This is a genomic window from Nonomuraea sp. H19 (assembly GCF_052068215.1).
Classification (GTDB): Bacteria; Actinomycetota; Actinomycetes; order Streptosporangiales; family Streptosporangiaceae; genus Nonomuraea.
Genome location: NZ_JBQHCV010000007.1, coordinates 226,030 through 337,470, shown reverse-complemented (window position 1 = coordinate 337,470; position 111,441 = coordinate 226,030). Strand labels below are relative to the sequence as shown.

Annotated in this window: 104 protein-coding genes (1 of these 104 only partly in view); 52 read left to right on the top strand and 52 right to left on the bottom strand. The window is 71.0% G+C overall.

Annotation, left to right across the window (positions count from 1 at the left end; genetic code table 11):
* The first annotated feature begins 55 nt into the window (after positions 1-55).
* Positions 56-763: a DUF72 domain-containing protein gene (locus ACTMTI_RS17965; RefSeq protein WP_441121518.1), complete on the top strand. Its 708-nt coding sequence runs from the start codon at positions 56-58 to the stop codon at positions 761-763.
* 33 nt (positions 764-796) lie between these two features.
* Here ACTMTI_RS17965 and ACTMTI_RS17960 read toward each other — a convergent pair whose 3' ends face one another.
* The 4 genes from ACTMTI_RS17960 to thrS all read right to left on the bottom strand — a co-directional run bounded on the left by ACTMTI_RS17960 (position 797) and on the right by thrS (position 5,531).
* Positions 797-1,261, bottom strand: coding sequence for a hypothetical protein (locus tag ACTMTI_RS17960; protein ID WP_441121517.1), 465 nt, complete (start codon positions 1,259-1,261; stop codon positions 797-799).
* A 26-nt stretch (positions 1,262-1,287) separates the two neighbouring features.
* A complete protein-coding gene (locus tag ACTMTI_RS17955; RefSeq protein WP_441121516.1) occupies positions 1,288-2,238 on the bottom strand; it encodes a TAXI family TRAP transporter solute-binding subunit in 951 nt (316 codons plus the stop codon).
* Positions 2,235-4,268 carry a TRAP transporter permease gene (locus ACTMTI_RS17950; RefSeq protein WP_441121515.1) on the bottom strand — a complete coding sequence of 678 codons (2,034 nt, stop codon included), beginning with the start codon at positions 4,266-4,268 and terminating at the stop codon, positions 2,235-2,237. The genes ACTMTI_RS17955 and ACTMTI_RS17950 overlap by 4 nt, the downstream gene beginning before the upstream one ends.
* 87 nt (positions 4,269-4,355) lie before the next feature.
* A complete protein-coding gene (gene thrS, locus ACTMTI_RS17945; protein ID WP_441121514.1) occupies positions 4,356-5,531 on the bottom strand; it encodes a threonine--tRNA ligase in 1,176 nt (391 codons plus the stop codon).
* A gap of 195 nt (positions 5,532-5,726) precedes the next feature.
* On the opposite strand from thrS, the gene ACTMTI_RS17940 reads away from it, so the two are divergent.
* Positions 5,727-6,698, top strand: a complete 972-nt coding sequence (locus tag ACTMTI_RS17940; protein WP_441121513.1) for a response regulator transcription factor — start codon at positions 5,727-5,729, stop codon at positions 6,696-6,698.
* Here ACTMTI_RS17940 and ACTMTI_RS17935 read toward each other — a convergent pair.
* Positions 6,695-7,147, bottom strand: a complete 453-nt coding sequence (locus ACTMTI_RS17935) for an ATP-binding protein (protein WP_441121512.1) — start codon at positions 7,145-7,147, stop codon at positions 6,695-6,697. The two genes, ACTMTI_RS17940 and ACTMTI_RS17935, sit on opposite strands and share 4 nt — an antisense overlap.
* Positions 7,148-7,356: 209 nt before the next feature.
* Here ACTMTI_RS17935 and ACTMTI_RS17930 point away from each other — a divergent pair, with 209 nt between their 5' ends.
* Positions 7,357-7,824 carry an adenylyltransferase/cytidyltransferase family protein gene (locus ACTMTI_RS17930; protein WP_441121511.1) on the top strand — a complete coding sequence of 156 codons (468 nt, stop codon included), beginning with the start codon at positions 7,357-7,359 and terminating at the stop codon, positions 7,822-7,824.
* 817 nt (positions 7,825-8,641) lie between these two features.
* Here the strand turns inward: ACTMTI_RS17930 and ACTMTI_RS17925 are convergent.
* Complete coding sequence (locus tag ACTMTI_RS17925) at positions 8,642-9,568, bottom strand: LLM class flavin-dependent oxidoreductase (RefSeq protein WP_441121510.1); 927 nt, start codon at positions 9,566-9,568, stop codon at positions 8,642-8,644.
* A gap of 451 nt (positions 9,569-10,019) precedes the next feature.
* Here ACTMTI_RS17925 and ACTMTI_RS17920 point away from each other — a divergent pair, with 451 nt between their 5' ends.
* From ACTMTI_RS17920 to ACTMTI_RS17910, 3 genes are all read left to right on the top strand, one after another.
* On the top strand, positions 10,020-12,653 hold the full coding sequence (locus ACTMTI_RS17920; protein WP_441121509.1) for a DUF7825 domain-containing protein: 2,634 nt from the start codon (positions 10,020-10,022) through the stop codon (positions 12,651-12,653).
* 208 nt (positions 12,654-12,861) lie between these two features.
* Positions 12,862-13,449 carry a hypothetical protein gene (locus ACTMTI_RS17915; RefSeq protein WP_441121508.1) on the top strand — a complete coding sequence of 196 codons (588 nt, stop codon included), beginning with the start codon at positions 12,862-12,864 and terminating at the stop codon, positions 13,447-13,449.
* 42 nt (positions 13,450-13,491) lie between these two features.
* Complete coding sequence (locus ACTMTI_RS17910; protein ID WP_441121507.1) at positions 13,492-14,235, top strand: DUF427 domain-containing protein; 744 nt, start codon at positions 13,492-13,494, stop codon at positions 14,233-14,235.
* A gap of 349 nt (positions 14,236-14,584) precedes the next feature.
* On the opposite strand, the gene ACTMTI_RS17905 is transcribed toward ACTMTI_RS17910, so the two are convergent.
* The 6 genes from ACTMTI_RS17905 to ACTMTI_RS17880 form a co-directional block, all read right to left on the bottom strand.
* Positions 14,585-15,055, bottom strand: coding sequence for an SRPBCC family protein (locus ACTMTI_RS17905; RefSeq protein ID WP_441121506.1), 471 nt, complete (start codon positions 15,053-15,055; stop codon positions 14,585-14,587).
* Entirely contained in the window at positions 15,052-15,645 is a 594-nt protein-coding gene (locus ACTMTI_RS17900) for a TIGR03086 family metal-binding protein (protein WP_441121505.1), read from the bottom strand. Before ACTMTI_RS17900 ends, ACTMTI_RS17905 begins: the two co-directional genes overlap by 4 nt.
* Entirely contained in the window at positions 15,638-15,967 is a 330-nt protein-coding gene (locus tag ACTMTI_RS17895) for an ArsR/SmtB family transcription factor (protein ID WP_441121503.1), read from the bottom strand. Before ACTMTI_RS17895 ends, ACTMTI_RS17900 begins: the two co-directional genes overlap by 8 nt.
* Before the next feature lie 101 nt (positions 15,968-16,068).
* A complete protein-coding gene (locus ACTMTI_RS17890; protein ID WP_441121502.1) occupies positions 16,069-16,386 on the bottom strand; it encodes a hypothetical protein in 318 nt (105 codons plus the stop codon).
* 487 nt (positions 16,387-16,873) lie between these two features.
* The gene (locus tag ACTMTI_RS17885; protein WP_441121501.1) at positions 16,874-17,473 is read right to left on the bottom strand and encodes a TIGR03086 family metal-binding protein; all 600 of its coding nucleotides are present in this window, start codon (positions 17,471-17,473) and stop codon (positions 16,874-16,876) included.
* A gap of 73 nt (positions 17,474-17,546) precedes the next feature.
* The gene (locus tag ACTMTI_RS17880) at positions 17,547-18,212 is read right to left on the bottom strand and encodes a TetR family transcriptional regulator (protein WP_441121500.1); all 666 of its coding nucleotides are present in this window, start codon (positions 18,210-18,212) and stop codon (positions 17,547-17,549) included.
* Positions 18,213-18,307: 95 nt separating this feature from the next.
* Between ACTMTI_RS17880 and ACTMTI_RS17875 the strand changes: the two genes are divergently transcribed.
* Positions 18,308-19,891: an FAD-dependent monooxygenase gene (locus tag ACTMTI_RS17875; protein ID WP_441121499.1), complete on the top strand. Its 1,584-nt coding sequence runs from the start codon at positions 18,308-18,310 to the stop codon at positions 19,889-19,891.
* Between the two features lie 22 nt (positions 19,892-19,913).
* Here ACTMTI_RS17875 and ACTMTI_RS17870 read toward each other — a convergent pair whose 3' ends face one another.
* The 3 genes from ACTMTI_RS17870 to ACTMTI_RS17860 are packed head-to-tail and all read right to left on the bottom strand — an operon-like array spanning position 19,914 to position 24,092.
* The gene (locus ACTMTI_RS17870; RefSeq protein ID WP_441121498.1) at positions 19,914-21,176 is read right to left on the bottom strand and encodes a M20/M25/M40 family metallo-hydrolase; all 1,263 of its coding nucleotides are present in this window, start codon (positions 21,174-21,176) and stop codon (positions 19,914-19,916) included.
* Entirely contained in the window at positions 21,173-23,032 is a 1,860-nt protein-coding gene (locus tag ACTMTI_RS17865) for a prolyl oligopeptidase family serine peptidase (protein ID WP_441121497.1), read from the bottom strand. Before ACTMTI_RS17865 ends, ACTMTI_RS17870 begins: the two co-directional genes overlap by 4 nt.
* Positions 23,033-23,036: 4 nt before the next feature.
* Positions 23,037-24,092, bottom strand: a complete 1,056-nt coding sequence (locus tag ACTMTI_RS17860; protein ID WP_441121496.1) for a C39 family peptidase — start codon at positions 24,090-24,092, stop codon at positions 23,037-23,039.
* Positions 24,093-24,175: 83 nt separating this feature from the next.
* On the opposite strand from ACTMTI_RS17860, the gene ACTMTI_RS17855 reads away from it, so the two are divergent.
* A complete protein-coding gene (locus ACTMTI_RS17855) occupies positions 24,176-25,504 on the top strand; it encodes an SWIM zinc finger family protein (protein WP_441121494.1) in 1,329 nt (442 codons plus the stop codon).
* The gene (locus tag ACTMTI_RS17850) at positions 25,501-28,278 is read left to right on the top strand and encodes a hypothetical protein (protein WP_441121493.1); all 2,778 of its coding nucleotides are present in this window, start codon (positions 25,501-25,503) and stop codon (positions 28,276-28,278) included. The genes ACTMTI_RS17855 and ACTMTI_RS17850 overlap by 4 nt, the downstream gene beginning before the upstream one ends.
* A 9-nt stretch (positions 28,279-28,287) precedes the next feature.
* Here the strand turns inward: ACTMTI_RS17850 and ACTMTI_RS17845 are convergent, their stop codons facing one another.
* Together ACTMTI_RS17845 and ACTMTI_RS17840 are read right to left on the bottom strand one after the other, a co-directional pair.
* Positions 28,288-29,397 (bottom strand): DUF5925 domain-containing protein, encoded by a 1,110-nt coding sequence (locus ACTMTI_RS17845; RefSeq protein ID WP_441121492.1) that lies wholly within the window; start codon positions 29,395-29,397, stop codon positions 28,288-28,290.
* A 59-nt stretch (positions 29,398-29,456) separates the two neighbouring features.
* On the bottom strand, positions 29,457-30,914 hold the full coding sequence (locus ACTMTI_RS17840; RefSeq protein ID WP_441121491.1) for a serine/threonine protein kinase: 1,458 nt from the start codon (positions 30,912-30,914) through the stop codon (positions 29,457-29,459).
* A gap of 95 nt (positions 30,915-31,009) precedes the next feature.
* Here ACTMTI_RS17840 and ACTMTI_RS17835 point away from each other — a divergent pair, with 95 nt between their 5' ends.
* From ACTMTI_RS17835 to scpA, 5 genes are all read left to right on the top strand, one after another.
* A complete protein-coding gene (locus ACTMTI_RS17835; protein ID WP_441121490.1) occupies positions 31,010-32,875 on the top strand; it encodes a CASTOR/POLLUX-related putative ion channel in 1,866 nt (621 codons plus the stop codon).
* Between the two features lie 42 nt (positions 32,876-32,917).
* A complete protein-coding gene (mtnA, locus tag ACTMTI_RS17830) occupies positions 32,918-33,856 on the top strand; it encodes an S-methyl-5-thioribose-1-phosphate isomerase (RefSeq protein WP_441121489.1) in 939 nt (312 codons plus the stop codon).
* Between the two features lie 81 nt (positions 33,857-33,937).
* Entirely contained in the window at positions 33,938-34,705 is a 768-nt protein-coding gene (locus tag ACTMTI_RS17825) for a peptidoglycan recognition protein family protein (protein ID WP_441121488.1), read from the top strand.
* Between the two features lie 244 nt (positions 34,706-34,949).
* A complete protein-coding gene (locus ACTMTI_RS17820; protein WP_441121487.1) occupies positions 34,950-36,782 on the top strand; it encodes a methylmalonyl-CoA mutase subunit beta in 1,833 nt (610 codons plus the stop codon).
* Positions 36,779-38,932, top strand: a complete 2,154-nt coding sequence (gene scpA, locus ACTMTI_RS17815) for a methylmalonyl-CoA mutase (RefSeq protein ID WP_441121486.1) — start codon at positions 36,779-36,781, stop codon at positions 38,930-38,932. The genes ACTMTI_RS17820 and scpA overlap by 4 nt, the downstream gene beginning before the upstream one ends.
* On the opposite strand, the gene ACTMTI_RS17810 is transcribed toward scpA, so the two are convergent.
* Complete coding sequence (locus ACTMTI_RS17810) at positions 38,910-40,799, bottom strand: protein kinase domain-containing protein (RefSeq protein WP_441121485.1); 1,890 nt, start codon at positions 40,797-40,799, stop codon at positions 38,910-38,912. The genes scpA and ACTMTI_RS17810 overlap by 23 nt on opposite strands.
* A gap of 101 nt (positions 40,800-40,900) precedes the next feature.
* Here ACTMTI_RS17810 and meaB point away from each other — a divergent pair, with 101 nt between their 5' ends.
* Positions 40,901-41,869 carry a methylmalonyl Co-A mutase-associated GTPase MeaB gene (gene meaB / locus ACTMTI_RS17805; protein WP_441121647.1) on the top strand — a complete coding sequence of 323 codons (969 nt, stop codon included), beginning with the start codon at positions 40,901-40,903 and terminating at the stop codon, positions 41,867-41,869.
* A 126-nt stretch (positions 41,870-41,995) separates the two neighbouring features.
* On the opposite strand, the gene ACTMTI_RS17800 is transcribed toward meaB, so the two are convergent.
* Both ACTMTI_RS17800 and ACTMTI_RS17795 read right to left on the bottom strand, forming a co-directional pair.
* Complete coding sequence (locus ACTMTI_RS17800) at positions 41,996-43,753, bottom strand: AMP-dependent synthetase/ligase (protein ID WP_441121484.1); 1,758 nt, start codon at positions 43,751-43,753, stop codon at positions 41,996-41,998.
* A 50-nt stretch (positions 43,754-43,803) separates the two neighbouring features.
* Entirely contained in the window at positions 43,804-43,980 is a 177-nt protein-coding gene (locus ACTMTI_RS17795) for a hypothetical protein (RefSeq protein WP_441121483.1), read from the bottom strand.
* A gap of 25 nt (positions 43,981-44,005) precedes the next feature.
* Here ACTMTI_RS17795 and ACTMTI_RS17790 point away from each other — a divergent pair, with 25 nt between their 5' ends.
* The 3 genes from ACTMTI_RS17790 to ACTMTI_RS17780 all read left to right on the top strand — a co-directional run bounded on the left by ACTMTI_RS17790 (position 44,006) and on the right by ACTMTI_RS17780 (position 47,527).
* On the top strand, positions 44,006-44,527 hold the full coding sequence (locus ACTMTI_RS17790) for a CGNR zinc finger domain-containing protein (RefSeq protein ID WP_441121481.1): 522 nt from the start codon (positions 44,006-44,008) through the stop codon (positions 44,525-44,527).
* A 243-nt stretch (positions 44,528-44,770) separates the two neighbouring features.
* Complete coding sequence (locus ACTMTI_RS17785) at positions 44,771-46,489, top strand: ABC-F family ATP-binding cassette domain-containing protein (RefSeq protein WP_441121479.1); 1,719 nt, start codon at positions 44,771-44,773, stop codon at positions 46,487-46,489.
* A 93-nt stretch (positions 46,490-46,582) separates the two neighbouring features.
* Positions 46,583-47,527, top strand: coding sequence for a hypothetical protein (locus tag ACTMTI_RS17780; RefSeq protein ID WP_441121478.1), 945 nt, complete (start codon positions 46,583-46,585; stop codon positions 47,525-47,527).
* Positions 47,528-47,598: 71 nt separating this feature from the next.
* Here ACTMTI_RS17780 and ACTMTI_RS17775 read toward each other — a convergent pair whose 3' ends face one another.
* The gene (locus ACTMTI_RS17775) at positions 47,599-47,868 is read right to left on the bottom strand and encodes a zf-TFIIB domain-containing protein (protein ID WP_441121477.1); all 270 of its coding nucleotides are present in this window, start codon (positions 47,866-47,868) and stop codon (positions 47,599-47,601) included.
* 57 nt (positions 47,869-47,925) lie between these two features.
* Positions 47,926-48,780, bottom strand: coding sequence for a phosphotransferase family protein (locus tag ACTMTI_RS17770; protein WP_441121476.1), 855 nt, complete (start codon positions 48,778-48,780; stop codon positions 47,926-47,928).
* 18 nt (positions 48,781-48,798) lie between these two features.
* Between ACTMTI_RS17770 and ACTMTI_RS17765 the strand changes: the two genes are divergently transcribed.
* Positions 48,799-49,683: a TIGR03619 family F420-dependent LLM class oxidoreductase gene (locus ACTMTI_RS17765; RefSeq protein ID WP_441121475.1), complete on the top strand. Its 885-nt coding sequence runs from the start codon at positions 48,799-48,801 to the stop codon at positions 49,681-49,683.
* Here ACTMTI_RS17765 and ACTMTI_RS17760 read toward each other — a convergent pair.
* Together ACTMTI_RS17760 and murQ are read right to left on the bottom strand one after the other, a co-directional pair.
* Positions 49,680-50,750, bottom strand: coding sequence for a serine hydrolase domain-containing protein (locus tag ACTMTI_RS17760; RefSeq protein WP_441121474.1), 1,071 nt, complete (start codon positions 50,748-50,750; stop codon positions 49,680-49,682). The genes ACTMTI_RS17765 and ACTMTI_RS17760 overlap by 4 nt on opposite strands.
* A gap of 39 nt (positions 50,751-50,789) precedes the next feature.
* Positions 50,790-51,689: an N-acetylmuramic acid 6-phosphate etherase gene (murQ, locus tag ACTMTI_RS17755; protein WP_441121473.1), complete on the bottom strand. Its 900-nt coding sequence runs from the start codon at positions 51,687-51,689 to the stop codon at positions 50,790-50,792.
* A 58-nt stretch (positions 51,690-51,747) separates the two neighbouring features.
* Between murQ and ACTMTI_RS17750 the strand changes: the two genes are divergently transcribed.
* The gene (locus tag ACTMTI_RS17750) at positions 51,748-52,851 is read left to right on the top strand and encodes an exo-beta-N-acetylmuramidase NamZ family protein (protein WP_441121472.1); all 1,104 of its coding nucleotides are present in this window, start codon (positions 51,748-51,750) and stop codon (positions 52,849-52,851) included.
* Positions 52,852-52,853: 2 nt separating this feature from the next.
* Here the strand turns inward: ACTMTI_RS17750 and ACTMTI_RS17745 are convergent, their stop codons facing one another.
* From ACTMTI_RS17745 to ACTMTI_RS17710, 8 genes are all read right to left on the bottom strand, one after another.
* Positions 52,854-53,720, bottom strand: coding sequence for a GNAT family N-acetyltransferase (locus ACTMTI_RS17745; RefSeq protein WP_441121646.1), 867 nt, complete (start codon positions 53,718-53,720; stop codon positions 52,854-52,856).
* The gene (locus tag ACTMTI_RS17740) at positions 53,720-54,730 is read right to left on the bottom strand and encodes an ABC transporter ATP-binding protein (RefSeq protein ID WP_441121471.1); all 1,011 of its coding nucleotides are present in this window, start codon (positions 54,728-54,730) and stop codon (positions 53,720-53,722) included. The genes ACTMTI_RS17745 and ACTMTI_RS17740 overlap by 1 nt, the downstream gene beginning before the upstream one ends.
* A complete protein-coding gene (locus ACTMTI_RS17735; RefSeq protein WP_441121470.1) occupies positions 54,727-55,737 on the bottom strand; it encodes an ABC transporter ATP-binding protein in 1,011 nt (336 codons plus the stop codon). Before ACTMTI_RS17735 ends, ACTMTI_RS17740 begins: the two co-directional genes overlap by 4 nt.
* A gap of 2 nt (positions 55,738-55,739) precedes the next feature.
* Positions 55,740-56,639 (bottom strand): ABC transporter permease, encoded by a 900-nt coding sequence (locus tag ACTMTI_RS17730; RefSeq protein WP_441121469.1) that lies wholly within the window; start codon positions 56,637-56,639, stop codon positions 55,740-55,742.
* Positions 56,636-57,646: an ABC transporter permease gene (locus ACTMTI_RS17725; RefSeq protein WP_441121468.1), complete on the bottom strand. Its 1,011-nt coding sequence runs from the start codon at positions 57,644-57,646 to the stop codon at positions 56,636-56,638. Before ACTMTI_RS17725 ends, ACTMTI_RS17730 begins: the two co-directional genes overlap by 4 nt.
* Positions 57,647-57,649: 3 nt before the next feature.
* Complete coding sequence (locus ACTMTI_RS17720) at positions 57,650-59,470, bottom strand: ABC transporter substrate-binding protein (protein ID WP_441121466.1); 1,821 nt, start codon at positions 59,468-59,470, stop codon at positions 57,650-57,652.
* Positions 59,471-59,632: 162 nt separating this feature from the next.
* Positions 59,633-60,598 (bottom strand): zinc-dependent alcohol dehydrogenase family protein, encoded by a 966-nt coding sequence (locus tag ACTMTI_RS17715; RefSeq protein ID WP_441121464.1) that lies wholly within the window; start codon positions 60,596-60,598, stop codon positions 59,633-59,635.
* A 3-nt stretch (positions 60,599-60,601) separates the two neighbouring features.
* Positions 60,602-61,789: a M20 metallopeptidase family protein gene (locus ACTMTI_RS17710; protein ID WP_441121463.1), complete on the bottom strand. Its 1,188-nt coding sequence runs from the start codon at positions 61,787-61,789 to the stop codon at positions 60,602-60,604.
* Positions 61,790-61,890: 101 nt separating this feature from the next.
* On the opposite strand from ACTMTI_RS17710, the gene ACTMTI_RS17705 reads away from it, so the two are divergent.
* From ACTMTI_RS17705 to ACTMTI_RS17695, 3 genes are all read left to right on the top strand, one after another.
* A complete protein-coding gene (locus tag ACTMTI_RS17705) occupies positions 61,891-62,676 on the top strand; it encodes an HAD-IIA family hydrolase (protein ID WP_441121462.1) in 786 nt (261 codons plus the stop codon).
* Between the two features lie 37 nt (positions 62,677-62,713).
* The gene (locus tag ACTMTI_RS17700) at positions 62,714-63,337 is read left to right on the top strand and encodes a hypothetical protein (RefSeq protein WP_441121460.1); all 624 of its coding nucleotides are present in this window, start codon (positions 62,714-62,716) and stop codon (positions 63,335-63,337) included.
* A gap of 133 nt (positions 63,338-63,470) precedes the next feature.
* The gene (locus ACTMTI_RS17695; RefSeq protein ID WP_441121459.1) at positions 63,471-63,953 is read left to right on the top strand and encodes a hypothetical protein; all 483 of its coding nucleotides are present in this window, start codon (positions 63,471-63,473) and stop codon (positions 63,951-63,953) included.
* 269 nt (positions 63,954-64,222) lie between these two features.
* Here ACTMTI_RS17695 and ACTMTI_RS17690 read toward each other — a convergent pair whose 3' ends face one another.
* Positions 64,223-64,687, bottom strand: a complete 465-nt coding sequence (locus ACTMTI_RS17690) for an NUDIX domain-containing protein (protein ID WP_441121458.1) — start codon at positions 64,685-64,687, stop codon at positions 64,223-64,225.
* A 77-nt stretch (positions 64,688-64,764) separates the two neighbouring features.
* On the opposite strand from ACTMTI_RS17690, the gene ACTMTI_RS17685 reads away from it, so the two are divergent.
* The 3 genes from ACTMTI_RS17685 to ACTMTI_RS17675 all read left to right on the top strand — a co-directional run bounded on the left by ACTMTI_RS17685 (position 64,765) and on the right by ACTMTI_RS17675 (position 66,606).
* Complete coding sequence (locus tag ACTMTI_RS17685) at positions 64,765-65,694, top strand: acyl-ACP desaturase (RefSeq protein ID WP_441121457.1); 930 nt, start codon at positions 64,765-64,767, stop codon at positions 65,692-65,694.
* A gap of 32 nt (positions 65,695-65,726) precedes the next feature.
* Positions 65,727-65,948, top strand: a complete 222-nt coding sequence (locus tag ACTMTI_RS17680) for a hypothetical protein (RefSeq protein ID WP_441121455.1) — start codon at positions 65,727-65,729, stop codon at positions 65,946-65,948.
* Between the two features lie 124 nt (positions 65,949-66,072).
* Positions 66,073-66,606, top strand: a complete 534-nt coding sequence (locus ACTMTI_RS17675) for an NADPH-dependent FMN reductase (RefSeq protein ID WP_441121454.1) — start codon at positions 66,073-66,075, stop codon at positions 66,604-66,606.
* Between the two features lie 13 nt (positions 66,607-66,619).
* Here the strand turns inward: ACTMTI_RS17675 and arfB are convergent, their stop codons facing one another.
* The gene (gene arfB, locus ACTMTI_RS17670; RefSeq protein WP_441121453.1) at positions 66,620-67,027 is read right to left on the bottom strand and encodes an alternative ribosome rescue aminoacyl-tRNA hydrolase ArfB; all 408 of its coding nucleotides are present in this window, start codon (positions 67,025-67,027) and stop codon (positions 66,620-66,622) included.
* A 157-nt stretch (positions 67,028-67,184) separates the two neighbouring features.
* Between arfB and ACTMTI_RS17665 the strand changes: the two genes are divergently transcribed.
* The 3 genes from ACTMTI_RS17665 to ACTMTI_RS17655 all read left to right on the top strand — a co-directional run bounded on the left by ACTMTI_RS17665 (position 67,185) and on the right by ACTMTI_RS17655 (position 70,264).
* Entirely contained in the window at positions 67,185-68,009 is an 825-nt protein-coding gene (locus tag ACTMTI_RS17665; RefSeq protein ID WP_441121452.1) for a hypothetical protein, read from the top strand.
* Positions 68,006-68,614: an HAD family hydrolase gene (locus tag ACTMTI_RS17660; RefSeq protein WP_441121451.1), complete on the top strand. Its 609-nt coding sequence runs from the start codon at positions 68,006-68,008 to the stop codon at positions 68,612-68,614. The genes ACTMTI_RS17665 and ACTMTI_RS17660 overlap by 4 nt, the downstream gene beginning before the upstream one ends.
* A gap of 99 nt (positions 68,615-68,713) precedes the next feature.
* Entirely contained in the window at positions 68,714-70,264 is a 1,551-nt protein-coding gene (locus ACTMTI_RS17655; protein ID WP_441121450.1) for an alkaline phosphatase D family protein, read from the top strand.
* A gap of 200 nt (positions 70,265-70,464) precedes the next feature.
* On the opposite strand, the gene ACTMTI_RS17650 is transcribed toward ACTMTI_RS17655, so the two are convergent.
* A complete protein-coding gene (locus ACTMTI_RS17650) occupies positions 70,465-71,964 on the bottom strand; it encodes an efflux RND transporter periplasmic adaptor subunit (protein WP_441121449.1) in 1,500 nt (499 codons plus the stop codon).
* A 146-nt stretch (positions 71,965-72,110) separates the two neighbouring features.
* Here ACTMTI_RS17650 and ACTMTI_RS17645 point away from each other — a divergent pair, with 146 nt between their 5' ends.
* The 6 genes from ACTMTI_RS17645 to ACTMTI_RS17620 are packed head-to-tail and all read left to right on the top strand — an operon-like array spanning position 72,111 to position 78,047.
* On the top strand, positions 72,111-73,265 hold the full coding sequence (locus ACTMTI_RS17645) for an efflux RND transporter periplasmic adaptor subunit (RefSeq protein WP_441121448.1): 1,155 nt from the start codon (positions 72,111-72,113) through the stop codon (positions 73,263-73,265).
* Positions 73,262-73,999, top strand: coding sequence for an ABC transporter ATP-binding protein (locus tag ACTMTI_RS17640; RefSeq protein WP_441121447.1), 738 nt, complete (start codon positions 73,262-73,264; stop codon positions 73,997-73,999). The genes ACTMTI_RS17645 and ACTMTI_RS17640 overlap by 4 nt, the downstream gene beginning before the upstream one ends.
* A complete protein-coding gene (locus ACTMTI_RS17635; RefSeq protein ID WP_441121446.1) occupies positions 73,996-75,261 on the top strand; it encodes an ABC transporter permease in 1,266 nt (421 codons plus the stop codon). The genes ACTMTI_RS17640 and ACTMTI_RS17635 overlap by 4 nt, the downstream gene beginning before the upstream one ends.
* A 10-nt stretch (positions 75,262-75,271) precedes the next feature.
* Positions 75,272-75,772 (top strand): hypothetical protein, encoded by a 501-nt coding sequence (locus tag ACTMTI_RS17630; protein ID WP_441121445.1) that lies wholly within the window; start codon positions 75,272-75,274, stop codon positions 75,770-75,772.
* Positions 75,769-76,461 (top strand): response regulator transcription factor, encoded by a 693-nt coding sequence (locus tag ACTMTI_RS17625; protein WP_441121444.1) that lies wholly within the window; start codon positions 75,769-75,771, stop codon positions 76,459-76,461. The genes ACTMTI_RS17630 and ACTMTI_RS17625 overlap by 4 nt, the downstream gene beginning before the upstream one ends.
* Entirely contained in the window at positions 76,458-78,047 is a 1,590-nt protein-coding gene (locus ACTMTI_RS17620; protein ID WP_441121443.1) for an ATP-binding protein, read from the top strand. The genes ACTMTI_RS17625 and ACTMTI_RS17620 overlap by 4 nt, the downstream gene beginning before the upstream one ends.
* A gap of 90 nt (positions 78,048-78,137) precedes the next feature.
* Here ACTMTI_RS17620 and ACTMTI_RS17615 read toward each other — a convergent pair whose 3' ends face one another.
* Positions 78,138-79,514 carry an FG-GAP and VCBS repeat-containing protein gene (locus ACTMTI_RS17615; protein ID WP_441121442.1) on the bottom strand — a complete coding sequence of 459 codons (1,377 nt, stop codon included), beginning with the start codon at positions 79,512-79,514 and terminating at the stop codon, positions 78,138-78,140.
* A 67-nt stretch (positions 79,515-79,581) separates the two neighbouring features.
* Here ACTMTI_RS17615 and ACTMTI_RS17610 point away from each other — a divergent pair, with 67 nt between their 5' ends.
* Positions 79,582-80,811, top strand: coding sequence for a cytochrome P450 (locus ACTMTI_RS17610; protein ID WP_441121441.1), 1,230 nt, complete (start codon positions 79,582-79,584; stop codon positions 80,809-80,811).
* A gap of 34 nt (positions 80,812-80,845) precedes the next feature.
* On the opposite strand, the gene ACTMTI_RS17605 is transcribed toward ACTMTI_RS17610, so the two are convergent.
* Together ACTMTI_RS17605 and ACTMTI_RS17600 are read right to left on the bottom strand one after the other, a co-directional pair.
* Complete coding sequence (locus ACTMTI_RS17605) at positions 80,846-82,261, bottom strand: MFS transporter (RefSeq protein ID WP_441121440.1); 1,416 nt, start codon at positions 82,259-82,261, stop codon at positions 80,846-80,848.
* 138 nt (positions 82,262-82,399) lie between these two features.
* A complete protein-coding gene (locus ACTMTI_RS17600; RefSeq protein ID WP_441121438.1) occupies positions 82,400-83,005 on the bottom strand; it encodes a TetR/AcrR family transcriptional regulator in 606 nt (201 codons plus the stop codon).
* 547 nt (positions 83,006-83,552) lie between these two features.
* Here ACTMTI_RS17600 and ACTMTI_RS17595 point away from each other — a divergent pair.
* From ACTMTI_RS17595 to ACTMTI_RS17580, 4 genes are all read left to right on the top strand, one after another.
* The gene (locus ACTMTI_RS17595) at positions 83,553-83,873 is read left to right on the top strand and encodes a GYD domain-containing protein (protein ID WP_441121437.1); all 321 of its coding nucleotides are present in this window, start codon (positions 83,553-83,555) and stop codon (positions 83,871-83,873) included.
* 96 nt (positions 83,874-83,969) lie between these two features.
* Positions 83,970-84,212 carry a hypothetical protein gene (locus ACTMTI_RS17590; protein WP_441121435.1) on the top strand — a complete coding sequence of 81 codons (243 nt, stop codon included), beginning with the start codon at positions 83,970-83,972 and terminating at the stop codon, positions 84,210-84,212.
* Positions 84,205-84,369 carry a hypothetical protein gene (locus tag ACTMTI_RS17585; RefSeq protein WP_441121434.1) on the top strand — a complete coding sequence of 55 codons (165 nt, stop codon included), beginning with the start codon at positions 84,205-84,207 and terminating at the stop codon, positions 84,367-84,369. Before ACTMTI_RS17590 ends, ACTMTI_RS17585 begins: the two co-directional genes overlap by 8 nt.
* A gap of 144 nt (positions 84,370-84,513) precedes the next feature.
* Entirely contained in the window at positions 84,514-85,653 is a 1,140-nt protein-coding gene (locus ACTMTI_RS17580; protein ID WP_441121433.1) for a Fic family protein, read from the top strand.
* Here ACTMTI_RS17580 and ACTMTI_RS17575 read toward each other — a convergent pair.
* Entirely contained in the window at positions 85,650-86,324 is a 675-nt protein-coding gene (locus ACTMTI_RS17575) for a heme oxygenase (biliverdin-producing) (RefSeq protein WP_441121432.1), read from the bottom strand. The genes ACTMTI_RS17580 and ACTMTI_RS17575 overlap by 4 nt on opposite strands.
* Positions 86,325-86,454: 130 nt before the next feature.
* Positions 86,455-87,816, bottom strand: a complete 1,362-nt coding sequence (locus ACTMTI_RS17570) for a phenylacetate--CoA ligase family protein (protein WP_441121431.1) — start codon at positions 87,814-87,816, stop codon at positions 86,455-86,457.
* A gap of 229 nt (positions 87,817-88,045) precedes the next feature.
* Here ACTMTI_RS17570 and lon point away from each other — a divergent pair, with 229 nt between their 5' ends.
* Positions 88,046-90,403 carry an endopeptidase La gene (lon, locus tag ACTMTI_RS17565; RefSeq protein WP_441121430.1) on the top strand — a complete coding sequence of 786 codons (2,358 nt, stop codon included), beginning with the start codon at positions 88,046-88,048 and terminating at the stop codon, positions 90,401-90,403.
* Between the two features lie 73 nt (positions 90,404-90,476).
* On the opposite strand, the gene ACTMTI_RS17560 is transcribed toward lon, so the two are convergent.
* Complete coding sequence (locus tag ACTMTI_RS17560) at positions 90,477-90,908, bottom strand: MarR family winged helix-turn-helix transcriptional regulator (protein WP_441121429.1); 432 nt, start codon at positions 90,906-90,908, stop codon at positions 90,477-90,479.
* A 223-nt stretch (positions 90,909-91,131) separates the two neighbouring features.
* Here ACTMTI_RS17560 and ACTMTI_RS17555 point away from each other — a divergent pair, with 223 nt between their 5' ends.
* The 5 genes from ACTMTI_RS17555 to ACTMTI_RS17535 all read left to right on the top strand — a co-directional run bounded on the left by ACTMTI_RS17555 (position 91,132) and on the right by ACTMTI_RS17535 (position 96,599).
* On the top strand, positions 91,132-92,304 hold the full coding sequence (locus ACTMTI_RS17555; RefSeq protein WP_441121428.1) for an alpha-amylase family glycosyl hydrolase: 1,173 nt from the start codon (positions 91,132-91,134) through the stop codon (positions 92,302-92,304).
* A gap of 270 nt (positions 92,305-92,574) precedes the next feature.
* Positions 92,575-93,540: a methionine ABC transporter ATP-binding protein gene (locus ACTMTI_RS17550; protein WP_441121427.1), complete on the top strand. Its 966-nt coding sequence runs from the start codon at positions 92,575-92,577 to the stop codon at positions 93,538-93,540.
* The gene (locus ACTMTI_RS17545) at positions 93,537-94,193 is read left to right on the top strand and encodes a methionine ABC transporter permease (RefSeq protein ID WP_441121425.1); all 657 of its coding nucleotides are present in this window, start codon (positions 93,537-93,539) and stop codon (positions 94,191-94,193) included. Before ACTMTI_RS17550 ends, ACTMTI_RS17545 begins: the two co-directional genes overlap by 4 nt.
* 11 nt (positions 94,194-94,204) lie before the next feature.
* Complete coding sequence (locus ACTMTI_RS17540) at positions 94,205-95,026, top strand: MetQ/NlpA family ABC transporter substrate-binding protein (protein WP_441121424.1); 822 nt, start codon at positions 94,205-94,207, stop codon at positions 95,024-95,026.
* A gap of 37 nt (positions 95,027-95,063) precedes the next feature.
* Positions 95,064-96,599, top strand: a complete 1,536-nt coding sequence (locus ACTMTI_RS17535) for an AMP-binding protein (protein WP_441121423.1) — start codon at positions 95,064-95,066, stop codon at positions 96,597-96,599.
* Between the two features lie 153 nt (positions 96,600-96,752).
* Here the strand turns inward: ACTMTI_RS17535 and ACTMTI_RS17530 are convergent, their stop codons facing one another.
* A complete protein-coding gene (locus ACTMTI_RS17530; protein WP_441121422.1) occupies positions 96,753-97,013 on the bottom strand; it encodes a hypothetical protein in 261 nt (86 codons plus the stop codon).
* 757 nt (positions 97,014-97,770) lie between these two features.
* Between ACTMTI_RS17530 and ACTMTI_RS17525 the strand changes: the two genes are divergently transcribed.
* Positions 97,771-99,000 carry a S1C family serine protease gene (locus tag ACTMTI_RS17525; protein WP_441121421.1) on the top strand — a complete coding sequence of 410 codons (1,230 nt, stop codon included), beginning with the start codon at positions 97,771-97,773 and terminating at the stop codon, positions 98,998-99,000.
* Between the two features lie 68 nt (positions 99,001-99,068).
* Here the strand turns inward: ACTMTI_RS17525 and ACTMTI_RS17520 are convergent, their stop codons facing one another.
* The 8 genes from ACTMTI_RS17520 to ACTMTI_RS17485 form a co-directional block, all read right to left on the bottom strand.
* Positions 99,069-99,809 (bottom strand): ABC transporter permease, encoded by a 741-nt coding sequence (locus tag ACTMTI_RS17520; protein WP_441121420.1) that lies wholly within the window; start codon positions 99,807-99,809, stop codon positions 99,069-99,071.
* Positions 99,802-100,683, bottom strand: coding sequence for an ABC transporter ATP-binding protein (locus tag ACTMTI_RS17515; protein WP_441121419.1), 882 nt, complete (start codon positions 100,681-100,683; stop codon positions 99,802-99,804). Before ACTMTI_RS17515 ends, ACTMTI_RS17520 begins: the two co-directional genes overlap by 8 nt.
* The gene (locus ACTMTI_RS17510; RefSeq protein ID WP_441121417.1) at positions 100,680-101,003 is read right to left on the bottom strand and encodes a transcriptional regulator; all 324 of its coding nucleotides are present in this window, start codon (positions 101,001-101,003) and stop codon (positions 100,680-100,682) included. Before ACTMTI_RS17510 ends, ACTMTI_RS17515 begins: the two co-directional genes overlap by 4 nt.
* The gene (locus ACTMTI_RS17505; RefSeq protein WP_441121416.1) at positions 101,000-101,620 is read right to left on the bottom strand and encodes a hypothetical protein; all 621 of its coding nucleotides are present in this window, start codon (positions 101,618-101,620) and stop codon (positions 101,000-101,002) included. The genes ACTMTI_RS17510 and ACTMTI_RS17505 overlap by 4 nt, the downstream gene beginning before the upstream one ends.
* 82 nt (positions 101,621-101,702) lie before the next feature.
* Positions 101,703-103,529 (bottom strand): amino acid ABC transporter ATP-binding/permease protein, encoded by a 1,827-nt coding sequence (locus tag ACTMTI_RS17500; protein WP_441121415.1) that lies wholly within the window; start codon positions 103,527-103,529, stop codon positions 101,703-101,705.
* On the bottom strand, positions 103,526-105,484 hold the full coding sequence (gene cydD / locus ACTMTI_RS17495) for a thiol reductant ABC exporter subunit CydD (RefSeq protein ID WP_441121414.1): 1,959 nt from the start codon (positions 105,482-105,484) through the stop codon (positions 103,526-103,528). The genes ACTMTI_RS17500 and cydD overlap by 4 nt, the downstream gene beginning before the upstream one ends.
* A 6-nt stretch (positions 105,485-105,490) precedes the next feature.
* Positions 105,491-106,255: a cytochrome d ubiquinol oxidase subunit II gene (locus tag ACTMTI_RS17490; RefSeq protein ID WP_441121413.1), complete on the bottom strand. Its 765-nt coding sequence runs from the start codon at positions 106,253-106,255 to the stop codon at positions 105,491-105,493.
* A gap of 10 nt (positions 106,256-106,265) precedes the next feature.
* Positions 106,266-107,429 (bottom strand): cytochrome ubiquinol oxidase subunit I, encoded by a 1,164-nt coding sequence (locus ACTMTI_RS17485; RefSeq protein WP_441121645.1) that lies wholly within the window; start codon positions 107,427-107,429, stop codon positions 106,266-106,268.
* A gap of 86 nt (positions 107,430-107,515) precedes the next feature.
* On the opposite strand from ACTMTI_RS17485, the gene ACTMTI_RS17480 reads away from it, so the two are divergent.
* On the top strand, positions 107,516-107,851 hold the full coding sequence (locus ACTMTI_RS17480; protein WP_441121412.1) for a helix-turn-helix transcriptional regulator: 336 nt from the start codon (positions 107,516-107,518) through the stop codon (positions 107,849-107,851).
* On the opposite strand, the gene ACTMTI_RS17475 is transcribed toward ACTMTI_RS17480, so the two are convergent.
* Positions 107,843-108,535, bottom strand: coding sequence for a permease prefix domain 1-containing protein (locus ACTMTI_RS17475; protein ID WP_441121411.1), 693 nt, complete (start codon positions 108,533-108,535; stop codon positions 107,843-107,845). The two genes, ACTMTI_RS17480 and ACTMTI_RS17475, sit on opposite strands and share 9 nt — an antisense overlap.
* Positions 108,536-108,638: 103 nt before the next feature.
* Between ACTMTI_RS17475 and ACTMTI_RS17470 the strand changes: the two genes are divergently transcribed.
* From ACTMTI_RS17470 to ACTMTI_RS17460, 3 genes are read left to right on the top strand one after another with little or no spacing between them, the layout of a single operon-like run.
* On the top strand, positions 108,639-108,992 hold the full coding sequence (locus ACTMTI_RS17470; protein ID WP_441121410.1) for a VOC family protein: 354 nt from the start codon (positions 108,639-108,641) through the stop codon (positions 108,990-108,992).
* A complete protein-coding gene (locus ACTMTI_RS17465) occupies positions 108,989-109,324 on the top strand; it encodes an ArsR/SmtB family transcription factor (protein WP_441121409.1) in 336 nt (111 codons plus the stop codon). The genes ACTMTI_RS17470 and ACTMTI_RS17465 overlap by 4 nt, the downstream gene beginning before the upstream one ends.
* Positions 109,308-109,751: an SRPBCC family protein gene (locus ACTMTI_RS17460; RefSeq protein WP_441121408.1), complete on the top strand. Its 444-nt coding sequence runs from the start codon at positions 109,308-109,310 to the stop codon at positions 109,749-109,751. Before ACTMTI_RS17465 ends, ACTMTI_RS17460 begins: the two co-directional genes overlap by 17 nt.
* On the opposite strand, the gene ACTMTI_RS17455 is transcribed toward ACTMTI_RS17460, so the two are convergent.
* Positions 109,748-111,109, bottom strand: coding sequence for a pentapeptide repeat-containing protein (locus ACTMTI_RS17455; RefSeq protein ID WP_441121407.1), 1,362 nt, complete (start codon positions 111,107-111,109; stop codon positions 109,748-109,750). The two genes, ACTMTI_RS17460 and ACTMTI_RS17455, sit on opposite strands and share 4 nt — an antisense overlap.
* A gap of 105 nt (positions 111,110-111,214) precedes the next feature.
* Here ACTMTI_RS17455 and ACTMTI_RS17450 point away from each other — a divergent pair, with 105 nt between their 5' ends.
* Positions 111,215-111,441: the 5' end (the start) of an ExeM/NucH family extracellular endonuclease gene (locus ACTMTI_RS17450; protein WP_441121406.1), read on the top strand. Its footprint extends 1,456 nt past the window's final position; 227 of the gene's 1,683 nt are visible here — the first part of the coding sequence; its start codon is at positions 111,215-111,217; its stop codon lies off the right edge, out of view.

The following is a 111,441-nucleotide window of genomic DNA, read 5'->3' as shown; positions in this document are numbered from 1 at the left end:
TCAGCTGACGACTAGTGACAGTACTGCACGGCGAAGGGCCGGGTAGGCGTTAGGCATGGCGTGGTTGGTCGGCACCTCCGGGTGGCAGTACAAGGACTGGCGCGGGGTGCTCTATCCCGAAGGGGTCCCGCAGCGGCTCTGGCTGGAGGTGTACGCGCAGGCGTTCCCGACGGTCGAGAGCAACAACGCCTTCTACCGGCTGCCCAAGCCTGAGACGTTCGCCGGCTGGCGCGATCGCACGCCCGGCGGCTTCGTAATGGCCGTCAAGGCCAGCAGATTCCTCACCCACATCAAGCGGCTGGCCGATCCGGAAGAGCCGGTCCAGCGGCTCATGAGCGCGGTCGCGGAGCTGAAGGACAAGCTCGGGCCGATCCTGCTGCAGCTCCCGCCCACGCTCAAGGCCGACCCCGGCCGGCTCGACAGATGCCTGGCCTGCTTCCCGCCCGAGGCGCGGGTGGCCGTGGAGCCGCGGCACGACTCCTGGTGGACCGACGACGTACGCGAGATCATGCAGGCCTACGGAGCCGCCCTGTGCTGGGCGGACCGGCTGGGCCGGCCGCAGAACCCGCTCTGGCGTACCACCGACTGGGGTTACGTGCGGATGCACCAGGGCAGGTCCGGCGTCGAGTACGGCGACACCTCGCTGAAAACCTGGGCCGGGCGGGTGCGCGAGGCGGGCTGGCGGGACGCCTACGTCTACTTCAACAACGATCTGGGGGGAGCGGCGGTCCGTAACGCGAGACGGTTTGCCGGACTCGCCTAGTGCCCCACACCCGTCTTCACCGGAACCGAGCGGTCACGACCTGGATACTTGCGATGGACCGCCGAACGCGGCCCCATCATATGGCGCGCGGCACGGCTCGCTGCGGGCGGTCAGGGTGAGTTCCACCGTGAGGCGGACCTCGGCGGCGCCCGTGCCGGGATAGAGCGGCAGGCAGCGGCCGCCGGCCAGCAGCGTCCTGCGGCCGATCGAGGTGGTGAGCAGGGACAGCTCCTCGTACGTGGCGGGCGCGGCCAGGCGCAGCATCCAGGCGCCCGTCCGCGTCCGGCTGCGCGTGCCCGCCAAGGCGTAGTAGTCGAGCACGTTCTCGCTGACTGAGACGACCGCTCGCATGGTGAAACGACGTCCCTCGACCGTGAACACCTCCGCCGCCGGCGCCCGGTAGATCGAATGGATGTATCCGATCATGAAGGCGCCGGAGACGGGCAGGCCGTGCACGGTGAGGCGCCCGGCGCCGCCGCCGGCGCCGAGCGCCAGCACCGCCGCGAGCGCCAGGAGCAGCCTGGTCAGGCCTTTTCCTTGAAGTAGCGGGCGGCGCCCGGGTGCAGCTGGACCGGGGCCACCTGCTGGCCCAGCGTGAGGTCGAGCTTCTTGGCCTCCGGGTGCACGGCCGACAGCTCGGCCTTCTTCTCGAACAGGGTCTTGGTGATGTCGTAGGCGAGCTGCTCGCTCATCTTGTCCGGCACCAGGAGCACGTTGGCGATGCCGACGGTCTTGACCGTGCCGCTCAGCTTGTAGGTGGACAGGTCGACGTCGAGGCCCACGTACTGCTCGCCGTACGTGGTGCGCATCTTCTCCAGCACGTCGGAGGTGTCGAGCAGCTTCATGTCCGGCTTGCTCGTGGCCAGGTCGGTGATGCCCGCGGTGGGCAGCCCGCCGACCCAGAAGAACGCCTCGATCGTGCCGTCCTTGACGGCCTGCACCGACTCGTTGATCGACAGCTGCTGCTTGGTGATGTCGGTGTCGGGGTTCAGGCCCGCCGCCTCCAGCATGCGCCGCGCCACGACCTGGGTGCCGGAGTTGGCCGGGCCGAGCGAGACGCTCTTGCCCTTCAGGTCGGCCACCTTGGTCGCGGTGACGCCCGGTGCGACCACGACGTGCGTGTAGTTGTCGTAGATCCGGGCGATCGCCTTGATCGGCTGCGGGGCGGTGAAGGTGTCCTTGCCGTTGACCGCGTCGGCCGCGGTGTCGACCTGGGAGAAGCCGATGTCGGCCTTGCCGCTGGCCAGCAGCTTGATGTTCTCGACGGAGGCCGAGGTGACCGACGCGTTGGCCCGGGTGTTGGGGATGCTGGCCGACAGCTGCTTGGCCAAGCCGCCGCCGTACACGTAGTAGACGCCCGTCGTACCGCCCGTGGCGATCGACAGCCGGTTGCCCGAGCCGCCACCGCTCCCGCCACCGCCGCAGCCCGCCGCGGTCAGGACGGCTGCGGCGACTATCGCAAAGATCCGCTTCACGCTGGGTCCCTTCTCCTTCTTCTGACGAGATGCACGGCGGCGGCCACGGCCAGCACGGCCAGGCCGGCGACGATGGGTACGGGTTCGAGGAACAGCAGCAGCACCGCGGCCACCGCCGCCAGCACCCGCTCGGCCGGGCCGCTCAGCCCGCCCGTGGCCATGGCGAGGGCCGCCACGGCGACGGCCGAGACCGCGGTCATCAGCAGCACGGTGCCGATCGGCCCCTGCCCGAGCAGGGCCTGCCCGTTCGGGGTCAGCACGAAGGCGAACGGCACGAGGAACGCAGGCAGCGTGTAGCGCCAGGTCATCATCATCGTCTTGTACGTGTTGCCGCCGGTGATCGCCGCCGCCGCGACCGACGACAGCGCCGTGGGCGGGCTCACCTCCGACAGCACCGCGTAGTAGAAGATGAACATGTACGCCTCGGGCTTGGTGACGCCCAGCTTGAACATCGCCGGGCCGATGATCACCGCGGCGATGATGAAGCTCGCGGTCACCGGCACGGCCAGGCCCAGCACCATGACCGCGATGGCGGACAGGGCCGTCGTGAGGACGAGGCTGCCCGCGCCCATGTCCACGATGATGTCGGCCAGGCTCTGTCCGAGCCCGGTCAGCGTGATCGCACCCACGATGATGCCTGCCGCCGCGCACACCGCGGTCACCGGCAGCACCTCCAGCGTCCCCTTGGCCAGCGCCTGCCCGACGTGCTTCGGGGTCATCCGGTGCCGCGGGTCGAGGAACGACAGCGCGAACGCGACCGCCGTCGCGATCACCACGGCCTGGAACGCCGACCGGTCCAGCGCCATGAGCACGATGATGAGGATGAGCGAGCTGAAGTGGTAGCCGAAGCGCAGCAGCAGCCGACCGGCTTTGGGGGCGTCCACCGGCACGGCGTGGGTGCCGAAGCGGCGTGAGTCGATCTCGATGGCCAGGAAGATGCCCAGGTAGTACAGGAGCGTCGGGATCGTCGCGTACAGCAGCACTTCGAGGTAGCTGACCTGGATGTATTCGGCGATGATGAACGCCGCCGCGCCCAGCGTGGGCGGGGACAGGATCGCGCCGATGCCGCCGGCGGCCAGGATGCCGCCCGCGGGCTCTCTCGGGTAGCCGGCCCGCCGCAGCACCGGCCAGGCCACGCTGCCGAGGCTCACCGTGGTGGCCACGCCCGACCCGGACACGGTGCCGAGCAGGAATCCGGCCGTGGTGACGGTACGGCCGGGCGCGGCGCGGGACTTGCGGAAGGCGGCGAAGCTCAGGTCGATGAAGAACCGGCTGGCGCCCGAGTAGTCCAGCACGGCGCCGTAGATCGTGAACAGGATGATGTAGCTCGCGGCCACCTGCATCGGCACGCCGAAGAAGCCCTCGGTGCCGGTGTAGAGCTGCGACACGATCTGCCCGAGGTCGAACCCGCGATGCCCGATCGTCCAATCAATCGGCAGATATGCCCCGTAGTAGGCATAAATCAGGAACAGTATGCAAATGATGGTCAACGACCATCCGACGGTACGCCGTACCGCCTCCAGCAGCAGCACCGTCAGCACGAGCCCGGCCACGATGTCCAGGTCCGTCAGCGCGGAGCCCGAGCCGCGGACCCGGATCCCTTCCATGTCGAACAGCGGGTAGACCAGCACGGCCAGCGCGGCGGCGGCAAGCAGCCAGTCGGCGACGGTCGGCCGTTCGGCGCTGCGCGTCCCCTTCGGATGCGCCACCGCCCTGGACACCCCGGCCAGCGGGTCATCCTCTCCGCCGGCCTCCGGCGTGGGGGCGGGCTCGCGCCTGAGCCGCCGGCGCACCAGCGACGACATCCCTGAGCGGTAGCACAGGAAGACCAGCGGCAGCGCCACCGCCAGGAACGTCATCCGGTGCTGGAGAGCCTCGACCGGCCGGAACACCACCACCAGCGAATAGGCCGACAGCAGCCCGCCCACGATCCACACGCCCAGCCTGAGCGCCCCGCCGAGTTGCCGCGCCGGGCGTTCCTGCTCGTGGGCGGAGACCAGTTCGGCCTCACGATCACTCAGCTCGGTCAAGACATCCTCCCCGACACCGCGTTGCAGGGACTTTACGAGCCGGTTACCTGGTGTGGGAAGACTCTGTTATCTGATTGATCTCCTTACTCAGAACAAAGGCCGCGAATCCGCCGCCAGCCGGTCGATGGGCACCTCGCCCGCCTGGCTGCCGTCGCGCAGCCGTACCGCCGCCTGACCGCTCGCCACCTCGCGCGGCCCCACCACGAGTTGGTACGGCACCAGCCGATGCGCCCTGATCCTGGCGCCGAGGCTGCCCCGGCCGGCGGCCGCCAGCTCCGCCCGCAGCCCGGCGGCCAGGCAGCGGCGCAGCAGGTCCTCGGCGGCGGGCAGCTCGGCGTCCGACAGCGGCAGCACCACCGCCTGGACGGGCGCCAGCCACGCGGGGAACGCGCCGCCGTGCACCTCGATGAGGTGCGCGACCAGGCGTTCCATGCTGCCGACGACGCTGCGGTGCACCATGACGGGCCGGTGGCCGCCGACGTAGCTCAGGTCGAAGCGTTCGGGCTGGAAGTAGTCCACCTGGACAGTGCAGAGGGAGCTCTCGCGGCCGGCCGGGTCGGTGACCTGGACGTCGATCTTCGGCCCGTAGAAGGCGCCCTCGCCGCGCTCCTCGTCGTAGTCCTGGCCGCGCTCCTTCAGCGCCTCGCGCAGGACGGCCTCCGAGCGCGCCCACATGGCGGGGTCGTCGACGAACTTGTCGCCGTCGCCGCGCAGCGACAGGCGGTAGCGCGCGGCCCTGATGCCGAGCTGCGCGTGCGCGGCCTCGATCAGGTCGAGCGCGGCCGAGACCTCGGCGGCGGCCTGCTCGGGCGGGCAGAACACGTGGCCGTCGTTGAGCTGGATGGAGCGCACCCTGGTCAGGCCGCCCAGGACGCCGGACAGTTCGGCGCGGTACTGCCCCCCCAGCTCGGCCAGGCGCAGCGGCAGCTCGCGGTGGCTGCGCCGGCGGGAGCGGTAGATGAGCGCGTGGTGCGGGCACAGGCTGGGGCGCAGCACGAACTCCTCGCCGCCCACGTTCATGGGCGGGAACATGTCCTCCGCGTAGTGCGCCCAGTGTCCTGAGCGCTGGTAGAGCTCCCGTTTGCCCAGCACCGGCGAGTTGACGTGCTGGTAGCCGTTGCGGCGTTCGAGCTCGTGGACGTAGTCCTCGATGGCCTTGCGCAGGGCCGCGCCCGCGGGCAGCCAGTAGGGCAGGCCGGAGCCGATCATCGGGTCGGTGTCGAAGATGCCCAGCTCGCGGCCGAGCTTGCGGTGGTCGTTCATGATCATCCTTTGCGAGAAAGGGCGAACGACCAGCTCCCGGGCGTTCGCCCGGGAAGCATGGAGTCAGCGCGCCGGGACGAGGTCCGGCGTCGTCGTGACGAAAGCGCGCTGCATGCCATCGACCATAGCATTCGAGCGTCTGTGAAAAAAAGCTTCAAGAAGACCCCAAGGATTGGCAAATGATATAAAGGCTGCGTGGCCGAGATCACCCTGGACGTCTGCCAGCTGCAGGCGTTCGCCGAGGTCGGCTACCAGGTGGCGGGCGGCGGGGGCGCGCACGGGGCGATGACGGCGCTGCGCCGGGTGGTCCCGGTCGACGCGTACGAGTTCGTCGCGTTCGACCCCGCCACGGGGCGGCATCACAGCGTCATGTCCGACGGGCATCGGCGCATCGACGGCGACGCCGCCGAGGAATACGCCGGGCTGGACGCGTACCGCACGGCCCTGGCCACCAGGGCGCCGGTGAGCATGCCCCAGCCGGGCACCGAGCGCTACTTCCGCCGGCACCTGGCCCCCTACGGATGGCGGGCCGGGCTGACCGCGCCGCTGTTCCTGAATGAGGGCCGCTACACGGGGCTGCTGCACCTGGCGTCCAGAGAGGCGTTCCCGCGGCGCACCGGCGCGCTCGTGGCGGCGGTGAGCCCGATGCTGGCGCACGTCACCGACCTGACCAGGTGCGTGATCGACCCGGTGGGGCTGCCTGCCGGCTTCCGCGCGGTCGCCTTCGACCGGCTCGGCATCCGGCGCGAGGTTCCCGGCCGCGAGGTCTCGGCCGCGCTGTGGGACGATCCGGCGATGGCCGCGTTCGCCCGGGCGTTCATCGACTCGCGGGAGCTGAGCAGGCACGGCCTCTGGTTCGACGGCCGCGGGCGCTGGCACGAACTGCGGCTGCTGCGGGCGGGCGTCGGGTTCCAGGGCTCGCTGCAGGGCGCCATCGCCGCCGAGCGCCCGTGCTCGCTGCCGTACGACCTGACCGGCAGGGAAGTGGACGTGCTCACGCGGGTGGCGGCCGGCGACTCCAATCCGCAGATCGCCGCCGCGCTGGTGCTCAGCGTCCGCACGGTGACCACGCATCTGGAGCACATCTTCGCCAAGCTGGGCTGCGACAGCCGTACCCGCCTCACCACCAAGGCCCTCGCCGAGGGCCTGTGCCGGCTCGACGTCTAAACGGCCACCCCCGCCGGCACGCCCGCGTGCACCATCTCGAACCAGACCGTCGTCGAGCCGTCCTCGCGGGTGAAGCCCCAGCGGTGGCTGAGCGCCTCGATCAGCGGCAGGCCACGCCCACTGGTGGCCTGCACGCTCGTACGGCACACGCACGGCGGCTCGTCCGACCCGGCGTCCGCCACGTAGACCCGTACCGCCGAGTCGGAGCTCGTCACCGTCACCGTGAACGAGCCGCCCGCCCCTGACCGGGTGTGCAGGACGGCGTTCGTGGCCAGCTCGCTGGTGAGCAGGACCACGTCGTCGTACAGCGGGTGGTCGCGGCCGAGCGCGGCCGTCACGAGCGCCCTGGCCCTGGACACCTGCGAGGCGACCCCCGCCAGCCGGGCCCCCAAAGCGGTGGAACCGGGCGCATCATCCCCATTGACGCGGTCAAAGTCCGGCGGTGCCACGGCGACCTCCCCCATAGTCGGGCCCCATCCTCAGACTGCGTTATGAGACGCGCCGGACATGGTCGGGAGATTATCGCGAAAAGGTAGGAATGCCCTTTCCCAAGGTCGCCTGCGCGGTCGCGGACACCGACCGAGTACGCTGCGATCGGACGAGGCGTCTAGGCCCGTGGGGGAATCGTCGAGGCCCGTGGGGGAGCGGAGGAGGTCGCGTGAGCAGCCTGGAGGCCGTCTGGGTGCAGCCATACGATCGGCCGGGGGCGGCGGTCGTGACCGGAGTCTTCGACATCCTGCACGTGGGACACGTGCGCTATCTGGGCGCGGTGGCGGCCCGCGGGCTGCCGCTCGTCGTCGGGGTCGAGGACGATCCGCGGGTGCGGGCGTGGAAGGGGCCGACCCGGCCGTTCAACCCGGCGGCGGAGCGGGCAGAGGTGCTGGCCGCGCTCCGCTTCGTGGCCGGCGTGTTCATCGTGACGGGGCCGCCCGAGTCGCACGGGCCCGAGGACTACATCGACCTGCTGGTCCCGATGCGGCCGGGGGCGCTGGCGCACACGGCGGGCGATCCGCACGCGGGCGCCCGCGCGACGGCGGCCGCGATCCTCGGGGCCGATTGCTGGGAACTGGAGGCCATCCCGGACCGCTCCACGACCCGGATCGTGAACGCGGCCGGCAAGGGCTGACCCCGCGCCGTCCACCGCATCTCCGCCCCCACCACCCGTCTCGGCACCCGGCGCCGGCCACCACCACCACCACCGCACGCACGCAACCGTCACCGCGACCCGCACGGGGCAATGACCGCTACGGCGATGGCCGCCGCGACACACGCCGCGGCGAATCCGAACGATCCTGCTTCCGCCCAGGCCCGAGGTCGCCGGCGTATGCCACACATTGCAGGTGGGTTGCTCCGACCTCCTCGAGAGGAATCTCGGCTGCGCGAGCGAAGGGCTTTCTCCCGATGAGTGCGCGTTCGGGCTGAACATGAGAGTCAACTGCCTGCGAGACCTCAGAGAGGGCATCTTCCGGAACATCGCGACCTGTGACTCCGGCTGGACTCATTTCCTCAGAGACTGTGGCGGCCCCAAGGGGCTGAGCGCCGACAGCCCTACACCCTGCACGCACGCCGCAAACTGGAACGAGGCCAGCTATTCGATCTGCGAAAAGCAGAGCGACTCCACCGAAATGGTCGGAGTGGACTACGTGAACCCCTCGGACGGCAGCAATGACCCATTGCCGGTCTGCTGGGCGCCCAAGGAGAACAAGCACCCGATGGCCGAAGAAGCCGAACACGCCATCGGCGGAAGGAGCGTTCGCGTCATCCATCACCGCGGCGAAACCCGCTATGAGTCCATGAGATCCCACACCCAGGCCGTCGAGCAGCGCTGCGGGCCCCGGAGGACGGGCTGCCCGACGATGCCCTTCAGCGTCCTGCGACAGCGACGCTTGAGCGGATCAGGGTGCTGCTGCCTGGTCGGAGAGCCTAGTGCCGCGGTCATGACCTCAGGAAGGACGATGATCATGCGGGGATTGGGGCGCTGCCACCTTCTCGGGATGGCTCAGCTGTGCTCTGGCCTCGGCGAGAGCCTCCGCCTGCCGCATCCAGTCCCCGCCGTCAAGACCGAGCCCGACCATGTCGGCTCCGGCCTCGGAGTAGGCCTGGAGGCGTTCTGCCACCTGGGCCGTGCTGCCGGTGACTGGGACGTTGGCTGCTTTCTCCGGCGGCATGCGATGCACCTCCACGAGAATGCGGGTGATGGATTCGATGGCAGCCGGGTTGTCGACGAGGATCGCGTGGCCCCCTACGGAGATCGAAGGGACTGGGCGCTCGAGCTCGTCGGCGATCTCGCGCAGCCGTACCACCTTCTCGGCCAGAGTTGCAGGGCTGATCAGGGAGGGTGCCCAGCCGTCCCCGTAAAGGACGGCGCGGCGCATCGCCGCTTCGGAGTTCCCGCCGATCAGGATCGGCGGGACCGCAGCAGCGGGGCCAAGGGTGATTTCCTCGTCCCCCAGCTTGGTCGGCTCGCCACGGATGAGGCCCGGCAATGCTTGCAGCGCGACGTCGGTCAAGCGTCCCCGCCCGTGCAGCGGCCCTCCGACCGCACGCCAGAACGGCGAGCCCGGGAAACCACCGATCCCGACGCCGAGGACAACGCGGTTGCCCGACAGATGCTGAAGTGTCTGCATCTGCGTGGCGACCCATGCCGAGGGACGCAATGGAAGGCTGAGCACGCCGAACTCGATCCCGATCCTTTCGGTCACGGTTGCGGCCGCGGCCAGAACGAGCGTGGCGTCAAAGCTCGGCGTCCCATCGCCGACGATGAAATCGGCCATGCTCACCGCATCGTAGCCAAGATCCTCAAGGTGCCGCGCCATCGCAATGTCGGGAACGCCGGTCTGCGTCATGGGCAAGGTCGTGCTGATCCGCATCGTGATCCTCCATGAGCGTCTGAACGGGAATGCAGACCACGCTAGAAGCTCAAGCAGTGTTGAGGTCAACTGTCCCAGCTGACAGCCCGCGCTGAGCGAGATACCAGGCACGCCCACCCGTGACGCCGGCTCTATGGTCTTTGAAGGCGGGCTTGGAAGGGGATGAGCCAGCGCCCGCAACCTCCGTACCCGTCAACCGGGCTGCGGGCCTTCTTCTGGAGCTGCTTACGTGTGCCCTACCCGCTCGACATCGACAGCGGGCCCGCCACCGGACCTGCCACCCATCGCTGAGCGTTCCGGCGGGAACCGTCACACTGTCACGGCCTCCCGTTCGGGTGCGGGACGGATTGTCGGAGCCGGCGGTTAGGGTCCGGGCCATGATCGCTTGTTTATGGCGGGCCCGCCGCACCGCGGCGACGGGCCGGGGCGCCTGGTGGAACGAGGTGCCCGCATGAATCCCTGGCAGGAGGTCCTCGACCGCATCGAGGCGGGTGATGACGAGGACCTGGCGAAGTTCCTGGACGGGCTGAGCGACTTGGGCCGGCGGGCGGTCGCCATGCAGCTCCCGGGCCACCTGGCCGAGGAGCTGCGCGGCGGGTTCGAGGCCCGCTGGGAGATCGAGGGCCTGGCACCCGGATACCGGCTGGCGGGGGCGGCCTGCTTCACCGGGGTTCAGCAGGTGGCGGCCTGGTTGAACCGCAGGGAGCTGCGCCGGCTGCGCGACCCCGAGCAGGACGCCAACCGCATTGTGTCCCTGCTGCGGCGCCGCCCCGTGGAGTGGCGCCGTGACCTGGCCGTCCGATTGGTGGACCGGCTGAGGCCGCCGACCGGCAGGACGTGGCGGCGCATGGAGGGCATGCCCGGCTGGGACCTGGCCGCCGCGCTGGTGTCCGAGACGGGCATCGAGCCGCCGGACGGCGACGCCTTCGTCGTCGGGTGGGTCTGGCGACTGGTCCTGCGGCGGCGCAGGGGCGGCCGTGGCCTCGACGGCGATCCACTGCTCGGTCCCCTGCTGCCGCGCCTGTTCCAGGCGCAGGGCGTGGCCGACCCGCTCGCCCTGGACGAGCGCTGGAACACGGGCCTGAGCATTCTCGGCGAGCTGGCCGTGCTGGCCGATGAGGGCCGGGTGCCGCGCGGGACGCTGATCGACGGCTGCGCCGGCCGGTTTCTGACCGGCGGCCCGGCCGAGGAGATCGCCCCGTTCGTACGGTTCTGGCGGCTGCTGCGGCCGGAGCCGGAGGAGATCCCGGTCCTCGACTTCGTCCGCCTGCTGCCGTCAGCCGCGCCGCCGCTGGCGCAGCTCGCGCTGGAGGAGCTGCAGCGGGCCGAGGCCGCGGGGCTGCTGGACGACGAGCTGTTCGCCGAGGCCGTGGGGTCGCTGGCGTACCGGCCGGAGAGGAAGCTCCTCCAGTCCGCCGTGCAGTGGCTGGCGCGGACGCCCGCGCCGAGGAGCGGCGGCGCGGTGTCCGCGCTGGCCATCGTGTTCGACGTAGAGACCCCGGCCCTGCGGGAACGCGCGGTGCGGCTCGCGGTCAAGCTGGCCCCGCACGCGGACGACACCGGCCGGGAGGCGATCCGCGAGGCGGCGGCCCGGCTGCCCGCCGACCTGCGCGAGCGCGTGGCCGCCGCCTACGGCGCGATCGCCCGTGTGGAGCCGGAGCAACCGGTCGCCGCCGTCCTGCACGTGCCCGCGCTGCCCGCTCTCGCGCCGCCGTTCGCCTCGCCCGCCGAGCTGGTCGCTGAGCTGCGGGCGCTGGGCTGGTTCCCAGAGCCGCAGCGGTGCGAGCGCGTCCTGGCCGGGCTCGTCGAGCTGACCCATCGCGACCGCGACGGCATGGCGGCGGCGCTGCGGCCGTGGTGGGAGGAGAGCCGGTCGCAGCCGGGCGACCCCAACGTGTCCGTGTTCGACCGCAGCGGGCACGAACACGGCGTCCCCATTCTGCTGGCCCGCTGCGCGCTGGCGGTCGTGGCGCCCGAGCAGAGCCGGCAGGTGAGCACGTCGCTGGCCCAGACGAGCTTCTACCACGTCTCCAGCGAGTGGCCGCCCCAGCGCCTCGTCCGGCGCCGCCTGGAGGAGGTGATCGCGCTCTTCGAGCGCGGGCAGACGATTCCCGCGCTGCTCGCCACGCCGACCGCGCCCACCGGCCACGTCGACGCCGAGACCTTGGTAGGGCGGATGGAGCGGCTGGGGGAGAGCGAGCCGCTTCCAGCCGACTTCGAGCAGGCGCTGCTGCGGCTGCCCCGGCACATCGATCCCGAGCTGCTCGTACGGGCGGAGAAGCTGCCGTCACAGGCGGGCCGGGCGCTGGCCGCCTGGTTGCGCGACGGCGGGTGGCCCGACCCCGCAGTGGACTGGGAGCTGCACAAGGAGAGCTCGCCCTACGTCTCCCGCAGCTGGTCCCGCCAGCTGCGGCCCAAAGTCGTGCCAGCTGCGGGCCTGCCCGACTGGCTGGCGGAGCTGTGGGTGATCAACCCCCAGTACACCTATCTCTCCTACCCGCGCGACGCCTTGTGGTGGCCGATGATCATGCCCTCGCACCGCGAGATCGTGACCGCCTGGCTCGTGCGCTGCAGGCCCTGGGTGTCCAGCTCCAACGACTTCAGGATGGAGGCCCTGGCGACTCTGGCCCACGGCGAAGGCCCCGTGGGCGCCGCCACCGCGGTCGCGATCGCGGGCGGGCTGGGGCACCGGCGGGACGCGCAGCGGGCGGCGGCCGACGCGGCGCTCACACTGGCCGCACGCGGGCAGTTCCCGGCCGCCGACCTCGGGTGGGCCGTGGCGGAGCTGATCCGGCACGAGCTCGTCGTGCTCAAGAGGATCACTGCCGCGCTCGGCGACCTGACGGCGGCCGGCGCGCACGCCGAGGTGTGGCGGACGCTCGCCGTGGCCCTCCCGCTCCTGCTGCCCGGCCCCGGCGAACGGCCGCGCGCCGGGCTGGGCGAGCTGCTGGGGGTCACCGCGCGGGCGGCTGTGCTCGCGGGCGCGAAAGGCGAGATCTTCGGGCTGGCGGAGATGGCCGCGCGCAAGGGGTCGAGCCTCGTGCTGCACGAGGCGAGACGCCTGTACGAGGCCATCTCCCCGTGACGACATAGCTCATGCCTTCGAGCATGGCGCGGGCCGCCGCCGCGATGCCGCACTTGGCGTACGTCGTCACATACACCCCGGGCGAGCGCCCGCGCCACCGAACTACGGATCACCGGTGGCGGCGCCTACCGGGGGCGCATGGGCCTTCCGCGTGGCGAGGAGGGAGCCTGGGCGGAGAGGGCCGCATGATCGCGTAATCTTTCGTGGCATGACGGCCGACCTGGTGGCGAAACGGGTGACGAATCTGCTGGCACCGCAGGTGCTGGTGATCCTTATGCCGCCGGTGGTCGGCCTGCTCGCGCAAGGGTGGAGCGGGGCCGCCTGGGGCCTGGTGGCGTCGGCGTTCTGCGGCGGCGTGCCGGCCGCGGTGATCGCGGTGGGCGTGCGCTCGGGCCGCCTCGACTCGCACCACATCGTGGACCGCGCCCGCCGCACCCGCCCGCTGCTCGCCGCGGTGGCGGCCGTGCTGGTGGCGCTGGGGCTGCTGGTCGTGATGGGGGCGCCGACGCTGCTCGTGGCCACCGTGACCGCGATGCTGGCGGCGCTGGCCGTGACCGTGCCGATCACGTTGCGCTGGAAGATCTCCTTCCACGCAGCCGTGTCCGCGGGCACGGTCGTGGTGCTCGCCCACGTGCTGCCCGCCTGGCCCACCGCGTTCGCCGGGGCCGCCGTCGTGGCGCTGGTGTGCTGGGCCAGGGTACGCCTGGCGCACCACACCTGGGCCCAGGTGGTCGCCGGAGCGGCGGTCGGCACGCTGACGACGTGGGTCACGCTGGCGGCGTTCGGCCTGGGGTGAGGGCCGTGGAATAGCCGCGCGCCCGCCGGGGTTGCCGCGAACATGGAAGCTGCGAACCGCGGCCGCGTACGCGTCGAGCGCACGGCCAAGCGTGTGAGGACCTACCTCGGCAGCCGGGTGGTGGCCGACACCACCTCCGCCCTGCTGGTGTGGGAAGTCCCCTACTACCCCACCTACTACTTCCCGCTGGAGGACGTGGACGAGTCCGCGCTCAAGGCGACCGGGGCCACCAAGCACTCCCCGAGCAGGGGCGACGGCGTGGTCCACACGGTCACCTCCGGCACCGCGGAGGCCGCCGACGCGGCGCTGGCCTACCCGGACTCGCCGCTTGAGGAGATCCGCGGCCACGTCCGGTTCGAGTGGGACGCCATGGACGCCTGGTTCGAGGAGGACGAGCAGGTCTACTTCCATCCGCGCGACCCGTACACGCGGGTGGACATCCTGCCCAGTTCGCGGCGCGTGCGGGTCGAGGTGGACGGGGTCACCGTGGCCGACTCCCGCAGCGCGCGCATCCTCTTCGAGACGGGGCTGCCGGCCCGCTACTACCTGCCGAAGCCGGACGTACGGCTCGACCTGCTCGAACCCACCGACACCGTCACCCACTGCCCGTACAAGGGGACGGCGGAGTACTGGTCGGTCAACGGCAAGAAGGACCTGGCCTGGTCGTACCGGACGCCGCTGCCGGAGAGCGAGCGGGTCGCCGGGCTGATCGCGTTCTACAACGAGAAGCTCGACATCTACGTGGACGGGGAGCTGCAGGAGCGGCCGAAGTCGAAGTTCTCCTGACCAGCTGGGCTGCCACGTAAACGGCGATAGCATCGAACCGAGCGTGAGCAGGAGCGGGCCGAGGATGGGCTACGAGCCGATGACGCTTTCCGAGCTTGCCATGCGTCTGGTGGCGAGCACCGACGACAAGATCCAATGAAGCTCGTATGGGAGTTCCTGGAGGAGTATCGCTGGGAACCGCCGGACCATGAGTCGTCGTTGCTGCAAGCTGAGCCGCAGCCCGTGGGAGACGAGCGATGGGACGCGCTGCTGGCCGCGCTCGTCTGGGCGCCTGCCGCCTTCCGCAAGCACGGTGTTTACCTTGATGACCTGGTGGTGGACTGGTCGCTGACCTGCATCAGGATGTACGTCATTGGGATAGCACTGCATCTAGTCGGTCAAAGCCCTCGGCCACACCGCGGGCCATGGGGGAGGAGACAACGAGATCGCGGGTGTCCTGCGAATCGAACAGCATTGTGGTGGTCAGCGTCGTCCTGTCGTCCTGTTCGGTGAAGTCGTGGCTGACCAGCGACTCGCCCGGGTACCAATGGTCGTCGAAGGACTCCGTGTAAGCGAGGCGGGCGGGCGGATCGATCTCCCGGTAGACCCCACTGGAGGCCATCGAGGCGCCGTCTGGCCCATCCCAGACTAAGCGCCACGCGCCGCCGACACGGAGATCGACCTTGGCCACGACCGGGTTCCAGCCGTGCGCGCCGTACCACTTGACCAGCAGCGAGGGCTTGGTCCAGGCGTCGAAGACCAGATGGCGAGGGGCGCTGAAGACCCGCAGCATCACCACAGTCCGGTCGGACGGCGTCAGGACGGTGACCCCAGCCGTCATACGGACCACCGCGGATCGCGGCCGATGAAGCCGAGCAGCCGGTCCTGCGGCGGGGCGTCCTCCTCGATCCGCACCTCCGGGCCGAACACCTCCACGCCTGGACCGAACGCACCGGGCGTGCGGTACTTCTCCAGCAGGTCCACCGGCAGCGCGGTGATGGCCGACCAGTGGTATTCCACATCGGCGGGGTCCATCGTGTCGTCCTGGCCGGTGGCTCGGGCGAGGTCCCATCCGTGCAGCGGAAGATCGGCGCTTGGGACCTTGTCGATGTGCTCCTCGGCCGTCATTCTGCCGGTGGGCGTTTCACACTCAAGGCTCGCCAGCGAAGGGTCGTCCAGGATCGCCTCGACGTCGGCCCGCGCGGAACTGAACGCGGCGACCGGATCCTCGTCCACGGACGGCGCGGCGCTGAGCGTGCGGTCAAGCTGGCGCAGTATCACGCCGTGCATGTCGATGATGTGCTGCACCACATCCCGGGCAGTCCACTTCTCGCACGGGGATGGGTTGTTCCATTGATCGGGGCGTATGGCCGCGACCTTGCGATCAAAGGCGTCTGCGCGCCGCCGGTAGCGGTCGGCGATCTCACCCATCGTTGGCCTCTTCATCCTTGAGTTTGTCCAGTAGTTCGTCGAGATTCTGGTACCGGTCCTCCCAGAACCGGCTATAGCCCTCCAGCCAGTCGGTGGCGGCCTTGAGCGGACCCGCCTGGAGTCGGCAGGGTCGCCGTTGCGCATCCCGGCCCCGGGAGACGAGCCCGGCGCGTTCGAGCACCCTGAGGTGCTTGGAGATCGCCGGCTGGCTCATGTTGAACGGGCGGGCGAGCTCTGTCACGGTGGCCTCGCCAGACCTGAGCCGGGCGAGGATCGCCCGCCGCGTCGGATCGGCGAGGGCGGCGAAGGTGTCGTCGAGCATACTCATCCATAACCTTGAAGTTCAATAACCACCTGGTTTCATACTGCACTGGCGGGCTCGGCGTCAATCAGCACTCGTGCGGCGGCCGAAGGTTGTGACCTTTATGGTTCTGCCGTCGGCGTGCGTCGCTGGTCGTGACAGGTTCGGGCGCGGTGTTGGTGTTGTCGTCGCCAGGTTGACCAGCGGATTCGGTACCAGAGGTCGCGGACCGGCTGGGCGATGAGGTGGTTGAAGAGGTGGTGGATTTCGCTGCAGGTCAGCGCGATCAGCCCCGCGGGTGCTGGGTTGGCGGCGCGTTCAGTGACCAGCACCCGCTCTCGCAAGCGATCGCTGATCTTCTTTCGCTGATGCAGCGGAAGCGAGCACAGGATGAAGGAGCCTCGCGCGAAGCTGGGATGCCGGGTCAAGATCGTGGACATGCTGCACAGTCCCACCGGTACCCGGACCGTCGGAGAGTTGCTGATGGGGCAGCGCGGGACCGTGGTGGATGTCCTGCGTGGCGGCACCCTGGCACTGGTTCAACTGGATGCCGACTGGGCCGATCTGCCCGGGGGAGTACGGCGCTGGCCGGTCCAGTGGGACAACCTGCTCATCTACTCGGTAGAGAGCGGAACGGACGCCCCGGCCGATGATTACCGCCTTGGGCTGTCAGGCGCGGGCCGCGAAGCGATACGGCACGCGGTACCAGCCGACACCGAGAACAGCCTGTGCGGAGAGAAGGTGTATCCGTTGCCCATCTGCGGCGGGTCTCTTTCCTTCTCTCGCACGGCCACACGCGCATGTGCTACCTGCGTCCAACTCGTGATGGAAACGGACCGGGCCGTGACATCGCCCTCTCAGGAGGAGGGTCCAGCTCGCTTGGTGGGGCAGCAGGCCGAGCCCGACCGCCCCGCCCGTGATGCCGCGTCAGGATGCGGTCCAGTGGGGGTCGCGGCCGAGGTAGCGCAGGAGCGCCGCCACCTCGTCGTCGCTCGCCTCCGGCTCCAGCGCGGCGGCGTACGCGCCCCAGGCGCGCAGCGGCTCGACGATCTCCCTGGCGACCTGCAGCAGGGGTGTGGCCAGTTCGGGCGTGAGGGGTGACGCCTGGCCCGTGGCGACGGCGATGTCCCAGGCGTGCACGGCGGCGTCGAGCGCGCACGCCGTGGAGCCGGACCACGGGGACATCTTGTGCGGCGGCACCGGCGTCGCGACCTCGGCGGCCTCCGGGTCGACGCCCGCCCACGCCTTGGCCGAGCGCGCCAGGGCGTCCTCCAGGAACGCCGACGAATCTCCCTCCAGCACTCCGGACGGGTCGAACGGGTTGAACGCGGGGCCGGGCTCGCCGGTCAGCGCCGCGGCGAAGCCGATCTGGTCGCCGGCCGCGTGCTGGAGGACCTTGGTGACACTCCAGCCCGCGCAGGGCGTGGGCAGGTCCCAGCCGTCGGCGGGAACGCCGCTGACGGCCTTGCGCAGCGCCTCGTGTGCGGCGTCCAGAACGTCCCAGCCGCTGGTGGTCGTGTCGCTCATCGGTGAGCCCCCTTTCGTGGAGAGCTTCAGTTTAGCAGAACGGAATGCTTTGTTCCACTAGCTGGCGGCGGCCTTATCCGGCCCGTATGCCGGCCGCCTTGGCGATCAGGCCTCTCATCAGCAGATCCAATGCGTGCTCGAAATCCGCCGCCGGGTCCACGCCCCGCCGCGTCCCGCGTAGCAACCTGCTGAAGTGCGGCAGCGCCACGGGATCCATCTCGCGGATGTACGCGCCGACCTGCCGGCCGCCCGCATGCACTCCCGGGTCGCCGGTGAAGCCGCCCGTGGACTGCAGCAGCGTGCCGAAAACCAGGCCGTTGACCGCGCCCAGTGCCCGCCACGTGCCCACGTCGTCGAACCCGGCCTCGAACAACGCGCCGACCAGGGCGTCGAGCGGCTCCAGCGCACGTGCGGACGTCGGGTTGGACTGGTCGGTGACCAGTGCGAGCGGCACCACCGGATGCCGGCTGAACGCCCGGTACATGCTCAGCGCCAGCTCGCGGACCCGCTCGTGCCACGGCAGCGCCGGGTCCGGCCGCTCTATCTCGCTGAACACTCGCTCCGCGATGCCGTTGAGGAGGTCCGCCTTGTTCGAGACGTGGTTGTAGAGCGACATCGCCTCCACGCCGAGAGCCTTTGCCAGCCGCCGCATGGAAAGACCCTCCAGGCCCTCCTCGCCGGCCAGCGCCAGGGCCGCGTCCAAGACCTTCTCCCTGTTCAGCGGCTCGCGCCTGGCCATCCAGTGCTCCTTCCTGCCCTTCCCGATTGACAAAGCTTACGGTGTATGTCCCATACTTACGACGTAAGCGTACGGCGTAAGTATGGAGGTGCCCGATGGAAGCTGACGTGATCATCGTGGGCGGCGGGCCGGTCGGGCTGCTGCTGGCGTGCGAGCTCAAGCTGGCGGGGGCGGACCCGCTGGTCCTCGAGGCGGCCGGCGGCGAGGAACGCCGGACGCGCAGCCTCGGGCTGCGCTCGCTCAACGCGCGCAGCATGCAGTCCCTGGCCCTGCGCGGTCTCGCGGAGCCCTTGGCGCAGGAGCAGTGGGCGATGCTCGATGAGCTGGCCGGCCGGCGCGAGCCCGGTGGGTCAGACATGGTGGCCCTGATGATCGAGCTGCTGGGCAAGGGGCTGATGAGAGGGCACTTCAGCGGGCTGCCGCTGCTGGACGAGGCCGGGAACGCCGAATACCTCCTGCTCAAGCAGCACCGGCTGGAGAGCGTTCTCGCCGAGCGGGCCGCCGGGATGGGGGTTGCGGTTCGGCAGGAGTGCGAGGTGGTGGACGTCGCTCAGGACGCCTCGGGTGTCGTGGCCACGCTCGCCGACGGGCGGGCCGTACGCGGCGCCTACCTGGTGGGGTGCGACGGCGGGCGGAGCGTGGTGCGCAAGCGGTCGGGGTTCGCCTTCGACGGCACGCCGCCGACCATGACCGGGCGGACCGCCGTGGCCGAGCTGGCCGACCCGGGAGCGATCGCGTCGTCGCTGCGCAGCCCCGGTGGGCTGGTCAACCTGTCGCTGGTCCCTGGTGAGATCGCCACGGTCGAGTTCGACGGCGGGCCCGACCAGCGGGACGGGCCGATGACGGCCGGGGAACTGCAGGCCGGCCTGCGGCGGGTCACCGGCCTCGACGTGGTCGTCAAGCGCGTGGAGACCGGGATCCGGTACAGCGACAACACGCGGCACGCGGAGACGTACCGGAAGGGGCGGGTGCTGCTGGCGGGGGACGCGGCGCACGTGCACTCGCCCATCGGCGGGCAGGGGCTCAACCTGGGGCTGCAGGACGCGTTCAACCTGGGATGGAAACTGGCCCTCGTCGCCCGGGGGCGCGCGCCCGAGGGGCTGCTCGACACCTACACCGCCGAGCGGCATCCGGTGGCGGCCAGGGTGCTGCGGAACACGCGGGCGCAGGTCGCGCTGATGCGGCCGGGAGCGCAGGTGGACGCGCTGCGCGAGGTGCTGTCGGAGGTGCTGGAGCTGCCGGAGGCGTGGCGGCACTTCGCCGGGATGGCCGACGGCACGGACGTGGACTACGCGCCGGGCTCGGCCGTCTCGCTCGTCGGGCGGTTCGCGCCGCCGCTGGAGCCGCATGAGCCGGGCGGAACGGCTCCCGCGCTCGCCGAGCTGCTGCGGGACGGGCGCGGGCTCCTGGTGGGTCCGGCGGCCCCGGACGACGCGGCGGTGGCGGGCCATCGCGATCGCGTGCGTCTGGCCCGTTCCGCCGCGCTCGTCACCTCCCGGGCGACCGCGCCCGCCGCCGCGCCCGCCGCCGGCACCGCCGCCGCGCCCGGGGACGCGGCCGGGGACGTGCGCCTGGTGCTGGTGCGGCCCGACGGCTACGTCGCGTGGGCGGGCGAGCGTGACGGGGTCGGTGAGGCGCTCGCCACGTGGTTCGGCCCATCGGCGCGCGCGACAGGATGACGCCCGTCCCGCGGGCGGGGCGTCAGACGAGCAGGCGCGTCAGAACCCGCGTGCCGAACTCCAGGCCCTCGACCGGCACCCGCTCGTCCTTGCCGTGGAACATGCCGAAGTAGTCCAGGTCGGGCCGGAGCATGAGCGGCGCGAAGCCGTACCCCGTGATGCCGATCCTGGCGAAGGACTTGGCGTCGGTGCCGCCGCTCATCACGTACGGGACCGGCCTGGCCAGCGGGTCCTCGGCGACCAGCGCGCCGGCCAGCTCGTCGAAGAACGCCGACGGGTACGGCGCCGCGGGCGCGTCCTCCAGGTTGACGAACTCCCGGGTGATCTTCGGCCCGAGCAGCTCGTCGAGCGTCTCCAGGAACTCCTCCCGCAGCCCCGGCAGGTAGCGCCCGTCCACGTGCGCCTCGGCCGTCGAGGGCACCACGTTGACCTTGTAACCGGCCGCCAGCATCGTCGCGTTCGCCGAGTTGCGGATCTGGCTCTTGAACAGGCTGCCGAGCGGGCCGAGCCGGGCCGCCTCGGCGTCCAGGTGGTCCAGGTCGATCGGCCGGCCGGTGATCTCCGACAGGCTCCGGATGAGGGCCGCGACCGACGGCGTCAGGCGTACCGGCCACTGGTGGGCGGCCAGCCGCGACAGCGCGTGCGCCAGCGTGGCGACCGGGTTGTCCACCGGGGGACGCGAGCCGTGCCCGGCCACGCCGTGCGCGGTGAGCTTCATCCACGCGGTGGCGCGCTCGCCCACCGCGATCGGGTAGACCCGCTGCCCGCCGGAGGCCACGCTGAAGCCGCCCGACTCGCTGATGGCCTCCGTCACGCCGTCGAACAGCTCGCGGTGCTCGGTCACCGCGTGCCGCGAGCCGTAGTCGCCCGTCGCCTCCTCATCGGCCAGGAACGCCAGCACCAGGTCACGCTTGGGACGTACGCCCCGCGCCGCCAGGTCGAGCACGGTCGCCAGGGTCATCGCGCACGAGCCCTTCATGTCGACCGCGCCCCGGCCGTACACGCAGCCGTCCACGATCTCCCCGGAGAAGGGGTGCATCCGCCACTCGGTCGGGTCGGCGGGGACCACGTCGAGGTGGCCGTGGATGAGCAGCGCGTCGGGGGAGTCGCCGGCGATCCTGGCCACGACGGTGGTACGCCGCGGCGCCGACTCGAACACGACCGGTCCCAGGCCCGCGTCGGCCAGCAGCGTGGCGACGTACTCGGCCGCCGGGCGCTCCCCCGAGCCAGGGTTGGTGGTGTCGAACCGGATCAGATCCGAGCAGATCTCGGCAACGCTCTTCACGCTCTCTCCTTAAGCTTCAGCGGCGGCACCCCGGGCATGTCGATGTCGAAGATCAGGCCGTAGAAGGCCAGCTCGGCCTCGAGCACCGCGACGATAGTTTCCTCCCTGCGCCATCCGTGCTGCTCGCCGGGGTAGGTGAGCAAGGCCCACTCTTTGCCATGTTTGTCCAATTCGGCGGTGAATCGCTCGGCCTGGCTCACGTCCACGATGGCGTCCTCCAGGCCGTGCAGCATGAGGCACGGGCCGGACGCGCGGGCGGCGTTCAGCAGCGGCGAGCGCTCGGCGTAGCGCTGCCGCGTCTCGGGCAGCGGGCCCACGAGGCCGTCCAGGTAGCGGGACTCGAAGTCGTGCGTCTCGGCCGCCCAGCTCTCCGGGTCGGTGATCGCGTAGTGCGCGACCCCGCCGGCGAACACGTCGCTGTGCACGAGCGCCGCCACCGTGGTCCAGCCGCCGGCGCTGCCGCCCCGGATGGCGATCTTCGCGGCGTCGGCGCGGCCCAGCTCCACCAGGCCGCGCGCCACTTTGGCGCAGTCCTGCACGTCCACCACGCCCCACTGGTGCCGCAGCCGCTCCCGGTAGGCCCGGCCGTAGCCGGTCGAGCCGCCGTAGTTCACCACGGCCACGCCGAGGCCGCGGCTGGTGAAGTAGGCGATCTCGAGGTCCAGCATGATCGGCAGGTGGCCGGTGGGGCCGCCGTGCACGAAGACCACGTACGGTCCGGGCCCCCGGACGTCCGCCGGCGGATAGAGGTGCGCGTGCACGCCCTCGATCGTCACGGCCTCGGGAGTGGGCAGCAGGTCGCGGTCCGGCAGCGGTTTCGGGGCCGAGACGATCTCGTGCGCGCCGCTTTCGAGGTCGACCAGCGTGACCTCCAAGGGCGTGTACGGCGTCGCGCCCACGGCCGCCGCCCGGCCCGCCGCGACGGACACGGTCGAGGCCCAGTGGGTGGCCGCGCCGCCGATCTCCCGCAGCTCGCCGGTGCCCGGATCCAGCACGCCCAGGCGGCGGCGGTCGGCGGTGCCGTACACGACGACCAGGCGGCCGTCGTCGGCGATGGCGAGATACGTCATGCCGGGTTTCCACGCGGCGCCGCCGAACTCCAGCTCCACCGGGGTCAGGTTCGTCCCCGGGGTGCCGTCGACGTGGACGAGGTGGACGTTCCACCAGCCGGTGGGGTCGGTCACCGCGTACAGGCTCGCGTCGTCGCGCCACTCGGCCTGCGCCACCGACTCCTGGGGGCCGCCGGCGACCACGCGGTGTTCGCCTGCCGTGCCGTCGTCGCGCAGCGGGGCCACGCGCAGCTCGGTGCCGTCCCAGGGCATGTTGGGGTGGTCCCAGCCGATCCAGGCGATATATCGGCCGCCGGGGGATATGCGGGGATTCATCAGGAAATGCTGGGCTCGGACGATGACCCTGACCGGGCCGCCGTCCAGCGGCACCGCCACGAGGTCCCGCACCTCGCCGGTCTCGCGCACCGCCCACACCTCGTCACGGCCCGGAGGGAGATAGAGGTCCGCGTACCGGGAGGGGCCTTCCGGGGTGATCGGCACGGGCTCGGCGTCGTCTTCCAAGCGGTAGAGGCGCTGGTCGGCCCAGTTCGTGAAGACCAGGCCGCCGCCGGGCAGCGGGCGCCAGGAGCGGCCGCCGTACTCGACCACCCGGTTGCGCGCGTTCCACCCGGGGGGCAGCGCGTCGGCGCGGGAGCCGTCCGGCAGCCGGCGCACCACGCAGCGCCTGCCGCCCTCGTGCGGGCGCGGCTCGTCCCACCAGACCTCGACGCCGGCGGGCGTGCCCACCGCCTCCACCCACTGCGGGCCGCCGTCGGTCCGGGCCACGTCGATCGGTCGAATGCTCATCAACTCACCAATTGCCGTCGGTACAAGGGGGAAGGGGGTGCTCGGGCGGGTGCAGGACGTAGGCGATGCCGCCGCTGCCCGAGCTCCTCAGCCAGACGTTCTCGAACGCTGCCCGCGGATAGATCCGGCGAACCTCACCGTCGCACGGCGCGGCCGGGTCGTTCACGACGACGTCGCCCCCGGCCGTGAAGCCGGCGACGACCAGGATGTGCCCGTTGGTCGAGTAGCAGGAGCCGGGCAGCTCGTGCGCCTTGAACGACTGCGACGTGATCACCGGGATCCCGGCCCTGACGAACCGCTCCAGCTCCCGAGCCGACCGCAGCCGCGTCACGAACCCGGACAGCCCGTACCTGCCCGCGTAGGCCACGTTGAACGGCCAGTTGCCGGTGCCCTGGTAGCTCTCGTCGTAGGTGCCCATCGCCGCGTGGTCCACCAGCGGCGCCGGGTCGTCCGCCCCCACCCAGGCCAGCTCGGCGGGATCCGGGCCGCGGCCCCAGTAGCCGAGCACCATGGCCACCGAGGCCGGCCCGCACCAGTTGGCGCCGCCGCCGTCCCACCGCGGATGGTGCCCGGCGTGTGCGTGCTGCGAGTGCCGCGGCACGGCCAGTTCCACGGGGGCGGCCGCGGCGGGGGTGCTCGGCACGACCGGGCCCTGCGGCGGGGCCGAGGCCATCACGCCCAGCCCCGTCACGCGGGCGCCCGTGCCGTGCCGGGTCACCCGGACCTGGTAGGCCACCACCGGCCGCCTGGCCACGAACGTGTCCACCGCCACGTCCCCGTGCTCATCGCCCTGCCCGGGAACCGACGTGCGCGGATCGCCGTGCTCGGACCAGTGCCCCATCACGTACCACTTGGTACGGGCCCCTGACGCGGTCCTGGCCCGCAGCGCGACCTCGATCCAGGCGCCCGGCGGGGTGCGCGCCGTCCACGAGGGCACGAGCTGGGTGGCATGGAAGCCGATCTCGTGTTCCTCGCCGGCCCACACGTCCTCGGCAGTCCCGGGCAGGGCGAAGCGAGTGAAGGAGACGCGGGCCAGATCGACGGTGAGCACCAGGCACATTGTGGTTTCGTACGCGGTGTCGCACATCGGATGGTTTACGTACCAGCCGGATTGTGTCAGTGCTGATCTCTACGGTTCCGGTCATGACGCAAGCGATCCAGGCTTACTCCTATGCCGGCCCCTCCGTGCTCGCCGACGGCAAGCTCGGCCTCTCGACCTCCGGTGGCACGGCGTTATCCGGCCCGAAGACCCACCCCAGGTTCTTCAGCGGGCTGCTGTCCCAGGCGGCGCCGGCCGCGGCCGGGCTGCTGGCCGTGGCCGACGTGGCGCTCACCCGCTACCACCAGCCCCGGCCCGGCTGGACCCGCGACCCGGTGGTGACCTGCGACGGCGGGCGGCTCAGGTTCGAGTCGTTCTCGGCGTGCGGCGGCGTCTACGCCCGCCTTGACGTGCTGGAGCTCGACGGCGACGTGCTCGACCGGGGCACGACCAACGTCGACGTCAACGGGCCCTTGCGCGAGGCCCTCGCCAGGGTGGGCGGCAGGGACCCGCTGCACCTGGGCGTCGGGCCCGACGAACTGACGGTCACCACGCTCGACGGCGCGGTCGTGGAGAAGAAGGTGCCGCTGCCGTCCCGGTGGCTGCGCGGGTTCGCCGAGGTGCAGGTGATCGCGGCCGGGTTCGACCTGCGGGCCGAGCTGGCGGGGCCGCAGGCCGTACGCTTCCTGCGCTCGCTGCCGCGCTCCGCCCGCGCCACCGTCTGGGCCCTCCCGGCGGGCCGCGACCTGCGCGTCGCCGGCGGCGCCGGGCGCGGCGCCGTCTGCCTGTCGGGCACGGGGCGGATCGCCACGCTGCTGCCGCTGCTCAGATTCGCCAAGGCCCTGCGGGTGTACGGTCCCGCCGACGGCTCCTCCACGGCCAGTGCGTGGGAGCTGGAGCTGCCCGGGATGCGCTACACGCTGGCCGTCTCGCCCGAGCCGTGGCGCGGCTTCTCCGGCGAGGGGGCCGTGCTGTCCGACCTGGCCACCGACGAGGCCGCGGGCGACGCCGACGTGGTCGGCATGCTGCTCAACTTCGAGCCCACGGTCGAGCTGGGGCTGCTCGCCGACCGCTCGGGGCTGCCCATCGAGCGGGTACGCGCGGCGCTCACCCAGCTCGGCACCGCCGGGCGCGTCGGCTACGACCTGCACGAGGCGGCCCACTTCCATCGGGAGCTGCCCTACGACCGGGACCAGGTGGCCCAGCTCAACCCGCGGCTGACGGCGGCCCGGGCGCTCGCGGAGTCGGGGGCGGTGCGGGTGCTGGGGGACGCGGCCGAGGTGACGACCGACGGCGGGGTGCGGCGGGTGCGGATCGCGGCGGGGGAGTGCACGTGCCCCTGGTGGTTCGACCACCGGGGGTCACGGGGACCGTGCAAGCACGTGCTCGCCGCCCGGATCGCCGCCCGCGTCGGCGTCGAGGTGACCACGTGACTCCCGCCGGCCCGCCGGTCACGTCCCCCGCGGCCGGCCCGGCACCGGCTCGTCCGGCGCCCGCTCTGCCTGCGCCCGCTCTGCCGGCGGCGACCTCGGCCGGTTCCGCGGCGCCGGCTGTCTCCGCGGCGGGCCTCGGCGGCGGCTCGACGGACGGGGAGCCGGTCGGCGGGGAAAGCGCGCGGGAGGCGCCCGGAGCGGGGGCGTGGGAGGCGGTGGTGGCCGCCATTGACAGCGGGGATCCGGAGCGGGTGGCCGAGTGCGTGCTCGCCCTCGACGACCACGGCCGCCGCGTCGTCGCCGCCGCGCTGCCCGAACACCTCGCCGTGGCCGGGAAGCGGGCGGAGGCCAGGCGGCTGGAGCGGGTGACCAGGCGCGAGAGGCAGCCCTCTCGCGACGAGAGCTGGATCGACCCGATGCGCGTCGCGGGCGCGGGCGTCATCAGCGGCCCCGCGGCCGTCGTGGCCTGGCTCAACCGGCGCGACTTCCAGGACCGCCGGCAGGAGGCCGGTGACATCACCGCAGTCCTGGAACGCGTGCTCGCGGCTCGCCCGCCCACCTGGCAGGCCGACTTCGCCACCCGCGCCGCCCTCGGGCTCCGCGCCCGCACGTGGGGGCGCCGCGCCGCCGACGCGGGCGCGCTCGCGCTGGCCATGCTGCGCCGCAGCAGGGTCACCCCACCCGAGCACGACCCGCTGGTCGTCGCCTGGGTGAGCCGACCGCCGACCGCCGCCGCGCTCCACGACGACCCGCTGCTCGACCATCTCCTGCCCCGGCTGTTCGAGGCGGAGGGCGTGGGCAGGGCGCTGCGGGACGAGCGCGCCGAGCCGCTCGCGCCGGCCACCTGGCTGGCCTCGCTCACGGCGCTGGAGCGCGCCGGCCGGATCGGCCGTGACCTGCTGCTCGACGGGTGCGTACGACGGTTCCTCCGCGGCGGCCCGGCTGCCGACCTGCGCTTCTTCGTCCGCCTGCACGAGCTGCTCGCGCCCGCGTACGACGAGGCGAGCAAGCGGGCCCGTGACTACCTGCGGTTGCTGCCCGTCGCGCCCGGACCGGTGGCGGAGCTGGCGCTGCGGCACGTGCGCGGGGCCGGCGGGCTGGATCCGGCCGAGGTGTCGGAGGCGCTGCGGGCGCTGCTGTTCCGGCCGGAGCGGAAGCTGGTGACGGCCGGGCTCACCTGGTTCGACGAGGTCGCCCGCGCGTCGCCAGGCGACCTGGACGAGCTGGCCCCCGCGCTGGCGCACGCGTTCGGCTGCCCCTCCGCCGACGTGCAGGGCCGCGCGGTACGGCTGGCGGTCAAGTACGCCAAGCGCTTCGGCCATGAGGGCGCTCTGGCCGTCAGGGAGGCGGCCGGGCTGCTGTCGCCGGAGCTCGGGGAGGCGCTGGTCGCGGTGTTCGGTGGGGAGGCGGCTGAGGAGGCAGGCGAGCACGACAGGTTCACGCCGGTGCCGCTGCCCGAGCCGCGGCGGCCGGAGCCGTTCCCGCCGCCGGTGCGGGCGGCCGCGGAGCTGGGGGAGGTCTCGCACCACGATGGGTGGGAGGCGGCGGAGCTGTGGCTGGCCGGGGTCGTCCGGCTGCACGCCGGCGACCGGGCTGGGCTTATGGCCAAGCTGCCGGAATGGCGGCCTTCGCCGGAAGGGCCATGGCCGCACGTCTGGCAGTGGGCCGAGGAGATCGTCAGGCTCCTCCGCGCGCATCCGGGCGGGCAGGGGGCGGCGCGCTTGCCGCTGCCCGGCTCCGTATCGGCGCTTCACCTGTTCCTGTTGCGGCGGTGGGCCGAAGTCCGTGACGGGCTGGTGGACGGGACGCTGCCGCCGTACCTGCTGGCCGAGCCCACCGAGTCCACCGGCCACCTGGACGCGGCCGAGCTGGTCGAGCGGCTGGAGGGCTACGAGCGGTCGGGGGCCGCGGCCATGCCGGCCGACCTGCAGCAGGCGTTGCTGCGGCTGTCGCGCGAGATCACGCCCGAGGTCGTGGCGCGGGCCGGCCGGCTCACGTCGGAGGCGGGACGGGTGGCGGCGCGCTGGATGGGCGGCGGGCGGCCCGAGCCCGTCTCGGGAGCCTCCTGGTCATACGGCGGCACGACCCTCTACCTGGTGCCGAGGATCCAGTCCGAGCCGACGGGGCTGGCGCTGGTCGACGAGCTGCTCGTCGCCCCCGGCCGGCAGCCGGGCGAGCAACACGGCGGCTACCTGGAGTGGTGGCCGTACGTGATGCCCTCCCACAGGGAGGTCGTCGCGCTGCACTTCCTGCCGCACCTGCTCTACCACTGGAGCGCCGGCCGGGTCCGCCCGCCGCAGGCGCGGGCCCTGGCGCTGGCCGGCGGGCCGGCGGGGGAGGCGGTCGCGGTCGTGCAGGCGTACTTCGCGGCCGACCGGTCCTGGACCCGGACGCCGGACGAGCGGGCGCGGCTCGTGGTGGACTGGGCGGCCCGCGGTGATCTGGACGCCGCGCGGTTCGGCCGGCAGCTCGCGCTGCTGCTGCGCAGAACGTGGCTCAAGCCGGGGCCGGTGTTCGAGACGCTGGAGGGCGCCGCCGCGCTGGGCGCGCATCGCGAGGTGTGGCGGGTCATGACCGAGTTCCTGGCCGGCTACCTCCCGGACCCGGGGGAGCGGCCGCACCCGCGCCACACGCAGGCGCTCGCCTTCGCCCTGCGCGCGGCGCGGTGGGCCGGAGCCCGCGGGCCGGTGCCGTGCGTGGCCGGCATCGCCGCGCGCAAGGCGTCGAACAACTTCGTCCGCGAGGCACGCAGGCTCCACACGTACCTGACGTGACAGGCCAGGTCAGAGGTACAGGCCCGTGGACTCGTCGCCCGCGGAGGGGGTGATCTCGCGGCCGGCGCGGATCGCGTACAGCTCCGCAAGGGTCGCCCCCGACGGGCCCACGCCCTGGGACGTGCCCAGCCACGCGACGGCCTCGTCCCTGCTCAGCGGCCCGACCTCGAGCTGCGCCAGGCAGCGGCCCGGGCGCACGACGGCGGGGTGGAGGCGGGTGAGGTCCTCGTTCGTGGTGATCGCCACGAGGACGTCGCGGCCCTGCCCGAGCAGGCCGTCGGTCAGGTTGAGCAGGCGCGACAGACCCTGGCCCGCCTGGGCCTTCGCCCCCGCGCTGATCAGCTCGTCGCAGTCCTCCAGGACGAGCAGCCGCCACCGCTGGGTGTCCTCGTCGGTGTCGTAGCCGACCGCCACCTCCATGAGGTAGCCGGGCTCGTTGAACAGGCGCTCGGGGTCGAGCACGCAGTCCACCTGGCACCAGTCCTTCCACTGCTTGGCCAGCGAGCGCAGCAGCGTGGTCTTGCCGGTGCCGGGCTGCCCGTGCAAAAGGATGAGGCGGCCGTTCACGTCCGAGGCGGTGACGGACATCAGCCTGTCGAGCGCCGGGCGCACCTTGCCCGAATAGTTCGGGCTGATCTCGGCCCACGGCTGCGCGGTGATCGGCTTCTCCGAGCGGGTGCCGCCGTGCGTGCCGCGCCACCAGAAGCCCATCTCGACGTGGTCGGACTCGGGCACGGACTCTTCGGCGCCGGCGATGCTCTGCTGGAGCACCGTCTTGGCCAGTTCCTCGTCCACCGCCGTCACGCTGACGGTGGCGGTGCGGTTGCGGTGGCGTATGACGCGCAGGGTCCAGCCGTCGCCGCAGATGAGCCGCGACTCGGAGCCGTCCTCGACCCGCGCGGTGCGCAGCACGCGGGCACCCGGCGGGCTGAGCGGGGCGTCGGGACGCACGCGCTCCAGGTTGGCCAGGCGGGACCACGGCTGGGCGCCCGTCGCGAACGGCGACAGCGCCAGCGCGTCGATGACGTCGATGGCGGAGTCGGCGTCGTCGATCCAGATGTTCATCGGGAGCCCAGAGGAGTCCGGGCCGGGGAACGGCACCTCCCTGATCACAGACATGACATTCATGATCTAAGGCGGAGGGCCGGATGTCGAAGGGTTTTGCCGGAAATCCCGGGTCAGTTCTTGCTGAGCGCACCGGTCTGCGTGACGAGGCCGGGGCCCGGCACGTCTCGCCAGGTATAGGTGAGCCGGTCGCCCTGCAGATCCAGCCAGATGGTGCCGGGGACGCAGCCGCCCTCGTTCTCGCCCAGGGAGAAGGTCAGCCGGGTCCGCTGCACCCTGGACAGGATGATGGTCCCCTCGCATTCGCCGTCGATGTTCTCCTCCGTCCAGGACGCGGCGGAGTCACCGGTGACCAGTTCCACGGTGTTGTGCGCCCCGTAGGAGTCGTTGGGGTTCGTGCTGCTGGTGTGGCCGGACCAGTCTCCGTCGAAGGCGGCGGGGATCCGCAGGTCGGCGCTCGCGGTTTCCTCGGTGGCCGGCGATGGCTCCCTGTCAGGTGACGACCGTGTGGCGGGCGGGGCCGCCGACGGCGAGCGGTCCCCCTCGGTGGCGGGGGCGCGGTTCAGCAGGTACGCCATCGCGCCGGCCGCGCCCAGAACGATCACGGCGGTCACGGCGCCTACGAGCACGCCCCGGCCGGGCCATGCAGGCGTGGTCGCCGCCATCTCTTGCGGACCGGTGTAGAAGTCGTGGTCGGGAAGCCGGGCCGTCGCGGCGCCGGGTGGCGAGGGCGAGCCGGGCCAGGCGCCATGAGCGGCCGGGGACGCGGATGGCGGGGCGACGTTCGGGTTGACCAGGGACACCATCAGCTGCTGCGCCGTCGGCCGCCACGACGGGTTCTTGGCCAGGCAGGACCCGATCAGCCCGCGCAGGCGCGGCGGCAGCGGCGCGAGGTCCGGCTCGGTGTGCAGCACCCGGTGCAGCACCGCGGGTACGGTGCCCGCCTGGAACGGGCTCGACCCCGTGGCCGCGTAGACCATCGTCGCCGCCCACGCGAACACGTCGGAGGCGGGCGCCGCGGGCGTGCCGTTGATCTGCTCGGGCGCCAGGTACGCGGGCGTGCCGATCACGCCGGACGTCATCGTCGCGGCCCCCTCCGCCCTGGCGATGCCGAAGTCCACCACCCGCGGCCCGTCGGGGCCGAGCAGCACGTTGGCCGGCTTGAAGTCGCGGTGCACGATCCCGGCCGCGTGGATGGCCGCCAGCGCGGTGGCCGTGCCGACCACCAGCCGTTCGAGCTCGCCGCCGCTCAGCGGGCCGCGCTCGGCCACCCGCTCGGCCAGCGAAGGACCGTCGACGAACTCGCTCACCACGTACGGTCGCGGCCCGTCGATCGAGGCGGCCAGCACGCGGGCCGTGCAGAAGGAGGCGATGCTCTCCAGCGCGTCGAGTTCGCGCGCGAGCCTGGCCCGCGTCTCCTTGTCGCCCGTGCTCAGGAGCTTGATGGCGACCGGTTCGCCGGCGGGGGAATGGGCGAGGTAGACCACGCCCTGCCCACCTTCGCCGAGCCGGCCGGCCAGGCGGAAGCCGCCGAGCGTCGCCGGGTCGTCCGGTGTGAGTGGGCTCACCATGGCCGCTACGTTACCGGTCGGCCTGCGGAAACAAAGATCGCCCGGTACCTTGTGTCGTCGGGTCAAATCAGTCCATACATGGAGGTATCGGGGAAGTGTCCAAGGTCACGTTCCGCGAACGGGTGCGGTACTGGTTCGACAACACCATGTCCAAGGGCACCGCCTCGCTCATCGGCTGGCTGGCGATCGTGTCGCTCGGGCTGGTCGTGGTCGTGGCCGCGCTCACGCTCTGGCTCGCGCCGGGCGAGCCCGAGGGCGTGAGCCACGCGGGGGAAGTGCTCTGGATCGCCCTCATGCACGCGCTGTCCCCCCTCAAGATCGCCAGCGACAAGGGCTCGATCGCGTACATGACCGTGATGTTCGCCGGCTCGCTCGGCGGCCTGTTCATCGTCAGCATTCTTGTCGGCCTGCTGTCGAACGGTCTCAAGGCGAAGGTGGACCGGCTGCGCAGGGGCCGCTCGCGGATCGTGGAGTCCGGTCACACGGTGGTGCTCGGCTGGTCGGACCAGGTGTTCACGATCGTGGCCGAACTCGTCAAAGCGCAGGCCAGCCAGAAGAGCTCGGTCATCGCCATACTCGCGGAACGTGACAAACTCCAGATGGAGGAGGACATCCGCGAGCACGTCGGCAGCCTCGGCAGGACCCGCCTCGTGTGCCGCACGGGACGGCCCACCGAGCCGCGCGACCTCGCGCTGATGAACCTGGCCGTGGCCACCTCCGTCGTCGTGCTCTCGCCGGAGGGGGAGGACCCGGACGCGCACGTCATCAAGATCCTGCTCGCGCTGGACAAGCGCGACGGCACCCACCCGCCGGTGGTCGCCGCCCTGGCCTCCAGCCGCAACATCGCCGCCGCCCGCCTGGCCGGCGGCCCGGACGTGCACCTGGTCGACTCCGACGACACCGCCTCCAGGCTCATCGTCCAGTCCTCCCGGCAGTCGGGCATGTCCGTGGTCTGCATGGACCTGCTGAACTTCGACGGCGGCGAGATCTACCTGCGCACTCCCAAGAAGCTCGTCGGCGTCACCTACGGGGACGCGCTGCACGCCTACCAGACCGCCTCCGTGATCGGCCTGCGCCGGCCGTCCGGCGTCGTGCTCAACCCGCCTGTCGACACCGTCATCAACGCCGACGACCAGGTGATCGTCATCGCCCACGACGACTCCCACGTCCGTCTGGCGGCCGGCAAGCCGTCCGTGGACGAGGCCGTCATCGTCGCGTCCGGGCGCACCGCCCCGGAGCCGGAGCGCACACTCCTGCTCAACTGGAACGGCAGGGCCGAGCAGATCATCCGCTACCTCGACGGCTACGTCGCGCCCGGCTCGGTCCTGGAGGTCGCCGCCGACCACCCCAAGGCCGGCACCAACCTGGCCGGCCTGCGCAACATCACGGTGAACGTCAAGGACTGCGACACCACCGACAGGTTCGCCCTCGAATCGCTCGGCGTCGGCCTCTTCCAGCACGTCATCGTGCTCTCCGACGACCGCTTCGACCTCCACCACTCCGACACGCGCACGCTCATGACGCTGCTCCAGCTCCGCGACATGCAGAGCACGCTCGGCGAGCACTACTCGATCGTGAGCGAGATGCACGACGAGAACAACCGCGCCCTGGCCGAGGTCACCGAGGCCGACGACATCGTGATCAGCGACACCGTCATCGGCCTGCTCCTCGCTCAGCTCGCCGAGAACCGGCACCTCGCGGACGTGTTCAGTTACCTGTTCGACTCGCGCGGGTCGGAGATCTACCCGCGGCCCGCCGCCTCGTACGTCAAGACGGGGACGGAGGTGACGTTCTCCACGGTCGTCGAGGCCGCCAGCCGCAGAGGGGAGACCGCCATCGGCTACCGCGACGCCACGGCACGCAACAACCCACCCCACTACGGCATCGTCCTGAACCCCAGCAAGTCGGACTCCATCGTGCTGGGCGAGCGGGACTCGGTGATCGTCCTCGCGGAACGCTGATCCGGTATGAGGCGAATGGGCTCGTAAGTTAGCGTTTGTCCTGTGAGGACCATTGACTGGGTCGACGGCGCCGTCGAGCTCGTGGACCAGACGCTGTTACCGGACAAGTGCGTGATGCTGCGCATCCACGGCGTCGATGAGCTCATCGACGCCATCAAGAGGCTGGCGGTGCGCGGCGCGCCCGCGCTCGGCGTGGCGGGCGCGTTCGGTGTCGTGCTGTCCGGCGGCGACCCCGCCCAGATCGCCAGGCTCCGCGCCGCCCGGCCGACCGCCGTCAACCTCGCCTGGGGCGTCGAGCGGGCCGTCGCCCGGCTGCCCGAGGGCCCCGAGGCCGTGCTGGCCGCCGCGCTGCGCGTGCGCGACGACGACATCGCCGCCTGCAAGGCCATGGGGGAGCGCGGCGCCGACCTGCTGGAAGGCGACCGGCTGCGCATCATGACCGTGTGCAACACCGGCGGGCTCGCCGCCGTCGAACGCGGCACCGCGCTCGGCGTCGTGCAGACGCTGCACGAGCGCGGGCGGCTGGCCGAGGTGCTCGCGCTGGAGACCCGCCCGCTGCTGCAGGGCGCCCGGCTCACCACCTGGGAACTGGCCAGGATGGGGGCGCCGCACCAGCTCATCGCCGACTCGGCGGGGCCGTACCTGCTGGCCAAGGGCGAGGTGGACGCGGTGCTCATCGGCGCCGACCGGATCGCCGCCAACGGCGACACCGCCAACAAGATCGGCTCGTACGCGCTCGCGCTCGGCGCCGAACGCGCCGGGGTGCCGTTCGTGGTGGTCGCGCCCGAGTCCACCATCGACCACAACACCCCGACGGGTGAGCACATCACGATCGAGGACAGGGGCGCCGACGAGATCGTCTCGATCAGGGGCGTGCGGCTGGCGCCCGAGGGGACGCAGGCGCTCAATCCGGCGTTCGACATGACGCCGCACGATCTGATCACGGCGATTGTGACGGACAAAAGAGTGATCCGCCCGTAGGCCAAATCACTCATCTTCGGGACCCGTCTGCTTTGCGCGCGTTACGCTCAGTGGTCCCGACCATGACCTTCGGAGCTCACCGTGGCCATTGACCTGGTGTTACGGCGCGACTGGAACGCTCGTTCGCCGCGCGGCGACTACACCCAGCTTGACTCCACCAAAGGGGTGAAAGTCCATTACACGGGCGGCAGAGTCGACCCCGGCATCGTCTCCGACCACGACGACTGCGTGGCCCTGGTGCGGACCATCCAGGGCTATCACATGGACGGCAACGGCTGGATCGACATCGGCTACTCCTTTGTCGCGTGTCCGCACAGGAAGGTGTTCGAGGGGCGCGGGCTGCACCACCTGCCCGCCGCGAACGGCCCCGGACTCAACGCGGGCCACTACGCCGTGCTCGGGCTGGTCGGCAACGCGGGGCTGGTGCAGCCGCCCGACGGGATGCTGCACGCGATCCTCGACGCGGTCCAGCACGTACGCGACCGCGGCCGCGCCGGCAAGGAGATCAAGGGGCACCGCGACGGGTACTCCACCGACTGCCCCGGCGACCCCCTCTACGCCTGGATAGGCCGCGGCGCGCCGCGGCCCGGCGGGACCCAGCCGCCGGCGCCGGCCACGCCGCCGTTCCCCGGGCGGTTGCTGAAGTACCCGCCGGTCATGCGCGGCGAGGACGTGCGCACCTGGCAGGCCCAGATGCGCAGGCGCGGCTGGGACCTGGCCGTGGACGGCGCGTACGGCAGCCAGTCGCGCGACGTGTGCCGCGGGTTCCAGCGCGAGCAGGGCGTCGACGACGACGGGATCGTGGGTCCGGTCACGTGGCGGCTGGCCTGGGAAGCGCCCGCCTCTTGATAGGGGGTGACCCGGGGTTAACGGCCCCGAGGCGCTCCGCCTACTATCCGAACGTGACCTTTGCGTCCCTCGAAGGGAGCGGCTGCCGCTTCCACGCCGGCGTGCTGCGTACTGTGCGGTTTGGGGGCGGCCCGTACGGTCATGCTCTGAATGAGCGCCACCGGGCGGCATCGACGAGAACCGAAGGGAGGGAGCGCGGACACTCCCGCCGGCCGGATCGGGCGGTTCACTCCGCGCACACCTGATGGAGCTGGCAGCGGGGTTCGCGCCCGTCACGCGCGACGACTGGCGGGCGCTGGCCGTCGAGGTCCTGCGCAAGTCCGGGGTGGAGGCGGGCTCGCCGGAGGAGGCGCTGTCCGGCGCGACCTACGACGGGCTGACGATCACGCCCCTCTACGACCTGGACGACCTGCCCGGCGATCCGGGACTGCCCGGGTCGGCGCCGTACGTTCGCGGCACGCGTACCGTTCCCGGCTGGGACGTCCGGCAGCGGCACGCCGTGCCCGACCCCGACGCCGTGCTGGCCGACCTGGAGAGCGGCGTCACCTCGCTCTGGCTGGTCGTCGGGCCGGACGCGATCCCGGTGGGCGCGCTGGAGACCGTGCTCAAGGACGTCTACCTCGACCTGGCGCCCGTCGTGCTGGAGGCCGGAGAGCTGGCGCGGGAGGCCGCCGAGGTCCTGTTCGCGCGGGGCGGCGCGGTGAGCGGCAACCTGGGGGCCTCCGGGGCCGACGGGGTGGAGCTGGCGCTGCGCTGCGTCGCCGAGTTTCCGGGGCTGCGGGCGGTCACCGTGGACGCGACGCCGTACCACGACGCGGGCGGCAGCGACGCCGAGGAACTGGGCTGCTCGATCGCGGGAGGCGTCGCCGAGCTGCGGGCGCTCACCGGGGGCGGGCTCTCCGTGGAGCAAGCGCTAGGGCAGATCGAGTTCCGGTACGCCGCCACCGCCGACCAGTTCGCCACGATCGCCAAGCTGCGGGCCGCCCGCCGGCTGTGGGCCAGGGTCGCCGAGGTGTGCGGCGCGGCCGAGCACGGCGGGCAGCGGCAGCACGCGGTGACCGGCTCGGCCATGATGACCGCGCGCGACCCCTGGGTGAACATGCTGCGCACCACCCTGGCCTGCTTCGCCGCCGGGGTGGGCGGGGCACAGGCGGTCACCGTGCAGCCGTTCGACGCCTGCCTGGGACTGCCCGACGCGTTCTCCCGCCGCATCGCCCGCAACACGCAGTCGCTGCTGCTGGAGGAGGCGGGGGCAGGGCGGGTGATCGACCCCGCGGGCGGCTCCTGGTACGTCGAGAGGCGTACAGCCGAGCTCGCCGAGCGGGCGTGGGCCTGGTTCCAGGAGATCGAGGCGGGCGGAGGCATCGACGCGGCCGCCGGGCTGGTGTCCGCGCGGATCGCCGCCACCCGGGCCCGCCGCGACGACGACATCGCCCACCGCCGCTTCCCGATCACGGGCGTGAGCGAATTCCCCGACGTCAACGAGAAGCGCCTCCGTCCGCCGACCACCGCCCAGCCCACGCCCTCCGCCCCCACCGGGAGCTCTCCTGCGCCCGGCGCGTCGGCCGCGCCCGCCGGTGTGCCGGCGTCGCCGGTGGGTGTGGCGCCGGGCGATGCCGACCTGCCGGGCGCGGCCGAGGCCGGGTTGCCGAAGGTGCGGTATGCGGAGGCGTTCGAGGAGTTGCGCGATCTCGCCGACGCCCAGCCCGAACGGCCCACAGTCTTCCTGGCCACCATCGGCCCCATCGCCGCCCACACCGCCCGCGCCGCGTTCGCCGCCAACCTGTTCCAGGCAGGCGGCCTGGCCACCGAATCCGCCGGCCCGGGCACCGACCCCGAGCAGATCGCCACCGCCTTCGCCGTCAGCGGCACCACCGTCGCCTGCCTGTGCTCGAGCGACAAGCTGTACGCCCAGCACGCCGCCGCCGTCGCCGCCGCGCTGCGCAAGGCGGGGGCCAAGAGGGTGTGGCTGGCGGGGAAGGGCCACTACGACGGCGTGGACGCCAACCTGTACGCGGGTTGCGACGCGCTGCACGTGCTCCGCACGACCTTCGACGACCTGGAGGTGACCCGATGATCCCGGACTTCTCCGGCATCCCGCTCAGCGGCCTGCCCGAGCAGGGGACGCAGGAGCCGAAGCCCGAGGGAGAGCTCTGGGAGACGCCCGAGGGCATCGGCGTCAAGCCGCTCTACACCGCCCAGGACCTCGAAGGGCTCGACTTCCTGCGCACGTATCCGGGCGCGGCGCCGTACCTGCGCGGCCCGTACCCGACCATGTACGTCAACCAGCCCTGGACCATCCGCCAGTACGCCGGCTTCTCCACGGCCGAGGACTCCAACGCCTTCTACCGGCGCAACCTCGCCGCCGGGCAGAAGGGCCTGTCGGTGGCCTTCGACCTGGCCACGCACCGCGGGTACGACTCCGACCACCCGCGCGTGGCCGGCGACGTGGGCATGGCCGGGGTGGCGATCGACTCGATCTACGACATGCGGCAGCTGTTCGATGGGATCCCGCTCGACCGGATGTCGGTGTCGATGACCATGAACGGCGCCGTGCTGCCGGTCCTCGCGCTGTACATCGTGGCGGCCGAGGAGCAGGGCGTCGCGCCGGAGCAGCTCGCCGGGACCATCCAGAACGACATCCTCAAAGAGTTCATGGTCCGCAACACCTACATTTATCCCCCGACACCGTCGATGCGGATTATTTCGGATATTTTTGCTTATACGAGTGAGAAAATGCCGAAATTCAATTCCATTAGTATTTCCGGCTACCACATCCAGGAAGCCGGGGCGACGTGCGACCTGGAGCTGGCCTACACGCTCGCCGACGGCGTCGAATACCTGCGGGCCGGGATCGCGGCGGGGATGGACATCGACCGGTTCGCGCCCCGGCTGTCGTTCTTCTGGTGCATCGGCATGAACTTCTTCATGGAGGTCGCCAAGCTGCGCGCCGCCCGGCTGTTGTGGGCGAAGCTCGTTTCCGGATTTAACGCGAAAAATCCGAAATCTCTTAGCCTTCGTACGCACTGCCAGACCTCCGGCTGGTCGCTGACCGCGCAGGACGTGTTCAACAACGTGGCCCGCACGTGCGTCGAAGCCATGGCCGCCACCCAGGGCCACACCCAGTCGCTGCACACCAACGCCCTCGACGAGGCGCTCGCCCTGCCCACCGACTTCTCCGCGCGCATCGCCCGCAACACCCAGCTCCTCCTGCAGCAGGAGTCGGGCACCACCCGCCCGATCGACCCCTGGGGCGGCTCCTACTACGTCGAGCGCCTCACCCACGACCTCGCCGAACGCGCCTGGTCCCACATCGAGGAGGTCGAGGCCGCGGGCGGCATGGCCAAGGCCATCGAGGCCGGGCTGCCCAAGCTCCGCATCGAGGAGGCGGCGGCCCGTACCCAGGCCCGCATCGACTCCGGGCGGCAGCCCGTGATCGGCGTGAACAAGTACCGCGCCGACAGCGACGAGGTCGTCGAGGTCCTCAAGGTCGACAACAGCGCGGTACGCGCCCAGCAGCTCGACAAGCTGGCCAGGCTCCGGGCCGAACGCGACGACGCGGCCGTCCGGCACGCCCTCGACGCGCTCACCAAGGCCGCCGCCCACCCCGCGCCGGGTCTGGACGACAACCTGCTCAAGCTGGCCGTGGACGCCGCCCGCGCCAAGGCCACGGTGGGTGAGATCTCCGACGCGCTCGAGCGGGTGTTCGGCCGGCACGTCGAGCAGGTACGTACCATCTCAGGGGTGTATCGCGACGAGTCAGGCCCGGTCGCCACCATCGAACGCGTCCGCCAGGCCTGCGCCGACTTCGCGCGGGACGAGGGCCGCCGCCCGCGCATCCTGGTGGCCAAGATGGGCCAGGACGGCCACGACCGCGGCCAGAAGGTGATCGCCACCGCCTTCGCCGACCTGGGCTTCGACGTGGACGTCGGCCCGCTGTTCCAGACCCCTGAGGAGGTCGCCAGGCAGGCGGTCGAGGCCGACGTGCACATCGTGGGCGTCTCCTCGCTGGCCGCCGGGCACCTCACGCTGGTGCCCGCGCTGCGCAAGGCGCTGGCCGGCCTCGACGCCGAGGACATCATGATCGTGGTGGGCGGCGTCATCCCGCCCGGCGACCACGACGAGCTGCGGGCCGCGGGTGCCGCCGCGATCTTCCCGCCCGGCACCGTGATCGCCGACGCCGCCCTCGACCTGCTCGACCAGCTCAGAGCCCATCACACAACGTGACCGAGATCGACCGCTGGACGGCGACGGGCGAGGTGATCCGCAGCGTGACCGTGTGGGCGCCCGCGCCCGTGAGGTTGCGCGGCGAGGCCAGGTAGCGTTGGCCGTTCTCGGAGATGGCCGCCGAGCGGCGGCTCACGGTGACGCCGTCGATGATCCAGGCGTAGCCGAAGGTCACCGAGGCGCCCGTCCGCGTCACCAGCGCCTGGAGCGTCACCTCGCCGCCGGCCCAGCAGTCGCCGTTCCTGGTGCCGCCCGCCCGCAGGGAGGCGACCCTGAGCCGACCGGCGGCGGACGTGCTGCCCTCGGTGGGCACGATGCTCGGCGTGCCCTCCGACTGCGGGGTCGGCCTGGCGGTACGGGTCCGCCTGGGCCGCTGCGTCGGCGTCGTGGCCGCCTCGGAGGTCGGTGCGCCCGTCACCGTCACGGTCTCGGCCTTGGGAGTGGGCGTGGTGGGGGTGAGCCACACGATGGCACCGGCCAGCGCCAGCACCGACACGGCTGAGATGACGGCGATCAGCACGGTCTTCATCCGCCGGCGGCCGGAACGCGCCGCCGGAGCCCGCTTGCCGGCGGACGGCTCGCCCGCGACCAGGACGTCGACCAGCGCCGAACGCTCGGCCGGCATCGGCACCCCCGCAGGCGGCTCACCGGCTCCCGGCCCGTCGGCGGAGTGCCCGAGCGAGGCCGAGTGCTCGGCCGTGATCAGCCGCTTGTCCGGAGCCGGGTGCCCAGGGCCGGCCGGCCGCCCGGCCGAGGCCGCGCGTCCGGAAGCGGCCGGGCGGTCGGTTGCGGCGGGGTGCCCGGAGGCGGCGGGTTGTTCGCCCGTGACAGGGCGCCTGCCCGAAGCCGGGTGCTCGGTTGCGGCCGCGCGCCTGAAGGCGGCCGGGTGCTCGGTTGCGGCGGGGTGCCCGGAGGCGGCGGGTTGTTCGCCCGTGACAGGGCGCCTGCCCGAAGCCGGGTGCCCGGCAGGGGCTGAGGGCTGGTCCGGGGCCAAAGGCAGCTCGACCGGGGCCGCGAGCGGGAACGAAGCCGAGGCGGGGCTCTGGCGCGCATCGGAGAGCCGGCGCGAGCCCGCCGTGTCCTGCTGCTCGCCGCCGATCAGCCGCAGCAGCACGTCGCGCATCGCGGGCCGGGCGGCGGGATCCTTGGCCAGGCAGGGCGGCACGACCTCGCGTAACGGCCGCGGCAGGTCCCCGAGCTCCGGCTCCTCGCGGAGGATGCGGTTGATCACCGCCGCCAGTGAGCCGTCGCCGAACGGCGGCACGCCCGTGGCCGCGAACACCATCACCGACGCCCACGCGAACACGTCCGCCGGCGTCCCCGCCGCCTGCCCCGCGACCTGCTCGGGAGCCATGTACGCGGGCGTGCCGACGACGTTGCCGGTCCCGCTCAGACCCGAGCCGAACGCCCGCGCGATGCCGAAGTCGACGACCCGCGCCCCGTCCGGCCCGAGCACCACGTTCGCCGGCTTGAGATTCAGGTGGACGACGCCGGCCTGGTGGAGGGCGTCCAGAGCGGTCGCGGTCGCCACGGCGAGCCGCTGCAGCTCCGCCCCGCCGACCCGGCCCGCCCGCTGCAGCGAGGGCCCGTCCACGTACTCGGCCACGATGTACGGCCTGCCGCTGGCCGACGCGTCGAGCACCTGCGCGAGGCAGAACGGCTCGACCCGGCGCGCGGCGGCGATCTCCCTGGTGAGGCGATCGCCCCCCGCCAGTCCCTCATGCAACACCTTGACGGCCACGGGCGTCCCGTTGCGCGCCTGGCCGAGGTAGACGACACCATGGCCGCCCGCGCCGAGCCGCCCGACCAGCCGGTAGGGTCCCACCGCTGCCGGGTCGCCCTCGCGGAGGGATTCGACGTTGGGCATGAGGGGAGTCACTCCTGTGACAGCTGAGAAGAGAACTCCAGCACCCTACTGGCAAAAGTCAAAACTTGTCAGAAGTTAGCCTGAGTAAACGGCAGAAAGGGGTGTGCCGGGTGCACTCGCTGAAGGACTACGCGCGCGGCGTACGCGCGGGCTCGCGTACGTGGATCGCCCGCGCGATCACGTTGGTCGAGTCGACCAGGCCCGACCACATGGCCCTCGCGCAGCGCCTGCTCGTCGAGCTCACCCCGCTCTCCGGCCAGGCGCGCCGGGTCGGCGTCTCCGGCGTCCCCGGGGTGGGCAAGTCCACCTTCATCGACTCGCTCGGCACGCTCCTGACCGGGCAGGGCCACCGGGTCGCGGTGCTGGCCGTGGACCCCTCGTCCACCAGGACGGGCGGCAGCATCCTCGGCGACAAGACCCGCATGGCCCGCCTGGCGGTGGACCCGGCCGCGTTCATCCGCCCGTCGCCGACCTCCGGCACCCTGGGCGGCGTCACCAAGGCGACCAGGGAGGCCATGGTCGTGGTGGAGGCGGCCGGCTTCGACGTCGTCCTGGTCGAGACCGTGGGCGTCGGGCAGTCGGAGACCGCGGTGGCCGACATGGTGGACACGTTCCTGCTGCTCACCCTGGCCCGTACCGGCGATCAGCTGCAGGGCATCAAGAAGGGCGTGCTGGAGCTGGCCGACGTCATCGCGGTCAACAAGGCCGACGGCGAGCACCAGCTGCCGGCCAAGAAGGCGGCACGCGAGCTGGCCGGCGCGCTGCGCATGCTCCGCTCGGACTCCGCCCCGCCGCCCGTGCTCACCTGCAGCGGCCTCACCGGCGACGGCCTGGACCGGCTCTGGCGGCACGTGCTGGCCCATGAGGAGTCACTCGACCTGGCCGCCAAGCGCCGTGCCCAGCAGGTGCAGTGGACCTGGACCCTGGTCCGCGAGCGGCTGCTGGCCGAGCTGCGCAACGACCCCGAGGTGGCCGCGATCAGCGAGGAGGTGGAGCGCGAGGTGCTGGCCGGCTCCCTCACGCCCGCGCTGGCGGCCGACCGGCTCTTGTCCGCCTTCAAACGCCCCTGACAGCGTCCACCCGGCAACCGGATAGCAGCCGCCGGGCGAACGGCCGGCCGGTCGTGGCCGCCCCTGGCGCCGAGCCAGTCGAGGAACGCGTCCTCGATGGATGCGTACCGGCACCCTAGGCTGGACCTACCCGTCGTAGAAGGAGTCCAGGGTCTTGCCGTGGCGTTCCTCGACCGCCTTGCGCTTGATCTTCAGGCTGGGCGTCAGCTCGCCGGTCTCCACGGCGAAGTCGTCCGCCAGGATCGCGAACTTCTTCACCGTGGCGTAGCCGGCCTGGTCCGCGTTGACCTCATTGATCGCCTTCTCGATCTCCGCGCGCATGCGCGGGTGCTCGCGCAGCTCCTCCGGGTCGGTGGGCAGCGACTCGGCCTGCGCCCACGGCCTGACCACGTCCATGTCGAGCGTGACCAGGGCCGTGCAGTAGTTGCGCCGGTCGCCGTGCACGAACACGTGCGACACGTACGGGCAGGCCGCCTTGATCCGGCCCTCCAGGTACGTCGGCGCGACGTACTTGCCGCCCGAGGTCTTGATCAGCTCCTTCTTGCGGTCGGTGATGACCAGCCGTCCGGCCGAGTCCAGCTCGCCGATGTCGCCCGTGTGCAGCCAGCCGTCCTCCAGCGCCGCCGCCGTCTCATCCGGCAGGTTGTGGTAGCCGCGCATGATGCCGCGCCCGCCGATCAGGATCTCGCCGTCCTCGGCGATGCGGACCCCGGTGCCCGGCAGCGGCGGCCCGACCGTGCCGAACTTCACCGACTCCGGCCGGTTGAAGAAGCTGCCCGCCGACGACTCGGTCAGGCCGTAGCCCTCCAGGATGGTCAGGCCGGCCGCGTCGAAGAACTCGGCGATCTCCAGGGACAGCGGGGCCGCGCCGGAGACGAAGTAGCGGATCCGGCCGCCGAACCGGTCGCGGAGCTTGGCGAAGACCAGACGGTCGGCGAGGGCGTACTCGATGCGGGTGGTGAGCGGGATCGTCGCGCCCGCCTGGCGCGCCTTGCTGACCCGGATGCCGGTCGCACGGGCCCAGTTGAAGATCTTCAGCTTGACGCCGCCCTCGCGCCGCACGGTGGCGGCGACCGTGTTGTGGATCTTCTCGAAGATGCGCGGCGCGGCCGCCATGATCGTCGGCTTGAGCACCCCGAGGTTGTCGGCGATCTTGTCGAGGCGGCCGTCGATCGCGGTCGGCACCCCGATCTCGATCATCACCACTTCCAGCAGCTTGCCAAACGAGTGGGACAGCGGCAGCCACAGGAAGTGCAGGTCGGCCTCGGAGATCAGGCCGATTTCGCGGACGGCGCCGGCGGCGTAGAGCCAGTTGTCGTGGGTCAGCTCCACGCCCTTGGGCCGGCCGGTGGTGCCGGAGGTGTAGATGAGCGTGGCCAGGTCGTCCTGGGCGATGGCGTCCACCATCGCGTCGTAGTCGCCCTCTCCGCCGCTCACCGAGTCGAGGGTGACCACCCAGCCGTCGTCGCCGGGCGTGCCGTCGATGACCACAACGTGCGTGACGCCGGGCAGTTCCTTCCGCACGGACCTGATCTTGGCGACCTGGTCGTCGTTCTCGGCGATGACGATCGTGCTGCCGGAGTCGGTGATGACGAAGGCGGCCTCGGCGGCCGTGTTGGACGGGTAGATCGTGGTCGTGGCCGCTCCCGTGGCCAGCACGGCCAGGTCGGTCAGGATCCACTCGAGCCTGGTGGAGCACAGGATGGACACCCGCGTGCCGGGTCCGGCGCCGAGTTCCGCCAGGCCCAGCGCCAGCCCGCGCACTCGCTCGCCCACCTCCCGCCATGACATCGATGACCAGCCGCCGGTTGAGGGCACTCGGTACGCCTCGGCGTCTGGGGTCGCCGCGATCCGGTCGCGTAGCAGGGCGGGAATGCTCGACATGCCTGGCCTCCTGGACGGTGTTGAGCAGACTCTAAGGCGACAGGGCCGGGTCAGTCGATGGCCGTGATCGACCGCGCGTGCGCCGGGGTCGCGGTGGCGACCAGATGGGCGGTGCGCATCTCCCAGGCGCCGCAGGCGCAGCGAAGGTAGGAGACCAGCCCTTCGGAGGTGTGGTGTGAGGAGACGACGGTCAGGGAGAAGGGATCGTGCAGATCGCTGGAGTGCATGTCTCCAGCCTGATGTAATGGCCTTATGCATTTCAACGCTTACGGCGGCAACGGGGCGGCCCTCGCGGCGGCGCTGGTCAACGCGACGGACTTCAGCGCGCCCGCGGTCGAGGCGATGCTGATCGAGCACCGCCTCCTGCGCACCGCCATCACCGCCGGACAGGCCGGCGAACTGCAGGTGTGGGCGCGCCGGCTCGACCCGGTGTTCGGTGAGCTCGACCAGGACGTCCAGATCAAGCTGATCAACGAGCTGCTCGACGTCACCGCGGCCAAGCCGTACATCAGCGCGCACGACGGCCGCGAGCCCCACCTGCACTTCTACTCCCCGGACGCCGACATCGTCGCCAGGGCCAAGGACACCACCGCGGGCGGCCTGGCCATGGCCATGTCGTTTTCCGGCGGCCAGCGACTCGGGCGGTGCGACAGGGACGGGTGCGAGATCGTCTACGTGGACACCTCGCGCAACGGGCGGCGCCGGTTCTGCTCGCTGGCCTGCGCGAACAGGGTCAACGTCGCGGCGCACCGGGCCAGGCACCTTGTCAGATGATCTGCGCGTCGCATAGGCTTTCACACGTCCTATCGCCGAGCAGTGGGGGCAGTTGACGTGAGGATCTGAGGTCGCGGGCACCGCGCCGTTCCGCCCTGTCATGGGCATGCGCGCACACCTGGACCTCTGGGGACCTCTTCGCCCCTCCTTGCCGAGTTCGGCTTGTGCTCCCGTGTGTCGCGTGCATCTGCGGTGATTCCCGCCAAGTCACGAAATTTCGATTTTTGTGATGGGAGCCGCCTTATGTCTTTTTCCATTGTCGTCGATCACGTGTCCTTCGGCTGGCCCGACGGCACCACCGTGCTCGACGCGCTCGACGCCGCCTTCCCCGCCGGGCGTACCGGCCTCATCGGGGTCAACGGGTCGGGCAAGTCCACCCTGCTGAAGATCATGGCGCGGGAGCTGGTCCCGCAGTCCGGGTCGGTCTCCGTCTCGGGGGAGGTGGGCTACCTGCCGCAGAACGTCCCGCTCGCGGCCGCCCGTACCGTCTCAGACCTGCTGGAGATCAGCGGGAAGCGGGCGGCGCTGCACGCCATCGAGAGCGGCGACGTGGCGGAGGAGCACTTCACCGCCATCGGGGACGACTGGGACGTCGAGGAGCGGGCGCGGGCCGAGCTCGACCGGCTCGGGCTGGCCCACATCGGGCTGGACCGCACGGTCGGCACGCTGTCCGGCGGTGAGACCATCATGGTCGCGCTGGCCGCCCAGCTGCTGAAACGGCCCGACGTGCTGCTGCTCGACGAGCCCACGAACAACCTCGACCTCGACGCGCGGGAGCGGCTCTACGCGGCCGTGTCCGCCTGGCAAGGAGTGCTGGTCGTGGTGAGCCACGACCGGTCGCTGCTCGAGCTCGTCGACCAGGTCGCCGAGCTGCGCGACGGCGTGGTGCGCATGTACGGCGGCAATCTCCTCGACTACGAGGAGCAGGTCGCGACCGAGCAGGAGTCCGCCATGCGCACGGTGCGCACCGCGGAGGGCGACGTGCGACGGCAGCAGCGGGAGCTGATCGAGGCCAGAATCAAGATCGACAGGAACATCCGCGCCGGCAAGAAGGCGGCCTCCAGCGTGCCGAAGATCGTCGCGGGCGCCCTCAAGCGGAAGGCGCAGGTGACCGCGGGAAAGCAGCGCACCTTGCACCTGGAGAAGCTGGAGGAGGCCCGGGGGCGGCTGAACGAGGCCGAGCAGGCCGTGCGCGACGACGCGGAGATCCGCATCGAGCTGCCGGGCACCGAGGTGCCCGCCGGCCGCACGGTCCTGACCCTCCCGCTCGACCCGCCACCGGCCCGGAATACCGGTCTCCAGGAGCCCGGCCCCGCCCACGCGGACCCGTCCCAAGGCGCGGACCCGTCCCAAGGCGCGGCCACACCGCAGGGGGCGGCCCCACCACCGGGTGCGCCTCAGCCCCAAGGCGAGAGCGATGAGCCGGCGGCGCGGATGGCGGTGCTGGAGACGCTGGTCATCCGGGGGCCGGAGCGGATCGCGTTGCTCGGGCCGAACGGCTCGGGCAAGACGACGCTGCTCAAGCGGATCGCCGAGCACGGCGCCCACGTGCCGGTCCGCTACCTGCCGCAGCGGCTCGACCTGCTGGACGACGCGCTGAGCGTGGTGGACAACGTACGCGCCGTGGCGCCCTCCGCCTCGGTCAACGAGGTACGGGGCCGCCTGGCGCGCTTCCTGTTCAGGGGCGAGCGGGTCAACCAGGCCGTCGGCACGCTGTCGGGCGGCGAGCGTTTCCGCGCCACGCTGGCCGCGCTGCTGTCGGCGGAGCCGCCGCCGCAGTTGCTCCTGCTCGACGAGCCGACCAACAACCTCGACATGCCCAGCGTCCGCCAGCTCGCGCAGGCGCTGTCGGCGTATCGGGGGGCGCTCGTCGTGGCCGGCCACGACCTGCCGTTCCTGGAGACCATCGGCATCACCCGCTGGCTGCGGCAGGATCGGGAACGGGGCCTTACCGAATCATGATCGACGGGCTCTGATTGACGGACAGGGATCAACCGGGCGATAGTGTGGCAGGTGGCTGCACCCCGGTTGATCTCCTGCGTTCTCGCATCAGCAGTGCTCACACTCAGCGCGTGTTCCTCGCCCGCGCCGTTGCCCACGGGTGGCGAGTCCAAGGTCAGCGGCGTGGCCGGTGGCAAGGGCGGCGCACCCGCCACCGATGGCGGCACAGCGGCCGGCAGCAGTCCGAGCCCGAGCGCCCTGACGCCCGAGGCGTACAAGAGCGAGCTCGGCAGCCGTCACAAGGCGATGTCGGCGGCGATCAAGGCGATGGTGGCCGCGCGCGGCGTCAAGTCGCTGGACCAGCGGGTCGCCCGCGCCGAGGAGGCGCTGAGCGGCGCGGCCGACGCGCTGGCCGGGCTCGCCCCGCCCGACGCCGTACGCGCCCAGCACGAGGCGTACGTGACCAGCCTGCGCAACTTCGCCACCGATCTGGCCACCACGGCCGGCAAGGTCGGCGCCAGGGACCTGTGCACGCCGTCGGCCGTGCTCACCGACCTCGACGACAAGCTGGCCGCGCTCGACGAGGCCGGCGAGGCCCTGCAGAGCGCCGGCGACTTCCCCGCCGACGTCGTCGACGTCAAGGCCGGGCGCAAGCAGACCAGGCGGCTCGGCAACGGCTCGTTCATCCTCAAGAGCACGCTCAACGGCCGCAGCTCGCTGGAGATCAACAACGGCGCCACGCGCGACGCCGTGGTCACCGTCATGAAGGGCAGCAGCAAGGCGCTCAGCGTCTACGTGCGCAAGAAGGCGAAGTTCAAGATCAGAGGCGTGCGGGACGGCAACTACAAGATCTATTTCACCCACGGCGTGGACTGGGACGGCAAGAGCAAGGCGTTCACCCGCGAGTGCAGCTTCGAGCGCTTCCAGAAGACGGTGAAGTTCAAGACCACCTTCACCGCGACGCAGATCCTCTGGCACGACTGGCGGATCACGCTGCACGCGATCTCGGGCGGCAACGCCCGGACCTCGCCCGTGGACCCGGACGACTTCCCCGGCTGAGCCGCCTGCCCGCTTCCGGCGGGCGCGGTTCGGGCCGCGCACCAGTGTCCTGATGCGCGGCCCTTTCCGAGTCAGGTCGAGAACAGCATGCCCACCCAGCTGCGCTGGCGGTGGTGACCGTAGTGGCCGCCGTGGCCGCCGTGGCCGCCGTGCGGCGCGCCCCAGGCCGGACCGGGGGCGGGCGGCGGCGGGGGAGCCGCGTGGTACTGCGTCTCCATCCTGGTCAGGGTCTCCAGCTCACCGTAGTCCAGGAAGATCCCACGGCAGTTGTCGCACTGTTCGATGTGGACGCCGTTGCGCTCATAGGTCCGCATGTTCCCGCGGCACTTAGGGCACTGCATCTAAGTCGCTCTCCTTGGCTTGGGTCTCCAGCATGAAACCTACCGCGCGCAACCCCGTCACGCTCGGACGATTCTGTTGCACGATTCGACCAACGAATGTTCGACCTCGTCCAGTTCCCGGCCCTCCCGCTCGGCGTTGACCACGGCCACCGCGGCGAGCTGGATCGTCAGCGCCCTGGCCGGCAGGTCGAGCCGCCGCCACGGGTCGTCTCCCGGGCCGAGCGCGGGCCCGCCGGCGGCCAGGTACGCCCCCAGGAAGCGCTCCCAGACGGCCGGATCCAGCAGCCCCGCCGCGTACCAGGCGGCCGGTCTGGCCAGGTCCCACGCCGGGTCGCCGACACCGAGGTCGTCGACGTCGATGAGCAGCCAGTGGTCGCGGCGGACGAGCTGGCCCAGATGCCAGTCGCCGTGCGTGAACAGCCCCGGTGCCGGCGCCGCGCCGGGCAGCTCCTTGAACGCCCGCCTGATGAGCTGCTCCACGGGCCCGTCACCGCTCATGCGCTCCACCGCGCGGGCGGCGCGCGCCGGGCCGCCCGCGGCGGGCAGCGGCGGCAGCAACGTGAGGGGGATGGCGTGCAACCGGGCCAGCAGCCGCGCCCCTTCCTCCCACGGCGCGGAGCCGGGGTCGTCCTGCGCCACCGGGCGCCCCGCGGGCCAGACCGTGACCGCGCGGCCCTCGGCCGCCAGCACCTCGGGGTCGAGCGGGGCCAGCATCACGCCGCTGGCGGCGGCCGACGCGGCGGCCCGCAGCCGCACGCGCAACGACTCGACGTCGTCGCGGGCGGAATGCGCCTTGACCACGACCTCGCCTCTGCGTAACACCACCACATCGGTGCGCGTCGGGTGCAACACGGGCGTGCCCGCGCCGCCGTACGCCGCGGCTATCCCCGCCAGCTTCTCCTGCAGACCCACTCGTACAGACTAGGGTGCATGAGAATCGGTTTCGCCGTACCGCAGTCAGGGCCCTGGGCCACGCCCGAGAACATGCGCCGCGTCGCGCGGCGGGCCGAGAAGCTCGGCTATCACGAGCTGTGGACGTTCCAGCGCGTCCTCTACCCCGTCGGGCACCCGATGGGGCCGACGTACCGCAGCGTGCACGACCCGCTGATCACGCTGGCCCACCTGTCGGCCCTGACCGAGCGGATCGGGCTCGGCGTGGCCGTGATCAACGCGTACGTGCAGCCGGTGGTGCTGGCCAAGCAGCTCGCCACGCTCCAGACGGTCGCCGGCGGCCGGATCACGGCGGGCATCGGGCTCGGCTGGCTGCCGGAGGAGTTCGCGGCGGCGGGCGTCGGCTTCGAGCGGCGCGGGCGCAGGGGCGAGGAGTTCGTCGAGGTGCTCCGCAAGGCGTGGACGGACGACGTGGTGGAGCACGACGGGGACTTCTACCGGGTGCCGCCGTCCCACATCGACCCCAAACCGGTGCCGGGGCCGCCGCGGATCCTGCTCGGCGGCACCGCCGAGGTCGCGCTGCGCCGCGCCGCGCGGCTGGCCGACGGGTGGGTGAGCGCCAGCAGGGAGGACCTGTCGGCCATCGCCGGCCGGGTGGATCTGATCAAGGGGGCGCTGGCCGAGTCGGGGCGGGACGCGGCCGGGTTCCGCATCGTGTGCCGCGGCGTCACCCAGGTCGGGGCGGCCGGAGACCGGCTGCTGACCGGTACGTACGACAAGATCAAGGAGGATGTGGCCGAGCTGGCCGCCAAGGGCGTGACGGACGTCTTCCACGACCTCAACTTCGTTCGCGAGATCGTCACGGCTGACGCCAAGGAGGCGATGCGCCGGGCCGAGGAGGCGCTGGAGGCGCTGGCGCCCTAGCCGCCGTCCCGGAGGGACAGCGCTTCGGCGGCCACCGCATGACGCAGCCCGCGGATGCCGTCGCGGCCCCGTACGGGGTGGACGGCGTTGGTCAGCAGCACCACGGTGAGCCGCCGCGCGGGGTCGATCACGAGCGAGGTGCCGGTGAACCCCGAGTGCCCGTACGCGCCGGAGCTCGCGCTCAAGGGACCCACGATGGCCGGGTCGCCGATCCGCACGCCCAGCCCGTGGCGGAAGGCGGCGCCCTCGGCCCCCTGGTCGCGCGCCATCTCGGCCACGCTCTCCGGCCTCAGCACCGGCCCGCCGCCCAGCCGCAGCGTCTCCCCGAAGGCCAGCAGGTCGCCGGCCGTGGCGAACACCCCCGCGTGCCCCGCCACGCCGCCCAGCGCGTACGCGGTCTCGTCGTGCACCTCGCCGCGCACGCAGCCGGGCCCCCGGCGCTCCGGCTTCCACTCGGTGGCGGCGATCCGGGCCGGCGCGTGCGGCCGGTAGCCGGTGTCGGCCAGCCCGAGCACGCCGGTCACCCGCGAGCGCACGAGCGCGTCGAGCGGCGCGCCGCCGGCGAGCTCGGCCAGCCGGCCCGCCATGACCATGCCGACGTCGCTGTAGAGGTAGGGCCCGCCGACGGGGTGGGTGACCGGCGTGGTCAGCATCACGGCCATGCGTTCGGCCGGATCGGCGCCGGGCAGCTCCAGGTCGATGCGGCGGGTCGGGACCAGGCCCGCGGTGTGGGTGAGCAGCCGGCGCGGCGTGATCCGCCGATCGCGTCCCGCAGCGCCCGGGATCCAGGAGACGACCGGCTCGTCCAGGCCGATGCGGCCCTCCTCGGCCAGCGAGAGCAGCACGACCGTAGTGAACAGCTTGGTGATCGAGGCCAGGTCGAAGATCGAGTCGTGGCGCGCGGGCGGGCGCTCGACGGCCAGGGCGCCGTCGGCGCCGGCGTACCGTACGAGCTCGCCGGCGGCGGCCGCGGCGGCCACGCGGCCGTCCACGGCGATCAGCGCGACCGCGGCCGAGCAGACCCGCGGCACCGCGCGCGCCAGGATCGACTCGAGCCGCTGTGACATCCCCGCCCCCTCCCCGTTAGCCGCCCCCGTGAAGCCCCCTCAGCCGCTCAGCGCGTCGCTGAGCCGCTCACCGTGCGAGGACAGCAGCGCGCGGGCCTCGTCCGCGCCGAGCCCGTGCTGGATCATCAGCACCGCGATCTTCGCCTGCCCGCCGGCCGCGTCCAGCGCGGCGCTCGCCGTGTCGTGGTCGGCGCCGGTGATGTCGCTGACCATGCGCAGCGCCCGGTCGGCCAGCTTCGTGTTCATCGCGGACATCTCGATCATCTTGTTGCCGTAGGTGCGGCCGAGCTTGACCATGGAGATCGTGGAGATCATGTTCAGCACGAGCTTCTGCGCCGTGCCGGCCTTGAGCCTGGTCGAGCCGGCCACCACCTCAGGTCCCACGACGACCTCGATCGCGTGCTCGGCGGCGGCCGACAACGGCGCGCCCGCGTTGCACGACAGGCTCACGGTGAGCGCGCCGCGGCCGGACGCCTCCGCCAGCGCACCGAGCACGAAAGGGGCCCGCCCGCTGGCCGACACGCCGACCACCGAGTCGAGCGGGCCCGCCTCCAGGTCCTTGATGGCGGCGCCGCCCGCCTCGGGGTCGTCCTCCGCACCCTCGACGGACCGGGTCAGCGCGTCGGGCCCGCCGGCGATGATGCCCTGCACCAGCGAGGGATCCGTGCCGAACGTGGGCGGGCACTCGCTGGCGTCGAGCACGGCGAGCCGCCCCGAGGTGCCGGCGCCGACGTACAGCAGCCGGCCTCCCTCGGCCATCCTCGCGGAGATCGCGTCGATGGCCGCCGAGATGGCCGGGATGGCCACCGCGACGGCGGCCGGCACGGCGGCGTCGGCCTGGTTCATCAGTCGGGCGATCTGCTCCGTCGGCAGCCGGTCGATCTGGCTGTAGCGGGGATCGCTCTGCTCGGTGGACAGCTCGGGTAGCGGATCAATCATGACGCTAATTTCCACCTTTTTCTTCCCTCTTGTAAATATCTTTCAGAACAATGGATTCATGCGAAGTGTGAGAACTGGTGCCGAACGGCTGGTCGCGGAGCCGGCACTCGCCGGAGGCGCCCGCCTCGGGCTGATCACCAACCCGACCGGGGTCCTTTCCGACCTGACGCCGACGCCGGTCGCGCTGCTGGCCGCCGGAGTGAACCTGACCGCCATGTTCGGCCCCGAGCACGGCCTGCGCGGCACCGCGCAGGCGGACGGCAGCGAGAGCGACACCGTGGACGAGAGGACCGGCCTGCCGGTCTACGACACCCACAAGCTCTCGGGAGCGGGGCTGGACCGGGTGGTGGCCGCCTCCGGCGTCGACACGCTGGTCTTCGACATCGCCGACGTGGGGACCCGCTGTTACACCTACGTCTGGACCATGTACGACCTGATGGAGTCGACCACCCGGCTGGGGCTGCGGTTCGTGGTGCTGGACCGGCCCAATCCGCTCGGCGGGAGCGTGACGGAGGGCCCGCCGCTCGATCCGGCGTTCGCCAGTTTCGTGGGCAGGTACCCGCTGCCCGTGCGGCACGGCAGGACGGCAGGGGAGCTGGCCCAGTTGTTCGGGTTCGACGTGGACCTCACCGTGGTCGAGATGGCGGGCTGGCGGCGCGAGCTGGCCTTCGACGCGACGGGGCTGCCGTGGGTGATGCCGTCGGTCAACATGCCGACCCTGGACACCGCGCTGGTCTACCCGGGCACCAGCCTGTTCGAGGGCACGAACTTCTCCGAGGGCCGCGGCACGACCAGGCCGTTCGAGCTGGTCGGCGCCCCCTATGCCGACGCGCGCTTCGCCGCCGCGCTGGCCGCGCTCGGCCTGCCCGGCGTGCGCTTCCGGGACGTCTGGTTCACACCGGCCTTCCACAAGCACGCCGGCGTCCCCGTACGCGGGGTGCAGCTGCACGTGCACGACCGGGACGCCTTCCGTCCCGTGCTGACCGGCCTGTCGATGCTGTACGCGGCCCGCACGCTCTACCCTGACGACCTGCGGCTCGAGCCGTTCCTGGACGACCTCTGGGGCTCCGGCGCGCTGAGACGGCGCCTGGAGACGGGAGAGGACCCCCGCGACCTGTGCCCGCCGCCGGGACGCCCACAAGGACGACTGCTCTATGCGTGACATCACACCAGGTCGCGCCGGTAGAGCCAGAAGACGCGTTCGGCTCGCGCGCCCACGGCCCGCGAGTAGAACCCCAACGGTCCCACCCACGAGATCTGGGCGGTGGACTGTCCAGCGGTCCGCTGTTCGGCCAGGCACCTGCGCAGCAGCACCCGGCCCAGGCCCAGCCCGCGGGCGTCCGGCGCGGTGCCCATGGGGCCGAACCAGGCGGGTCGTGCCCCCCAGGCGGCGAAGGCCAGGATCTTGCCGTCGCGCTCGGCGTAGTGCAGCCCGGCCGCGTTGGCCGCCTCCCACGCCCACCGCTCGTTCCAGTGCCCGGCGACGAACGCGGCGACCCGCTCACGGTCCTCGCCCGCCGCGCGCACGGCCACACCCGCCTCCTCCAGCCGGGCGAGGTCGTCCTCGACGGACAGGTCCGTGCTCAGGTCCACCGTCATGTTCCAGGCCCCGCGATAGAACTCGTAGCCGAGACTCTCGGCCAGGCAGGCGGCGGCGGTGTAGCGCACGTCGATGCCGGGCCAGGCGTAGCAGGGCGGGTTCCCGGCGAAGCGGGCCTGCCGCGCGCCCTGCTCGCGCAGCCACTCCTCGGCCGCCCGCACCAGCGCCCGGCCGCGTCCCTCGCCCTGGGCCGAGGGGTGCACGGCCAGCAGGTCGACGTGCCCGGCCGCCGGGTCCTTGCCGGACATGGACGCCATCACGACGCCGCCGTCGGTCGCCAGCGCCGTCCACCGCCGCTCGGCGGGTGGCCGCGACAGCCGCTCGACGAGGGCGCCGGCCTCCCCGGCGTCCAGTGTCAGCGCGGCGGTGGCGACCCGTGCCGCCTCGGCGAGCCCAGGAGCCGACATGGCGGCCCGCACCGGGTGCGCCATCACACCTCGCTCATCGGGCGGGCGATCACGCTGCGCCGCTCAGGGTAGAAGCACGCGTGCTCCTGCGGCACGCGTTCAGTCAGCTGCAGCAGCGGCCGCTCGCTCGTGCACCGCTCGCCGCGGAACGGGCAGCGGCGGGCGAACAGGCAGCCCTCGTCCGCCTGGCTCTCGTTCAGCGACTCCAGCGGCACCACCGGCTGCTCGCCGGGCTGCTCCAGGCCGTGCAGCACCGGGATCGCCGACAGCAGCGCCTGCGTGTACGGGTGCACGGGGTCGGCGATGACCGTGTCCACCGGGCCGCGCTCGACGACCTGGCCGCGGTAGATGACGTACAGCTCGCCGTCGTCGCCGATGTAGCGGGCGGTGGCCACGTCGTGCGTGATGAACAGCACGCTCACACCCAGCCGCTCGCGCAGATCCTTCAGCAGCGCCAGGATGCCCAGCCGCAGCGACACGTCGATCATCGACACGGCCTCGTCCGCGACCAGCATCTCCGGGTCCACGGTCAGCGCCCTGGCGATGACGACCCGCTGCCGCATGCCGCCCGACAGCTGGTGCGGGTAGCGCGACAGCACCGAGCCCGGGTCCAGGCCGACCAGCGACAGCACCTCGGCCGCGCGCTCCTCCATCCACGACCGCGACCGCCCCGTCTGCCTGGCCCGCAAGGTGAGCGGCGCGTGCAGCGTCTGGTGGATGGTCCTGGTCGGGTTCAGCGCCGAGTACGGGTCCTGGTGGATGAGCTGGATCTTGCGGAAGTGCGGCTCGCGCTGCTTGTGCTTGAGCGGCGACATGGCGACGTCACCGATGGTGATCTCACCCTCGTCGTACGTCTCCAGCCCCGCGATGATCCGCCCCAGCGTGGTCTTGCCGCACCCGGACTCGCCGATGAACGACGCCGCGCCGCCTCTCGGGATCGCGAAGTCCACGCCGCGCAGCGCCCGCACCTCCCGGCTCGCGAGCACCTTGCCGCGCTGCTTGAACGTCTTGACGATGCCAGTCCCGGTGATCACACATGCTCCTTCACGGTCACGGCGTGGCAGGCCACGGTCCGCGGCCCATCCGCGCCCTGATCGACATGGGCCTGCGGGTCCACGGTGTCGCACACGTCCATGCGCAGCTCGCACCGCTCCCTGAACACGCAGCCCTGCTTCGGCACGGTCGCCAGCGTCGGCGGCCGCCCCGGCAGCGCCTGGGCCTCCGCTATGTCGCCGACGAGCCGCGGAATGGCCCTGATCAGCCCTCTGGTGTACGGGTGCCGGGGCGCGCCGAGCACCTGCCGGGTCGGGCCCTGCTCGACCAGGCGGCCGCCGTACATGACCGCGAGCCGGTCGGCCACCTCGGCCACCACGCCGATGTCGTGCGTGATGACCAGCGTCGTCAGGCCGCGCTCGGCGTGCACCTCGCGCACGATCTTCAGGATGTTGGCCTGCGTGATCATGTCGAGTGCGGTCGTCGGCTCGTCCAGCACGACCAGGTGGGCGTTGAGCACCAGCGCCAGCATGATGCCGACGCGCTGGCGCATGCCGCCGGACAGCTCGTGCTGGTGCGAGTCGAGGACCCTGGCGCCGTCCAGCCCCATCCGGCCGAGCAGCTCCTTGGCCTCGCGCACCAGCCCGCGCAGATCGTCCACGCCGTGCGAGCGGCCCAGGTCGAGCAGCTGCTTGCCGACGGTCTTGAGCGGGTTGAGCGAGTTCTGGGCCGCCTGGAAGACGTACCCGATGTGCTTGCCGCGGGCCTTGCGCAGCTCCTCGCCGCGCAGGCCCACCACGTCGCCCAGCCCGTCGATCTCGACGCTGCCGGCGGCGATCCTGCCGGGCGGCTGCACCGCGTTCAGCAGTGACAGCGCCAGCGTGGACTTGCCCGAGCCGGACTCGCCGACGATGCCGGTGATCGTGCCCGGCTCCAGAGTCAGGCTGACGTTCCTGACGGCGGGCAGTTCGCCCGCGGGGGTCTTGTAGACGACCGTGAGGTCGCCGACGCGCACTCCCGGCGCTCGCCCTGTTGTTTGCTGGGCCACCTTTACTCCTCGCGCAGCCGGGGGTTGAAGATTTCGTCCATGGCGTCGACCACCAGCACGATGGCCAGGGTCAGCAGCAGGATCGCCAGCAGCGGCCCCAGCAGGAAGCCGAGCCCGCTCGGCACGGTCAGCGCTCCGGAGCGGAACACGGCCGTGTTGAGCATCTGGCCCCAGTTGTTGGACTCGTACGGCAGCACGCCCAGGAAGAACAGGCCGACCTGCGCGTAGACGCCGCCGGTGATCGCGATCAGCATGTTCATCGCGATGTACGGCGCCATGCTGGGCAGCAGCTCCTTGCCCACGATGTGCGACGTGGACAGGCCCAGCCCGCGCGCCGCCTCGATGAAGCCCCGCTCGCGCAGCGACAGCGTCTGCGAGCGCACCGCCCGCGCCACACCGCCCCAGCTGAGCAGTCCCAGCACCAGGCCCATCTGCACGGCGCTGCTGAACTTCCACACGGTGGACAGCACCAGCAGCAGCGGCAGGCCGGGGATGGTCAGCTTCATGTCGGTCAGCCGCATGAGCACGTTGTCCCAGCGGCCCCGCTTGAAGCCGGAGAACAGCCCGATCGCGGTGCCCACGACCACCGTGATGACGGCGGTCACGAGCGCGGCCAGCAGCACGTAGCGGGACCCGGTGACCACCAGGGCGATCACGTCCCGGCCCTGGTCGTCGGTGCCCAGCCAATGCTCCCAGCTCGGCGGCCTGGTGATCTGGTTCGTGTCACGGGGCAGCGGGTCCGGGTACAGCATCGGCCCGAACACGCCCATGAGCGCGAACCCGAGCATGAGCACCACGCCCACCATGCGGCTGGGCTTGCGCTTCATCACCCGCCACACGCCGGACCAGAAATTGCGCCGCATGGCCGCGCTGCTCGACGAGCTTTCCAGGAGCACGCTCATGAGGTCACCTCCTCCCCGCTGCGAACCCGCGGGTCGATCACGCTGTAGAACAGGTCGGCGACGATGTTCGCCACGATGATGGACACGGTGATCAGCAGGAACGCCCCGCCCATCAGCGCGTAGTCGCGCATCGTGATGCTCTCGATCAGCAGCAGCCCGAGCCCCGGATAGTTGAAGATCCGCTCGATGAACACCGCGCCGCCCAGCAGCAGGCCGAGCGACAGCGCCAGGATCGTGAACAGGGGCAGGATCGCGTTGCGCATGATGTACCTGAAGATGATCGACCGCTTCATCCCGCGCAGCTCCGCCGCGAGGATGAAGTCGTCGCCGAGCACCGTGACGACGCTCGACTTCATCGCCAGGATCCACCCGCCGTACGCGGCCAGCGCGTACGTCGCCACCGGCAGCACCGCGTGCTGGACCAGTGAGCCGATGTATCCGGCGTTGAACCCGGGCTCGTACAGGATGTCCACCGGGCCGTCGGCCGGCAGGATCGGGATGAGCGTGGCGAAGATCGCGCCCAGCAGCAGCCCCAGCACGTACTGCGGGACACCGTGCAGCAGCGACCCGGAGATCGCCAGGATGTCGCCGAGCTTGCCGCTGCGCTTGATGGCGGCGTACACGCCCAGGACGATCCCGACGAAGAAGCTCAGCAGCGTGCCCGCCAGCACCGGTAGAACGGTCCACTTGGCCGCGTCGGCCAGCACCTGCGTGACGGGCGCGCCGGCGTGGGTGACCGACTGGCCCAGATCGAAGGTGAGCAGCCCGGACATGTAGTCGCTGTACTGAGCCCAGAGCGAGCCCCGCGGCTGGAAACCGTAGAGCACGCGTGTCGCCTGCTCTGCCGCCTCCGGGGCCATGCCCTGCTCGATCAGCTTCTGCACGTTGGCGGCGACGGGGTCGCCCGGGATGCTCCTGACAATGAAGAAACTGATCGTCGCTACGACCAGGATCATGACGACCCCGCGGGCCAGATGGCCCGCGAGTCGGCGTGCGATGACAACCATAAGTTACTGCTTCTTCTTCACCATGCCGAGTTGGATCCAGACCCCCGCGGGCAGGCGCAGCACGTCGCTGTCCTGCTCCGGCCACCCGGTGAACCGGGTGGTGTTGGTGAACTGGCTGTTCACGTAGTCCCACAGCTGGATAGCCGGGAGGTCCTGGTTGGCGGCCTTGGCCAGCTGCGCCATGATCGGCTTGGCCTCCTCTGCGGAGACCGCGTTCAGCTTGGCCGTCAGCTCACCCGGGTTGACCTTGCCGACGCCTTCGACGTCGATCTCCTCCTTGCCGCCCATCCAGTTGCCGGCCTTGCCGGGCGCGCTGTGCGCGACCTTGCCGGCGACGTTGGTCCAGCCGTTGGAGGCGCCGTAGAGGCGCTGGAAGATGTCGTACGGCGCCGGGCCGAGCGCCATCAGCCACAGGCCGGCGTCGTACTTGCCGGCCGCGAGCTCCTCGAGGTAGACGGGGTAGTCGGCGACGGTCACGACCTCCGCGTCCACGCCGTTGTCGACGAGCTGGCTCTTGATGTTCTCCTCCGCGGAGATCCAGTCGGAGAACCCGGCCGGCGCGTGCATGGTCATCTTCCACGGCGTGCCGTCGGCCAGCGTCCACTTGCCGCCGGTCTTCTTCAGGCCGGCCGCCTTGAACTCCGCCTCCGCCTTGGCCACGTCGTGCTTGTACGGCTCCAGGCTGGACAGCTCGGGGCCGATCCACTCCTGCGCGGGCTTCTGGTGGATGCCGCTGGTCGTGACGGCCGGGGTGCCACCCTCGGGCGAGGCCACCTTGGTCACCTGGTCGCGGTCGATCAGGTACGCCAGGCCGCGGCGCACGTGCACGTTGTCGTACGGCTTCTTCGTCTGGTTGAACGCCAGGCCGAGGGCCACCGGCGAGAAGCCCTTGATGACGTTGGAGCCGGGCGCCTGCTTGATCCGGTTCATCACGTCGGTGGGCATCGCGGTGAAGCCGGCGTGGTCGAGCTTGCCGGCGCTCAGGTAGTTCCAGATCTGCTCGTTGCCGCCGAAGTTGAGCAGCTTGACCTGGTCGGGGACGACGTTCGCGGCGTTGTAGAAGCTCTTGTTCTTCAGCAGCAGCGCCTCGCCCGGGTTCACCCGCTCCAGCACGAACGGGCCGGCCGAGATGTCCTTCGGCGGGGCGAAGGCCAGGACCTTCTGGCCCAGCGCGAGGATCTCCTCGCGGGCCTTGTCGGCCGCGTCGCCGGTGCCGCGCGAGGTCTTCAGCTTCTCCCAGAAGTCGGCGGGCAGCAGGCTGCTCCACACGTGGGCCGGCACGACCCAGTTGTCCATGACGCCCCGCGCGAACTTGGCGCTGGGGTTCGACATATCCTGGGTTACCTTGACCGTCTTGGCGTCGACGACCTGCACGTCGGCCGCCGCGCCCGCCGCGCCCGGCGTGGTCGAGAAGGCGGTGCTGCCGGTGGTGTAGGCCAGCCCGATGGACAGTTTCACATCGTCGGCCGTCACCGGCTTGCCGTCGGACCACTTGCCGTTCGGCTGCAGGTGGAGGGTGATCGAGGAGTTGTCGGGGGCGATCTCCCAGCTGGCCGCGATGCCCGGGTAGAACTGGTTCGGGTCGGTCAGGTGGTTCTTGGTCCACCCGAGCTTCATCGCGTTGTAGCCGAGGAAAGAGTTGCCCTTAGGGGCCCACGGGTTGGCGGGGCCGCTCGCGTCGAGTCCCGGCTTGAGGACGTCGATCGCGGTGAAAAGGCCGCCACCACCGCCGGTGCCGCTGGATGTGTTGGTAGGGCCACCGCTGCACGCCGCTGTCGCGGTGGCAAGACCCAGCAACGTCACTATCGCTGCCAGTCGCTTCATTTGCCGCTCCGGGGGATGTCGGACCTGCTAGAGGATCAGTAGGGATTGACCGGACACTACGATCGCGTCAGATCCGCGTCAATAATCTCCAGGTGTTGTGAGGCTAATGTAACTTTCCTTCATAGGTGTTCTGGTTGACGCTAAGCGCCAACTCGTGTCAAGTCAAGTAAAAATCACCACGGCAGCCCCGCTGACCTGGTCCTTTGCCAAATCAACGAGCGCTTGGCCGGCCGCCTCGAAGGGGTACGGAACCGTCGTCACACGAGGCGGATGCGCCAATGCGAGCTCCAGATAAGCCCGCCCGTCAGCCCTGGTGTTGGCGGTCACGCTGCGCAGCGTCCGCTCCTGAAAAAGATGCCGGTCGTAGTTCAGCACCGGGACGTCGGTGAGGTGAATGCCGGCGATGGCCAGCGTCCCGCCCCGGTCCAGCGCCTCCAGCGCGGGCGGCACCAGATCGCCGACCGGCGCGAACAGAATGGCCGCGTCCAGCGGCTCCGGCGGCCTGTCCCCGGCCGAGGCGGCGCCCAGCTCCAGCGCCAGCGCCCGGGAGGCGGCCGACCTGGTGACGGCGTGCACGACGGCGCCCTGCGCGATGGCGGCCTGCGCGGTCAGATGCGCCGAGGCCCCGAAACCGTAGATGCCGAGCCGCCCGCCCGGCGGCAGCTCGCAGCGCGCCAGCGCCCGGTAGCCGATGATCCCGGCACACAGCAGCGGCGCCAGCCGCTCGGCCGGCACGTCACCCGGCAGGGGATAGACGTAGCCGGCCGGCGCCACGAGATATTCGGCGAACCCGCCGTCGGCGTCCCACCCCGTATAAGTGGACGAGGGACACAGATTCTCCATGCCGCGCAGGCAGTAGCGGCACTTCCCGCACGTGGACCGCAGCCAGGCCACGCCCACCCGCTGCTCCGTGCCCACGACCCGGCCGACCGCCTGATGGCCCGGCGAGGTGAGCGGCCGGCGCGGCCGGAGATCGCCCTCCGCCAAGTGCAGATCGGTACGGCACACGCCGCACGCCTCCACCCGTACCAGGACCTCGCCCGGACCCGGCTCGGGCACCTCCCGCTCCACGCGCACCAGCGGTCCGGACGCCATCGGCCCGGGCCGGTCCACCGCCCACGCGCGCATGGACTACGACAGCCTGGAGAAGGCCAGGGAGGCGTACAAGGCGGCCCCGTCCGGGAGCACCGCGTCGTCGAAGATCGCCTCGGGCGAGTGGTTGTACGGCGCCGTGGCCGGGTCCAGGTCCGGCGGGCACGCGCCCAGGAAGACGAACGCCCCGGGGATCTCCTGCAGCACGTACGAGAAGTCCTCCGACCCCATGACCGGCTGGGGCGAGACGAAATACCGCCCGGGACCGAACAGCTCGTCGGCCGTCCGCCCCACGAACCCGGCCTCGCCCTGGTCGTTCACCGTCACCGGATAGCCCATCCCGAACGACGCCTCGACCTCCAGCCCGTGCGCCGCCGCGATGCCCTGGACGACCTCCACCAGCCTGCGCTTGACCAGCACCCGGTTCTCCTTGCTGAAGGTGCGCACCGTGGCCTCGAACCTGGCCTCGTCCGGGATCACGTTGTCCGCCGACCCGCCGTGGAAGCTGCCCACCGTCACCACCACCGGGTCGAACACGTCGAACGTCCTGGTCACCATCGTCTGCAGCGCCGTGACCATCTCGCACCCGGCCTGGATCGGGTCCAGCGCCCGGTGCGGGCTGGAGCCGTGCCCGCCGCGCCCCTTCACCGTCACGCAGAACACGTCCGCCGCCGCCATGATCGGCCCGGGGCGCGACGCGAACAGTCCCGGCGGCAGCATCGAGGAGACGACGTGCATCCCGTATGCCGCCACCGGGCGGCCGCCGGCCGCCTCCAGCACGCCCTCGCCGATCATGTGCTTGGCGCCCTCGTATCCCTCCTCGCCCGGCTGGAACATGAAGACGACGTCGCCCGCCAGCTCCTCCCGCCGCGCGCTCAGCAGGTGCGCCGCCCCGGCCAGCATCGCGGTGTGCAGGTCGTGCCCGCACGCGTGCATCTGCCCGGGAAGCTGGGACACGTACGGCAGGTCGTTCTTCTCGCTCACCGGCAGCGCGTCCATGTCCCCGCGCAGCAGCACCGCGGGCCCCGGCCGGCCGCCCCGCAGCACGGCCGTGACCGAGCTGAGCGCCGTGCCCGTCTTGATCTCCAGCGGCAGCCCGTCCAGCGCCGCCAGCACCTTCTCCTGGGTGCGGGGGAGATGCAGGCCGACCTCCGGCGTGGTGTGCAGCGAGTGCCTGAGACGGATGAGCTCTTCCCGCATGTCCTGCGCGGATTCAGTGAACGCCATGTAGAACATTCTTCACGTAGCGGACGCCGCGTCCAGCGGCGCCACGCAGTCCCCGCCAACCGGAACGGAAGTGGACAAAGTGCGCTCGGTACCATGGCCGGGTGACTCAGCGTAAGCGGATCGACTCCTGGTTGTCCGACATGGACGGCGTACTGGTCCACGAGGGACGTCCGATTCCCGGTGCGGACGAATTCATCAAACGGCTCAGCGAATCCGGCAAAAAATTCAGGGTCCTGACGAACAACTCCATCTACACCCAGCGCGATCTCTCGGTGCGCCTGGCCGGCGCCGGCCTGGAGGTGCCCGCCGAGTCCATCTGGACCTCCGCCCTGGCCACCGCGCAGTTCCTCGAGGACCAGCGGCCCGGCGGGTCGGCGTACGTGATCGGCGAGGCCGGGCTGACCACGGCGCTGCACGAGGTCGGCTACATCCTGACCGACCTCGACCCCGACTACGTGGTACTCGGCGAGACCCGCACCTACAGCTTCACCCAGATCACCCGCGCCATCCGGCTCATCGAGGGCGGCGCCCGCTTCATCGCCACCAACCCCGACCCCATCGGCCCTTCCACCGAGGGCTCCCTGCCGGCCTGCGGCGCCGTGGCCGCCCTCATCACCAAGGCCACCGGCGTCGCCCCCTACTTCGTCGGCAAGCCCAACCCCCGCATGATGCGCAGCGCGCTCAACGAGATCGAGGCGCACAGCGAGACCACCGCGATGATCGGCGACCGGATGGACACCGACATCATCTCCGGCATGGAAGCCGGCCTCTACACCATCCTCGTGCTCACCGGCGTCACCCAGCGCCACGAGATCGACCGCTTCCCCTACCGCCCCTCGTTGGTGGTCGACTCGGTGGCCGACCTGATAGACCTCATCTCAACCTGACCGCGGCTGACAGGTATGCATGGGAGGCTGACCGGCCATGACACGCCTCTACCTGGAGCTCGGCCCGAAGAAGGTGTTCGCCTGCTCGCTCGACTGGCCCGGCTGGTGCCGGATCGCCAAGGGCGAGGAGGCGGCCATCGAACGCCTCATGGAATACGTGCCCCGTTACCGGATCATCGCCGAGCGGGCGGGGCTGGAGTTCGCACCGGGCGAACCGGTGGTGGTGGCGCGCGTGCCGGGCACTCCGGTGACCGACTTCGGCGCGCCGTACCAGGTGCCCGACCTGGATCAGGAGCCCCTGCCGGCGGAGCCGGCCGAACGCGGCGTGGCCCTGCTGCGGGCCGCCTGGGACCTGTTCGACGAGGTGGCCGCGGCCGCCCCGGAAGAGCTGCGCAAGGGGCCGCGCGGCGGCGGGCGGGACCGCAGCAAGATCGTGAACCACGTGGAGGAGGCCGAGCGCAGCTACGCCAGGATGGTCGGCGTACGGCACAAGCCGTTCAAGGCCCCGGGGGACAGGGGCGCCATGCGGGCCGAGCTCGCCGAGGTCCTCTCCCGCCCCTGGCAGCCGCCCCAGACCACCGCCTGGCCTCCCCGCTACGCGTTGCGGCGCATCGCCTGGCACGTCATCGACCACATCTGGGAGATCGAAGACCGGGTGTAAGAAACCTCCACCCGTGCTCCTCCACCGCCCCGGCGGGCCCGCGCACTCTCTGCAAATCATGTGCTCACAGAAAAGCGGGACCCGGCTAGGGTTAGTAGCCAGGTCCCTTCCGACACCCTAGACGGAGGGGCACGTGATCGTAGAGGCGGAGATCACAGGATTGAAGGAGCGAGTAACGTTCCTAGAAGGGATCGTGGGCATGAAGGGTGCGCGGGGAGTGGTGTCGGACCACTCCAGAGAGCTGGATTGGCACGCGGATCTGCTTCACGACATCAAAAACCGCACGGAGAACATGCAACTCGACATCGCCAGCATGAAGGCCGACATCGTCGGCATGAAGGGCGACATCGCTGGGGTAAGGGCGGACATCACGGATGTCCGGAAGGAGATGAACGACCGGTTCGCGATCGTCGACGTTGAGCTCGAGGCAGTCCGGTCAGAGATGGCCACCGGATTCGCGAAGGTCAAGGGGCAGATGTACGAGCGGTTCGCCACCGTCGAATCCCGGATCGAGGCTGTTCAGTCCGATCTCGGCTCCAAGATGGACCGGATCGAGGCTGTTCAGTCCGATCTCGGCGCCAAGATGGACCGGATTCTCGACAAGATCGGCGCGTAGCGCCGCGCAGCCCTCGGCCGGTGCCGGTCGGGGGCTGCGCCATGCGGATGACCTGGCACAACTTTGAACAACCCACACCCCGTCATCACCGATCAGCCGATACGATCGCTCACTGACTGTCAGATGATGACGGAAGCGGTCCGGGCTTCGGTAAATAGGGGCCGTGCGGCCGTCACGGTCGGTGAAAAGGCAGGCGTGTGTGGACGTACAGGCGGAGATTCTGGATGTGAAGCTCCAGCAGGAGATCACCGTATTGCTCGACCTCGGCATCAAGAGGGGTCGGTTACCGCACCGGGATCAATGAGCCGGGGGAGTGCGGTGATGTTGGCCGACAGGTACGCCGCCACCGCCTCGGGGACCAGGTGCCGAGAGATGATCTCTGACCGGTCCAGCCGCACCCGCTCCACCTCGTACACCCCGCGTGAAGGATCCTCGAACTCCGGCCCGTTCCGCAGTGCGAGATCCATGGACAGCAACCGGCACCCGTAGACGTGCTGCGTCTTGATATCGCCCCGCCACTCGTACGACACGGTCGTCAGCGGTGTCACCGCGAAGACGGTCGCACCCAGCTCCTCGAACAACTCGCGGTGCAGGGTGCGCTCGAGTGAGCCGTCACCCGGCTCCACATGACCGCCCGGCACGGTCCAGTAGACGTCGCGTCCTGGCACCGTACGTCTGAAGAGCACCAGCCGCTCGTCGTGGTCGAGCAGGACACCACGGACACTAGGTCGCATAGGGGCACCCTATTTGGCCAGTATGTCCTTCGGGTAGCCTAACCTACGGTACCGTAACCTGAAGGAGAAGATCTTTTATGGCGATGACTCAAACGGAGCTGCTGCACGAGCTTGAGCCTGTCGTGTCCGTGGAGCTCGACCGCCACGAGAAGATGGCCAAGGAGTGGTTCCCGCACGAGTACATCCCGTGGAGCGAAGGCCGCGACTTCGACGGCATCTACGGGGGAGCGGCGTGGCAGGAAAGCGACTCGAAGATCCCTGAAGCGGCCCGCGTGTCGCTCATCGTGAACCTCCTGACCGAGGACAACCTCCCCAGCTACCACCACGAGATCGCCACCACCTTCGGCCGCGACGGCGCGTGGGGCACGTGGGTGCACCGGTGGACGGCCGAAGAGGACCGGCACGGCACCGCCCTCCGCGACTACCTGACGGTCACCCGCGCCGTCGACCCCGTCGCGCTGGAGCGGGCCCGCATGCGCCACATGGAGAGCGGCTTCGTCACCGCATACGGCACCATGCTGCAGCAGCTCGCGTACGTCTCCTTCCAGGAGCTGGCCACCCGCATCTCGCACCGCAACACCGGCATGGCCTCCGGCGACGAGGGCTGTGAGCGGCTGCTGGCCAGGATCGCCGCCGACGAGAACCTGCACATGCTCTTCTACCGCAACCTCCTCAAGGCGGCCTTCGAGCTCGACCCCAACCAGACCATGCGCGCCGTGACCGACGTCGTCACCACCTTCCAGATGCCCGGCCAGGGCATGGAGGGCTTCACCCGCAAGGCCCTGATCATCGCCAACGAGGGCATCTACGACCTGCGGCTGCACCTCGACGACGTGCTCATGCCGGTGCTGCGGCAGTGGTCGGTGTTCGACAAGACCGGCCTGGACGCCGAGGGGGAGCGGGCCCGCGAGGAGCTGGCCGCGTTCCTGGCCAAGACCGAGGCGACGGCCGCCAGGTTCGTCGAGCGCCGCGAGGAGCGCCGAGCGCGCGCCGCCGCCGCGAAGTGACCTGGGCTCGGGGAGGACGCCGCCATCGTGCGATGAGTCTTCCCCGTGGATCTTCCCGTTCACTCTGGTTGTTCACGCTGCTGACCATCATCGCGCCGGCCACGGCGGCGCAGCGGCTGCTGGGCCTCAGGTTCGGCAGGTCGCGCACGTTCGTGGCGGCGCTGGTCGCGTTCGGGCTGTCGCAGCCGGTGCCGGCGTCAGTCATCGACCGGCTGAGGCGCTGCTCACGGTCCTCGGCGCCACGGCGGGCCTGATGGCCGTCATCCGTCCCGGCAGGGCGGCCTTCCACACCAACCACTCTTGACCCGCAGCTGGTCTTGGACATCCCCGGCATCGGGCAGGTTTCCCGGTAACACCGGAACCCCTGGGGAGCAGAGGGTGAAAATCATCGGGATCGCCGCCAGCCTCCACGTGGGGTCTTTCGTCAACAGATTGCTGGACGCGGCGGGCGGCGAACTGCCCGTGGGCATCGGCTTCGAGGTGTGGCAAGGGCTGGGCGAGATGCCGCCGTACGAGCCGGGGCCGGTCCCGGCGCCCGTGCGTGAGCTGTTCGTGCTGGTCGACGAGTCCGACGGGGTGCTCATCACCGCTCCCGAGCACAGCCTGCTGCCGGTCGAGCTGGCGCACGCCCTGGACTGGATGTCGGCGCGGGGCGCGCTGGCGGGCAAGCACGTCGCGGTGATGAGCGCGAGCGCCCGCGCCTGCGGGGCGATGTGGGCTCAGGCGGAGCTGTACAAGCAGCTCCAGGCCGCCGGAGCCGTCGTCATGGGCGCCGAGCTGGTGATCTCGCCCGCCTGCCCGCACTTCGACGAGGACGGCCTCCTCGCCGCACCCGACCTGCGCCGCCAGGTCCGCGCCGTGATCGGCCAGCTGTGCCCGGCCGAGGTGCTGGAGCCCGCACTCTCCCTCTGAGCCGCCCGGAGGCTCAGGGGTCGCGGCGCAGGCGCTTGAGGTCGGAACGGTGTTTCTTGGTGGCGATGCGGCGCTCGACGGCGCCCCTGCTCGGCTTGGTCGGGCGGCGGCGCTTCGGCGGCGGGGCGATGGCCTCGCGCAGCCGCTGCGCCAGGCGGTGCTCCGCGGCCTCCCGGTTCCTGAGCTGCGAGCGGTATTCGGACGCGGCGACCGTGATCGTGCCGGCGCCCAGCCGGTCGAGCGCCCGCGCCTTCAGCGCGGGTGGCAGCGCGGTGCTCGCGGCGAGGTCGAAGGTCAGCTCCACGCGGCTGTCGGTGGTGTTGACACCCTGGCCGCCCGGTCCTGACGAGCGCGAAAAGCGCCAGACGAGCTCGGTGTCGGGAATGACGACCGAGTCGTTGACGATCAGCGGGCCGGGCATGCGTGGGGCTCCTGTTCGGGAAAAGCGCCTTCAGTTGGTGAGTGTCACCGTATCTGGACGCCATATGCCGGGCGCAACGGCATTTCGCCGCAATTGACGGCCGGCTGCAAGCGGCGTATGCCAATATTCCCGCGGGGATCACGGGTGAGGAGGCGAAGTGACGGTCATCGTCGGCGTGCACGGGATCGGCAAATACAACTACTACCTGGAGGCCGGTCGGTCGGCGGCCGGGGCGGCGGAGGCCATGCGGCTCAAGTGGGACCGCTACCTGCACTCCGCGCTCGGGGGAGAGACCAGGGCGTACTTCAGCGAGGTCGCCTACTTCTCCCACCACCTGCACGACGGCAAAGGCGGCGACGCCGGCGCCCCGCGGTCCCTGGCCGCCATGGAGGCTCCCGCCCAGCAGGTGCTCCTGAACTGGGCGGAAAACCTGGGCGTGGGCGAGCACCTGACGGGCGCGCTCAAGTCGTTCACCGGCTGGCTGCTCACCAAGCTGGACAGCAGGTCCGCGGCGTTCGCCGGGTTGTTCGCGCCGGAGGTGGCGGCGTACCTCACCGACCACGGCAAGCGCGACAGATGCCGCCGGACCGTCGCCGACACCATCCGGCGGAACCGGCCCAAGGTGGTGATCGCCCACTCACTGGGCAGCGTGGTCACGTACGAAGCCCTCTGGGCCAACCCCGACCTGCGCATCGACCTGCTGATCACGCTCGGCAGCCCGCTCGGCATGCGCAACGTGATCTTCGAGCACCTCCTGCCCGCCCCCATCAACGGGCGCGGCGAGCGCCCGAGCGGCGTCCGGCGCTGGGTGAACATCGCCGACAAGGACGACATCGCCGCCATCCCGCCTGACCTGCGCGGCTGCTTCACCGGCGTGGACGTCGAGGAGCTGGTCAACCTCGATTGGATCGACTTCCACACCGCCGAGAAGTATCTAGGGTGCCCGGCGCTCGACCCGCATCTGCGACCATTCGTGGCATGACGTGGATTGTCTTTGACTACGGCGGCGTCCTGTCGCTGCCCCAGCCCGAGTCCGACGCCGAGGAGATGGCCCGCGCGTTGAGCGCCGAATCGGAGGCGTTCAAGCGCGGCTACTGGGAGCACCGCCTGGAGTTCGACCGGGGGAGCCTGTCCCCGCACGCCTACTGGTCGGCCGTGCTGGGCAGGAGCGTCACCCATTCCGAGGTCGCCCGCCTGGTCGCCATGGACATCGCGAGCTGGGCCCACCCCAACGAGGGCACGGTCGCCCTGCTCGGCCACCTCATCGAGATGGGCCGCGATGTGGCGCTGCTGTCCAACGCGCCCGTCTGCGTCGGCGACGGCCTGGACGAGCTGCCCTGGGTCGCGGCCATCGGCCGCCGCTTCTACAGCGGCAGGATGGGCCTGGTCAAGCCGGACAGGGAGATCTACGACGAGATGGCCCGCGCGCTCGACGCCGTCCCCTCCGAGATCGTCTTCATCGACGACCGGCAGGACAACGTCGAGGGCGCCGAACGCGCGGGCATGACCGGCGTGCACTTCACCGATGCCGCCGCCCTCCGCGAAACCCTGCTCGACATACGGGAGGCCGGCCGCTCTGCCGGTTAGGTGATCGGAGGAACTTCGCGAACAGGACGACCGATGCTGTTCACCCGCGCTTGACTCCGCTGTCACGACGGGGTCAGCGCAGGCGGACATACCTAGGACGTGGATCGCAGAGCCTTCCTGACAGCGGCGACAGCCGGCCTCCTCTCCTCCCAGACCCTCACCTCCCCGGCCTCGGCCAGAACTCTCGCATCGGACCCGTTCACGCTGGGCGTGGCTTCCGGCGACCCCTCGTCCGACGGCTTCGTGCTGTGGACGAGGCTGGCCGTCAACCCGCTGAGCGGCGACGGCCGCGGTGGCATGCCAGGGCGCGACATCGACGTGGACTGGCAGGTCTCGGCCGACGAGCGCTTCTCCGCGATCGTCCGCTCCGGTACGGCCACCGCCAGGGCACGCGACGCCCACAGCGTCCATGTCGAGTTGACGGGGCTGGAGCCGGGGCGCGACTACTTCTACCGGTTCCGGAGCGAGGGCAGGCTCTCGCCCGCCGGCCGCACCAGGACCACGCCCACCGGCGAGACGACGCCGCTCACGTTCGCGGTGGCCGCGTGCGCGCACTTCGAGCACGGCTACTACACCGCCTATCGCCGCCTCGCCGAGCAGGAGCCCGACCTGGTGGTCTTCCTCGGCGACTACATGTACGAGTACGGCCCCAGCGGCTACACCTCCCTGGCCGGCCGCGTACGCACCCACACGCCCGGCAAGTGCCAGACGCTCGCCGACTACCGGCTGCGGCACGCCCAGTACAAGAGCGACCACGACCTGCAGGCCGCGCACGCGGCGGCGCCGTGGCTGGTGGCGTTCGACGACCACGAGGTGGAGAACAACTGGGCCGGTCCCGTCTCCAGCACGGGGGCGCCGGGGTTCGCCCGGCGCAGGGCGGAGGCCTTCCGCGCGTACTACGAGAACATGCCGCTGCGCCGGGCCAGTCTCCAGGGCGCGGTGCTCAAGGTGAACCGGCGCATCTCCTGGGGCACGCTGGCCCGCTTCCACCTGCTCGACACCAGGCAGTTCCGCGACGACCAGGCGTGCCTGGACGGCGTGCGGGCCGGGTGCGACGACCGGCTGGCGGACCGGCGCACGCTCCTGGGAAACGGCCAGTGGCGCTGGCTCGAGAACGGGCTGCTCGGCTCCGGCACCCGCTGGAACCTGCTCGGGCAGCAGATCATGATGGCGCACCGCGACTACAAGGTCGGTCCCGGGCGCGAGGTGAACCTGGACTCCTGGGACGGGTACGCGGCCGAGCGGACCCGGCTGCTGGGCTCGCTCGCCCGCACGTCCAACCCGGTGGTGCTGACGGGCGACGCGCACATGCACCACCTGGCCGAGCTCAAGACCGACTTCGACGACCCGGACTCGCCGGTGGTGGCCAGGGAACTGGTGGCCTCGTCGATCGCGAGCGACGGCGACGGCTATCGAGACCGTACGTGGATCGCTGAGGCCCTCCAAGAGAATCCCCATATTTCCTACATCGACCAGCGACGCGGATACCTGATGGCGCGGCTGACCCGCGACGAGCTCTCCGTCGATTTCCGGACCTTGGACTATATTTCCCGCCGGGGCGCCAAAGCCAAGACCGCCCACCGCCTCTCCATCCCCGCCATCACCGGAGCAGCGGCCGCCGCCCAGGCGGGAGCCCCCCGCGTCGGCTGAACGCTTGCTGGGAGCCCGCTGAAGATCCCCTCAACCCGGCGCCGGCGTCCCGGCACAGCGAGCACGCCAACGGTCCTCGCAGCAGTGTGCGCGGCCGTTGTGCCGCGGTGTGGTCGCGTCGCGCCGGCCGTGGGCTCGTGGCCTGGGCGTTTCGCCGGCGGCGGGCGGGCGGCCGTTCACCGCCCCCGGCCACGTGCCGTTCACGCGCCCGGCCAAGTGCCGTCCGGGAACTCGCTCGACGTGCTGCCCGACATGACCACTTGGTCGCTCGCGTCCAGACCGGAGGTGATCTCGATGTACTGGTCACCGCGGATCCCGGTCTGCACCACCTTCGCGAGGTCGCGCCCCCCGGAGCGCACGGTCACCACCTGGGCGCCGTCCGACCGGCTGCGTACCGCCGCGGCGGGCACGTAGATCGCATCCTCGGCCTGGTCGGTGGTGACCGTCACGGAGGCCGTCTGCCCGAGCATGAGCCCGGCCGGCGGCTCGTCGAAGGCGAGGGTGACCGAGTAGCGGACGAGCCGGTCGTCCACCGTCGCGGTCGGCGCGATCGCCGTCACCGTGCCCGCGTGGCGTTCGCCGCTGCGCGTGGCGAGGGTGATCCGGGCTTTCTGGCCGACCTTGAGCCGGTTCACGTCGGACTCGGTGACCATGGCCTGGACCTGCAGCTCATTCAGGTCGCCGAGGCTGATGAAGGTGCCCGTGCCGGCGGTGTCGCCGACGGCTCCGGCCACCGACAGCACCGTTCCGGCCGCAGGGGCCACGATGCGGGTGGCGCGTACGGCGTCGGCCGCCTGTTCGAGCGCGGCTTCCGCCCGGTCCACGTTGGCGGCGGCCTGGTCTTCGCTGTTCCCGCCCTTGGCCGTGGAGCCCGTGCCGGGATCGCACGACCCCGTGCTCGGGGACGGGCGGCCGGCGCCGGTCGTGCCGGTGCTGGGCCTGGCCGAAGGCTTGCCGCCGGCGGTCGGCTTGCCGCTCGCCGAGGGTTTCGCGCTGGTGGACGGCTTGCCGGTGGGGGAGCCGGTGGCGGAAGGGCTGCCGGTCGGGGACGGCCGGTCCGCGGGCTGCCCGACTCCGCCCTCCGGTGTGCCGCCGGTCGGGGTTGCGGTGACGGTCGCGGTGACCGTGGCGGTCACGGTGACCGTCACCGTGGGCTGGGGTTCCGGGTGCGTGGGCTGGGGCCCGGGATCCGTGGGCTCGCCCGTCGGGGTGGTCGTCGGGTGCTGGACCAAGACCGGCGTCGGGGTCGTGCGCCCGCTCGCGCGAGCTGACGGCCCGAAAGCGCCGCCCGCCGCGCTGCTGGGAGTGCAGGCCGCGCTGGTGCCGCCACCCGTTCCGGTCGAGGACGACGCATCCTCCAGCGCCTCCTCGGCCGCCACCAGGTCGGCCTTGGCCGCCTCGTACGCCTCCCGCGTCGCCCGCCCGTCGATCCTGGCCAGCACCTGGCCTTTCCGCACCTTGGCCCCCACCTTGACGTACAGCTTGGTCAGCGTCCCCGAGGAGCCGAAGGCCAGATCCCTGCGCGAGCCGTCCACGGTGCTGCCCGCGGCGCTCACCACGGCCGCGACCGGCCCGCGCTGGGCGGCGGCGAGCCGTACCTGGACGGCGGGCGGGGCGTCGTCGCGCAGCGCGAGCGCCAGCCCAGAGCCGCCGGCGAGCACGGCGAGGGCGAGCCCGCCCAGCGCGAAAGTCCGTCTCATGGCGGCCCATCCTGGCGAAGCAGGTTGGCACCCCGCTGCGAGCAGCCTCAGAGTTGCCTGAGTGCCCGCGCGGAACCGCGCGTTGTCAGCGAACGTTCAGCTTGCTCGCGGCTCCGCCGCAGGGTGATGTGCAAGGGTCACGCAGTGTGAAGGTGTCGAACAGGCGCACAGCGCTGACCACCAGGAGAGCGCGCATCAGCAGCAGGGCGCTGATCACTAACGGGGCGTTGGCGGTGCTCCTGCTGGGCGGCGCCGTGTTCGCCTACGCCCAGCTCGGCACGGGACAGGCGGCGGGCGAGACGACCGTGCGCACGGTGACCGCGAGCCGCGGCTCCGTGGTGGCCGCGGTGTCGGCCTCGGGCGCGGTCGAGAGCGCCAAGTCCAGATCGCTCTCGTTCGGTACGAACGGGACCGTCGAGAAGATCTACGTCAAGGCCGGCGACAAGGTCGGCAAGGGCGACATCCTGGCCAGGCTCGACGACGACGCCGCCCAGGAGAGCCTGTCGGCGGCCAAGGCCACGTACGAGAGCGCCGTCGCGGACGGGACCGGCACCGCCCAGCTCTACGCCGCCTACGTCAAGGCGCGCAACGCCTACCGGGAGGCCCAGCGCACGGTGGCGGCCACCGTACTGAAGGCCCCGTTCGGCGGCACGATCACGGCGGTGAACGGCTCGGCGGGCGGCAGCAGCGGCGCCTCCGGCCAGAGCACCGGCCAGGGGCAGGCGACCACGGGCACGAGCGCGAGCGCGGCTTCCAGCGGGTTCATCGAGATCGCCGACACCGGGAAGCTGCAGCTCGTCGGCGCCTTCACCGAGGCGGACGCAGGCAAGCTCAAGCGCGGCCAGGCGGCCACCGTCACGTTCGACGCCCTGCCCGGGGTGAGCGCCGCCGGCAAGGTCACCCAGATCGAGCCGGTCGCCTCCACCAGCGACAACGTCGTGCAGTACCCGGTCACGGTCACCTTCACCGAGGTGCCGGACCAGGTGCGGCTGGGCCAGACGGCCACGGTCGAGGTCGTGGTGGGCAGGGCGGACGACGTCGTCACCGTACCCTCCACGGCGGTCTCCACCAGCGGCGGCCAGACCACGGTCACCCTGCTCGAGAACGGCACGCCGACCAGGACCCCGGTCGAGGTGGGCCTGCAGGGCACCGCCCTGACGGAGATCAAGTCCGGCGTGGCCGAGGGCGACCAGATCGTGCCCCCGGCGACCACGACGGCCGGCACCCCCGGCGGCAACCAGCGGCAGTTCGGCGGCGGCGGGTTCCCCGGCGGTGGCGGCATGCCGGGAGGCGGACGATGACCGCGCCCGTGCCCGTCCTGCGGGTCAAGGACCTCGTCAAGGAGTACGGCGACGGCGAGGCCAAGGTACGCGCCCTGCGCGGCATCAGCATGGACGTCGAGCACGGAGACTACGTCGCCATCATGGGCGCCTCCGGCTCCGGCAAGTCCACGCTCATGAACATCCTCGGCTGCCTCGACATCCCCACCTCCGGGACGTACCTGATCGACGGCGCCGACGTCGGCCGGCTGGACGAGCACCAGCTCGCCATCCTGCGCAACCGCAGGGTCGGGTTCGTCTTCCAGTCGTTCAACCTGATCCCGCGCATGAGCGCGCTGGCCAACGTCGAGCTGCCGCTCGTGTACGGCGGCCTCGGCCAGGCCGAGCGGCGCGCGCGGGCGCTGGCCGCGCTGGAGCAGGTCGGGCTGGCCGACCGCGTGCACCACGAGCCGAACCAGCTCTCCGGCGGCCAGCAGCAGCGCGTGGCGGTCGCCAGGGCGCTGGTCACCGCGCCCGCGCTGCTGCTGGCCGACGAACCGACCGGCAACCTCGACACCGCCTCCACCCACGACGTGCTGCAGATCATGGACCGGCTCAGCGCGTCCGGCCGCACGATCGTGCTCATCACGCATGAGGACGACGTGGCCGCGCACGCCAAACGGGTGATCAGGCTGGTGGACGGCGAGATCGTGGAGGACCGGCGGCAGGCGCCGGTGGACGGGCCGCCGCCGCGGTCGATGGAGGCGGCCAGGTGAACCAGCTCGAAATCCTCCGCTTCGCGCTGCGCGGCCTGCTGGCCAACAAGATGCGCAGCTCGCTGACCACACTCGGCATCCTCATCGGCGTGGCCGCGGTCATCCTGCTGGTCGCCGTCGGCGAGGGCTCCTCACGCAGCATCCAGCAGAACATCCAGCGCCTCGGCGCCAACACGCTCACGATCTCCCCGTCGTTCTCCGGCGGTGGCGGTGGCGGTGGCGGTGGCGGTGGCGGTGGCGGCATGGGGGCGCAGGGCGCGAACGCCGGGCCGCGTACGCAGGCCAGGGAGCTCAGCCTGGCCGACGCCAAGGCGCTGACCGACAAGACCCTGGCCCCTTCGGTCAAGACCGTCTCGCCGGTGGCGAACGCCTCCTCCTCGACGGCCGCGTACGGGGCCGCCAGCCACGCGATCGCTCAGTTCGTCGGCACGTACCCGAGCTACTTCGAGGCGACCAACAAGCCGGTGGCCAAGGGCACGTACTTCTTCAACGACGACGTGCTGGCCGCCAGGAAGGTCGTGGTGCTCGGCCAGACCGTCGTGGAGGAGCTGTTCGGCGCCGTCGACCCGATCGGCAAGCAGGTCAGCGTGTCCGGCGTGCCGTTCACCGTGGTCGGCGTGCTGAAGGAGGCCGGGTCCAGCGGCATGCAGGACGCCGACGACGTGGCCATCGCGCCGCTGCCCGCCGTACAGCAGAGCCTGAGCGGGTTCGGGCCGCTCAGCTCGATCGTCGTCCAGGCCACCGGGGCCGAGGCGACCACGACGGCGCAGTCCGAGGTCACGGCCATCCTCAACCAGCGACACGGCATCACGAACAACAACCCCGACTACCGCATCCTCAACCAGGCCACGTTGCAGGAGACCGTCAGCCAGGCGACCGGCACCTTCACCGTGCTGCTCGGCGCCGTCGCCGCGATCTCGCTGCTGGTGGGCGGCATCGGCATCACGAACATCATGCTGGTGACCGTCACCGAGCGCACCCGCGAGATCGGCATCCGCAAGGCGATCGGCGCGCCCCGGAGCGCCATCCTGGGCCAGTTCCTGCTGGAGGCCACGCTGCTGAGCCTCGTCGGAGGGCTGTCCGGGGTGCTGGTGGCGTTCGTGGGGACCAGGTTCTCCATCGCCGGCATCGAGCCGGTCCTGGTGCCGTCGTCGGTCGCGCTGGCCCTGGGCGTGTCGGTGGGGATCGGGCTTTTCTTCGGCAGTTATCCCGCCAACAGGGCGGCCAAGCTCAGGCCGATCCAGGCCTTGCGCCACGAGTAAGGAGACGCACATGGCCCAGCTCGACTCCTCGCCGTTCGCCGGTGACCTGCGAGAGGAGCTCGCTGCTCAGCCGGGGAAAAGCCTGTCCCAACTGACTCTGGCGCTGGCCGCCGGCGTCGTGCTGGTGGCGGGGATCCTCATCGGCATCCAGGCCGGCAAGCTGTTCGGCACGGCGGACGGGCCGGCGGCCGCGGCGCAGCAGGGTCCCTTGGGAGGCGGGTACGCCCAGCCGCCCGGGTACGGCGCCCGGCAGGGCGGCTTGGGCCAGCGGATGGGCGGCGGCGGCACGATGGGTACCGTGGAGAAGGTCGAGGGCGGCAAGATCTACGTCAAGACCATGGACGGCTCCACGGTGACCGTGAACACCACCGACCAGACCACGGTCCAGATCGCCAAACCCGGCAAGGTGTCCGACCTGGAGACCGGCAGCACGATCACGGTACGCGGCCGGCCGGGCGGCGACGGCGCGGTGACGGCGGAGTCGATCACCCAGGGAGGAGCCCCGCGATGACCGAGCCCGAGGCCAGGCTGCTGGTGGTCGACGACGAACCCAACATCAGGGAGTTGTTCTCGGCCAGCCTGCGCATGGTCGGGTTCGAGGTGCTGACGGCGGCCGATGGCATGGAAGCGCTCCGGGTGGCCGAGGAGAGCTCACCTGACCTCGTGATGCTCGACGTGATGCTGCCCGACCTGGACGGCCTCGCGGTCGCGGGCAGGCTGCGGTCTCGCGGCCGCCGGGTGCCCGTCCTGTTCGTGACCGCCAAGGACACGCCCGAGGACCGGATCGCCGGGCTCGGGCTCGGCGAGGACTACGTGACCAAGCCGTTCAGCCTCGAAGAGGTCATCGCCCGGATCCGGGCCGTGCTGCGCAGGACCAGGCGGGGCACGCCGCCGCCGAACCGGCTCCAAGTGGCCGACCTCGAGCTGGACGAGGAGACCTACGAGGTCTGGCGGGACGGCGTCCCCGTGAAGCTGTCGCCGACGGAGTTCAGGCTGCTGCAGTACTTCATGCTCAACGTGGGGCGGGTGCTGTCGAAGACGCAGATCCTCGACCACGTCTGGAACGGCGACTGGCGCACCGACGTCGGGCTGGTGGAGTCGTACGTCTCCTATCTGCGCCGGAAAGTGGACACCGGCGAGCGCAAATACCTGCACACGCTGCGCGGGGTCGGCTACATCCTGCGCCCGCCGCGCATATGAGCGCGCCGGACAAGGGCGCGGCGGACAGGCGGGGCGCCGCGCCGCGCAAGGAGCCGGACGGGCGAGGCGCCGCGCCGCGCAAGGAGCCGGACGGGCGAGGCGCCGCGCCGCGGAAAGGGGCTGCGCTGCGCAAGCATCTGGCGCGGACCCCGCTGTGGCTGCGGCTGGTCTCCGCGACCCTGCTGCTGGTCACCCTCGCCATCACGCTGACCGGCCTGTTCGCCGTGCGGCTGCTGCGCGGCTACCTCGTCGAGCGTGTCGACCAGCAGCTGCGCGCCGCCAGCAGCCCGCGTGACATGCCGCCCCCGCCGCCCGAGCCCCGCCCGGCGATCACCCGCCCGCAGCGCTTCTTCGGGCTGTTCCACGTGGTGGTGCTGGACTCGTCCGGCACCACGATCAGGACGCTCAGCGAGTCGACCGACCGGCACACGCCCGACCTGCCCACGCTCACCGGCGCCGACGTCATCGCCCTCAGAGGCCACCCGTTCACCGTCGAGTCGCGCGCCGTCGGCGGCCCGAGCTGGCGGGTCGTCGCCGCGCCCGGACGCGCGGGCGAGAGCCGGGTCATCGCCGTCAGCCTGGGCGACGTGGACGCCACGGTCTCCCAGCTCGCCCTGATCGTGGCCGTCGCAGGCGGCGGCACGCTGATCGTGCTCGGATTCGTGTGCTATTGGCTGGTACGCCGGAGCATGCGCCCGCTCGGCGACATCGCCCGTACGGCCAAGGACATCGCGGGCGGCGACCTGTCGCGCCGCGTGCCCCAGTGGGCGGCCACCACAGAGGTCGGCAAGCTCGGCCGCGCGCTCAACACCATGCTCACCCAGATCGAGTCGGCCGTGCACGAACGGGAGGCGGCGGCCGAGTCCGCCCGCCGCTCCGCCACGGCCGCCAAGCGCTCGGAGGAGCTGATGCGCCGGTTCATAGCCGACGCCTCGCACGAGCTGCGCACGCCGCTGACGTCGATCAGGGGGTTCGCGGAGCTGTACCGGCTGGAGCAGGAGAAGGACGTTGCCGAGGCGGTGCGGCTGCTGGGCCGCATCGAGGGGCAGGCGGCGCGGATGGGGCTGCTGGTCGAGGACATGCTGCTGCTGGCCCGGCTCGACCAGCGGCGGGAGCTGGCCCTGCGGCCCGTGGACCTGCTCAGCCTGGCGGCCACCACGGTGATCGACGCCCAGACGCTCGCGCCGGACCGGCGGATCGAGCTGGTGCGGCTGTTCGGGGGAGAGGGCGAGGTGGTCGTGACCGGGGACGAGCCGCGGCTCGGTCAGGTGCTCGGCAACCTCGTCACGAACGCCCTCACCCACACTCCTCCCGGGACGCCGTTCCAGGTTCGGGTGGGCGTGGACGGCGACAAGGCCGTGGTGGAGGTGGCCGACGAAGGGCCCGGGTTTCCCGCCGACGTGGCGGAGCGCGTGTTCGAGCGGTTCTACCGGGCCGATCCGGCGCGGAGCGTGGGCGGCTCGGGGCTGGGGTTGTCGATCGCGGCCACGCTGGTGGAGGCGCACGGCGGGATCATCATGGCGGAGAGCGAGCCCGGCAAGGGCGCGTTGTTCCGCGTCATCCTCCCAACCGCCGAGCCCACCTGATCACCCAACCCGCTCACGCCGCCCGCCTTTCATTCTCCTGCCCCCTCAGCACGAGCGTGTCTCGGTCGGGCGCGTTGTCCGGCCGGCGGATCAGCCGAAGGTGTAGCCGTACAGGCCGGTGCCCGTGCTGAGCCGGCGGATCTTGCCCAGCCGCAGGCCGGAGCGGCGCTGGCCGGGCGCGTACATGACCAGCCCCTGGTCCGGCGCCGCCACCACGAGCCCGTACAGCGGCCGCCTCTTGGCCAGCGGCCGGTAGCGCTCGCTCAGCGGCAGCGCGGCCAGCGAGGCGCCGAAGTCCCGCCCCTTCCCCTTGACCAGCAGGTTCCCCACCCGCGTCAGCCCCCCGGACGCCCGCCCCGCCAGCACCTGGACGGCCTTCTCACCCGGCACGCCGATGGCCAGCTCGTCCCTCCCGTCGCCGTTGAAGTCCCCGGCCGCCAGCGACGCCCCGAACCGGTCGTAGTACCGCGGCTTGCCCTCCAGCGTGTTCTGCGACCACGCCTCGCTGCGGTAGGTGCTCAGCCCGCCGCGCGTCCCGTACAGGACGTCCACGGTGCCGTCGCCGTAGTCCATGGCCCGCTGGTTCTTGCTGAGCCCCTCACCCGGCACCCCGATGGCCAGGTCGGCGCGCCCGTCCCCGTTGAAGTCGCCGGTGGCCAGCGACGCCCCGAATCCGTCCCATTTCTCCGACGCGCCCTTGATGCCCGGACTGCTCTGCGTGAGCTGCCGGGCCCGCTTCCGCCGTACGTCGATCACGGTGACCGACCCCTGCCCGTCGAGCTTGACGGTGTCGGCCGGCGCGCCGACGACGAGCTCGTCGCGCCCGTCCCCGTCGAAGTCCCCGGTGACCAGCGAGGCGCCCCACTGGTCGGTCACGTTCGCGGCTTGCCGGACCCACCGCGTCTTCTGCGTGAACTGGTACGGCTTGCGTCCCTTCATCCAGTACACCGTCACCGCCCCGCCCGACCGGTGGCTGGGCGCGCCCACGACGAGCTCGTCGCGCCCGTCCCCGTCGAGGTCCCCGGCGGCCAGCGACGCCCCGAACCGGTCGCTCGACGGCTTGGCCGGCACCAGCTCCCTGCCCGGCACCAGCCCGTGCGCGGACCCGTTGAAGAGCTGGACGACCCCGTTCCCGTCGCCGCCGGGCACCCGCTCCCCGGTGAACTCCTCAGACACCCCGACGGCCAGGTCGGCGCACTTGTCCCCGTTGAAGTCGCCCACGGCCAGCGCGGACCCGAACGAGTCGCCCGGTTCCGCGCCGTCCTGGGTGAGCTTGACCTGCTTTCCGGAGCCATACATCACGGTGACCGAACCGGCCCTCGTGTTGTCGTACGGCGCGGCCACGGCGAGGTCGGGCCGGGCGTCGCCGTCGAAGTCGAGAGGGTGTCCACCGCACGCCCGAGCCGCGGTGGGAGCCGTACCGGAAGCGAGGGGAAGAACCAGGCAGACGGCGAGCAGCGCATTCATACTTCGAGTAATGTCCGGCCCGCGCGAACCAGGCTTTAACTCCGTGGGAACGTGCCAGGATAGACGGGTGGACATCGATCTCGCGGATCTGGATTTCTGGCGCAAACCCCTCAAAGAGCGGAATGAGGCGTTCGCTCGGCTCCGGCAGCTGGAGCATCCGGTGTTCTTCCCGGAGAAGAAGGTTCCGCTCCTGCGGTCGGGCAAGGGCTTCTACGCCCTCGTACGCCACGCCGACGTGGTCGAGGCCAGCCGCAACGCCAAGATCTTCTCCAGCGAGCCCGCCGTGACCAATCCGGAGCCGCCCGGCTGGGTGAAGCAGGTGTTCGGCGAGTCGATGGTCAACATGGACGACCCGCGCCACGCCCGCCTGCGCCGGATCGTGACCCGCTCGTTCAGCCCGAAGATGCTGTCCGGCCTGCAGAGCGACATCGAGGCCGCCTGCGCCCGCATCGTGGACGACGTCGTCAAGGAAAGTCCACGCGACTTCGTCACCCAGGTGGCCGCCAGGCTGCCGATCCACGTCATCTGCGACATGCTCGACATCCCGCAGGAGTTGCGCGCCAAGGTCCACCAGCACGTGGACATCTCCACCGCCTACACCGGCGTGCGTCCCAGCCTGGCCCGCAGCGTCCAGATGGCCGGCCAGAACATGCTCGCCCTGCTGGCCCTGCAGCGCATGGTCATCAAGCTCGGCCACGAGCGCGTCGCCAACCCCAAGGGCGATCTGGTCTCCCTGCTGGTCAACGCCAACCCCGACGGAGAGAAGCTGGCCGACAAGGAGCTCGGCTCGTTCTTCGCGCTGCTGCTGGTGGCCGGCAACGAGACCGCCCGCAACACGATGGCGCACGGCATCAAGCTCCTCACCGACAACCCGGCGCAGCGCGAGCTGCTGATGAGCGACTTCGACGCGCACATCAACGGGGCGATCGAGGAGATGGTCCGCTACGTCTCGCCGATCATGCAGTTCCGCCGTACGGTCACCGAGGACTACACGCTGCGGGGCCTGGAGCTGAAGAAGGGCGACAAGGTGGTGCTGTTCTACGGCTCCGCCAACCGGGACGAATCGGTCTTCCCGGACGCGGACACGTTCGACATCACCCGCGACGCCAAGCCGCACGTCGGCTTCGGGGGCCCCGGTCCGCACTTCTGCCTCGGCGCCAACCTGGCCAGGCAGGAGATGCGTACGATGTTCCGCGAGCTGCTGACCAGGCTCCCCGGCATCCGCTCGGTCGGCGAGCCCGAGCTGCTCCTGTCGAACTTCGACAACAGCGTCCGCAGTCAGGCGTTCACGTTCTGATGGGCGATCTCATGCCGACTTCTGAGACCGCCTTCTAGTCCTCGTCGGCCGCCAGGACGTTGCTCCTGATGGTGAGGACCGTGATCAGCGCCGACACCACCATCATCCCGGCGCTGATCAGCATCGCCAGCCGGAACCCGGCGTCGAACACCGCCGGCTCTCGGAACGCGTCGCCCACCAGCCCCACCATGGGCGGCACCGCGGCCACCGCGAGCAGGCTCCCGGTACGCGCCACCGCGTTGTTGACGCCGCTGGCCGTTCCCGCGTAGCGCTCGTCGGCGGTGGCCAGCACGGTCGCCGTCAGCGGCGCCACGGCCGCCGACAGCCCGAGCCCGAACACGGTCACCGCGGGCAGCACCTGCAGCGGGTACGAAGCGCCGAACCCGATCGTGCTCATCCAGAGGAACCCGGCTCCGGCCACCAGGATCCCGATCGTCATCGGCCATCGCGGCCCGTACCGTTTGGCGACCTCACCGGCCTTGGCCGACAGCAGCAGCATCAGGATCGAGGTCGGCAGCATCGCCATCCCCGCCGCGGTGGCCGAGAACCCGGACACCACCCGCAGCTGCACGACCAGCAGGAAGAACACCACCCCCATGGCCGCGTACATGATGAGTGTCACCACGTTCACCGCCGTGAACACGTGATTCCGGAAGATCCCCACAGGCACCAGCGCGTCGGGAGACCTGCGGATCTCCGTCACCACGAACGCCGCCCCGAGCGCCAGGCCCGCGATCAGCGGCACCGGCGCCCCCTCCTGGATCAGCCCGTACGTGATCCCCGCCAGCGCCAGCGCCGCCAGCACCGACCCCAGCACGTCGAACCGCCCCGCCGCCTGCTCGTCTCTGCTCTCGGGCACGTGCCGCAGGGTGACGAGCACGACGATCAGCGCGAACGGCAGGTTGATCAGGAACGCCCACCGCCAGCCCACTGTCTGCACCAGCCCTCCGCCCAGCAGTGGCCCGATAGCGGCGGCCACCCCGCCGAGCCCCGACCACGCCCCGACCGCCCGAGGCCGGTCCCCGCGCACGAACGACGCCTGGATGATCGCCAGCGATCCCGGCGTCAGCAGCGCCCCGCCGATGCCCTGCAACGCCCGGGCCCCGATGAGGAACTCGATGTTCGGCGCCAGCCCGCACAGCGCGGACGCCACGGCGAACCAGACCGTGCCGATGAGGAAGACGGACCGGCGGCCGTAGCGATCGCCCAGGGATCCGCCCAGCAGGATCAGCCCGGCGAGGGTGAGTGTGTACGCGTTGATCGTCCACTGCAGGCCGGCCATGTCCGCGTCGAGCTCCCGGCCCAGGTCCGGCAGCGCGACGTTCACCACGGTGCTGTCGAGCAGCGCGAGCCCGGAACCGAGCACGGTCGCGAGGAGGACCCAGCGCCCGCGCGCCGACTTGAGCACGAGGTGGCCGTCGCTCTGGAGCTCTTGGGGGCCGTGTGTCATGGGCCAATCCTGTCATCGAGCCACGACACTTCAGCGGGCGGATGCGCTTCCGAGAGCCACGACACTTCAGCGGGCGGATGCGCTTCCGAGAGCCACGACACTTCAGCGGGCGGATGCGTTCCCGAGAGCCGTGACACTTCAGCGGGCGGATGCGCTCCCGAGAGCCCGCAGCACGAACTCCGACACCAGTTTCCCGGCCGCCTCCACCGTCACGTCACCGCTGATCAACGGCACCCGCTCGGCGCCGATGACGGCGAGCACCATCCGGGCCGTCGCCGCCACGTCCACGACCCGGAAGTCCCGCGTCTCGATCCCGCTCTCCAGGATCTCCACCAGGATGCGCTGCATGGGCGCGACATGCTCGGCGAGCTGCTGGTAGGCATCCGGGCCCAGAGCGGCACTCAGATCGGCGGCTCCTGGGTGGGGATGGGCGAGCAACCCGGCGAGCTGCAACCGCACGAACGCCCGCAGCCGATCGGCGGGCGAGGCGCCGGCGGGCAGCTCCCGCTCGTAGCTGTCGATGAAGTATTGGGTCACCCGCTCGGTGAACGCCAGCAGCAGTGCCGCCTTGTCGGGAAAGTAGTTGTAGAGGACGGTCCTGGTGATGCCCGCCTCGTTGGCCACGTCCGTCATCGAGATGGCGTCGATGCCCTGCACCCTCGACAGACGCGAGACGGCCTGCAGGATGCGGTCGCGCGTCTGGGCACGATGCTCGCCGATGGTGGCGGCCGAGATCCGTGGCATAGGCCCATGGTAGGCCGCCCCCCTGCGCGCGGCGCTCTCACGCTTGCGGTTGTTATACATCTTCATGCCTCCCAGGTATGGCGACGGCCCCGGGTCCGGGGCAGCTCGGGGCCGCATGACCTGCGCTGATCAGCCCGCAGGGTTCTTGTGCGCGCCAGCGCTGGTCTTGTTCGCGTTCGGCGCGGCCGGCCTGCCATGACGACCAGGGGCCGGTCACGTTCGCCCACACGCTCATGACGACGAGCCAAGGGACGGATTCGCGCCACCAGATCAGCGAGGGGTGGCCGGTCAGGATCGTGGGGAGACGCCGGGAGAGGGAAGAACTCTTCCTGCGGGAGCATGGTCCCTGCTTTGCGCGAGCGCCTCTGCTGCGACTTGTACGGCTTCCTCCGGGATGTCAGGCATTCGCGGTCCTCTCGGGAAGGGCGGCAGGGGAAAACCAGTACAGCGGGTGGGATTACCGTCACCCGAAGCTGAGAACTTCGACCCCGTGACCGCAATGGCCGCCACAGCGCGCAGGGGGCGGCATGAAAAGAGGGACTCGACCATGCCCAAATATCTGATTCAGGCGACCTACACCGCAGATGGCCTCAAAGGGGTGCTGCAAGATGGCGGCACCGGACGCCGGCAAGCGGTGGAGCGCATGGCGGAAAGCGCCGGCGGGCGGGTCGAGCAGATGTATTTCGCGTTCGGCGAGAACGACGTTTATTTGATCGTCGACCTGCCGAGCAATGCGGCTTCGGCCGCTGTGGGTCTCAGAGTATCGGCGTCTGGGGCGGTACGGACGAAGACGGTTGTCCTGCTGGCGCCGGAGGAGATCGACGAGGCCACGCGGCTGGAGGTGGCGTATCGGGCTCCTGGCATGTGATAGCCGGTTGATTGCGAGCGCCGCGGGTTTCAAGCATGTCTTTGGAATCCACGCCGGGCCGCCCGCGGCGGCTGCTCGACGACCCGGCCGCGATGCGTGGTCGAATGGGAGCAGCGCCGCGACGAAGAGCCCGAGCCGTGGCGGGGGATCGGCGGGGTGAGCAACACGTTCCTCTACGCCACGCCCGAGGAGTTCACCGCGCTCGCCACCGCCATCGTGGACCTGCTGGAGCCGCTGATGGCTCGCATCAACGACCCGTCGGCGCGGCCCGACGGGGCGCGCCCCGTACTGCTGGCCCAGCTCTCGGTCCCGCTGCCCCCCACAGCCTCCGGTGACTGAGGCGAGCAGTGGCGCGCGGGTCGCGGACGTGCTGGGCGGCGGCGGCGGCGCCTACGGCGTGTTCCTGTCGGTGCAGGCGGTCGGCGGGATCCTCGGCAGCGCCCAGGCCGCCACGGCACTCATGGGCACCGCGCTGGCCGGCGTCCTGGGCGGGTGATCGGCATCATCCCGACGTTGTGCCTGCACGCAACCGGACTGATCGCCGCAGGTTTCATGATTCTCATATTTGGCACCAAAGGGGTAAATTAGTTAAATCATCCAGTCGTTTGACTGGATGATTTAATCGTGCTTCCCTTGGGTCATGCTCTACGACACTCCTCCGCTTGAGCCCGTCGACAAGGCGGTGCTCGCCGAAATCGAGGACATGCGCCAGGACCTGAAGTACCGGCTGGCGGAGACCCATCGTTGGGACGGCCAGTTGCGCAGGCAGCTCCAGGCTCGCGCCATTCAAGGGTCGAACTCCATCGAGGGTTACAAGGCCAGTGTCGAGGACATCGAGTCGATCATGGCGGGGGATGAGCCCCTTGACGCTTCCGCCGCCGTCGCGAAGGAAATCGCGGGCTATCAACAGGCGCTGACCTATATCGGGCTGTTGTCGAGGGCCGCGGTGTTCCGCTACGACGTAGGCGTGCTCAACGCGCTCAACTTCATGATGATCGGCCATCATCGACACAAGACCCCTGGAGTGATTCGACCAGGAAGCATCTGGGTCCGAGACTCGTCCACTGGGGAGGTCGTATACGAAGGGCCGGATGCCGAACTCGTCCCTGGGCTGCTGGATGAGCTCATTACGTGGCTCAACGAGGGAGACCTGGAGATGCCGAGCTATGTGCGAGGCGCGATGGCTCACTTCAATCTCGTAAGTATCCATCCGTGGCGCGATGGAAATGGCCGGATGTCGCGCGCTCTGCAAACTTTGGTCCTCGGTCGGGACCAGATCACGACGCCCGAATTCTGTTCGATTGAAGAATGGCTCGGGCAGCAACGCGTCACCATCGAGTATTACGACGTGCTCGGCGCGGTCCAGCAGCGACGGTGGCGCCCGCACGGCGACACCCTCGACTGGGTCCGGTTCTGCCTGAGAGCGCACCACATGCAGGCGCAAAGAGTGCGCCAGCGCCTGGCTGAGGCAGGCGAAATCTGGACCCTGCTGGAGGAGCGGGTCGACGCCGACCGGCTCAACACGCGGTGCGTTTCCGCCCTTTACGAGGCGTTCGTGAGCAGGCGGCTGCGCCGCAGCAGATATCAGGCCGACGAGGATCTCAGCCAGGGGCAGGCGGTCCGCGACCTACGGGATCTCACCGTCAAGGGCTGGCTCCAGCCGTACGGCGAAACCAAGGGCCGCTATTACCAGGCCGGCCCCCGCCTGGCCGGACTCAAGGCCGATTTCGCCGAAAGGATCACTCCCTTGCGGGACCCCTATCGCGAGGCGGGACGTTAGGCGGCGGCCTTGACGACGTGCAGGAGCTCGGTGAGCACCTCCATGTTCAGCTGGTAGGCGAGCTTGACCTCCCGGATGATCCGCTGCCTCTCCTGCTCGTCCAGCTCCAGCTCGTCCAGCCGGGCCCGGTAGTCGTTCTTGAACCGCGGCAGGCTGCCCAGCTCGTCGAAGAAGTAGAAGTCCACGCCGCCGCCCTTGACGTAGCCGTAGATCTTCTGCAGCTCCATCCTGATGAACTGGCCGCCGGACAGGTCGCCCAGGTAGCGGGTGTAGTGGTGGGCGATGTAGCCGCCTGGCCAGTCGGCCACCTGCTGGATCCGCGCCACCAGGGTGCGGGTGGACTTGGACGGCGCGATCCGGTCCCGCCAGGCCGGGCCGTAGATCGTCGAGAGGTCCCGTTCGAGTGCCGGCTCCCGATAGAGCTCGGGGAACACGAACCGGCCGGCCACGGGGTGATCGGAGAGCTGCCTCGACACGCCGTCGAGGGCGACGTACGCGAAGTAGTGCTGCGCGACCATCTCGCCGTATTCGTGCTCACTCAACCGGCCGCCCATGAGCTCCGTGAGATAGCCCTCGGACTCGGCAGACTGGTGATCGCCCCAGGTGGCGTTCCTCAAGGCCTCGGAGAACGACGTCGTCACGTCCCACCTCAACTCGCGCTGACTTTTCATGACGAAGTGTCACAAACATCGGCATCTTACGTCAAGCTTGACGACACCGTGTCATCAAAGCTCGCTTTCCCTCCACGTACCCAGAAAGAGCGCGGTCGAGTCAGAGGGGCGGCCTGGCGTGCGCGCCGGCTCAGCGCGTGTAACGGTGCTTGGCCCCCGGCGGGAAATACTCCGGATCGCCGGCCTCGCGCAGCCGGATGAACGGGATCTGCTGGGCAGGAGGCACGTACGCCGCGAACTCGCTGTTCAGCCTCAACAGCTGGGCCTGGATCGACTCGCCCACGGCCTGCGCGGTCTCGTCCGAGGGTTTCTCGCCCGGCATCAGCTCCACCGTGATCGTCAGCTGCCGGTCGCGCCGCGCGTCCTCCACCACCTCCATCACGAACTTCCCGGTGACCGACCCGCTGACCGCGGGCTGCTCCAGGCCGACCGCGATGTTCTCCGGGTAGACGTTCGCGCCGTAGTAGGAGACCGTGAAATGGCTGCGGCCGAACACGTACCCGAAAGGGCGCTCGGGACCTGCGGCGCTCGGCTCGAAGCCGTGCCGCCGGACGAAGTCCAGCATGCGGTCGTACGGGAGCACGCCGCCCTCGTCGGCGATGTGGTAGCGGATGAGCGGGATGCCGTTGTCGCCCGAGAAGAGCAGTGTGCCCTGGTGCTCCTCGAAGAAGCGGACGCCGGGGTCGTACTGCACCAGGGTCGGCAGCCGGGACTCGCCGAACAGCTCCCTGGCCGTGCGCGGGCGGCTCGACAGGAAGCGGCGGATCTCGACGGACAGCGCGGTCTCGTTGCCCAGGACGCCCGCGTCGGCGGTGCCGTACAGGGAGGCGATGCCGCGTACCGGATCCTCCATCCCGGCCCGGTCGGCCACCAGGGTGCGCCACTCCTCGCTGAAGACCTCGCCCGCGGTGACCAGCTTGAGGTTCCAGGAGGGCCAGGGGAGGTCCTCGGTGTCGATGATGTTCTTCAGGAACGGCGGGTAGCCGAGGAGCACCACCTGGTCGAAGTGGGGCGCGAGCTCGGGCAGGACGCGGGCGATCTCCCTGCGGTCGGTGCCCGGGGCGACCACCGTGATCGGATAGCCGCGCTCGGCCAGGTGACGGCAGCAGTTGACGGTGAACAGGCCGCCCACCCAGGTGCCGAGGGCGAAGCAGACCACGGCGAGGGTACGGCGCTCGCGGGCGGCGAAGGAGTCCCTGAAGACCTCCTCGAAGCGGGCGGCGATCACGCGCTCGTCCGACGCCGAACGCGGCCAGAAGGACGGCACGCCCGTCGAGCCCGACGACACCGCGATCATGTCCCCGATCACGCCGTCCCTGCACAGATCGGCGAGTGGGTGGCGGCGGATGTAGCCGTCCTTGGTCGTCATCGGCAGCCGCACGAAATCCTGAAATGTCCTGATCTTTGCGGGGTTGATGCGGTGTTCCGCGAGAAAGGCCCTGTAGGCGGGAACGGTCGCCGCCACCTGATGGAAGAGCTCAACCGGGTCCATCTGCCGACTGTACGACCGTCACTCCCCAGGACGCACGAGGCCGGTCTCGTTGCGGGGCGCCATCACCAAGGCCGTCTGGGATCCCGCCGCGTTGGAGGCCTCTTGCCGGAGGCGGTTCTGCGGTGTCACTTACATGATTACGATCGCCCTGAGCGAACATCAACAAAGAAGGGAACAACAGCAGGCTCCAATGAATTGAGTCGGTATAACTCAACCCTTTGGAGTTCGCATGAGTGAGAGCTTGATCCTCCCGGTCCTGCCGCTGGACGACGAGGTCGTCCTGCCGGGCATGGTGGTTCCGCTAGACCTGTCCGACTCCGAGGTGCGCGCTGCCATAGACGCGGCCCGTGCATCCGGTGGCAACAAGCCACGGGTCCTCCTCGTTCCCCGGATTGACGGCCGCTACGGCGCGATCGGCGTCCAGGCCGTCGTCGAGCAGGTCGGGAGGCTGCCGGGCGGTGAGCCCGCCGCGGTGGTCCGCGGCGTCAATCGCGTCCGCGTCGGCACCGGCACGACCGGCCCCGGCGCCGCGCTCTGGGTCGAGGCCGACACGATCGACACCGTTCCCGCCGGGGAGCGGGCGCAGGAGCTGGCCAAGGAGTACAAGGCCCTGGCCACCACGATTCTGCAGAAGCGTGGCGCCTGGCAGGTGGTCGACCAGGTCAACCAGATCGACGACCCGTCCGTGCTGGCCGACAGCTCCGGCTACACCCCTTGGCTGAGCACTGCGCAGAAGGTCGAGCTGCTCGAAGCCGCCGACCCGGCCGACCGGCTGGCCAAGCTGATCGAGTGGTCCCGCGACCACCTCGCCGAGCTCGACGTCGCCGAGACGATCCGCAAGGACGTCCAGGAGGGCATGGAGAAGCAGCAGCGCGAGTTCCTGCTGCGCCAGCAGCTCGCCGCCGTACGCAAGGAGCTCAAGGAGCTCAACGGCGACGCCGAGACCGAGGAAGAGGACTACCGGGCCCGCGTCGAGGCCGCCGACCTGCCGGACAAGGTGCGCGAGGCCGCGCTCAAGGAGGTCGACAAGCTGGAGCGGACCTCCGATCAGTCTCCTGAGACCGGCTGGATCCGCACCTGGCTCGACACGATCCTCGACATTCCGTGGAACGACCGGACCGAGGACAACTACGACATCGTGGGCGCGCGGGCCGTGCTCGACGCCGACCACACCGGCCTGTCCGACGTCAAGGACCGCATCATCGAGCACCTGGCCGTCCGCAAGCGCCGCCAGGACAAGGGCCTCGGCGTGGTGGGCGGCCGCCGCAGCGGCGCCGTGCTGGCCCTCGCCGGCCCTCCCGGAGTCGGCAAGACCTCCCTGGGCGAGTCCGTGGCCCGCGCGATGGGCCGCAAGTTCGTACGGGTCGCGCTCGGCGGCGTACGCGACGAGGCGGAGATCCGCGGCCACCGGCGCACCTACGTCGGCGCGCTCCCGGGCCGCATCGTCCGCGCCATTCGCGAGGCCGGCTCGATGAACCCGGTCGTCCTGCTCGACGAGGTCGACAAGGTCGGCGCCGACTACCGCGGCGACCCCACGGCCGCGCTGCTGGAGGTGCTCGACCCGGCGCAGAACCACACGTTCCGCGACCACTACCTGGAGGTCGAGCTCGACCTGTCCGACGTGCTCTTCCTGGCCACGGCCAACGTCCTGGAGGCCATCCCCGGGCCGCTGCTGGACCGGATGGAGGTCGTCACGCTGGACGGCTACACCGAGGACGAGAAGGTCGCCATCGCCCGCGACCACCTGCTGCCGCGCCAGCGGGAGCTGGCCGGGCTGACGGCGGAGGAGGTGACGGTCGAGGACGGCGCGCTGCGCAAGCTCGCCGCCGAATACACCCGCGAGGCCGGCGTCCGCTCCCTGGACCGCGCGGTCGCCAGGATCCTGCGCAAGGTGGCGGCCAAGGACGAGCTGCCCGTCACCGTCGGCGAGGGCGACCTGGTCGGCTACCTGGGGCGGCCGCGGTTCGTGCCGGAGTCGTCGCTGCCCGAGGCCAGCCAGCGCACCTCGGTGCCGGGCGTGGCGACGGGCCTGGCGGTCACCGGGGCCGGAGGCGACGTGCTGTACGTGGAGGCGTCGCTGGCCGACCCGGAGACCGGCGAGACCGGGCTCACGCTGACCGGCCAGCTCGGCGACGTGATGAAGGAGTCGGCCCGGATCGCGCTGTCCTACCTGCGCTCGCACGGCGCGGAGCTGGAGCTGCCGGTCACCGCGCTGAAGGACCGCTCGGTCCACGTCCACTTCCCGGCGGGCGCCGTGCCCAAGGACGGCCCCTCGGCCGGTGTGACGCTGACGACCGCGCTGGCCTCGCTCCTGTCGGGCCGCCTGGTCCGCGGTGACGTGGCCATGACCGGCGAGATCTCGCTGACCGGGCGGGTGCTGCCGATCGGCGGCGTCAAGCAGAAGCTGCTGGCCGCGCACCGGGCGGGCATCACCACCGTCCTCATCCCGGCCCGCAACGAGCCGGATCTGGACGACGTGCCCGAGGAGGTCCGCAACGAGCTGACCATCCACACGGTCAGTGACGTGCGCGAGGTTCTCGACATCGCGCTCACCTCGGCCCAGGTCGCCTCCACGGTCGCGGCCTAACCCCCGCCCCGCTGCCCGCCGTACCCGACATTTCGTGGTACGGCGGGCAGCCGCATATCTGCACAGCGCGTGATCAGCCCTGGCCGTGCGAGTCATCGGTGATCAGCAGGGCCTCCAGCTCCTTCAGCAGCGCCACCGCCCGCTCGGCGTCCGCGGGATCCGGCACCGCCTTCCGCACCACCTCGTCCACGGGCGTGGTCGCCCGCCGGAACAGCGTGTGCATGGCGACGTCCGCCACCCGCACCTGGGTGCGCCGCCCATCGGCCGGATCGGGACCGGTCTCCAGCAGGCCGCGCTCGCGCATCCGGGCCACCGAGGCCGACACGTGGCTCTGCACGAATCCCGTACGGGTCTGGATCTCCCCGACCGAGCTCCCCGGATGCCGCATGACATCCTCGAAGACCGCCTCCTCCCCGGGCGTCAGGGGCGGCCCGTCGGCTTCGCCCACCGTCTTCGACAGCTCCTGCAATCTTCTGCCCAGCCTTCTCAATCTCGCGATGTTCATGGCCACATATTACATCGCTACCGATGTATCGCTGACGATTCAGTTGAGGGCACATGGCGCGGTTCTCCGCGCGGCCCACCGTCATGACCCCGCTCGTCCTGCTCCTCATGGGTAATGTGGCACCGGCCACGATCGGCTACCGCCTGGCCGACACGGTGGTCGGCTGCGCGCTCGCCCTCGGGCCGGCCTATGCGCCGTACGCACACAGAAAAGGAGACGGTCCGTGTCGCCATGGGCTGAGCATGCGATCTTCTGGCACGTCTACCCGCTCGGCTTCGGTGCGGACCGGCCGCGCCCGCTGCGGCACCTGGCCGGCTGGCTGGACTACGCCGTCGAGCTCGGATGCTCGGCGATCATGCTGGGGCCGATCTTCGCCTCCGAGACGCACGGCTACGACACCGTCGACCACTTCGCGATCGACCCCCGCCTCGGCGACGAGCGGGACTTCGACCACCTCGTCGAGCAGGCGCGCCGGCGCGGGCTGCGGATCGTGCTGGACGGCGTGTTCAACCACGTCGCGCGGTCGTTCTCCGCGGGGGAGCGCTGGTTCAGGCGGCGGCCGGGATCCGGCGAGTACGAGACGTTCGAGGGGCACCACCGCCTGGTGGTGCTGGAACACGCGGAGCCCGCCGTGCGCGAGCACGTGACGGCCGTCATGGAGCACTGGCTCGGCAGGGGAGCGGCCGGGTGGCGGCTGGACGCGGCGTACGCGGTGCCCGCCGAGTTCTGGGCGCAGGTGCTGCCCGGCGTGCGCGAGCGCCACCCGGACGCGTGGTTCTCCGGCGAGGTCATCCACGGCGACTACGCGGACTACGTCGAACGCTCGGGGCTGGACACCGTCACCCAGTACGAGCTGTGGAAGGCGATCTGGAGCTCGCTCAACGACCGGAACCTGTTCGAGCTGGCCTGGGCGCTGGACCGGCACAACCAGATGCTGGAGACGTTCACGCCGCAGACGTTCGCCGGGAACCACGACGTCACCAGGCTCGCCACCAGGCTCGACGACCCCCGGCACCTGGGGCACGCGCTGGCCGTGCTGTTCACCGTGGGCGGCCTGCCGAGCGTCTACTACGGCGACGAGCAGGCCTTCCAGGGGCTCAAGGAGGTGCGCGAAGGCGGCGACGACGCGATCAGGCCCGCATACCCCGACACGCCCGCCGGGCTCGCGCCGTACGGCCGGCCCGTCTACCGCACGCACCAGCGCCTCATCGGCATCCGCAGGCGCCACGAGGGGGCGGCGACCGCCCGCACCACCGTCGAACACCTCACCGGCACCGCCGCCGTGCTGCGCTCCGGCGCAGGGATCACGCTCCTGATCAACGTGGGCGACGAGCCGCACCGCTTTCCCGGCCTCGGGGAGATCGCGCCGCACAGCTGGGAGATCGTCGAGGAGTGAGGCAGTTCACTTCGCGTATCGGGAATGGTGCGCACTAAAGGGCTTGTTAGGACGGGCGTGAAAGAGAACGCCATGTGTTGTCCGGGCCGAATGCTGAGCAGCTGAAGCGTCCCCGCCCGCCCCGTTCTCTCCGGAAGCCATTCTGATGATCACTCCAGGTTTCGTGCTGCGAAGGCTGAGCCACCTGCCGTTCCCTCCGGGCACCCGCTGACGCGTACCCCGCTCCGGTGATGTCCGTTCCCGCGGCTCCGATGGTGGCCGCTCTCAGTCATGGGGATTTTCGTGATCCAGGCTTCAGGCCTGCGCAAGCAGTACGGCGAGACCGTCGCGCTCGACGGCGTCGACCTGCACGTGCGTGAAGGCGAGATCTACGGCGTGCTCGGCCAGAGCGGCGCCGGCAAGAGCACCCTCCTGCGCTGCGTCAACCTGCTCGAACGCCCGACATCGGGCACCGTCACCGTCGCCGGGCAGGACCTGACCGCGCTGCGCAGCGGCGAGCTGAACCGCGCCAGGCAGCGCATCGGCATGATCCACCAGCACTTCGCGCTGCTCTCCTCGCGCACCGTCGCAGGCAACGTCGCCTTCCCGCTCGAGATCATGGGGGTGCCCAGGGCCGAGCGCGAGCGCCGCGTCGGTGAACTGCTCGAGCTCGTCGGACTGCAGGGCCGTGGCAAGGATCGCCCGCACCAGCTCTCCGGCGGGCAGAAGCAGCGCGTCGGCATCGCCAGGGCCCTCGCGGGCAACCCCTCGGTGCTGCTGTCCGACGAGGCCACCTCCGCGCTCGACCCGGCCACCACCCAGTCGATCCTGGCCCTGCTCAAGCGGCTCAACGCCGAGCTCGGCCTGACGATCCTGCTCATCACCCACGAGATGAACGTCGTCAAGAGCGTCTGCGACTCCGTCGCCATCATGTCCCGGGGCCGCATCGAGGAGTCCGGCGCCATCGCCGACCTCATCAGGACCCCCGGATCCCGCCTGACCAGGGAGATCTTCCCGCTGTCCGAGCCGGCCCCCGCAGGTTCGGTGACACTGACCTTCACCGGCGACCCCCGGCAGCCGGTGGTGTCGGAGGTGGTGCGGAAGTTCGACGTGGACCTCAGCATCCTGGGCGGCTCGATCGAGGACCTCGCCGGCGGCTCCGTGGGCCGGCTGCGCGTGGCGCTCGACGGCGCTGACACCGCCGCCGCGCTGGCGTACCTGCGCGACTCCGGCCTGATCGTCGAGGAGGCCGCGTGACCTGGGACGAGATCCTCCCGCTGCTGTGGCCGGCGACGCTGGAGACGGCGCAGATGGTCGGGTGGTCGACGCTGTTCACCGTCCTGCTCGGGCTACCGCTCGGCGTGACGCTCGTCGTGTTCGACCGGGACGGGCTGCGGCCCGCGCCGGCGCTCAAGTCGGCGCTCGGGTTCGTGGTCAACATCGGGCGGTCGCTGCCGTTCATCGTGCTGATGATCGCGATCATCCCGTTCACCCGGCTCGTCGTCGGGACCACCATCGGGACGGCCGCGTTCGTCGTGCCGCTCACCGCCGGGGCGGTGCCGTTCTTCGCCCGGCTGGTCGAGGCGGCACTGCGCGAGGTCGGCGCGGACGTGGTGCAGGCGGCCCAGGCCATGGGAGCGAGCCGGGCCGCCATCGTGCGCAAGGTCCTGCTGCCCGAGGCCCTGCCCGGGCTGGTATCGGGGCTGACCGTGACCGTCGTCGCGCTCATCGGCTACTCCGCCATGGCCGGCACACTCGGCGGCGGCGGGCTCGGCGACCTCGCCGTCCGGTACGGCTACCAGCGCTTCGAGACGCTGCTGATGATCGTGACCGTCGTGCTGCTCATCGTCATCGTGCAACTCCTGCAGAGCCTGGGCGACCTGGTCGTTCGGCGCCTATCGCATAAGTAGAGGAAAGAATCATGAAATTTCGTGCCATAGCGGGTACTGTCGCGCTGTCCCTGTTGCTCACCGCATGCGGTACGTCGCAGTCCGCGACCGACGCCGCCGAGCCGGCCGGCAGCGTGCTCAAGGTCGGCGCCAGCCCCGTGCCGCATGCCGAGATCCTGAACTACGTCAAGCAGAACCTGGCCCCGGCCGCCGGGCTGAAGCTGGAGGTCGTGGAGTTCACCGACTACGTCCAGCCGAACGTGCAGCTCGACGAAGGCCAGCTGGCCGCGAACTTCTTCCAGCACAAGCCGTACCTCGACGACTTCAACGCCTCCAAGGGCACCGAGCTGAGCTTCCTCACCCCGGTCCATCTGGAGCCGCTGGGCCTGTACTCCAAGAAGATCACCGCGCTGTCCGCGCTGGCGAGCGGCGCCACCGTGGCCGTGCCCAACGACGCCACGAACCTCGGCCGCGCGCTCAAGCTGCTCGCCGACAACGGCGTGGTCAAGCTCAAGGACGGCGCCGGCACCGCCGCGACCGAGCGCGACGTGGTCGAGAACCCGAAGAACCTGCAGTTCAAGCCGCTTGAGGCGGCCCAGCTCCCGCGCTCGCTCGAGGACGTTGACGCCGCGGTCATCAACGGCAACTACGCCATCGAGGCCGGGCTCAAGCCCGCTTCGCAGGCGCTGGCGCTGGAGAAGACCGAGGGCAACCCGTACGTCAACGGGCTCGTCGTCAAGGCCGGTCACGAGAAGGACGCCAACATCGTCACCCTCGCCAAGCTCCTGCAGGACCAGCGGGTCAAGGACTTCATCAAGCAGAAGTACGCGGGCTCGGTGATCGCCGCCCAATAGTTGGCGTGGCGGCCGGTCGGCCGAATAGTGTTCGGTCATGTATCCGGGAGCCATCGCAGCAGCCACCCCCGACAAGCCCGCTGTGATCATGGCGGGCTCCGGGAAGGTCATCACCTACCGCGAGCTGGACGAGGAATCGAACCGGCTGGCCCACCTGTTCCGCGCGGCCGGGCTGCGGCCGGGTGACCACATCGCCTTCATGCTCGCCAACCATCCCCTCTTCCTGGTCGTCGCCTGGGCCGCGCACCGCGCGGGCCTGCACTACACGCCGGTCGGCTCGCGGCTGCGGACCGACGAGCTGGCCTACATCGTCGGCAACTGCGGCGCCCGGGTGTTCATCTCGAGCGCGGACCTGGCCGGCGTCGCCACCTCGATCACCGCCGCCGCGCCCGGAGTCGAGCTGCGCCTCATGCTGGACGGCGCGGCCGAGGGCTTCGACTCGTACGAGGAGGCGGTCGCCGGGCAGCCGATCACCCCCCTCGACGACGAGTGCACGGGCGCCGACATGCTCTACTCCTCGGGCACCACCGGCCGTCCGAAGGGCGTCAAGCTGCCGGCGACGCACGGCCCGCTCACCGAACCCGGTCTGCTCTTCAAACTCGTGGAAGCGCTGTTCGCGCCGACGCCGGACAGCGTCTACCTCTCGCCCGCGCCCCTCTACCACGCCGCCCCGCTGCGTTACAGCATGACCTTCCAGCGGCTCGGCGCCACCGTCGTGGTGATGGAGCGTTTCGACCCCGAGCAGTATCTGCAGCTGGTCGAGCGGTACGGGGTGACGCACTCGCAGCTGGTGCCCACGATGTTCATCAAGATGCTCAAGCTGCCGCCAGAAACCCGGACAAAGTACGATATTTCATCCCTTAAGTTCGGGATCCATGCCGCCGCTCCCTGCCCCGTCCCCGTCAAGGAGCAGATGATCGACTGGTGGGGCCCGATCATCCACGAGTACTACGCCGGCACCGAAGGCAACGGCTTCCTCTATGCCGGCCCCCAGGACTGGCTGAAGCACAAGGGCACGGTCGGCCGCTCCCTGCTCGGCATCGTGCACATCTGCGACGAGGACGGCAACGACCTGCCGCCCGGCGAGCACGGCACGATCTACTTCGAGAACGGCGGCCAATTCGAATACCACGGCGACCCCGGCAAGACCCGCTCCGCACAGGACCCGCGGGGGAGGGGCTGGACCACGCTGGGCGACATCGGCTACCTGGACGAGGAGGGCTTCCTCTACCTCACCGACCGCCGCTCGTACATGATCATCTCTGGCGGGGTGAACATCTACCCGCAGGAAGCCGAGAACGTGTTGTCGGTCCATCCGAAGGTGGCCGACGTGGCGGTGTTCGGGGTGCCGGACGATGAGATGGGCGAGCAGGTCAAAGCCGTGGTCGAGCCGCTGTCCATGGCGGAGGCGGGTCCGGAGCTGGCGGCGGAGCTGATCGCGTACTGCCGCGAGCACCTGGCGCACTACAAGTGCCCCAAGTCCGTGGACTTCCGCGCCGAACTGCCCCGCCACCCGACGGGCAAGCTCTACAAGCGCCTGCTCAGGGACGAGTACTGGCCGGCTCGCAGCTAGCTGAGGGCGCCGATCGGGCTGGTCGTTGGGCGTCCAGCTGCCGCGAAACGGACCTTCGGAACGGCTTACCGATCACGGTCGGCGTCCCCCGGGCCGACCGGCCGAGTGGCGGGCCACGGCGTCCCGCAGCCCGCTACCATGCCGAGCCGGTGGTCAGCGCTTGATCAGGCCGCGGTACCCGACCGGGCCCTCACCCTTGAACTGGGCCGACCCCATGAACCTGTTGCCGTCCTCGAAGAACGTGATCGACCCGTTGCCCTGTGGGGACGCCCACGCCACCTGGGTGCCAGTGCCGGGCATGCCGCTCTGCGGCACGACCCCGTCCCGGTTGGTGATGACGATGGTCAGGTCGGCGTCGTCGTGCCATTCGGCGTCGGCGCCGCCCCACTGAATCTGCGTCGTGTACGTGGCCATGTGCGATTCCTCCCGCTTCCTTGAGTGAGTACGCGCGTGCTGGCCTGATTCAGGCACATATGCCACGCCGGCACCCCCGATCCCGGGCGCTCAGCGACGCCCGATCGGCGCCGATCGGGCAGTCCAGAGTTCAGCACGTCAGGTGAGGTGACAGGCAGGCGCGGTGACTCACTGACTATGGGCCGTCAGTTTCACGCGGTCAATCGGGCGACGGGAGTAAGGCCGCTTTACGCCCGTCACTAATCTCGCGCGGCGTTCCCGGGAAGGTGCGGCGCCGGCCCGTCCGAGCGGGGTGCCTGCGCAAGGGCGTCGTCCGGAGGGCGCGCCGTGACCGCTTGCGGCCACATTGGGACGCGTCCCAAATGGCGTCTCCCGGAGGATGTCCTGGATCAGCCCGAAAGCGAGTGTCCGCTTCCGGACCCGCCGAGCCGTCGTGCGTACCCGCGTTCGAAGAGCGGCCGGCATCATGAGCGCCGCCTATGCTGTCGCCTGTGAATCGATCAAGACAGAATGTCCGTCTTGAGCATTGCGGCCCTCTCGCGGCGTCCACCGTAGGGGTTCGAGGGCGCGGCGGATTCGCCGATCACGCGCTGCGTCACCCGCAGGATTCGAGCGGCCGCGAACCGGCGGCCAAGCCCTCCCAGCAGCATTGATAAGGCCTTCATCAGCCCTCTCATAGTGCTCTGATCACCGGCTTAACCAGGGCTTACGCGCTCCTTGCGACCCTAGAGTCATCGGGACTCGAGGGAGATGAAAGATGGACGCGAACGAGCCTCGCGAGCAGGGCACCGGGTGGAGCCAATTCGGCGACACCCCACCGGCCGCCGGGGGCTTCCCCCGGCGGGACACGATCATGATGGAGCAGCCGCCGCCTCCACCGCCGCCCGCGCCCCCGAAGAGGCCCGGCTTCGGGCGTAAGGCCGTCGCCGGGCTCGCCATGGCGGCCATGGCCGTTGGCGGTGGCGTCGTGGGGGCCGCCGCCGTCACCGCGTTCCAGCCCGAGCAGATCGTCAGCAGCAGCAACACCAGCACGCCGGGCCCCGTCTTCAAGAGCGCCTCCGACCAGCTCACCGTCGCCGAGGTGGCGGCGAAGGTGCAGCCGAGCGTCGTGATGATCCAGGGCCAGACCGGTGAGGGATCCGGCGTCGTGCTGTCGGAGGACGGGCTCATTCTCACCAACAACCACGTGGTCGTGGGCGCGGGCCAGGGCGGGATGACCGTCAAGTTCAGCGACGGCAAGACGGCCAAGGCCAGCGTGGTGGGCACCGACCCGGCCACCGACCTGGCCGTCATCAGGGCCGAAGGCGTCTCCGGGCTGACCAAGGCCACGCTCGGCGACAGTGACAAGCTGCAGGTGGGCGATGCCGTACTGGCCATCGGGAGCCCGCTCGGCCTGGACGGATCGGTCACGGCGGGCATCGTCAGCGCGCTCGACCGCACGCTCACCGTCGGCGGCGAGCAGCGCCAGCAGATCCCGCCGGGCTGGGGTCAGCAGCAGGGCCAGGACGGCCAGCCCACCACGATCGGCGGCGCCATCCAGACCGACGCCTCGATCAACCCGGGCAACTCCGGCGGCGCGCTGGTGAACGCGGCGGGCGAGCTGGTCGGCATCAACACCGCCATCGCCTCGGACGCGGCGGGCGGCGGCGTCGGCTTCGCCATCCCCGTCAACACCGCCAAGCAGGTGTCCGAGCAGCTCATCAGCAACGGCAAGGTCAACCACGCCTTCCTCGGCGTGAGCGTCACCGACGCGACCGGCGACGTGCCCGGCGCGCTGATCAGGCAGGTCACCGCGGGAAGCCCGGCGGACAAGGCCGGGCTGAAGCAGGGCGACCTCATCACGAGGGTGGGCGACAAGGCGGTTGACGGAGGAGATACTGTAGTTGGGCAGGTCAGAGGTTTCAAACCGGGCCAACAGGTCAAGATCACATATATGAGGGACGGGCAGACCAACGAGGTGACCGTCACCCTCGAAGAGAAGAAATAACAGAACCCCCTCATGGACGGGTGTGCCGTCGAGATCGCTGCGGACTCGGCGGCACACCCCCCAGTTGATCAGATAAAGCGCCGGCCCTCGTCGCGGCGGTAGGCCCACACCGCGGCCGCCGCCGCGACGACGGTCCATCCGGCGAGCATGACCAGCGACACGACGCTCGGACTGGTGCCGGCGGTCGCCCACCAGATGAGCTCGGCCGCGCCCCTGGTGGGGATGTACGGCGAGACCGCCTGGATGAACCCGGGCAGGATCTGCGGCGGCAGCAGCAGCCCGCCGAGGATGGCCAGCGGGAAGAACACGAGCTGCGACACCCCGATCGCCGCCTTGGACGACAGCGTGAAGCCGAGGAACAGGCCCATCAGCATGAACGGGACCAACCCGGCGACCAGCAGGCCCAGCCCGGCCAGCAGCCTGCCCGGCGTGATCGTCGCTTCGGTGAGGAACGCGGCCACCAGCAGCACCGGGATCACCGAGACCAGCATGACGGCCAGCGCCGCCAGGATCCGCCCGGCGAAGCGGGGGAACGGTCCGGCGGGCAGCGTGCGCAGGTAGGGGTTCCACGGCTGCTCACGGTCCTGTGAGACCGAGATGCTGAGCCCTATCAGCGCGTTCGACATCCCGCCGAAGAGCATCAGCGAACCCGCCGCCATCGTCGCGGCCTTGGGATCCTGCCCGGCGAACGGCACCACGAACGCCAGCATGGTGATGGCGGGGAACAACGCGCCGGCCAGCAGGCCGATGGGCACCCTGATCTGCTCGATCAGGAGATGGCGGGTATGCGCGACGACCAGGCTAGACATGCGCGGTCTCCTTCGAGGTGATGGCGAGGAAGGCCTCCTCCAGGGTGGTCGGCCTGATCTCGAGCCCGGAGAACGGCGTGCCGCTCCGCACCAGCTCGACGACCAGCCGGTCGGGATCGGTGGTGACCAGGCTGACCCGGCCGTCCGCGCGTTCGGAGCCGAGCACGCCGGGCAGCTCGGGCAGGTCGTCGGCGACGAGCGAGACCCGCCGCACATCCACCATGTCGCGTACGGCCCGCACCGTGTCGTCGGCGAGCACGCGCCCGTGGCCGACGACCACGACCCGCTGCGCCAGGGCCTCGATCTCCTCCAGGTAGTGGCTGGTGAGCAGCACCGTGCCGCCGTCGTCATGGAAGGACTTGATGCCGTCCCACAGCGCCCGCCTGGCCTCCACGTCCAGGCCGGTCGTCGGCTCGTCGAGGAACACCAGCTTCGGCTTGCCCGCGAACGCCAGCGCCACGGCCAGCCGCCGCCGCTGCCCGCCTGACAGGCCGCCGACCTGCCGCTTGACCAGGTCGTCCAGCCCGAACCTGGCCAGCAGCTCTTCCTTGCCGGTTCGCTCGGGGAAGTGCGCCGAGACGAATTCGACGATCTCCCCGACGCGTAACGACTCGGGCAAACCGGTCTCTTGCGGCGTGACGCCGATGCCGCGGCGTACCGCCGGGTCCCGGGGCGAGCCGCCGAGCAGCTCGACCGTGCCGGACGTCGGGCGCCGCAGCCCCACGAACAGGTTGATCAAGGTGGACTTGCCCGCGCCGTTGGGGCCGAGCAACCCGACCAGCTCGCCCGGCCTGATGTCGAGCGTGACGCGGTCGAGCGCGAGCACGCCGCCGTAGCGGCGGGTGGCCTCGATCGCTCTCGCGAGGACGGTCATATGATTCCTCCAGCGTTGTTCAGCAGGGCGCGAATCGCCTTGGTGTAGTCCTCGAAGGCCAGCCGCCCCCGCTTGGTGAGCGCCACGTACGTGACCGGGGTGCGCCCCTTGTGCGTCTTGGTGATCTGGACGTATCCGGCCTCTTCGAGCTTGGTCAGGTGGACCGACAGGTTGCCCGCCGTCATGCCGAGCAGATCCCGCAGTGATCCGAAGGCCATCTCGTCACCCTCGCCGAGCACGTTGAGCGCGACGACCACCCGCAGTCTGGCCTGAGCGTGGATCACCGGGTCGAGCTCGGGCAGCGCCTTCTCCGCCGTCACGCCCGGCACCTCTGCCACACGCCCGCTGCGATGAATCCACCGCCCAGCAGCACCGCCGTCAGCAGCGCGTGCCAGCCGGCACCGAGCAGCACCCCCAGCCCGTCGACGGCCGCCACCCAGACGCCGACGAAGAACATCTGCCAGCTCAGCCAGATCGCGCCGCCGGCCATGTACAGGACCGCCACGACCGTCAGCGACATGCCCGCCCACAGCAGGCCGCGCTCCTGGGCGGGCAGCAGCGGGCCCATCCTGCTGGCGACGATGACCACCAGCGCCATCCCGGCGAACCAGGAATAGCCATACATCGTCCCTCTGCTTGCGCTGACGCCACGGACCGGCCTGCTTCCCCGCACGATCCCGTACGCGCTCACCGCGCCGGCCGCGAGCTGGGAGATCATCAGCACGGACAGCGCCTGCCCCAGGGAGATCGGCGCGTACGGCCGCCCGTCCAGCCCGTAGTGGAGGAAGAGCGCGCTGAAGCCGAGCAGCCAGGCCACGCCCCACGGCATGTACGTGAGGAGCGGATCGCCGTACAGGAATCTCGCGGCGGCGCTCTGCTGCTCCTCGATGACCCGGAGCATTTCCTCGGGGCTGGGCGCCCGCTCGTCATCCACCATCGCAACCCCTCGAATCCTCAAACTGGTTTGCAGTTTAAACCTGATGGCGACGCAAACACAATGCCCGGCCGGCGAGCGAGGACTATCGCCTGGTCAAGGCCTCGGACTCCCACAGGTCGCGGTAGTAGCCCGGCACGGCGACGAGCTCGTCGTGACGCCCCCGCTGGACGACCCGGCCCTCTTCGAGCACCACGACCTCGTCGACCAGCTCCAGCCCCTTGAGCCGGTGCGTCACGAGCAGCGTGGTGCGGTCCCTGGTCACATCGAGCAGGTCGCTCATCAGCCGGTCGGCCGTCTCCTCGTCCAGCGCCTCGGCGGGCTCGTCGAGCAGCAGCACCGGAGGGTCGTACAGCAGTGCCCTGGCCAGGGCCAGCCGCTGCAGCTGCCCGCCAGACACGGTCCTGCCGTCCTCGCCCAGCTCGGTGTCCCACCCGGTCCGCTCGACCCAGCCGTCGAGCCGGGCGTCCCGTACGGCGCGCCGCAACGTCTCGTCGTCGGCCTCGGGACCGGCCAGGCGCAGGTTGTCGCGGAGGGTGGTGCGGAAGATGTACGGGTCCTGGGTGAGGCCGGTCATCAGAGTTCGTACGTCGTCGCCGGCGAGGTCCCGGAGGTCCACCCCATTGATCTGGATATTTCCGGACTCCGGATCCACCAGCCGCATCAGCGCGGCCAGCAACGTACTCTTCCCCGCCCCGCTGGGCCCGACGATCGCCATCCGCTTGCCGGGGGTGAGTCGCAGCGACACGCCATCCAACGCGGGCCGCTCGCCGTCCGCCGGAGCCGCGTCGATGGCGCTGTCACGTGCCGTGGTGGCGTGCGTGGCGCTGCCCCGGGCCGCAGGCATGCGCCGGGTGCCGTCCAGGGCGGGCTGGTGGGCGTCGTGGGGCGGTGTCGAGGCGTCGTCCGCGCCCGGCCGGGCGGTGTGGCGGACCACGAGGTCGTTGATCTCGATGGTCAGCGGGGCCTCCGGCCTGGGCGCGGGTGCGGCGGGTTCAACGACGGCCGGGGCGGCGGAGCGGACCTCGCGCAGCCTCCTGAGCGCCGCCGTGATCCCCGCCATCCGCTCGCCCGCCGCCGCCAACGGCAGCACGGGCTCGAAGGACACCAGGCAGGTCAACGCCAGCACGGCCGTACCGACCGAGCCGACCCCGGCCCCCTGCGCGAGCAGTACGACGGCCGCGACCGTCAGCCCCTGCACCAGCGTGCCCCCGGCCAGGGCGGCGGCGTGGACGCGGGCCTGGCGGCGTTCGAGCGTGGCGAGCGCCTCGTCGGCGGCCATCGCCTTGTCCAGCGCCTGCCCGTCGGCGCCGTACGCGGCCAGGTCGGCGGAACCGTGCACCAGGTCGGCCACCCGGGCGGCCAGCCTCGCCCGTGCGGGGGCGATCCGGGCCGACCAGCGGCGGGCGGCGGCGGCCGTACTCGCGGGCAGCAGCACTCCCGCCACCACCAGCCCGGCCACCAGCACCAGGGCCGCCACCGGCAGGATGGTCAGCCCGATGACGACGGCGGCCAGCCCGGCGATCGCCGCCGCGGCGGCGGGCAGCAGGCAGCGGACCAGCAGGTCCTGTACGGCCTCGGTGTCGTCCACCATGCGGCTGAGCAGGTCGGCGCCGCCGTGACGGGGCTGCTGGGGCGGGATGAGCGCCCGGTAGAGGTTCTCGCGGGTGCCGGCCTGGGCGCGCAGCGCCACGTCATGGCCGGTGAGGCGTTCGGCGTAGCGGAAGACGCCCTTGCTCGTGGCGAACGCGCGGGTCGCCACGATCGCCACGCTCAACGCGGCCAGGGGCGGCTGCTCGGCGGCCCTGGTGATCAGCCAGGCCGCGGCGGCGATCAGGCCGAGCCCGGCCAGGTCGGCCGCCGCCCCCGCCAGCACGGCCCAGACCAGCCGCATCCCCATGCGCCGGTTCATCGCTCGCTCCCCTCAGGCCGCACCGCCACCACCCGATCGGGTTCCTGTCGCCCGCCCCCGCCGGCCCCCGCCGCCGCATCCGAAGACGCCTCGAAGTCGTCTCCGCGTGCAGGGTCAAGACCGTCGTCCCCGCCACCCTTAGCGCCGGGTGCGGGGTCAAGGCCGTTCTCTCCGCCCCCTGGATCGGCGGCACCCGATGGATGGAGGTCCTCGTCATCGGCGCCCGCCTCGGTGGCATCCGACGGGTTCTCGCCAGAGCCCGGCCGGGCGGTGTCCAAGAGTGCGCCGGGGGCCGGGCGCGGGCCGCGGGTCGTGTCGGAGACGATGCGGCCCTCGTGGATGCGGATGACGCGGTCAGCCAGGTCGATCATGGCCGGCCGGTGCGCGACGATGACGGCCGTGCGGTCGTGGGCCAGCTCCGCCGTCCCCGCCACCACCGCGGCCTCGCTGCGCCCGTCGAGCCGGGCCGTGGGCTCGTCGAGCAGCAGCACCGAGGCGTCAGGACGGCAGAAGGCGCGGGCCAGCGCGATCCGCTGCCGCTGCCCGGCGGACAGGTTGGCCCCGCGCTCGCCCACCACCGTGTCGAACCCCTGGGGGAGCCCCGCCACGAAGTCGGCGTGCGCGGCCGCGGCCGCCCGGCGTACCTCCTCCAGAGAGGCGGAGGGCGCCCCCAGCCGGATGTTGTCGGCTACGGACGTGGTGAACAGGTGCGGCCGCTGCGCCACGAACGCCAGCCGCGCCCGCCAGCTCGCCAGGTCCAGATCGCGCAGATCCGTCCCGTCGATGAGGACCCGGCCCTGCGACGGCTGGATGAACCCCAGGATGAGGTGGAGCAGGGTGCTCTTGCCGCCGCCGCTCTCGCCCACCAGGGCGACCCGCTCGCGCGGCCCGATCGTGAGCGTGACGTCCTCCAGCGCGGCGGCGTCCCTGCCGGGGTAGCGGACGCTCACGTTCTCCAGCCGGATCTCCGGCGCGCCGCCGGACGCGGTGGCGCGCCCGGCCCCGGCCACCGCCGCGGGCTCAGGCGCGGAGTCCAGTACGGCGAAGGCCGCGTCGGCGGCGGCCACACCCTCCATGGAGGCGTGGAACCGCGTCCCCATGGCCCGCAGCGGCAGGTACGCCTCCGGCGCCAGCAGCAGCACCAGCAGCGCCGTCGTCAGATCCAGCGACCCGCCGAGCAGCCGCAGCCCGACCGGCACCGCCACCAGCGCCAGGGACAGCGACGCGCACAGCTCCAGCACCAGCGACGACAGGAACGCCACCCGCAACGTCCGCATGGTGGCGCTGCGGTGCGCGTCGGCCACCTGCTGGATGACGGTGGCCTGGTAGCGCGCCCGCCCGAACGCCCGCAGCGTGGGCAGCCCGCGCACCACGTCGAGGAAGTGGCCGCCGAGCCGCGACAGCGCGCGGTACTGGCGCTCGGTCACGGCCTTGGTCGTCATGCCGACCAGCGCGCCGAAGATCGGGATCAGCGGCAGCGTGATCAGCACGATGACCGCGCTCGCGAGATCGGCGGCGAACAGCCGGACGAGCACGGCCAGCGGCACCACCCCGGCCACCGCGATCGCGGGCAGGTAGCCGGTCAGGTAGGCGTCGAGCCCGTCCAGGCCCCGCCCGGTGAGGGTGACCAGCTCGCCGGAGCGGTGTGCGGCCAGCCGTCCGGGCCCGAGCTCGCGCATCCGGGCCAGCAGCCGGTGGCGCAGCGCCGACTTCACCCCGGTAGCGGTGTGCCCGGCGAAGACCCCCTGGGTCCACGCGAGCAGCGCCCGCACGCCCACCACCGCGGCCAGGACGGCCAGGGCGGCGGCGGTGAACCTGCCGGACAGCACCCCGGCCAGCAATTCGGCCTGCACGAGCACGAGCAGCCCCGCCAGCACGGCCGCGGCCATGGTGACGGTCAGGTGGCGGCGTACCGACCGCTCGGCCCGCATGAGCCGCAGGAGATCCTTATGCACGAATCCTCAGAAGAACGACGGGAGCCGGAAGGCGTCCTTCCCTGGGCGGAAAGTGCGCCATACCCATAGTTGCGCGCCCAGCATGATAGGCGCGAACGGAAGGACGATGACACTGAGCACATTCAAGGTAGCCGCGGGCGCGCTGTGGTCCAGCAGGTACGGCATCGCCCCGGCCAGCACCCCCACGGCGGGGAGCGCGGCGACGGCCCCGGAGATCAGCAGGGCGCGCCCCGACCGGGTGGCGCCGAAGTCGCCGGGCGCCCGCCAGGCCAGGAACGTCCACCCGTGGAAGGCGAACAGCATGGTCACGACCACGCCCAGCATCACCCCGAGCGGATGCACCGGCGACGACGTGAACCCGGTGGCCGCCGCGTACAGTGCCATGCCCCAGCCGAACGACAGCCCCAGCGACCCGAACGCGATCATCGCGTCCCAGAACCCGCGCCACCTGGAGCCGTCGAGCCTGCGCCGGAACCACAGGCCGGCGTCGCGCAGGACCCAGCTCAGCAGCATCGCCACCACCACCGGGTACAACCCGAACAGCACCTCCCCTTCGAGCAGCGGATAGACCCCGAACAGCGTCCCAGCGACCGCCACCAGCCACACCTCGTTGGCCAGCACGTACGGCGCCACGGCGGCCACCATGCGGTCGCGGCCCTCCCGCGTCCTGCCCAGCACCGGCAGCAGCAGCCCGACGCCGAGATCGAACCCCTCAAGGGCGAAATAGCCGGCCAGCAGCGTCGCGAAGATGACGAACCAGATCACTTCCATGTCAGCTCTCCTAGAAGCTCATCGCCGGGGTCCGGGACTCATCAGCGGTGGCGCCGAGGTCGAGGTCGCGCGGCCCGCGCCTGACCACCCGCGCGATGAGCACGTAGTCGACGACCGCCAGCAGCCCCAGCACGGCGGCGAACCCGATCAGCGAGGCCGTGACCATGCCCGAGGTCAGCCCCGGTGACATGGCGTCGGCCACGGTCAGCTGCTGCCAGATCATCCACGGCTGCCGCCCGATCTCCCTGGCCAGCCAGCCCATGATCGACAGCACGAACGGCAGCGGCGTCATCGCGATCAGCACCGGATGCGTCCAGCGCCATCGCGGCAGGACACGGATCAGCGGCAGCATCACCAGGAGCACGACGAGCGCCAGCAACTGCCCGAACTCGATCATGATCGCGAGCGGGACCGCCCCTCTGCCGTCGTCGAACTTGCCCTCCTGGATCCCGCCGAACTGCGCGTACCCGAACCCCATCGTGAGGAAGATCCCGAGCGCGGCCACCAGCACGCCGGTCCGCAGCGACCTGGTGAAGAACTCCACCTGGCCGGTACGGCGCCGCAACTGGTACGCGCTGGCCCCCACCAGCACCATCGCCCCCGTGAACAGCCCCGCCCCGATCACATGAGGGAAGGAGAAGACCAGGGTCTTGTTCGTGAGCAGGGCGCCGAAGTCGACCAGTTCCATCCGGCCGCCGCGCACGACGGCACCGGCCGGGTTCTGCAGGAACGAGTTGGCCACCATGATGAAGAACGCGCTCCCGTACGCCGTCAGCGTCACAAGCCAGATGCACGCCACATGCAGCCCCTTGGGCAGCCGGTTCCACCCGAAGATCCACAGGCCCAGGAACGTGGACTCCAGGAAGAAGGCCACCAGCGTCTCCATGGCCAGCGGCGCGCCGAACACGTCGCCCGCGTAGTGGGACAGCCCGCTCCAGGACAGCCCGAACTGAAACTCCATCACCAGCCCGGTCACGATGCCGAGCGCGTAGTTGATGACATAGATCTGCCCCCAGAACCGCGTCATCGCCTCGTGGAGCGGCTTGCCCGACATCGCCCAGCGGGTGTGCATGATCGCCACCAGCGGCGCCAGGCCCAGCGTGAGCACCACGAACAGGAAATGCAGGCTGCCGGTCACCGCGAACTGCGTGCGTGCCAGATCGAGTACGTCCATCACGACTCCGATGTTGTGTCTGTCTACATGTAGATAGCCTACATGTAGACTGGCTACATGCTGACCGGTTGCCTAAGATCTGAGACATGAATCCGGACGCGCTGCGCGGGCACATGGACGCGCTGCTGCTCTCAGTGCTCGAGCGGGAGCCGCTGCACGGCTACGCCATCATCGAGGCGCTGCAGGAGCGCAGCGGAGGCGCGCTGAGCGTGCCGACCGGCACCGTCTACCCGGCGTTGCGCAGGCTCGAGCGCATCGGCTACCTGTCCAGCGAGTGGGCGACGGTGGGCGGCCGCAAGCGGCGCACCTACCGGCTGACGGACGCGGGCAGGAAGCAGCTCGCAGGCGAGCGGACGGCCTGGCGGGAGTTCACCTCGGTGATCGGCAACGTGCTGCGCGCCGAGGCGGCCGCTTCAGGATGACAGCACGGAGGGGCGGTCGAGGCGAGGCAGGGACGCCCGGGTGATGCGCATGCACCGCGTGGCGCCGTAGATCTGCAGTCCCCACATGGCCGAGGTCACCAGGTTGGCCAGGATGGAGGGCAGGAACTCCAGGCTGCTGGCCCCCTCCGTGCCGAAGGTGAGCAGCAATCCGAGCCCGGTGATGATCGGCAGCGAGACCCAGACGAGCACGGCCAGCGACCGCGTCAGCAACCGTGGCCGGTGGATCCACCGGGCGCCCCTGCCCAGTGCGAACAGCGCGAGCCCGCCGTACGCGCCGACGCCGAGCTGGATGATGTCGAGCAGCTGCGAAACCAGCGAATACCACCCCGGCTGGCTCGCCCACACGTCGTCTCCCGGCGGGTACATCCGCCACATCACCGACCACATGAGCACGGTGATCGGCACGCCGACGAGCAGCAGCATCCCCAGCCGCCGCCCCGCGACCGAGGTGAGCTCGGCCTGGTAGCCGGGGGCGATCTCGGCGACGGGCCCGAACTCCGCCACCGCGATCCGCTCCGCCTCCGCCCGCTGGAGGCCGTCCGCCTCGAGCGCGTCGGCGGCGTCGGTCAGGCTGTCGCGCGCCTCGACGACCAGGTCCCGCTTCGGCCCGTGCGGCCCGGCCAGCACGCGGTCGAGCTCGGCCACGTAGTCGTCGATGCGCATGATCCCCAGTGTACGAAGGGTGGCCCTCGGGGGTCACTCCGGGAACTCCCCGATTTTTCCGGGGAGTTGATATGTAGGAAAAAACCTACGTATAGTGGCTCGCATGTCAGTCTCCACAATCCTCACCGTCACCGTGCCCGTCGCCGACCAGGAGCGGGCCCTGGACTTCTACACCGGCGTGCTCGGCTTCGAGGTGCGCACCGACAACCCGTTCCCCATGGGCCGCTGGCTCACCGTCGCCCCGAAGGGAGCCGAGACCGCGCTGCTGCTGGCGTCCTGGTTCCCCGGCATGGCCCCGATCGGCGGCCTGGTGGTGGGCGCGCCCGACCTCGAGGCGCTGGCCGCCCGGCTGCGCGAGCACGAGGTCGCCTTCGAAGGGCCGAGCGACGAGCCGTGGGGCAGGCAACTGCTGTTCCACGACCCCTTCGGCAACGGGTTCGTCGTCAGCCAGATATGACGGCCGACCACGTGTTCACGGCGCTGGCCAACCCGGCCAGACGCGAGCTGCTGCGCCTGCTGCTGGAGGAGGGCGGCCAGCCCGCCGGCCGGCTGGCCGAGCGGTTCGACATGAGCCGGCCCAGCGTGTCGGAGCATCTCAAGGTGCTCAAGGACGCGGGGCTGGTGACCGAGACCCGCAAGGGCAGGGAACGGCACTACCGGCTGGAGGCGGCGCCGCTCATGGAGATCCGCGACTGGCTCACGCCCTACGAACGGTTCTGGCGGGAGAAGCTCGCGAACCTCACGACCCTGCTCGACGAGATGGAAGAAGACGATGGCCCCACAGGCTGAAGACCTGCGAGCGATCAGGCTCGACCAGTTCATCGCGCACCCGCCCGCGAAGGTGTGGCGGGCGCTCACCGACCCCGAACTGGTCGCCAGGTGGCTCATGCCCAACGACTTCAAGCCGGAGGTCGGGCACCGGTTCACGTTCAGGACGGAGCCCAAGAAACAGGTGGGCTTCGACGGGATCGTCCACTGCGAGGTGCTGGAGCTCGAGCCGGAGAAGCTGCTGAAGATCAGCTGGAGCGACGGCAAGCGGGCCGACTGGACGGTCGCCTGGCGGCTGGAGCCGGAAGGCAAGGGCACCAGGCTGTTCCTCGACCACGAGGGCTTCGACCCCGACGACGAGCTCCAGCAGCTCTCCCGGCGCATCATGGGCGGCGGCTGGCGCTCGCGCCACTTCCAGGCCATCGTCGCCATCGTGGCCGAGCTCTAGTCGCGCACGCCCGGGCCGAGCGGGTGGGCGTTCGAGGCCGAGGCCCACGGCACGGCGGCCGCGGCCAGCGCCGCCAGCACCGCGAGCCAGGTCGCCGCCCGGCCCATGCGCATGCCGTACCCGAACAAGAGCCACGACACCGACAGCCACCATCGGTGGCCGGCCCTGCGGCGCATCTCCATGGCGGCGAGGGCGAAGTCCGCCGAGGTGGCGCGGTCGCTGGGGCGTAACCCGGCGTAGAGCGCGGCCAGCCGGTCGGGCGTGACCCCGGGGTCACCGGGGCCCGTCCCGCTGGGCATGCCGTGCATGCCGTGCTCGTCGGCCAGTGCGCTGCGGCGGGAGAACCAGCGCAGCATCGGCCGGCGCAGGCTCACCCGCACACCGCGCGCAGTGAGCGCGAAGGTGCAGTCCTTGACCCGCACCCCGGTGGGATGGGCGAGCCCGGCGAAGCGGCAGGCCGACAGGTCCAGCCCGAACAGCGCCAGGCTGGCCGCCTCCACCTGCCGCAGCGAGGTCAGCGTGGCGGCGCCTCTGCCGGTCACGGTGGCCGGGCCGCGCAGCACCGCGCCCTCCAGGTCGGCCTGCGAGTCGGTGAGCTTCAGCGTGGTCGCGCCGGCGACCGCCACGCCGCGCAGGTCCACGCCGCACCCCGCGACCGTCACGTCCAGCAGGCCGTCGGCACGGGCGCGGGCCACCGACAGCCGGCCGGTGGCCGACAGGTACGCGTCCGCGGCGAAGTGCGCGGCCTCGAACCCGGCGTGCCCGCTGACCTTGCGGAAGGACAGGGTGCGGCCGAAGCGCGCGCCGCGGAAGGCGGCCCCGTCGCCGAGGCGGGCGCCGTCGAAGGTGGCGTACCCGTCGAACCTGGCCCGTTCGCAGGACAGCCCGTGCCCGAAGACGGCCTGGCTGAACACCGCGTCGCGGCACATCACGGCCCGGTCGAGCGAGACGTGCCCGCGCACGGTGACGCCGTGGAAGGACAGCTCGCGGGCGAACCTGGCCTCGGCCAGCGACACGTTGCCCTCGAAGCGGGCGCCGAAGAACGAGGCCAGCCGGTCGAACTTGGCGCCGTCGAGTGACACGTCGCCGGCGAACGTCACGCCCGACAGCCGGACGTCGCCGGTGAACGTGGCCCGGTCCAGCCGGGCCCGCCCCGGCCGGCCGCCGGTGGCCTCCAGGACTCGCGATAACAGGTCGCTGGTGACGGTGGTGCCGCGCAGGTCGAGCAGGCGGCCGGGGAACAGCCGGCCGAGCGCTTCCGGGAGTTGTTCGGGTGACAGGTGTGCCAGGCAGAAGCCGGAGGGACGGTTTGCGATTCCGGTGCAGGCGACCGAATGCGCGCAGGTGACCCAGTCCATGCACAGGTCATACCCGCGACGGCGGTTGTCAAGGTTCGGTGTTTTAATGTTCTATCCACTTTTACGTGGAAAAATGTTGCCAACAATGGCTCTAAAGTTCCGGTCATGCGCGTTTTATCCCGAGCCTCCCTGGCTGCCCTGGTTGCGGTAGCTCTCTCCGCCACCCCGGCGGCGGCCGCCCCTGCCGGCCCCTGTGACACCCCCGCCACCCACCGCGTCGCCCAGGTCCAGGGCAGTGGCGACGCCAGCCCGCTGGCCGGGACGACCGTGCGGGTCGAGGGCGTCGTGACCGCCGACTTCCAGCGGACCGACCAGCTCAGCGGCTTCTTCCT

Excerpts from the sequence above, each read along its gene's own strand:
- ACTMTI_RS17550 (WP_441121427.1), top strand. The coding sequence starts at position 92,575 with ATGGGGATTTTCGTGATCCAGGCTTCAGGCCTGCGCAAGCAGTACGGC.
- ACTMTI_RS17910 (WP_441121507.1), top strand. The coding sequence starts at position 13,492 with ATGGAAGCTGCGAACCGCGGCCGCGTACGCGTCGAGCGCACGGCCAAG.
- ACTMTI_RS17760 (WP_441121474.1), bottom strand. The coding sequence starts at position 50,750 with ATGTCACAGCGGCTCGAGTCGATCCTGGCGCGCGCGGTGCCGCGGGTC.
- ACTMTI_RS17500 (WP_441121415.1), bottom strand. The coding sequence starts at position 103,529 with ATGAACCGGCGCATGGGGATGCGGCTGGTCTGGGCCGTGCTGGCGGGG.
- ACTMTI_RS17560 (WP_441121429.1), bottom strand. The coding sequence starts at position 90,908 with ATGAACATCGCGAGATTGAGAAGGCTGGGCAGAAGATTGCAGGAGCTG.
- ACTMTI_RS17750 (WP_441121472.1), top strand. The coding sequence starts at position 51,748 with ATGCGAAGTGTGAGAACTGGTGCCGAACGGCTGGTCGCGGAGCCGGCA.
- ACTMTI_RS17470 (WP_441121410.1), top strand. The coding sequence starts at position 108,639 with ATGTCAGTCTCCACAATCCTCACCGTCACCGTGCCCGTCGCCGACCAG.
- lon (WP_441121430.1), top strand. The coding sequence starts at position 88,046 with ATGAGTGAGAGCTTGATCCTCCCGGTCCTGCCGCTGGACGACGAGGTC.
- ACTMTI_RS17885 (WP_441121501.1), bottom strand. The coding sequence starts at position 17,473 with ATGAGCGACACGACCACCAGCGGCTGGGACGTTCTGGACGCCGCACAC.
- ACTMTI_RS17640 (WP_441121447.1), top strand. The coding sequence starts at position 73,262 with ATGACCGCGCCCGTGCCCGTCCTGCGGGTCAAGGACCTCGTCAAGGAG.
- ACTMTI_RS17535 (WP_441121423.1), top strand. The coding sequence starts at position 95,064 with ATGTATCCGGGAGCCATCGCAGCAGCCACCCCCGACAAGCCCGCTGTG.
- ACTMTI_RS17775 (WP_441121477.1), bottom strand. The coding sequence starts at position 47,868 with ATGCAGTGCCCTAAGTGCCGCGGGAACATGCGGACCTATGAGCGCAAC.
- ACTMTI_RS17925 (WP_441121510.1), bottom strand. The coding sequence starts at position 9,568 with ATGCGGATCAGCACGACCTTGCCCATGACGCAGACCGGCGTTCCCGAC.
- ACTMTI_RS17730 (WP_441121469.1), bottom strand. The coding sequence starts at position 56,639 with ATGAGCGTGCTCCTGGAAAGCTCGTCGAGCAGCGCGGCCATGCGGCGC.
- ACTMTI_RS17605 (WP_441121440.1), bottom strand. The coding sequence starts at position 82,261 with ATGACACACGGCCCCCAAGAGCTCCAGAGCGACGGCCACCTCGTGCTC.
- ACTMTI_RS17895 (WP_441121503.1), bottom strand. The coding sequence starts at position 15,967 with ATGCTCGACGACACCTTCGCCGCCCTCGCCGATCCGACGCGGCGGGCG.
- ACTMTI_RS17875 (WP_441121499.1), top strand. The coding sequence starts at position 18,308 with ATGGAAGCTGACGTGATCATCGTGGGCGGCGGGCCGGTCGGGCTGCTG.
- ACTMTI_RS17505 (WP_441121416.1), bottom strand. The coding sequence starts at position 101,620 with ATGGTGGATGACGAGCGGGCGCCCAGCCCCGAGGAAATGCTCCGGGTC.
- ACTMTI_RS17765 (WP_441121475.1), top strand. The coding sequence starts at position 48,799 with ATGAGAATCGGTTTCGCCGTACCGCAGTCAGGGCCCTGGGCCACGCCC.
- ACTMTI_RS17680 (WP_441121455.1), top strand. The coding sequence starts at position 65,727 with ATGAGTCTTCCCCGTGGATCTTCCCGTTCACTCTGGTTGTTCACGCTG.
- ACTMTI_RS17455 (WP_441121407.1), bottom strand. The coding sequence starts at position 111,109 with ATGGACTGGGTCACCTGCGCGCATTCGGTCGCCTGCACCGGAATCGCA.
- ACTMTI_RS17630 (WP_441121445.1), top strand. The coding sequence starts at position 75,272 with ATGGCCCAGCTCGACTCCTCGCCGTTCGCCGGTGACCTGCGAGAGGAG.
- ACTMTI_RS17600 (WP_441121438.1), bottom strand. The coding sequence starts at position 83,005 with ATGCCACGGATCTCGGCCGCCACCATCGGCGAGCATCGTGCCCAGACG.
- thrS (WP_441121514.1), bottom strand. The coding sequence starts at position 5,531 with ATGAACGACCACCGCAAGCTCGGCCGCGAGCTGGGCATCTTCGACACC.
- ACTMTI_RS17820 (WP_441121487.1), top strand. The coding sequence starts at position 34,950 with ATGGAGCTGGCAGCGGGGTTCGCGCCCGTCACGCGCGACGACTGGCGG.
- ACTMTI_RS17480 (WP_441121412.1), top strand. The coding sequence starts at position 107,516 with ATGAATCCGGACGCGCTGCGCGGGCACATGGACGCGCTGCTGCTCTCA.
- ACTMTI_RS17465 (WP_441121409.1), top strand. The coding sequence starts at position 108,989 with ATGACGGCCGACCACGTGTTCACGGCGCTGGCCAACCCGGCCAGACGC.
- ACTMTI_RS17810 (WP_441121485.1), bottom strand. The coding sequence starts at position 40,799 with ATGCCCAACGTCGAATCCCTCCGCGAGGGCGACCCGGCAGCGGTGGGA.
- ACTMTI_RS17905 (WP_441121506.1), bottom strand. The coding sequence starts at position 15,055 with ATGACGGCTGGGGTCACCGTCCTGACGCCGTCCGACCGGACTGTGGTG.
- ACTMTI_RS17525 (WP_441121421.1), top strand. The coding sequence starts at position 97,771 with ATGGACGCGAACGAGCCTCGCGAGCAGGGCACCGGGTGGAGCCAATTC.
- ACTMTI_RS17650 (WP_441121449.1), bottom strand. The coding sequence starts at position 71,964 with ATGAGACGGACTTTCGCGCTGGGCGGGCTCGCCCTCGCCGTGCTCGCC.
- ACTMTI_RS17460 (WP_441121408.1), top strand. The coding sequence starts at position 109,308 with ATGGCCCCACAGGCTGAAGACCTGCGAGCGATCAGGCTCGACCAGTTC.
- ACTMTI_RS17520 (WP_441121420.1), bottom strand. The coding sequence starts at position 99,809 with ATGTCTAGCCTGGTCGTCGCGCATACCCGCCATCTCCTGATCGAGCAG.
- arfB (WP_441121453.1), bottom strand. The coding sequence starts at position 67,027 with ATGCCCGGCCCGCTGATCGTCAACGACTCGGTCGTCATTCCCGACACC.
- ACTMTI_RS17720 (WP_441121466.1), bottom strand. The coding sequence starts at position 59,470 with ATGAAGCGACTGGCAGCGATAGTGACGTTGCTGGGTCTTGCCACCGCG.
- ACTMTI_RS17595 (WP_441121437.1), top strand. The coding sequence starts at position 83,553 with ATGCCCAAATATCTGATTCAGGCGACCTACACCGCAGATGGCCTCAAA.
- murQ (WP_441121473.1), bottom strand. The coding sequence starts at position 51,689 with ATGATTGATCCGCTACCCGAGCTGTCCACCGAGCAGAGCGATCCCCGC.
- ACTMTI_RS17490 (WP_441121413.1), bottom strand. The coding sequence starts at position 106,255 with ATGGAAGTGATCTGGTTCGTCATCTTCGCGACGCTGCTGGCCGGCTAT.
- ACTMTI_RS17920 (WP_441121509.1), top strand. The coding sequence starts at position 10,020 with ATGAATCCCTGGCAGGAGGTCCTCGACCGCATCGAGGCGGGTGATGAC.
- ACTMTI_RS17840 (WP_441121491.1), bottom strand. The coding sequence starts at position 30,914 with ATGGTGAGCCCACTCACACCGGACGACCCGGCGACGCTCGGCGGCTTC.
- ACTMTI_RS17485 (WP_441121645.1), bottom strand. The coding sequence starts at position 107,429 with ATGGACGTACTCGATCTGGCACGCACGCAGTTCGCGGTGACCGGCAGC.
- ACTMTI_RS17845 (WP_441121492.1), bottom strand. The coding sequence starts at position 29,397 with ATGTCTGTGATCAGGGAGGTGCCGTTCCCCGGCCCGGACTCCTCTGGG.
- ACTMTI_RS17880 (WP_441121500.1), bottom strand. The coding sequence starts at position 18,212 with ATGGCCAGGCGCGAGCCGCTGAACAGGGAGAAGGTCTTGGACGCGGCC.
- ACTMTI_RS17790 (WP_441121481.1), top strand. The coding sequence starts at position 44,006 with ATGCATTTCAACGCTTACGGCGGCAACGGGGCGGCCCTCGCGGCGGCG.
- ACTMTI_RS17690 (WP_441121458.1), bottom strand. The coding sequence starts at position 64,687 with ATGCGACCTAGTGTCCGTGGTGTCCTGCTCGACCACGACGAGCGGCTG.
- ACTMTI_RS17855 (WP_441121494.1), top strand. The coding sequence starts at position 24,176 with ATGACGCAAGCGATCCAGGCTTACTCCTATGCCGGCCCCTCCGTGCTC.
- ACTMTI_RS17615 (WP_441121442.1), bottom strand. The coding sequence starts at position 79,514 with ATGAATGCGCTGCTCGCCGTCTGCCTGGTTCTTCCCCTCGCTTCCGGT.
- ACTMTI_RS17890 (WP_441121502.1), bottom strand. The coding sequence starts at position 16,386 with ATGTCCACGATCTTGACCCGGCATCCCAGCTTCGCGCGAGGCTCCTTC.
- ACTMTI_RS17860 (WP_441121496.1), bottom strand. The coding sequence starts at position 24,092 with ATGTGCCTGGTGCTCACCGTCGATCTGGCCCGCGTCTCCTTCACTCGC.
- ACTMTI_RS17715 (WP_441121464.1), bottom strand. The coding sequence starts at position 60,598 with ATGCGCGCGTGGGCGGTGGACCGGCCCGGGCCGATGGCGTCCGGACCG.
- ACTMTI_RS17785 (WP_441121479.1), top strand. The coding sequence starts at position 44,771 with ATGTCTTTTTCCATTGTCGTCGATCACGTGTCCTTCGGCTGGCCCGAC.
- ACTMTI_RS17580 (WP_441121433.1), top strand. The coding sequence starts at position 84,514 with ATGCTCTACGACACTCCTCCGCTTGAGCCCGTCGACAAGGCGGTGCTC.
- ACTMTI_RS17515 (WP_441121419.1), bottom strand. The coding sequence starts at position 100,683 with ATGACCGTCCTCGCGAGAGCGATCGAGGCCACCCGCCGCTACGGCGGC.
- scpA (WP_441121486.1), top strand. The coding sequence starts at position 36,779 with ATGATCCCGGACTTCTCCGGCATCCCGCTCAGCGGCCTGCCCGAGCAG.
- ACTMTI_RS17800 (WP_441121484.1), bottom strand. The coding sequence starts at position 43,753 with ATGTCGAGCATTCCCGCCCTGCTACGCGACCGGATCGCGGCGACCCCA.
- ACTMTI_RS17795 (WP_441121483.1), bottom strand. The coding sequence starts at position 43,980 with ATGCACTCCAGCGATCTGCACGATCCCTTCTCCCTGACCGTCGTCTCC.
- ACTMTI_RS17570 (WP_441121431.1), bottom strand. The coding sequence starts at position 87,816 with ATGGACCCGGTTGAGCTCTTCCATCAGGTGGCGGCGACCGTTCCCGCC.
- ACTMTI_RS17700 (WP_441121460.1), top strand. The coding sequence starts at position 62,714 with ATGACACGCCTCTACCTGGAGCTCGGCCCGAAGAAGGTGTTCGCCTGC.
- ACTMTI_RS17475 (WP_441121411.1), bottom strand. The coding sequence starts at position 108,535 with ATGCGCATCGACGACTACGTGGCCGAGCTCGACCGCGTGCTGGCCGGG.
- ACTMTI_RS17685 (WP_441121457.1), top strand. The coding sequence starts at position 64,765 with ATGGCGATGACTCAAACGGAGCTGCTGCACGAGCTTGAGCCTGTCGTG.
- ACTMTI_RS17915 (WP_441121508.1), top strand. The coding sequence starts at position 12,862 with ATGACGGCCGACCTGGTGGCGAAACGGGTGACGAATCTGCTGGCACCG.
- ACTMTI_RS17865 (WP_441121497.1), bottom strand. The coding sequence starts at position 23,032 with ATGAGCATTCGACCGATCGACGTGGCCCGGACCGACGGCGGCCCGCAG.
- ACTMTI_RS17575 (WP_441121432.1), bottom strand. The coding sequence starts at position 86,324 with ATGAAAAGTCAGCGCGAGTTGAGGTGGGACGTGACGACGTCGTTCTCC.
- ACTMTI_RS17745 (WP_441121646.1), bottom strand. The coding sequence starts at position 53,720 with ATGGCGCACCCGGTGCGGGCCGCCATGTCGGCTCCTGGGCTCGCCGAG.
- ACTMTI_RS17710 (WP_441121463.1), bottom strand. The coding sequence starts at position 61,789 with ATGGCGTTCACTGAATCCGCGCAGGACATGCGGGAAGAGCTCATCCGT.
- ACTMTI_RS17965 (WP_441121518.1), top strand. The coding sequence starts at position 56 with ATGGCGTGGTTGGTCGGCACCTCCGGGTGGCAGTACAAGGACTGGCGC.
- ACTMTI_RS17660 (WP_441121451.1), top strand. The coding sequence starts at position 68,006 with ATGACGTGGATTGTCTTTGACTACGGCGGCGTCCTGTCGCTGCCCCAG.
- ACTMTI_RS17620 (WP_441121443.1), top strand. The coding sequence starts at position 76,458 with ATGAGCGCGCCGGACAAGGGCGCGGCGGACAGGCGGGGCGCCGCGCCG.
- ACTMTI_RS17540 (WP_441121424.1), top strand. The coding sequence starts at position 94,205 with ATGAAATTTCGTGCCATAGCGGGTACTGTCGCGCTGTCCCTGTTGCTC.
- ACTMTI_RS17625 (WP_441121444.1), top strand. The coding sequence starts at position 75,769 with ATGACCGAGCCCGAGGCCAGGCTGCTGGTGGTCGACGACGAACCCAAC.
- ACTMTI_RS17900 (WP_441121505.1), bottom strand. The coding sequence starts at position 15,645 with ATGGGTGAGATCGCCGACCGCTACCGGCGGCGCGCAGACGCCTTTGAT.
- ACTMTI_RS17530 (WP_441121422.1), bottom strand. The coding sequence starts at position 97,013 with ATGGCCACGTACACGACGCAGATTCAGTGGGGCGGCGCCGACGCCGAA.
- ACTMTI_RS17725 (WP_441121468.1), bottom strand. The coding sequence starts at position 57,646 with ATGGTTGTCATCGCACGCCGACTCGCGGGCCATCTGGCCCGCGGGGTC.